Source organism: Sulfitobacter sediminilitoris (assembly GCF_010667575.1).
GTDB classification, from domain to species: domain Bacteria; phylum Pseudomonadota; class Alphaproteobacteria; order Rhodobacterales; family Rhodobacteraceae; genus Sulfitobacter; species Sulfitobacter sediminilitoris.
In genome coordinates, this window is sequence record NZ_JAABNT010000004.1 from 57,021 (window position 1) to 169,416 (window position 112,396).

The window sequence follows — 112,396 nt, forward strand, 5'->3', positions numbered from 1 at the left end:
GTACCGGCTCCACCAGCACGGCGCAGGTCTTGTCATTGATCGCCGCATTCAGCGCGTCATGATCGCCAAAGCCCAGATGCACGAAACCGGGCAGCAACGGGCCAAAGCCCTTTGTCATTTTCTCGGACCCTGCCGCCGCGATACCCGCGGAGGAGCGGCCGTGGAACGACCCGTCGAAAGTGATGATCTCGATCCGCTCAGGCTGACCTTTGTCATAGAAATACTTGCGGGCCATCTTGACGGCCAGTTCACAGCTTTCCGTGCCGGAATTGGTGAAGAACACCGTGTCTGCGAACGTGTTGGCAACCAGCTTGTCCGCCAGCGCCTGCTGTTGCGGGATCTGGTACAGGTTCGAGGTGTGCCACAGCGCATTGGCCTGCGTGGTCAACGCCTCGACAAGCTTGGGATGGGCATGTCCCAGCGCGTTCACAGCGATGCCTGCGCCAAGGTCCAGAAAGCGTCGCCCGTCCGCCTCGGTCAGCCAGGAGCCTGCGCCGGAAACAAAGCTTAACGGTGCACGGTTGTAGGTCGGCAGAACGGAAGAGATCATCTGGATCATCCTTTTGATGGGCCGCTAAAGGCGCAAGAGGCCATGGGCGGCGCGTGTGGTCAAGTATGTTTGGGAAAGGTGCAGCGCACCGGGATCAGACCTGCGGCATGCAGGCCACGCGAAAGGGATCAGCCTTGGCGTCGTCGGGACAGGATATGTGTCGTCGTGATCATGTCGTCCCTCATAAGAGGATTGCGCAGGCTTGCATAGCCCTGAAATCGTCCCTTGTGGGTGGGCCGGCTTTGGACGCATAGGACCGTATGTATCAGGCCAAGCCCCCCAACAATGCCCTGGCCGCGCTGCTGATCGCCGCTGCGACGGCGTTCATTGCGGCGACGACCCTGTTGGCGAAGGCCCTTGGCAGTGACGCGCTTGGTCCTGCCCTTCACCCGCTGCAGATCAGTCATGGCAGGTTTCTTTTCGCGTTCATTGGCATAGCCACTGCCGCATCCATCCTGCGGCCCAAGCTGACCCGGCCCAATTGGCGATTGCATATCGCACGCACCAGTTTCGGCTGGGCTGGCGTGACGCTGATGTTTGCCTCCGTCGCCTATATCCCACTGGCCGACGCAACGGCGATTTCGTTCCTGAACCCGGTCTTTGCGATGATCCTTGCCATCCCGCTTCTGGGGGAAAGCGTGGGCCGCATTCGGTGGTTCGCCGCCGCACTCGCCTTTGCCGGCGCTCTGATCCTGCTGCGGCCGACGCCCGAAAGCTTCCAGCCTGCCGCGCTTCTTGCGCTGGGGGCGGCAATGATCATGGGAATGGAGCTGATTTTCATCAAAAAGCTCAGTCAGCGCGAGAACCCGTTTCAAATCCTGCTTTTTAACAATGCGATGGGCGTGATCATCGCCAGCGTGGCCGTGATTGCCTTCTGGCAGCCGCCAACCGCCGCGCAATGGGGCCTTCTGATCGCGGTGGGGCTTTGCATGAGCGTCGCGCAGGCGTTCTTTGTCAACGGCATGGCGCGCGCAGAGGCCAGCTTTGTCGCGCCTTTCAGCTATGGTACACTCATTTTTGCAACGCTATACGACAATCTCTTCTATCGCGTGGTGCCCGATGCTGTTACCCTGATCGGTGCAGGCATCATCATTGCAGGCGCCCTACTGCTTGCCTTCCGAGAGGCGCGCTTGCGCAAACCGATGCCGCCGCGTCCAACCACCTCGGTTTGACGCTTCCTCCCTTGCACGCAGGCCCGGAACGCTTAGTATAGGGGACTGAACAGAACAAGGCGGTCCAAGGGGGCCGCTTTTTGACCAAAGAGAGACCTGCGATGTCCTGGACCGATGACCGCGTTGAGACGCTGAAGAAAATGTGGGGCGAAGGCCAGTCGGCAAGCCAGATTGCCAAAGAGCTGGGCGGCGTGACCCGCAACGCCGTAATCGGCAAGGTGCACCGTCTGGGGCTGAGCAACCGTGCCACCAGCGGCGGTGCGGCAAAGGCGGATACCAAGCCCAAGGCCAAGGCGGCGCCCAAGGCCGAAGCCAAGCCAAAGTCAGAACCAAAAACAGAAAAGCCGGTGATGAAGACCGAAGCGGCCGCTCCGCCCAAGTCCACCCTGCCCGCGCGCAAGCAGATTATTCCGGCAGGCCAGCCCCTGCCACCGCAGCCTTCCGCGAACGAGATTTCGCCTGAAGCGCTGGCGAAAGTGAACGAAGTTGAAAAGAAGGCCAAGAAGATCGGCCTGATGGAATTGACAGAACGCACCTGCAAATGGCCCGTGGGTGACCCCGCGACCGAGGATTTCTGGTTCTGCGGCCTGCCAGTCAAGCAGGGCAAGCCCTATTGCGAAGCGCATGTTGGCGTGGCCTTCCAACCGATGTCATCCCGTCGCGACCGTCGGCGGTGACGCGTTCCTGAATAAGAGTTCTTGAAAGGCGATCCGGGTGGGTCGCCTTTTTCTTTGGTATAGTTTTTTGCCCCACGCAGCTAAATTCCTTGAGAGACATTTGCGCAATGTTTTGCAGAACACTGTCACCCTTTGCAACATTCCCAACAGAACAGTGAGTTGCACAAGACCGCCCCGCATGCTTCACCCTTGGGCAACATTTCCCGAAAGGCCCGCCCATGACCCAGACCATTCGCGCCGCAGATGCATTAGCCCGCCGCCTCTATGCTGTCGGATGCCGTACCGCCTTTGGCATGCCCGGCGGCGAGGTACTGACCTTGATCGATGCACTGGAAGCAGCAGGCATCCGGTTTATTCTTGCCAAGCACGAAAATGCCGCTGGGTTCATGGCCGAGGGCGTCCATCATCGTGACCACGCCCCTGCGATCCTCGTTGGGACCATTGGCCCCGGCACCCTGAACGGCGTGAACACGGTAGCCAACGCGCTGCAGGATCAGGTGCCACTGATCGTGTTGTCGGGCTGTATGGATCCGGCCGAGGTGCAGACCTACACCCATCAGGTCATTGATCAGCAGGCTGTCTTCCGACCGATTACCAAGGCAACATTTGCGCTTACCGCTGATGCCGCCCACGTGATTGCAGACAAGGCGGTGACCATCGCCACCGAGGGCCGCATGGGCCCTGTCCACATCGATGTGCCGATCACGGTCGCAGACGCGCAGATTTCAGCAGACGCCCCTCCACCGCGCAAACCAGCCAGTCCGACCGTACCCAGCGGCACTGATCTGGCCATCGCACGCGGCTGGCTCAAGACCACCACCCGCCCTGTCATGATTGTTGGTGTCGATGCATTGAACCAACATGCCGAAACCGCGATCATGGAATTTGTCGAGGATCACAACGTTCCCGTCATCACCACGTACAAGGCCAAGGGCATTTTGCCCGAAGATCATGCGCTGTCGCTGGGGGGCGCTGGCCTTTCACCATTGGCGGACAAGACATTGGTGCCTTTCGTACAATCGGCAGATCTGATCATCTGTGTGGGCTACGATCCGGTTGAAATGCGCCCCGGCTGGCGCGACGTCTGGCACCCCGACACCCAAAACGTCATCGACATCACAGCCGCGCCCAATCACCACTATATGCACCAGTCCACGTTGAATTTCATCACAGACTGCGCGGCAACACTGGGCGCGCTCAGCGATGGGTTGGACGGCAACGCCACATGGACCGACGGCGAAATCGACACAGCCAAGACTGCCCTCACCAAAGCCTTCCCTTCTGAAGAAGTTTGGGGCCCTGCCGCGATAATCGATACCTGCCGCAAGGTACTGCCCCGAAACACGCTTGCTTCTGCCGACAGCGGGGCACATCGCATCCTGCTCAGCCAGATGTGGGAATGTTACGCACCCCGTGACCTGATGCAGTCATCGGCTCTTTGTACGATGGGCTGCGCCGTGCCCATGGCGATTGGCGCGAAACTGGCCGCGCCGGATCGTCCTGTGATCTCGTTCTCCGGTGATGCAGGCTTCCTGATGGTGGCGGGCGAACTCGCGACGGCAGCGGAGCTGGACCTTGCCCCGATCTTTGTGGTGTTTGTGGATGCCTCGCTTGCGCTGATCGAAAAGAAACAACGCGAACGACAACTTTCCAACCATGGCGTTGATTTCGCCCAGCACAATTTTGCCGCCATGGGGGTGGCTTTCGGCGGTGCCGGCACAACCGTCCGCAACCGCGACGAACTGGAGAAAGCGCTTAACAAAGCGATGTCGGCCAACACGTTCACGGTCATCGCCGCGATCATCGAACGAGGGGCGTATGATGGACGCATCTAAAGGCGCATTGGACGGCCTCTTTGTCCTCGATCTCAGCCGTATCCTTGCCGGTCCGACCTGTACGCAACTTCTGGGCGACATGGGTGCCACTGTCATCAAAGTTGAAAACCCCAAGAGCGGCGGTGATGATACACGCGGCTGGGGGCCAAACTATGCGCGGGACAAGGAGGGCAACCCGACCGACCTGTCGGCTTATTTCATGGCCGCCAACCGCAACAAACGCTCCATCGCGGTTGATATCGCCACCGAAGAGGGCCAGCGTATCGTCCGCCACCTTGCCGCCCGCGCTGACATTGTGATCGAAAACTTCAAACCTGACGGGCTTAAGAAATATGGCCTTGACCACGCAACCATACTCAACGCTCATCCGTCACTGATCTATTGCTCTATCTCGGGCTACGGACAGACCGGCCCGAACCGCGACAAACCCGGATACGACCTGATGGCTCAGGGGTTCAGCGGGATCATGTCGATCACCGGAGATCCGGACGGTTCTCCGATGAAAGTCGGCGTCGGCATTGCTGACGTGATGTGCGGGATGTACGCGACCATCGGCATCCTTGCCGCGCTGCGCCATCGCGACCAAACCGGCGAAGGCCAACACATCGACCTTGCCCTTGTAGATGCCTCCATGGCCTGGCTGATTAACGAGGGCACCAACTTCCTCACCTCCGGCCAGTTGCCCGAACGACGCGGCAATGCGCACCCCAATATCGTGCCTTACGACGCCTTCGCATGCGCCGACGGTCATTTCCTTCTGGCAGTGGGAAACGATGCGCAGTTTGCGCGGTATGCGGATGTGATCGGCCTGCCGGAACTGGCCAACGATCCGCGTTTTGTCACAAATCTTAGCCGGATCGAAAACCGCGCGGCATTGATGGACCATATTCTGCCGGCCATGAAAGCCATGACAAAAGCCAATCTGTTGACAGCCCTTCAAGCCGCCAAGATCCCTTGCGGCCCGATTAACAACATTGAAGAGGCGCTGACCTCGGAACAGGCCCGCGCCCGCAATGCCGTTGTGGACGTACCCCGCGCCAACATTGACAAGGGACTGGTCCAACTGCTGGCCAACCCGCTGAACTTCTCTGCGACCCCCGTTCGGTATGACCGTGCACCGCCACACTTTGGGCAGGATACGAGCGAAGTGCTTGAAACATGGGGGCCAGACGCGAGAGATTTCGACGAGTAAGTCCGCCTGAGTTCAGCCCGTTGTGCGGATTTTAGCCTGCATTTCGGAATTTTCACGCGGTATTTGTCACAAATCCTCACGAAAGCTGCGCGCCGCTTCACGTTGGCGTGTGACGGGCGCCAAAGTCGTTCTTTGAAATGTCCAAACCGCGTACCCCTTATGTCAGGACGACTGACCTCGAAAGGGCCGCTCAATGAAAACAGACATATGCCATGCCCCTGTGACACTGGAATATGACGCGTCAATTGACAGCTGGAACGCCATGATACGGGCTTTCCTTGCCCACAAGCCCGCGACACCTGTGCATCTGGGCGAAGTGCTTGAGGCTGAGCCGGGTTTTGCCATGGGTCACGCCGCGCGTGGATTGTTTTCGCTGATGATGGGCAGGGCAGAGATGTGGCAGGTCGCTGAAGATGCCCGTGCCGCCGCCCATGCTGCCCGTGCGCAAAATGCGATGACCAGGCGTGAAGAGGGATGGCTCGACGCGCTTGACGCGTGGCTGGCCGATAGCCCGACAGGGGCGATCAGCGCGCTTGAAAGCATTCTGGATCACCTTCCATCCGACACGCTCACCGCCAAGGCCAGCCACGCCATCCGCTTTATCCTTGGCGATGCCGCTGGCATGCGCGCGTCGGTCGAACGTGTCCTGCCGGCCCATACCTGTGATCACCCTCTGCGGGGCTACCTCATGGGATGCCACGCTTTCACGCTTGAGGAAACCGGGGATTATGCGGCGGCTGAACTGGCCGGTCGCGCCGGGCTGACCTATGCGCCTGACGACGCATGGGGCCTGCACGCGGTGGCCCATGTCCATGACATGCGCGCAGAACCAAGCGCAGGCATCGCGTTGATTGAAGATCACAAGAGCGCGTGGGACGGTGCCAACAACTTTCGCTACCACGTCTGGTGGCACAAGGCCCTGCTGCATCTGGACCGGGGCGAAATGGACATTGCCCTTGACCTCTATGACAGCCAGATCCGTGCCGACAAGACCGACGACTACCGCGATATCGCCAATGCAACATCGCTGCTGATGCGACTGGAGCTTGAAGGCCGCGATGTAGGCAACCGGTGGGACGAACTGGGCCAATTGGCAGAAGCGCGGATCGACGATGGCTGTCTCGTCTTCGCCGACCTGCACTACCAACTGGCGCTGGCGGGCGCAGGCAAGGGAGAGCCAGCACAGGCAATGGCCACCAGATTTGCCCGCGATGCCAAGCAAACCGGCGATATGGCCGAACGTGTCGCAGACCCCGGCATCACCGCGCTTGCCGGCCTAAATGCTTTTGCCGAAGGGCGATACGGCGACGCCTTTATCCAACTGGCGGATGCCCGCCCAAAGATGCAGACCATCGGCGGCAGCCACGCCCAGCGGGATGTATTTGAACGCATGACCATTGACGCAGGCCTGCGTGCGGGCCATTTCGACGCAGCAGAACAGGTCTTGCTGGAAAGACTGGCACTGCGGGCAGGAAAAGAAGATCGCTTTGCCGCCACCCGGTTCGACCAGTTGTCGCGTGCGCGGCGCATCCCCGCGCAATAAGTCATAGGCCACTGCCAAATGAGCCTCGCTGATACCGCCTCCACGATGAAATCCCGCCCCGTTACAGCATTGGGCGAACAGTCTGGCACGCGCATCCGTGATCTGCGACTGGATTTCTTCCGTGGCCTCGCAATGTTCATTATCCTTTTTGCGCATACACCCGGCAACAAGTTCACGCTTTGGATCCCCGCACGCTGGGGCTTTTCCGACGCCACAGAGATCTTCGTTTTCTGCTCCGGCATGGCCTCTGCCATCGCCTTTGGCGGTGCCTTTGCCCGTTCAGGCTGGCTGCTAGGCACGGCACGCGTGCTGTTCCGCGTCTGGCAGGTCTATTGGGCGCATGTGGGGCTTTTCTTTGCCACGCTGGCACTGTGCGTCTTTCTGACCGATCTCGATATCATCGGACGAAATTACTGGGGGCAGCTCAATCTCTGGATGATTTTCGTCGAAAGCGACAAGTGGGATAATCCGGGTATGCTGCTCAGTTTCATGACGCTGCGCTGGGTCCCCAACTATTTCGACATCCTGCCGATGTACATGATTGTACTGCTGATGATGCCAATCGTTATGGCCTTGGCCCGGATTGACCTGCGCCTTGTGGCGGCGTTTGTGATCGGTGTTTGGCTGATGGGGCAGACGGCGCTATTGGCTGGGTTTGGTCTAGGACATCTGCACCTTGAATTCCCGGCCGAGCCGTGGACAGACCGCACGTGGTTTTTCAATCCTTTCGGCTGGCAGCTGATCTTTTTCACCGGTTTCGCCTTTATGCGTGGCTGGTTGCCCAAGCCGCCGGTGACGCCCACGCTGATGGTGTTTGCGGTGCTGTTGGTGGTGGCAAACATTCCGCTGTCCAGCATCGGCGTACGTGAATTTGGGTTCGAATGGGCCCGGGACTGGCGCGCGGCCTATCAGCCGCTGATCGACAAGTCAGATTTCGGAATTTTGCGCTACGTTCATTTTCTGAGCCTTGCCTACGTCGTCTGGGTTTTGGCGGGCGACAAGGGAAAAAACCTGCTGGCGTCCGGTGACGGCACGCTGGCACGCGGCTGGTCGCGGTTGTTGGCGGTGATCCTGAAAGTCGGTCAGCAAAGCCTCGCCGTATTCGTCGTCTCTATGTTTACGGCCCGTTTTCTGGGCTTCCTGATGGATATCTACGGGCGCGACTGGCCGACAACCATCTTGGTCAACCTATTCGGTGTCTGCGTGCTCATCAGCGTGGCTTACGCAGCAGGCTGGTTCAAGTCACAGCCCTGGCGGGCAAAGGTCGCATCATGATCCGCCGTGATGTCCTCAAATCCCTCGCCTCACTGGCCTTGGTCCCTGCCGCCGCATGGGCCAAGGAGTCGGGCTTGCAGCTTGGCGACGAGACCGGCGGCTTCAACTCGGATACAGTGATCCGGCGTGCGAAAGAGATGGCAACGCAGCCCTTCGCGCCGCGCCCGCTCATTCCGCAGAGTTGGCGCGATCTGACATATGACCAGTATCGCAAGATCTGGTTCGACAGCCGCAACGCGCTTTGGGAGGGCAGCGATGTGCCCCAGCGCGTAGATGTTTTCCCTCCGGGCCTCTACTTTCCGCAACCCGTTGCCCTGTACGTGGTGGATAACGGGGCGGCGCGTCCTATTGCCTTTGACATGGCCGTGTTCGACACAACGGACAAATTTCCAGACGTTAAAATTGACGGTACGCTGGGCTATTCCGGGCTGCGCCTGCGCGCTGAGCTAGAGAAAAAGGGCATCTTTCAGGAATATGCCGTGTTTCAGGGGGCCAGCTACTTCCGTGGCATCGGCACCGGGGAAATCTATGGGCTTTCCGCGCGTGGTCTCGCACTGAAAACCGGCGATCCAATGGGAGAGGAATTTCCTGACTTTACCGCCTTCTGGCTTGAAACGCCCCAGCCCGGCAGTGACACCATCATACTGCACGCGCTTCTTGATAGCCCGTCCTGCAGCGGCGCATATCGTTTTGAGATCACCCACGGCAGCGTGCTGGAGATGAAGGTCGCAGCAACACTTTTTGCGCGCGTGGACATCAGCCACGTCGGCATCGCGCCACTGACATCAATGTTCCTTTTTGACGACACCATGCGTGACAGGTTCTCGGACTTTCGACCGGCGGTCCATGACAGTGACGGCTTGCTGATGCACAACGGTGCAGGCGAGGTCATCTGGCGACCACTGGCAAACCCGAAAACCCTGCAGATCAGCGCCTTTTCCGACATGGGCCCGCGTGGCTTCGGACTTTGCCAGCGCAAGCGCCGCTTCTCCGATTTCAACGATCTTGAGGCGCTGTATCATGACCGCCCCGCCGTGTGGATAACTCCGGGAGAAGACTGGGGCCGGGGCGCTGTCACCCTTGTAGAAATCCCCACAGACTTAGAGATCTACGACAACATCGTAAGCTACTGGCGGCCATCGGACCTGATCCTTGCCGGTTCCGAACATAGCATGACTTACACACTGCACTGGGGCGCAGATCCCGTGGCTGCAACGGCAGATGTACCGGTGAAGGTCCTGAACACCGCTATGGGCGGACGTCCCGAAGGCGGGCAGATCATCGCCATTGACTTCGCAGCCTCGGACCGCGTTCCGCAGGACCTGAGCACGATTGAAACCCTCGTCCGTTCTTCCACTGGCACCGTTACGCCTGGAATCGTTCAGCGTAACCCGGAAACAGGCGGTCCGCGCCTTGCCTTCACCTTTATGCCCGAAGACGCCACCTTGGCCGAATTCCGCGCCCAGCTTCGTCTGGGGGGTGAGCCATTGAGTGAAGTCTGGCTATACCGGTGGACCGCGTGATGCTGGACACAAGCCCACTGCTCAATTCCATGCCGCCCCGCGAACCGCTGCAGATGCAGGTACAGGATCTGGGGGCTGCTCCGGCCAAACGGGCAAGCGCACGCACACCCGCAAGGCCGACAATCTGGCGCATCGCTACCTTTGCCCCTGCCCTGATTGGCACCGCGCTCTTGATGTACGGCATTTATGGTTGGCTCGCAGCGGCGGGGATGACAGGTCTGGAATGGGCGCTGCTGATGATGATCGGCGCAACCTTTGTTTGGGTCACGTTATCTGTCAGCACTGTCGGTGTCGCAATCGCAGGCTTGTTGGCACGGGAACAAGCAGACAGCCGTTCACCGCAAAGCATTATCCCCCTCGATGTTGCCCTCCTTGTGCCCATCTACAACGAAGTGCCTTGGGACGTTTTTGGCAATGCTTCAGCGATGCTGGATGATCTGGCCGCACACAAGGTGCCGCATCGCTACACGCTCTTTGTCCTGTCAGACACGCGTGATGAAACAATCGCGACGCAGGAATGGCAGGCTTATCAGCGCCTTGCGGCTACCGCCCCGTTCCCTGTTTACTATCGCCGCCGCAAGGCAAATACCGACAAAAAGGTTGGCAATATCCTTGACTGGATCACTGGCTGGGGGGCGGCCCACGAGGCGATGGTGATCCTTGATGCCGACAGCCTGATGTCAGGCCGCGCTATTGAGCGGCTGGCTTCGGAACTCTCCTCTGACCCTGACGCCGGTCTGATCCAAACGTTCCCGATGCTGATCGGTGCCGAAACCCTTTTCGCCCGGATTCAGCAATTCTCCAATATCGCCTACGGTTGGCTGCTGGCCGAGGGGCTCGCGCTCTGGTCGCGCTCCGAAGGAAACTATTGGGGGCATAACGCGATCATCCGCACCCGTGCCTTCGCGCAATGCGCGGGGCTGCCGCACCTGACCACCCGCGGCCGCGCCGACCTGATCCTCAGCCACGACTTTGTAGAGGCGGGCCTGCTGCGCCGCGCAGGCTGGGGCGTGCGATTTCTGCCGCGTGTAACAGGCAGCTTTGAAGAAACCCCCGGGACCCTGATTGACTACACATTGCGTGATCGGCGCTGGTGCCGGGGCAACCTGCAACACCTGCGACTCTTGCGCACCAAGGGGCTTCACCCTGTCTCGCGCTTTCACCTCTTCCACGGTGCGGTCAGCTATCTGCTGTCGCCTGCATGGTTCTTGCTACTGGTGATCTGGGCGCTGCTGGGCAAGGACGCAGATACCAACGTGATCCGCTATTTCAACGAGGCAAACCCTTTTTTCCCCGATTGGCCCCCGGCAATGAGCCATATCGACAGCGCCGTTTTCCTGATCATCATGTACGCCATGCTGCTAACCCCCAAGATTGCCGGAGCGGCCATCATCTCGGCCACGCCTGCCGCCTCCCGGATCTTTGGCGGCCATCGCGCCTTTCTGACGGCCTTCGGTACTGAGGTTTTGTTGTCCATCGCCTATGCGCCCATCATGATGATCCAGCAAACCAAGGCGGTGATACACGCGGCTTTCACCCGTTCCGAACCGTGGTCGCCGCAACGCCGTGATGCGCAGCACTACCCACTGATCACGCTGATCAAGTTTCACTGGCTTGAGACAGTGCTGGGGCTGATGCTCACGGTCGGTCTGGTGGGCGGCCTCATCTCTCTCTGGCTGCTGCCAATCGCGGCAGGTTTGCTGTTGGCGGTGCCGCTTTCTGCCCTGTCCGCACTTAACATCGCCGAATGCGCACCACGCAGCCTTGCCATGAACAGCCCCTATACCTTGCGTGAGCCGAAAATCGTAATGCGCGCCCGTCTGGCGCGGGCTCAAATCAAGGCGCAGCTAACCGTGAACGTACCAGCCGAATAGAAAACGCACGCCAGACCGACTGAAAGGTCTCGCCGGGGTACAGCGGTCTATTCGACCATTGCCACAGGCAAACCGCGATCAAGCCACCCCGGCCCGGCACCGGATCCCATCATCCCTTCGGGCACATCAAGAATGCTGGTAAAACCAGCATCAGACAACCGGCGGGCAAGCCGCGCAGACCGGACGCCACGCGCGCAGATCAAGGCGACAGGCACATCCCTGCGCCCATTCGTGACAGCCAGAAGACTATCGATGAAAGTCGGCGCGCGCATGTCAATCGGCAGCGCGTTCTGCCCCACACCGGTGCGCGCCCATTCATCAGGCCTGCGGATATCGATCAAAATGATCTCACCCGATGCAGCCGCCTCATAAGCTTCGGGTGCTGTCAGATCGCTGTCTGAGACCTCCGCGCCGATGTTGTACCATTGCGCCGCGGTCAGCGCTGCCAGCCCTGCCACCGCAAGGCCCGATAACAAAAACCCCCGCCGCGCGGCGCGCGGCGGGGAGAACGGTTTCTCCGACGGGGGAATGTCGGAGGGACCGGTCATTTGACAGGTGCAGCGGAGGTGAATTTCGGGATCGCCCGGTCAGAGCTGGGGGCAGGATCCAGCGAGGCCCAGTTGTTCTCTGCCTTGTTGATGTTGCCGGGAATATCCTCTTCCCAGAAACCCACGACGTTCTTGGTAATGTTCAGATACAGCTTGCCGTCCACGATCCGCCACAGGTTCGGATTGCCCGGGACCTTCCCGCCTTTGGACACACCGTAAGCGCAGTGTCCGTCGTATTGCGGCGCGTATTGCGCAGGGTTCGCAAGAAATGTGTCACGGTTTGCTTCCGACGAGAACGCGAACCTGGCCCCGTTGTACTCAGCCACAATATCCGCCTTGCCAGGTACAGCTGCAGGCTGGGCCGTGCCCAGCGGCGTCTGTGGCAAATCAAAATAGGCGACCACGTCATAGCCGGAGGCAGCGAACCCCGTGCCATCAACGTACTGCTCCCCGGCAAAGGTTTGACCGGCGAGGGTAAGGGCCGTTGCGGCGGCGGCAAGGGTGAGGGTAAAGCGGTTCATGGGGGTCTCTCCTTGGGGTGAGTATGCGTTCCAGGGAAAGCTAGGCAAAGCCCCGGTGACATACACGCCACGAAACCGTGACCTCCCGCCATCGTGAGCGGGTGGTGAGAAAAGTGCCCCCCATTCCACCGATTATTTCAAGATCGGCGGTTTTGACGGGTCGGAAGCGGGTGGCATTCGCGGCGTATGTTGCAGCCCCTCCCCCTGCGGCAGATCAAATCGCAGGCCCACCTTGGCCAGTTTCTCTACCGTCGGATCAGCCGGACCAAAGAATCCGACATCCATCGCCCCTGCCTCGATACCTGAAAACGTCAGCGCTTCGGATGCGGCGCGGACCAGCGCGTCTTGTGCACGCGGGATGGCCCCGATGAACGCCAACAGATGACCGCGGCCACCGCCATGGTATTCCACCGCTACCAGATAGGCGCCCGCCGCCATCGCTGTGGCGGTCGCCAGCTTGGCGTCAATCGCGGCGATCAGGGTTTCGGGCAACCCCTTTGGCGGCAACACCCGTTCAATCCGCGCCTCAACCTCCCCGGCCTCGTTCGCCAGCGTATCGCGGAGCCATGCGACCGCTCCCGCAGGCAAAAGTATCTCGGACGGCGCGACGCCAATGTTGACGGCCATTCCCAAGTCCTGCCCTTCGAGCATTCCTGCAACCGCCCTGCCGGACAAAGCGACGTAGGGCGCAGGCTCCCCGACATAGGTAGCCAGCCGCTCGGACCGGTCAAAAACAAGCACGTAACCTGCATCCAGCAAAACCGGTGACACCTGATCGTCGTCCGGCTCTGCCTCCAGCAGCAGGAACAGCTCTACATCCGCGATCCGCTCGTAAAATCGCAGGCGCGCGGCATCGTCGTCTTCTGCCGCCATCATCGCGGCGTGTGCTTCGTCCAATGGGGTCAGTTCAGTCATTCAGCACCTCACTTACCGCTGCGCGTAGCCGGGGCAGCACCTCGGCCTCGAACCACGGGTTCTTCTTCAGCCACCCGGTATTGCGCCACGACGGATGAGGCAAGGCAAAGACGCCGGGCGGATGGTCGCGCCAGCCTGCCACCGCCTCCGTGACCTTGGTGAAATCGGGCAAATGATACTTCATCGCGTAGCCACCGATCAGGATGGTCAGGCGCACATCCGGCACCATGTCCAGCGCCGCCTGTCGCCAAGTCTTCCAGCAGACGGGCGGCGGCGGAAGGTCACCGCCCTTTGCGTCATACCCCGGAAAGCAGAAGCCCATCGGTATGATCGCCACCTTCGATCTGTCATAGAAGGTAACTTCATCCACCCCCAACCAGTCACGCAACCGCTTGCCAGAGGCATCCCAGAACGGCGTATTCGCCTCATGCACCCGCAGTCCCGGGGCCTGAGACGCAATCAATATCCGTGCACCGGGGGCAAACCACACCACCGGGTTGGGCCGGTGCGCCGTTGCCGTCGCCGCAAATTTCTCGGCACAGATTGTACAGGCGCGCAGATCGTCTCGGATGTCTTTCATGGGCCAAGACCTACTGCAAGAAGCCAGAACGCCAACCCCCTGCGCCAGTCTTTTTCGCATTATCAGCACAGCTTTCCTGACTTAGCACCGTTCATTTCGACATTTATCGAAATAATACTTGCAAAGCTCAATCATTTCGATATTTCTAGAAATATGAAAAACAGACCACAAAACATCCCGCCCCTCACCCTTGCGGCAGCAAGTTTCGCAGCTCTCGGCTCAGAACAACGCCTGTCCGTGTTGCGAACGCTTGTGCGTGCTGGACCAGACGGCCTGACCATCGGGGCGCTTGGCGAACGGACTGGCGTGACAGGATCAACGCTGACCCATCACCTCAAGCTGCTGACCGCTACGGGCCTAGTGAAGCAGGAACGCCAAGGGCGCAGCACGATCTGCGCTGCTGTCGCCTACGAAGAGATCGAGGCGCTTTCGAACTTTCTTCTTACCGAATGCTGCGCCGATGCGCCCGCACCCTGCAAGGAACACGACCATGGCTGATACAACCCAAACCCTCGCGCGTTTTCAACAGCGCTGGAACCCCGGTGCATGGGGGATCATCCTTGGCATACTGGCCATTGTGGCTCTGCTGGCCCCCGACACACTTTGGGAAACCATCGCCTTTACCGCCACAGCGCTTGGTCACACCGCGCCCTTCATCGCCTTCGCGGTGCTCGCCGTTGCCTACCTCAAGGCCAGCGGGGCCGAGAGCCTTCTTGCCAAGGCATTTGAGGGTAATCCTGCGCGCATGATCGTCATGGCAGCCCTGCTGGGTGGACTGTCGCCGTTCTGCTCTTGCGAGGTCATCCCTTTCATCGCTGCCCTTCTGGCCGTCGGTGCGCCCTTGGGGGCTGTGATGGCCTTCTGGCTGGCCTCTCCATTGATGGATCCCGCGATGTTTGCAATCACTTCGGGTACGCTGGGCTATGACTTTGCGATTGCCAAAACCCTTGCAGCAGTCAGCATTGGCATGATGGGAGGTTTCGCCGTCATGCTTACGGCAAACACGCCCGTCTTTGTGAATCCATTGCGTGAGGCTCCTGCCGTAGGCAGTTGTTGTTCCGCGAAAAAACCCTTCTCTGGCGCACCGGTCTGGAAGTTCTGGCAGGTTGCCGAGCGGCGCCAGACATTTGGCAAGACAGCTTTTGACAATGCGCTTTTTCTCACCAAATGGCTGACCCTTGCCTACCTGATCGAAGCGCTGATGCTGCGTTATATCCCTGCCGAGATGATTGCCGGTGTGCTTGGCGGCGATGGCATTGTGCCGATCCTGCTGGGCGCGATCGTGGGCGCACCTGCCTACCTCAACGGCTACGCCGCCGTGCCGCTGGTTGATGCGCTGTTGCAGCAAGGCATGAGCCAGGGGGCTGCGATGTCCTTTGTCATCGCAGGCGGCGTCAGCTGTATCCCGGCGGCCATTGCGGTCTGGGCATTGGTCAAACCACGCGTCTTTGCCGCCTACCTTGGCTTTGCCCTGGCAGGGGCGATTGCGGCCGGGCTGATCTGGCAAACCGTCGCCTAAACGGTCACACCACTGCCAACGCGGCGTACAACGGGCAAACGCCCGTTGTACTTATGCAAAGAAATAAGCCATAATATCGTCAAAGTCGCGGTGTAGACCGCCCCCGAACCTCTGGCACAAGAGGATGAGGCAGACGACACCATAACAGCAACCGGAGCAGGCATGCTGGAATTCGAAAATGTATCCAAGTCCTTCTGGACGGGGACACAGCATAAGGTGATCCTTGACAAGGCATCGTTTCGCGTGCCTTTGGGTCGCTCTCTTGGCATTCTCGCTCCCAATGGCACTGGCAAGACAACGCTGATCAACATGATGGCAGGGCTGGAAAAACCCGACGAGGGCGAGATCCGGCGCAGCTGCAACATCTCTTTTCCGCTGGGCTTTATGGGCGGCGTGGTTGGCAAGGTCTCGGCCATGGAAAACGCCCGGTACATCGCGCGACTTTATGGCCTTGACCCTGATTATGTCGAAAGCTTCTGCCGCTGGCTGTGCAATTTGGGTGAATATTTCGATCAACCGCTTGGCACTTATTCCGCAGGAATGCGCGCGCGGTTTTCCTTTGCACTGATGCTGGCGCTTGATTTCGACATGTACCTGATTGACGAGGGCATGCCATCGACTACGGATGTGGAATTCAACCGCAAGGCGGGCGAAATCCTGCAGGAACGCCTGCGTACGACCACGATCATCATCGTCTCCCACCAACCTGAAGTGCTTGAGAAATTTGCCCGCTCTGCGGCCGTTCTTGTGAACGGCCAGTTCATCATGTTCGACACCTTGGAAGAAGCGAAACAGCTCTATGACTACGAAACCCAAGGCTAGAAAATTCCGCATCAAGCGGAGCACGCCGACATCCGCCAGCCCAAACGCTGCCGCGGCTGAGAGTTCAGAGGCGCGCGCGCCGGCTGCGAAAGAAACGCCCAAGCCGCAAGCGCCGCGTCCTGTACCGTCTGAGTCTACCAAGCCCGCCGCTGCGAAGCCGAAAGACCCAAAGCCTGAAGCTGCACCAGAACAGACGGTCCGGGCTGGCGAAGTGTCTTCGGCCAAGGAAGTGGTTGGCGAAACCGACATGGACGCCATCCGCCACGAGGGTCTTACCGGACGACAGCTGCGCATGGCGCGTCGGGTGGCACAAAAGCACAACCTTGCACCAACGTCCGACTTCGACGCGGTACGCTTGCTGCGTGATAAGGGGATCGACCCGTTCCAGCGCTCCAACATGCTTGAACTGGTTGTTCCACAGAACGAGGGTGATCAACAGATCGCGCCGCCGGCCAACCAGCCCCAGATCGGCCGTGTGCAATTGCCACAGACCGTGCCTGCGGGCAGCATGAACCTGCCCTCGACAGAGCTGAACCCGGCAGAACGACGCCAGCGCGAAATCTCGGAAATCCAGCGCGACATCACAAGCCGCCGCCGCCGCAAGCTTGGCTTGCTCATGGTGCGGCTTGCGTTCTTTGTCATGCTGCCCACTTTCGCGGCTGCGTATTATTTCTACAACCTAGCCACCCCCATGTACGCCACCAACAGCCAGTTCCTGATCATTCAGAGCGAGGGCGGCGGCGGCACCAGCCCCTTTGGCAACATCCTGCCAACACAGTTCGCCAACTCTGCGGATAGCATCGCAACACAAGCCTATCTGCAATCCAAGGACGCAATGTTGCGCCTTGATCAGGACGTCGGATTCAAGAGCCACTTTGCAACGGCCGACATCGACCCGATTCAACGTCTGGCGGAAGATGCGACAAACGAAGAAGCCTATAAAATCTACAAGAAGAATGTGAAAATTGGCTACGATCCTACCGAAGGTGTGATCCGCCTTGAGGTGATTGCCTCCGATCCGAATATCTCGGCTTCCTTCTCAGAAAGCCTCATTGATTACGCCGAACAGCGCGTGAATGACCTGAGCAAGCAAAAGCGTGAAGACGGAATGAGGGACGCGCTTGAAGGATTTGAAAAAGCACAACAAAAAAGGCGCGACGCACAAGAGGCCCTGATCCGCCTTCAGGTTGAGAACGGCGTCGACCCAGAGGCCGAGATCGCTGCCATCCGGGGTCAGATCAGCAACTACGAAACGCTGCTGATCGAAAAGGAACTGGAACTGGCAGCACTGCTCGACAACGCACGCCCCAACCGCGCCAAGGTGGACGGGGCACGCGGTGATGTGCGCCGCCTGAACGACCAGCTTGCAAAGCTCAAGGAGCGGATGAACACCGCGACGGAGGGCGAAAATTCGCTGGCGAAGAAGGCTGTAACGATGCAGCTGGCCCAAGCCGATCTGGCCGCCGCCGATATGGTCCTGCAATCAGCACAAACCGCGATGGAACAGGCCCGTACAGAGGCGAACCGTCAGGTTCGCTACCTGACGGTTGCCGTACAGCCCGTGGCCCCCGAAGAGGCCACATATCCACGCAAGTTTGAAAACACGATCTTGGCATTCCTTATCTTTGCAGGCATCTACCTTATGTTGTCCCTGACAGCATCGATCCTCAGAGAACAGGTAACTTCATGACCCAAGTCACAGTCGGTGACGTGATCATCGGAAACGACCGCCCGCTGACAGTGATTGCGGGGCCGTGCCAGCTGGAAAGCGAAGACCACGCCCAGATGATCGCAGGCCGCATGAAAGAGGCCTGCAAGGCAGTTGGGGCGCAATACGTCTTCAAGGCCAGCTACGACAAAGCCAACCGCACATCGCTTGCAGGCACGCGCGGTTTGGGGATCGACGAAGGATTGAAAGTGCTGCAATCGGTAGCCAGGGCCAATGATCTGCCTGTCCTGACCGACGTCCACACCGAAGCCCAATGCGCCATCGCAGCCGAGGCCGTCGACATCCTGCAAATCCCTGCGTTCTTGTGCCGCCAGACTGACATCCTGCTGGCCGCAGGCGAAACCGGCAAGGTCGTGAACGTCAAGAAAGGCCAGTGGCTCGCCCCTTGGGAAATGGGCAATATCGTCGACAAGATCGAAAGCACCGGCAACAAACGCATTCTGCTGACCGAACGCGGCACCGCCTTCGGCTACAATACCCTCGTGGCCGACATGCGCGCCCTGCCCCAGATGGCACAGACGGGCTATCCGGTGGTGATGGACGCCACCCATTCCGTCGCCCAGCCCGGCGGGCAAGGCACGTCTTCCGGCGGACAGCGTGAATTCGCCCCCGTGATGGCACGCGCGGCGGTCGCCATCGGCGTGGCGGCGGTCTTTATCGAGACCCATGAGGATCCGGACAACGCCCCCAGCGATGGCCCCAATATGATCTACCTCGATCAGATGCCCGATCTCATCGCAACGCTGATGAAGTTCGACGCGCTGGCCAAGGAACACCCCCTCACCTTCTAAAGACCAAAGGCGATACCTGTGACCAAACCCGTTTCTTCCGTTTCCCAGAACACCTGGGAATTCCTGCGCGACGCGATGATCACGCCTACCGGTTTCCGCGAATATGATGCACGCTGGAAATACCCCGATGACATCAACCTGCCCGGCATCACCGCGCTTGGCCTCGGCCTTGGCACACAGATGCAGCAGCGCGGGATCGAACCCGTCATTGCCGTCGGCAACGACTACCGCGACTATTCGCTTTCGATCAAGAATGCCTTGATCATCGGCCTGATGCAGGCTGGCATTCATGTAAAGGACATAGGCCCGGCCCTGAGCCCCATGGCCTATTTCGCGCAATTTCACCTTGGTGCCCCGGCGGTTGCCATGGTCACCGCCAGCCACAATCCGAACGGCTGGACCGGCGTGAAGATGGGCTTCGAACGCCCCCTTACCCACGGCCCCGATGAGATGGCGGAGCTGCGCGATATCGTACTGAACGGCTTGGGCAAGCCGCTGTCTGGCGGCGGCTACGAGTTCATCGATGGCGTGCGCGAGGCTTACCTCGATGACCTCGTGGGGGACTTCAAGATGACCCGCAAGCTCAAGGTGGTCTGCGCCACCGGCAACGGCACCGCGTCAGCTTTTGCGCCGGAACTTTTCAAACGCATTGGGGTGGAGGTTGTCGAAAGCCACAACCGCCTCGACTACACGTTCCCGCATTACAATCCCAATCCCGAAGCCATGGAGATGCTCCATGACATGAGCGCGAGCGTCAAAGCCTCCGGCGCGGATTTCGCACTGGGGTTTGATGGCGATGGCGACCGCTGCGGCGTGGTGGACGATGAGGGCGAAGAGATATTTGCCGACAAGGTGGGCGTGATCATGGCCCGCGATCTGGCCAAACTCTACCCCGGCGCCACCTTTGTGGCCGACGTCAAATCCACCGGCCTTTTCGCCTCCGATCCCGAGCTTCTGAAACATGGCGTCAAAGCAGACTACTGGAAGACCGGCCATTCGCACATGAAACGCCGCGTCAAGGAAATTGGCGCGCTGGCTGGGTTCGAAAAATCAGGCCACTACTTCCTCGCTGAACCCATCGGACGGGGCTATGACTGCGGCATGCGGGTCGCCGTGGAAATCTGCAAACTGATGGACCGCAACCCGGATAAATCCATGTCAGACCTGCGCAAGGCGTTGCCCCGGACATGGTCCACACCCACCATGTCCCCCTATGCCTCTGACGAGGAAAAGTACGACATCCTCGCCCGGCTTGTGGACAAGCTGGTGGCCAAGCACGAAGCCGGTGAAAAGATCGCCGGCCGCGCTATCAAAGAGGTTGTCACCGTAAACGGGGCGCGCGTGATCCTCGACAATGGCGGCTGGGGTCTGGTTCGGGCGTCATCCAACACGCCCAACCTTGTTGTGGTCTGCGAAAGCCCAACGTCAGAGGATGAATTGCGCGCGATCTTCAAAGACATTGATGCTGTCATTCGCACCGAACCCGGCGTTGGCGACTACGATCAGACCATCTGAGCTTCATCTTTCTACTACAATTCTGCCGGGGAGTTTGAGGGGGTGCAAAACCCCCCCATCCGATTTGGCGGAACCAAATCAATAAAATCGAATGCGCGCCCCGCGCGCTCAATCGGGCAGTGCTGCCCGGCAAAAACCCTGGATCAAGGCCGCATCCTTCACACCAGGCGCAGACTCGACAGCAGATGACACGTCCACCTGCCGCGCCCCCGTCACGCGAATGGCCTCTGCCACCGTCTCGGAAGTAAGACCGCCCGCGAGCATCCAGGGCACCGGCCAACGTCTCCCGGCAATGAGTGTCCAGTCAAAGGCCAGCCCATTGCCGCCGGGCAGGTCCGCGCCCTTTGGCGGCTTCGTGTCCACCAACAACTGATCCGCCACGCGACCGTAGGCATCCAATGCGGCCAGATCCTCTGGTCCGCCCACCCCCACAGCCTTCATCACAGGAAGGCCATAGCGCGCCTTGATCTCGGCCACGCGCTCTGGCGTCTCACTGCCGTGAAGCTGGAGCATGTCGATCGGCACCACGGCGGTCAGCGCGTCCAATTCAGCGTCGGTAGGATTGACGACAAGCGCAACCTTGCAGATCCCCTCAGGTGTCAGCGCAGCCAGTTCAGCGGCCTTCTCAGGCGTCACATAGCGCGGAGATTTCGGAAAAAAGTTCAATCCGATATACCGCGCACCAGCATCCACCACAGCAGTGATGTCCTGAGGGCGTGTGACCCCGCAAATCTTTACATTAACGTCAGAGGGCATGCGCGTGGCTTAGCTGGCCTCGTCAAGCAGCGCAAGGACCTCGTCTTTGCCCTTGTGCTTCTCGCCCTTCAGGCGCGCCACTTCGCGTTCCAGACGCCGTGTCTCGCGGGCCAGACGTGCTTTCTCGGCCCGCTCACCGTATTCGCGGATCCATTCCCAGATGAAACCGACCAGCAAACCCGCGACGATGCTGCCCAAGATCACCAGAAACAGCGGCAGTTGCACCGAAGGGTTCACTGCGAACCAGCCCGCTACCTCCTGCGGCAGCACCTGCAGGGTCACCATCGCACGGTTCGCCAAAGCGACCGAAATCAGCGCCACCGCAAAAATGGCGATACAAAGGTAACGAACATAGCGCATCAGCTTTTCCCGTTCAGCCTGTCCCGAAGCAATTTGCCGGTCTTAAAGAACGGCACGTGCTTCTCTTCCACATGAACGGTTTCACCCGTCCGTGGGTTCCGGCCTACCCTTGCATCCCGCTTCTTGACGGAAAAGGCGCCAAATCCGCGCAGCTCCACCCGGTTGCCCTTGGCCATAGCGCCGGTAATCTCGTCAAAGATGGTGTTCACAATCCGCTCGACATCCCGCTGGTAGAGGTGTGGGTTGTCATCCGCAATTTTCTGGATGAGTTCTGACCGGATCATCTTGGTATCCCCCCCGCGAGACATTTTTTTCTGTAGAGCACACCCAACTATAGCAAAATCCTCGCATTCGGGAAGTCAGTGGTTTCACCCCGCTTCCGATTTTTATGCGAGAAGTGGCTGTTTTTCTGTGTTTTTTTGGAGGTTTGTTCGCCGGCCCTCGGGGCTGATGCAGATTCCTCCGCCAAGCCAGCAAAAGCGGGTAACCCGATTCGCAACGAAAAGGGCCCCACGCTTGATGCGCGGGGCCCTCCAAATTTCAAACCAATCAAGGCTTACTTCTCGTCGTCGCCCTTCAGCGCCGCACCAAGGATATCGCCCAGAGACGCACCGGAGTCAGAAGAGCCATACTGCTGAACCGCTTCCTTCTCTTCGGCGATTTCGCGCGCCTTGATGGAAACGCCCAGACGGTGCGCTTTCGCGTCCACGTTCGTGATGCGCACGTCGACCTTGTCACCGATAGAGAAACGCTCTGGGCGCTGCTCGGCACGGTCACGGGAAAGGTCGGAGCGGCGGATGAAGGATTTCATGCCTTCGTATTCCACCTCGATGCCGCCTTCCTCGATGGAGGTCACGGTCACGGTCACGATGGAGCCACGCTTCACGCCGCCAACGGCTTCGGCGAACTTGTCACCGCCAACGCCCTTGATGGAGAGCGAGATACGCTCTTTCTCGACGTCAACCTCGGAGACAACTGCCTGAACGACGTCGCCTTTGCGGTAGTCCTGAATGGCTTCTTCGCCACGCTGGTCCCAGCTGAGGTCGGAAAGGTGCACCATACCGTCGATGTCGCCGGGCAGGCCCACGAACAGACCGAATTCGGTGATGTTCTTGACTTCGCCTTCGACTTCCGTGCCCTCGGGGTGTGTTTCTGCGAACACTTCCCATGGGTTGCGCATGGTCTGCTTAAGGCCAAGGGAAACGCGGCGCTTGGCACCGTCGATCTCCAGAACCATGACTTCCACTTCCTGAGAGGTGGAGACGATCTTGCCGGGGTGCACGTTCTTCTTGGTCCAGGACATCTCGGAGACGTGGACCAGACCTTCGACACCGGGCTCCAGCTCAACAAAGGCACCGTAGTCGGTGATGTTGGTCACGCGGCCTGTGTGTACTGATTCCAGCGGATACTTCGCGGCCACCAGATCCCATGGATCTTCCTGCAGCTGCTTCATGCCAAGGCTGATGCGGTGTGTCTCTTTGTTGATCTTGATGACCTGCACCTTGATCGTCTCACCGATAGAGAGGATCTCGGATGGGTGGTTCACGCGGCGCCATGCCATGTCTGTGACGTGCAGCAGGCCGTCGACACCGCCCAGATCAACGAACGCACCGTATTCGGTGATGTTCTTGACCACACCGTCAACGGTCTGTCCTTCGGTAAGGTTACCGATGACTTCAGCACGCTGTTCGGCACGGCTCTCTTCAAGGATCGCACGACGGGACACAACGATGTTGCCACGGCGGCGGTCCATCTTGAGGATTTGGAACGGCTGCTTGAGACCCATCAGCGGGCCAGCGTCGCGCACGGGGCGTACATCGACCTGAGAGCCGGGCAGGAACGCGACAGCGCCGCCAAGGTCCACGGTGAAACCACCTTTGACACGGCCAAAGATCGCACCTTCGACGCGCTCTTCTGCGGCGTATGCTTTTTCCAGACGGTCCCATGCTTCTTCGCGACGGGCCATCTCGCGAGAGATAACAGCTTCACCGCGGGAGTTTTCAACCTGACGCAGGAAAACTTCGACTTCGTCGCCGACTTCGATCTTGGGTGCTTCACCCGGATCGGCAAATTCTTTCAACTCGACGCGGCCTTCCATCTTGTAGCCTACGTCGATGATGGCCTGGCCCGCTTCGATCGCGATAACCTTGCCTTTGACAACAGACCCTTCTTCGGGTGTGTCCATTTCGAAGCTTTCTTCAAGGAGTGCTTCAAACTCGTCCATCATGTTCGCCATGTAGCGTATCGTATCCTTATCAATGTGTTTCTGGCCGTGCGGTTGTCTCCGCCGGTCTGGGGTGTGCATTGGTCCGCTAGTTGGCCCTTGATCCGCAAAAGAAAGAGGGCCGGAAGACTCCGACCCTGCTCAGGATTGCGTCTCAAGGCTTGTATCCGCCCTTTAGACAGGGGGCGTATAGGACACTTTGGTCAACGCTGCAAGGGCTTCGCGCTGCGATGCCCCTAAATGGCGGCACTCCGCCTTTGCGCGGCCTCTTGGCTTCGCATTGCCAGCCAGTCAAAGCAGCAACACGCTTGCTCTCATTGTCATTTGCATCACGTTTGCAGCGTCTGCGGCCAGCGCAATTTCGGGGCTTTGCGGCGACCGTGGGTGTCGCGCTTGCCTTGGACAGACATCAACTGGGCTGACCGGCATGCGCGACACTGTCGCTTCAGATTTCCTCAGTCGGTCCGCCCGCTTCTTTCCAGCCGGGGAAGCCGCCGATGTTTGTCACATTGGTATAGCCCATATCCTTGAGCGTCTTACCCGACAAAGCAGCCTGCCCGCCCGCACCGCAGATCAGGTAGAGCGGCGCGTCTTTCTGAAAGATTGGATTATAGAAACCTTCCATGTTCGGATCGGCATGAAATTCGATCATGCCACGTGGCACATGATGCGCGCCCTTGATTGTACCGCTTTCCTTGATCGACGCGATGTCGCGCACGTCGATAAATGTGCCTTCGCCCTCTGCATGTTTGGCAATGGCATCCTTTGCATCCATCTTGGGGACAACGGCGTGGGCCTCTTCGAGGAAATCTTTTGCTGTCTTCATGGTGATCGTCCTTTCTAAATGGTCAGGCCCCGTGAAACGGGACCGCTGGTTCAGACATAGAACGCGCCAGCAAGAGCACCAGTTCCGGCACGGCGCAAAAGATCAAAGAGGTTCGCCCTTCTTGCGGAGCTTTTCCAACAGCTCACGGTAAATCTTGTTGCTGTCTCCACCGCCAAAGACTGCACCTCCTCCGGTGTAGCCCGTCCCGTAGGTTCGTGCGACAGTGATGGTCTGCACCAGCCCGGAAAGGAATTCATCCTTCTCCAGCGGTGACAACGGATGAATAAACACCCCCCAAAGCTTGCCATGCGCCACAGCATACCGCGCATCAAGGGCAGCATCGAAATTGGCTTGCATCAAGCGCATCAGGTCCGCTTCTTTCAATCCGTCAGCACTGGCGATCGGGACCATGGCACGCATGCGGTCTGCGCGGGGGTCCGCGATGACGATGACCGGTATGTCCTCAAGCGTGAATTCAAGCGCGGGGCCACGCGCTATTACATCAGGGTCCAACGCCTGCACTATACTGCCCAGACGCGCCATCGTCATCGGCGGCTCTGCTGCGGGGGGGACCTCGGATTGAGGCCTGTCTGCCTCCTGCGATAAGGCAGCAACAGGCAAAAGGAACAACAAGGCGAAGAGGATACGGATCATGGCAGCACTCCTTTGCCCTCAGACTAACTCTGAAACCTTTTGAAACGCGACACACCTTTGGGTGAGCAGCGGACGCGCCTCTCACGCTCCCTTAATGAATGAAGTCTACATCTCTGCCCCGGTTAACCAATCCCGCGATGTGACGGTCGCGGCATATCAGTGGTCCAATGTCCGATCCCGGACACCTGAACCGCGCGCATCACCGGGGACACCCGGACAGGAACAGGACCCACCCATCGGGGCGGCGCCGCTTCTTTCAGATGTTTACCAAGGTTGGCTTTCTTGCCATCCGACAATCAGGTACCGGTATCCCGCTTGGCCTCGATCAGGGCCACAGCGGCCGCAACCGCGTCCGCGATCTTCATCTCAGTTGTGTCAATCTCCACAGCATCGTCGGCAGCGCGCAATGGGGCGTCAACGCGGCCCATGTCCCGCTCATCCCGCGCATGCACGTCGGCCAGCACATCCTCAAAAGTTGTCTGGATCCCCTTTTCCGTCAATTCGGCAAAGCGCCGGCGCGCACGTACCACCGCATCCGCAATCACGAAAAGCTTCACCTGCGCCGCAGGACAAATGACCGTGCCGATGTCGCGCCCGTCCAACACAGCCCCCCCTGCACGCGCGGCAAAGCTGCGCTGAAAATCCACCAGCGCCGCGCGTACCTCCGGCAATGCCGCAACCTTGCTTGCCTCCTGTGCGATTTCGGGCGTGCGCAGGGCATCGCTGTCCAGATCTTCGGGGACCAGCGCCCGTGCTGCCGCCACCGGTTCAATCCCAAGCAAGACCTTGGCCCCGACCGCACGATAAAGCAGCCCGGTATCCAGATGCGCAAAGCCAAAATGTTCTGCAACTGCTTTGGAAATCGTGCCCTTGCCAGACGCCGCTGGCCCATCGATGGCTACGGTGAATCCCCGCGTCGTACTCATGTGGTTACCTCATTCTTCGGGACCATGCGCCATGCCCAAATACATACCAGCGCGGCAAGGCCCAGCGAAATCCACTTGCCCATGGTATAGGTGCTGGCCTGCTTGATCGCAGCCTCTGCCACCTCAGGCCCGGACCACAACAGATAAGCGACCGCAGCGTTCTCCGACAGATCAAAAACCAGATACACACCGGGCGAGACCGCAGCCAGAACTCGCAATGGCTTGGCGGCCCCACTTGCCTGCGTCCAGATGAACCCGCCCAAGGTCAGCGCCAGGATGATCGGAAACACCGTGTCGAGCCAGCGAAACAGCCCCAGATAAAGCGCTGTCTGCTCAGACGTCAAAGCCGTCAGATAGGCGCGGGCGGTTTCGGCCGAATAGCCAGTGAGATAGCTATCGAAAACAGAATGCCCCGATGGCTCAAGCCATCCCTTCGTCAACAGCCCAAGGGCGACAAACAGACCAACCGACAGGGCTGTCAGTATGGGCAGAAGGCGGCTCACCCTGCTTCGCGGCTGACATCTGCGCCCAGATCGCGCATCAGAGGTTCGAAAATCGGGAAGGACGTCGCGATCGGTCCGCCATCATCCACATGCACCGGATTTTGCGCAGCCATGCCCAGGATCAGGAATGACATTGCGATGCGGTGATCAAGGTGGCTGGCGCAGGTTGCCCCACCGGGCACATTGCCGTGGCCCTTGCCTGTGACGATCCACCAGTCGGGCCCGTCTTCGACCTCGATCCCGTTCGCACGCAAGCCCGTCGCCATGGCATCGATGCGGTCGCTTTCCTTGACACGCAGTTCCTTGACGCCGCGCATCACGGTCTGGCCGCTCGCGTAAGACGCGACAACCGATAGCACGGGATATTCGTCGATCATCGATGCGGCCCGTTCTGGCGGCACCTCAATACCTTTCAGATCGGGAGAGAACCGTGCGCGCAAGTCAGCCACCGGCTCGCCCCCCTCCTCGCGCTCGTTCTCGTACACAAGGTCCGCGCCCATTTCGCGGAGCATGGTGAACAGGCCCGCACGCGTCGGGTTCAGACCGATGCCCGGCACCAGCACGTCGGAGCCCGGCACGATCAGTGCCGCACAGACCGGGAACGCCGCCGAAGACGGGTCGCGCGGCACTTCGATGTGCTGTGCCGTCAGCTCCGGTTGCCCGGTAAGCGTGATCACCCGACCTTCTTCAGTCTCTTCCACCGATATCTCTGCGCCAAAACCGGCCAACATGCGTTCGGTATGATCGCGTGTCGCCTCTGCCTCGATCACGACAGTCTGGCCCGGCGCGTTCAAGCCCGCCAGCAGCACCGCCGATTTCACCTGCGCCGAAGGCACCGGCACGGTATAGCGCACCGGCACCGGTTCGCGCGCACCGACCAGCGTCATCGGCAGCCGCCCGCCGCTGCGCCCCACCGCCTGACAGCCAAACAGCGCCAGGGGGTCGGTGACCCGCGCCATGGGGCGGCCGTTCAGGCTGGCATCACCCGTGAAGGTCGCCGTGATTGGTGAGGTCGCCATTGACCCCATGATCAGCCGCACACCAGTGCCTGAATTGCCGCAATCGATCACCTGATCGGGTTCGGCAAATCCGCCGACACCGACACCCTGCACGGACCAGCGCCCGCCACCATGATTAGTCACCTCGGCACCAAAGGCCCGCATCGCCTTGGCCGTGTCCAATACGTCCTGCCCTTCCAGCAACCCCTCGATGGTGGTCTCGCCCACGCACATCGCACCAAGGATCAACGACCGATGCGAGATCGACTTGTCGCCCGGTACTTCTGCAGTCCCGGTAAGCGGCCCACAGGCCACAGATTTCATTGGAATTGGATCACCGTGGCCCGACATGTTAGCGCCCTCACTTCGTTCACCAGCCTTCTAGACCAGCCGAAAGGCACCGTCCATGCCAAGGCGCACAGGCACGGCGCTCTTTTTGGCCGAACTGCTGCGTGGTGTTGCCAGACACTCACATTCCGATCTCTCAGAAAAGATCGGTAATATCGCGCTCGCAACGGCCCGCTTAATCGGGTTCCACGCGCCTAAAGGTCAGGTAGTGCGGCACCCGCCCTTCGCGCAGCGCCTTTTGTTCGTACCGCGTGGACAGCCAGTCATCCCATGGTTCGCGCCAGTCTCCGGGCCGTTCGGCCAACCACTCAAAACCAAAGCGCGGCACCTCTTCCAGCGTCTGCCGCACGTAGTCCTCGATATCCGTGGCGACCCTGAAAATCGCACCGGGTTTCAGCACGCGCGCCAGCGGCACCAGATGTTCTTCGGTCACAAAGCGGCGTCGGTGATGCCGCGCCTTGGGCCACGGATCGGGGTAAAGCAGGAAGGCGCGGTCAATCGATGCTTCCGGCAGCACGTCCATCAGATCACGGGCATCGCCGGGATGCACCGCCACGTTCTCAACACCCGCACGGCGCAGCTTGCCCAGCAGCATCGCCACACCGTTGATATAGGGCTCACAGCCGATGATCCCGACATCCGGGTTCTGTGCGGCCTGGTGCACCATGTGCTCCCCTCCGCCAAAGCCGACCTCAAGCCAGACCGGCTTACCCCCAAAGAGCTGGTCCAGATCCAGCGGTGTGCGTTCGGGGTTCTCTTCCCAACTCACAGGGCCGGGCGACAGGCCTGCCAGGTCCTCCTCAAGATAGCCCCTTTGGGATTGCTTGAGGGTCTTGCCTTTGAGGCGTCCATAGAAATTGCGGCGGGGGCGGTTCGGTGTGTTCATGGCCGGGGCTTTACCCCGCTGGCACAGGCGCTGCAATGGCACGGAATTAAGTTGCGATTAAGAAGCTGGCGCTAAGCTGTGCCAGACCCCAAGAACAGGATGCCTTAATGCCCGCTGCCCTCTCCAAACCGCTTCTTTTGTCGGGAAAGTCCGGCAAGGGGCAGCCGGTCCCCGTGCTGATCCTCGATGATGAACGATTTGACCGGCATCGGCTGGCACGGCTTTGTTCCGGGCTCGAATTTCCCTGCGCCGTCAGCAACGCCAAAACGCTGGACGAATTCGCACTGCATCTGGAACAGGTCAGCTTCCACCTTATCCTTGTGGATTACATGTTGCCCGATGGCACCGGTCTTGATGCGCTACACATGGTCAGGCTGAACTCTCGCAATCTCAATGCCGCGACACTGATGATATCCGGTCAAGCCAAAGCAGGTGTCACACAAGAGGCTGAGGCCCTCGGTTGCGCGGGCTATCTGACCAAGGATGATCTTTCACCAAGCAGATTTGCCGCAGCTGTGAAAAAAGCACTGGCCTCTGTTGCCACGCCGATCCCCACGTCCAAGCAGAACTATCCGGTTGATGAGGTGGAGCAGCTGATGTCGATCTGTGCGGCCCATTGCGCACGGGACGTCAAACCGATGATCAGCCGAATGATGCGCCAGATTCGCGACATGCGCAGCAGCCGCGACAATGCGGATGCACCAGACCTCCAGGCGCTGGAACAGAACTGCCTGACCCTTTGGGCCTACCTGATCAAGATGGAACGGGAAGACGGGGCCGAACTGATGTCAGAACTCGTCCACAACCTGCTTGTTACTGAGGCACCCGCACCCTCGGGCAAACCTTCCAAGCCTCCCTCGCCCTTTGGCCGTCGGCCGCATTAGCGTGAGATGACTTTGCCTCACTCTGTCAGCACCCCTGCGGCCATCAACACCGCGCGGTACGGGAACCAGAGCGTCGTGTCCGGTTTGCGGATTGTCCGTATGGCAAATTCGGCATCGACCCCGCGAGATACCATATAGGCAAGCCTGTTATAGGTCTCGGTCTGCGTGTCCTGATACATCCATTCGGCAAACTCGAACGGGGTCTCCCATTCGTAGCGTTCGCGGTTGTCGTCATAGTATTGCTGAACCGCCTCTGCATCCCACGACAACTGGTGAAAGCCGATCCGCGCGCCACGCGCCATCGTGCGTTTGGCACCACCCAGAAAAACCGGCACACAAGAGCTTTCGCAGGTCTCTGCGATATGCGTGTCCAGTTCGAAGTCTATGACCAGCGCGGCCAATTCCATCGACGCATAATGCCCGCCACCGGTTGAGTGTATCACCAGCTCAGACACCTCCGGATGGTCGCGCAGCAAGCTGCGCATCTCATCCACATCATCGCCACGGATGTCCTGCTGTTCTCCGTCAACCGGGGTCACAGTGTCATAGACCAACTGCTGACCCGCGACTGTGAAACGGTCTGCCCGGGCATCAGCAGGGAAGAATAGACACATCAACAGCGCGAGGGAGACACTCCATTGCGCTGCCGATCTGCCATAGACCATGTGTCAGACCGCTGACCTGAGCGCGTCGGCCAGATCTGTCTTCTCCCAAGAGAAACCACCGTCCTCGTCCGGTTCCCGGCCAAAGTGACCGTAGGCTGCCGTGCGTTGATAAATTGGCTTGTTCAACTGAAGGTGCTCGCGGATGCCCCTTGGTGTCAGGCTCATCACCTTGCGGATCGCCAGTTCGACCTCTGCATCATCAACCTCGCCGGTGCCGAAGGTATCGCAGTAGATCGACAGCGGCTCGCTCACCCCGATCGCATAGCTCAGCTGGATGGTGCACTTTTTAGCCATGCCAGCCGCGACCACGTTCTTGGCCAGATAGCGCGCCGCATAGGCGGCGGAGCGGTCCACCTTGGTCGGGTCTTTGCCCGAAAAGGCGCCCCCGCCGTGCGGCGCGGCACCACCATAGGTATCAACGATAATCTTGCGCCCGGTCAGGCCCGCATCGCCGTCAGGTCCGCCAATCACGAAAACGCCTGTCGGGTTCACATGCCATTTGGTGTCGCTGTCGATCCAGCCATCGGGCAGTACGTCGCGGATGTAAGGTTCCACGATGGCGCGGATGTCATCACTGGTCTGATCTTCGCTTTCGTGCTGAGTGGACAGGACGATTGAGGATACACCAACGGGTTTGCCCCCCTCGTAACGCACCGAAAGCTGGCTTTTGGCATCGGGCCGAAGCGTGGGTTCGGTGCCATCCTTGCGGACCTCTGCAAGACGGCGCAGGATGGCATGGGCATAGTGGATAGGCGCTGGCATCAATTGCTCGGTTTCATCCGTCGCATAGCCAAACATGATGCCCTGATCGCCTGCGCCCTCATCCTTGTTCTCGGCCGCGTTTACGCCTTGAGCAATATGCGCAGACTGCTCGTGCAGCAGGTTCGTGATCTCGCAGGTCGCGTGGTGAAACTTGTCCTGCTCGTACCCGATATCCTTGATACAGGCGCGCGCAATGTCCTCGATCTTGTCCATGTATTCGGCAAGCTTGGCCTGATCGCTTAGGCCCACCTCACCACCGATGACCACGCGGTCAGTGGTGGCAAATGTCTCTGCCGCGACACGCGCCTCCGGTTCTTCGCTCAGGAAGGTGTCGAGGATCGCGTCCGAGATGCGATCACATACCTTGTCAGGGTGTCCTTCCGAGACGGACTCGGAGGTGAAAACGTAGTTCTGTCGGGACATATCTGCTCCAATAAAAATGACGTGCCACGTCAGGAAGCCGTTGTGGCACCGATGCGCTCTGGCTTACCCAGAGCATTTAAGGGGGTCAATCGTTAAACCCCGCTGAATGACGGCGAATCCTGATAACGGCAAAGCCGAATCCCAAAAGCAACAGGACAGCAAAGGCCATATCGCCCGTCCGGCTGTAGACCGTGGGTGGCAATGGCCTTGGCAGGGCCGCATCGACAAAGCCCGCGGTGTTCAGCGGAAGCGATGCCAATATACGACCATATGGGTCTATCATCGCCGAAATTCCAGTGTTGGCCGACCGCGCAAGCGGCAGACCCTTTTCAATTGCACGCATCCGGGCCTGTGCCAGATGCTGGCGGGGACCCGCGCCTTTGCCAAACCACGCGTCATTGGTGATCTGGATCAGGAAATCAGGACGTTTCGGCGCGGCGTTCACATCATGTGGAAAGACCGCTTCGTAGCAAATCAGCGGCAACGCCCGGCCCAATGGGCCAAAGTTCAGCAATTTTGCGCCGACGCCCGAAGAATAGCCTGCCGGGATACGTTGTGCCAATCCGAAGATCCCAAGCTTGTTCAGAGTATCCGCAAAAGGGACGTATTCGCCGAAGGGAACAAGGTGATGCTTGTCATAGACCTGCGCCACCGTGCCATCCTGATCTAGAACGACCATGGAATTGTAGAAACGCTCTGCCGCGCTCCGCTGCAAGCCCAAGGCCACCGTGGCATTTGCACCCGCCTTCGCGATCTCAACAAGGGCAGTCCCCGCATAGTCAAGCTGCCATGGAATTGCGGTTTCGGACCACAACACCAGATCAGGGACTTTGCTGCCGTCCTCTGGCGGGGCCGTCGTGAACTGAAGCTGTCTGTCAAAAAAGACCGGAATTTTATCTGGATCCCACTTATCCCGCTGCGCCGCGTTCGGCTGGACCAGCCGCACCGTATGATCCGTCATTGCGGCCTCTGGCACCATCGGCGGCAGAACAAATGCACCAAGGCCGAACAGGATCACGCCGTATTGCATCACCCGCTGCGGCCCCGTACGGGCGGCGAAACCCAAGGCAACAGCGATGGCGATCATAACGGCGTTCAGCGCATAGGGACCAGTCCACGCAAGCGCCTGACCACCCAGCTTATCCACCAACGCCTGCGATGGCATGGCCCAGGGAAAGCCGGTAAAGACATAGGCCCGAACCAGTTCCGCTGAAGAGAGGCAAAGGATGAGCGGCCACGCGCGATGCGCGTCCAACCGGCGCGCAGCCCAGAAAGCAGCCCCCCAGAACAGCGCCAGACCTGCGGACAGAAATGCGACTGCAAATGGTGCCATCCAGCCGTGCCGCGCCACATCGACCAGAAAGGGCGAGACGATCCACTGCAGGGCGTGGGCAAAATACCCGGTCCCCAACGCCCAGCCAAAAAGCGCAGCCTGTCTGCCCGTCTCTGCCCCGCGATATACATAGACCGCCCCGACAAGGGCGGCCATCAGGATCAGCGGCTGGTCATAAGGTGCCTGCCCAAAGCCGGCCAGCACGCCCAGCGCACCCCCCAGCCCCGCCAGGCGCCAGCCCGCCAAGCGTGGTGTCATCCACTGGCCCCGGTCGTCCGCACGCGCAGACGCTTGATGCGTCTGGGATCGGCATCGATCACCTCGAATTCCGGCCCGTCAGGGTGCAACACCACCTCGCCCCGCGTCGGCACGCGGCCCGACAGCATGAAGACCAGACCGCCCAACGTGTCGATTTCTTCTTCGTCCACATCGTCGTGATCGGTCAGAGAATGACCGATCTCGGCCTCGAAATCTTCGAGCGGGGTTTTGGCAAGAGCAAGATAGGTGCCGGGTTTTTCCACGGACCAGAAGGTGTCTTCGTCCTGATCGTGTTCATCCTCGATCTCACCGATGACCTGTTCGATGAGGTCTTCGATGGTCACAAGCCCATCAACACCGCCATATTCGTCGATCACCAGCGCCATGTGCCGCCGTTCGGCCTGCATCTTGGTCAGCAGCACTCCGATGCTCATCGATGGCGGGACGAACAAGAGCGGGCGCAACAACGCCTTGAGATCGAATTCTTTCGGTTTGCCGTTAAACCCGTATTGCAGGGCAAAGTCTTTGAGGTGTGCCATACCAACGGGCGTATCAAGCGTGCCGTCATAGACTGGCAGGCGGGTCAGACCGCTGTCCTTGAAGACGGCGACCAGTTCCTCCATGTCGGCAGTCACCGGCACGGCCACGATATCTGCCTTGGGAATCGCCACGTCATCGACCCGCATGCGGCGCAGGTTCATCATGCCGCGCGCGCTAAGTCGATCCTCCGACGGTGGAGTGAAATCCGTGTCCTGATCTGTGTCCGAGGGGCTGAGCGCCCCGATCACGCGAGAGAAAAATCCGCCGGTTTTGGATGCGGCGTCCTCTTGCTGTTCTATGTCCTCATCCGGATGCGCGCGTTGCGCCGCGTCAGATGATCCTTCTTTGTCGCCCATTTGGTCCTGTGTACGTGAAGCGGCGATAATCTCGCCCGATCTCACCTATATGGGTCATCAAGACCCAAATTGCCAAGTATTTTGCGCTCAAGCCCCTCCATCAAGGCGGCATCCGGCTCAGTCTCGTGATCGTAGCCCAACAGATGCAGGGTGCCGTGCACGATCAGATGCGTCACATGATCAGCGATGGGCTTGCCAGCGGCCGCTGCTTCGGCCGCGCAGGTATCATAGGCGATGGCGATATCGCCAAGTACCGTCAGACCGTCGGGGCCGGGCTCAGGCGGGAGAGGTTTGCTGCCGGGGCTCATCGCCGCACGCTCTTCGCTGGGCCAGCTCAAGATGTTGGTCGGTGTCGGCTTGCCCCGGAAATCAGCGTTAAGACCGGCAATGCGGGCATCGTCGCACCCAAGCAGACTGACCTCCGCAGTGTCGGGATCAAGGGCAAGATAATTGAGCGTTGCAGTGACCGCACGTGTCACCAGCGCAGACAAATCCAGTATTTCCCAGCGCGGGTCTTCAATTGAGATGTCGAGCGTGTCCATCAACCAGTACATTTCGGAGGCTCTGCCTCCGGACCTCCGCGAGATATCGGGCCAAAAAGGGAAAGCGGCTAGGCTTGGCCGCTGTCTGCCTCATAAGCCTCAATGATCGCGGCAACCAGAGGGTGGCGCACGACGTCCTTCGAGGTGAAGTAATTAAAGCTGATCTTGGGGATCGTTTTCAACAAGCGCTCGGCGTCTGCCAGACCCGATTGCGTACCGCGCGGCAGGTCAATCTGGGTGCGGTCGCCGGTGATCACCATCCGAGAGCCTTCGCCCAGACGCGTCAAAAACATCTTCATCTGCATCGACGTAGCGTTCTGCGCCTCGTCCAGCACGACAAACGCGTTCGACAGCGTGCGGCCGCGCATAAAGGCCAGAGGCGCGATTTCGATGCGCTTTTCCTCGATCAGTTTGGCCAGTTGCTTGCCCGGCAAGAAGTCGTTCAGCGCATCATAAAGCGGCTGCATGTAGGGATCGACCTTGTCCTTCATATCACCGGGCAGGTAGCCCAGCTTTTCGCCCGCCTCGACGGCAGGGCGGGAAAGGATGATCCGGTCTACATGGCCGCCGATGAACATGCTGACGCCGACAGCCACGGCGAGGTAGGTTTTGCCGGTACCTGCCGGGCCGATACCGAAGGCCAATTCGTTGTCAAAAAGCGATTTGACGTAGGCCTTTTGCGCTTCGGTCCGTGGCTCTACCCGTTTCTTGCGGGTGTGAATTTCCACCGTCTCGCCGATATTCATCTCAATCTGGTCACCGGCGCGGGTGCCTGTGTCCACGTCCGAGCCGCCCATGCGCAGCAGGCTGTCGACTTCTGCCTGTTCAACCGTGCGGCCCCCTTCAAGGCGGGCGTAAAGCGTGTTCAGGACCGATGCTGCCTGCGTGCTTGCGTCAGGATCACCCATGATGCTGACCTGATTTCCGCGCCGCACGATCTGAACTTCCAGCGCCTTTTCGATCGCGGCAAGATGCGCGTCATAAGCGCCGCAGAGATCAATCAGCAGGCGGTTGTCTGGGAATTCAAGCACAACGGGGTCAGCCACGGGGGCGGCTGTCATCAGATCGCTTGGGGGCAAGGGAGGCTCCTTGTGTTACGGGCTATGAGATTGAGATAGGGTGCTGTGCGGCGAAATGCACCCATGCGACGCAAAAAGGGCCGGAGCGTGAAACACTCCGGCCCGCATATGCTGAGATGCTCAGACAAGATCAGTTAGGGTCCGAAATGTTGGAGCCACCTTTGAAGTCGCCCACGGTATGTTTTGGCGGTCCCACGCCCGAACAGACGGGCTTGCCATATTTGTCCAGCCTTGCTGAGAGATAGCCCTCGACACCGTCGTCGATGATCCAGTGATCACAGCCGTTCGGATCGACCCAGATGCCCGCCTGCAACGTGCTCAGGTGATGGCTGTTGATGCCACGGTCGACAGATTTATCCGACGGGAACCCCCCACCCAGTGTTTCGAAATCGCCACATGCGGTCAGGCCAAAGGCGCAGGCCGTGACAAGAAGAATTTTTGCTTTGATCACGTGACGTCCCCTTAGCGAATGCAGATGATTTCGACGCGGCGGTTCTTGGCCATGCCGGCGGCAGTATTGTTGGCAGCAGCCGGCATGCGCTCTCCGTAGCCGCGGATATCCGCGACACGCGCACCATTGGCGGCAGCGATAGCGGCAACCGCATTTGCACGGTTGTAGCTCAGGCGCATGTTGTAGGCGTCAGAGGCGCGGCTGTCGGTGTGACCTGTAATGATGTAGCTGACAGCGCCAGTGGTCTGAAAGAAGTCCGCCAGACGCGCCTTGCCCGCCTTGTGGATACGGTAGCTGTCGGTTGCAAAGAACTGATCGGTGTTCATCACGCCGCAAACGTTGCCCCGGCGGCAGACCGGGATGCCCTGACGGGTGGTGTGCGGTGTCATGTAACCTTCGGAACCGTCATCCATCACCCAGTGCTCACAGCCATCGGGGTCCACCCAGATGGTTGGCGTGTAAATACCCTTGTCCCGTCCCTGCTGAGAGCGCGTTTGCGCGTCCGACGGTGTTGGCGCGATCATCGTCGTCAGCGCGATCACCGCAGCAAGCGCCAAGCGCGCCACCGCGTGGATCGCTTTGGAGATTGTGTTCACCACAGCATTTTCCTTTTGTCTGCCCCCACGAAAGGCATGCCCCAGTCCCGAAGACAGCTGCCTTTGATATATCGCCACGTTAGGTAAAATTTAGCAGCCTGTGAAGCACAGAAATCTACATTTAGTGTTTAATTTCGCGGCAGACACATGGAAATGCGGCAGAATTGTGGCAAAGCGGCATCATTCAACGACTCGCCTTTTGGTTGTTTCGAGGCTTAACAATGCCGCGCGCCAAGGGAATTGGTTTTGGAATCCACGATTCTCACTTTGGCTATCTCACCGACCTGCGCGTCTGATGCCTCAATATGCACCGCGTGCAGGTATTCCGACTTGCCAAGCATTTGCCCGGCCTCGCGGCCTGCGCGCTCCACCAGCACCGAAACTTCACGTCCAATCATGCTCTGCTGCACCTCTTGCTGGTGCTGCGTGATCAGGGCCTGAAGGCGCTGCAAACGGTCGTCGGCCACCTGCGGGTCAACCAAGGGACGCTCGGCTGCGGGAGTACCGGGGCGCGTGGAATACTTGAAGGAATAGGCGTAGCCGTATTTCACCTCGCGCACCAATTCCATTGTGGCCTCGAAATCGGCGTCCGTTTCTTCGGGGAAACCCACGATGAAATCACCGGACATCACAATGTCCGGCCGTGCGGCACGGATCCGTTCGATCAAGCGTAGATAGCTTTCAGCCGTGTGGCTGCGGTTCATCCGTTTTAGGATGTGGTCCGAGCCGGACTGGACAGGCAAATGCAGATACGGCATCAGTTCAGGCACCTCGCCATGAGCGGCGATCAGATCGTCGTCCATGTCGTTCGGGTGGCTTGTGGTATAGCGAATGCGTTCCAGACCATCCACTTTTGCAAGCTCACGGATAAGGCCGGCGAGGGTCACATCCCCTTTATCTCCTTGCCCGTGGTAGGCATTGACGTTCTGCCCCAACAGGGTGATCTCGCGCACACCGCGCTCGACCAGATCGCGCGCTTCGTCCAGCACGCGGGTTGCCGGGCGGCTGACCTCGGCCCCGCGGGTGTAGGGCACCACGCAGAAGGCACAGAATTTGTCGCAGCCTTCCTGAACCGTCAGAAACGCGGCCGGCGCGCGTTTTGCTTTGGGACGGGCCTTGAGGTGCTCGAACTTGTCCTCTTCAGGGAAATCCGTGTCGAGCGCGGTTTTCCCTTCGCGCAGACGCTCCTCCATCGCCGGCAGGCGGTGATAGCTTTGCGGGCCGACAACAAGATCGACAGCAGGCTGGCGGCGCATGATCTCTTCGCCTTCGGCTTGCGCAACACATCCCGCAACGCCGATCTTCAGGTCAGGTTTGTCTGCCTTCAGCTTTTTCAGCCGCCCCAATTCGGAATAGACCTTTTCGGCAGCCTTCTCGCGAATATGGCAGGTGTTGAGCAGGATCATATCAGCATCTGCAGCATCGGACGTTTCAACATAGCCCTGTCCGCCCATGGCCTCGGCCATACGTTCACTGTCATAGACGTTCATTTGACAGCCGTAGGTCTTGATAAAGAGCTTCTTGGGCGCGGTCATGGCAGGTTTCCGGGTCTGAAAGGATCACCGGGGCGTCTATCAGGCGGCCCCGAAGCTTGCAATGCACGGCGATTTAACCGATTCTGTGGAAAAACAAAAATCCATGCGAGGGCCCATGCAGTATTCCAGCCTGACCGAGATGATCGCGGCCGAACGGGCGGCATTGGCCAAGGGGCCTATCGCCCTCATTCTGGTCGAGGATGATGTCGAAGTGGCGACGACCCTGCGCCACCATCAGCAGATGGGATTCAAATCGACCATCGTGCTGATGCCTGCCGTCTTTGATCTGCCGCGTGACCTCCAGGAAACGGTGATCCGTGTCGATTACGACATGTATGTGGAACAGGCGCTAGAAACGGCTATCAATGCGCTGATGGAGCCTGCGGCGGGTCAGTGGATCTATTACTGCTACAGTGCGGAGTATTTCTTTTTCCCGTTCAGTGAGACGCGCAATATCATCGAGATGCTTGCCTTCCACACAGAAGAGCGGCGCGATGCAATGCTGGCCTATGTGATCGACCTTTATGCAGACGATTTGCACCAGTTTCCTGATGCAGTGTCTTTGGACAACGCGCATATGGACCGGTCGGGATATTACGCGCTGGCCCGCCCGGATGCCGAAAATCATAGCCACCCCAAGGAACGACAGCTTGATTTCTTTGGTGGGTTGCGCTGGCGATACGAGGAACACGTGCCCATAGTGCGCCGAAAGATCGACCGGATCCCCCTTTTCCGCGCCAAAAAAGGATTGAAAATCCGCTGGGACCACACTTTCAGCGATGAGGAATACAATACCTACGCCTGTCCGTGGCACCACAATATCACCGGCGCCATCTGTTCATTCCGAACCGCCAAGGCGCTGAAGACAAATCCAGGCAGCAAATTCGAGATCGACACCTTCAAGTGGCACAACTCGGCCCCATTCGAATGGCATTCGCGCCAGTTGCTTGATCTTGGATTGATGGAACCTGGGCAATGGTTTTGAAAAGAACCGTCATACCCCGTCAGGCGAGCGGGATAGTGCCCTCTTCATCGGCCTGACCCTGTTGTGATTTCGTCACCGGAAGGACCTCGACCAGTTCGGCCCCAGAACGGGTGATACGCACCACACGGCGCCGACCACTGGGCGACGGGCGGATCATGAAGGCTTCCTTCTCATCCTTGAAAAGTTTCTCCATCGAATCCTCGAAAACCGCTTTGATCATCCCGCCATTCGCAACGACGTTCAGCAACAACAGTTGGTCTCCGCTGCGCCAGGCTTCGATGTTGGGCAAAAGCCCATACTTGAAATAGAACTCTTTGCTTTCATCATTCAAATAAGCCCAGATCAGGCCAGCGGTCTGCTTGCCGTCGGCATCGACGTAGATTCAGTAGGTATTGTTTGTCAAAGCAGCATGAGTCTTTGACAGGCCTACGTCCATTTGCACCCGCGAAAACTGTGGGGTGGTTCCGATCAGCAGCGCCAGTTTACCGAATTGGTTGAAATAGGCTTCTGTGTCGTTGGCAACATCCATTGTCTGATGTTCAAGCTTCATGATCGGCTCCGTTCCTCTTTTGGCCACGTTATTCTGCGCATCCCCGCAGGCCAAGCCAACAGACAAATCGCCGCCAGTACGGAGGATCGGCGCAATGAATAAATGGCGCTTTGATACTAACTATTATACAGCACTACGGAATGACAAAAGGACGCCGCAAGGCGTCCTCTTGGAGCAGTTTGGCATCGCTCATGCCATTGCGCACTCGCAGTTCGGCGTCCTCCTCAGGACAAGAAAACCTCTTCGAACGTATCCTGCAAGGTTGCGATCGCTGCCTTGACCCGCTGGGTCTGAAGCGTATCCGGGTGCACGTGTAGATGCAGAGTGCGCGTCAGCTGAGGCTCGGGCCCGGCAATGGTGCGCAACTGTGGATCGCTTTCGCCCAAGCACATCGGCAACAACCCCTTCCCCGCACCACTTCTTATGGCAGCAAGGATTAATCCCGCATCTGTCACCGTCACACGCAGTCGGTCCGCCGTGCGTCGGTGCCTGTTCCAGTACCGTACCGGTGCCCGGTCCGGCGCGTCCTCATCGAAAAAGGACACCCAGTCGAGGGCGTCAGGGTCAGTATCCTTATGAGCATAAAGAGCGAAAGGCACTTCGCCCAGTCGCATAGAGATATCACCGTGCTTTGGCGGGGCCTCGAACCACAGCGACAGCGTCGCGTCAGAGCGGGCCGGCGATTGCGGCACTTGAGCCAGCAGGCGCACGTCAACCAGAGGATATTGCGCCAGAAACGCCGGGAGCATCCGTTCAGAGAGCCGGTTCAATATCCACGCGTTGCCCAGAATCCGGACCAGACCCGAAGGACCTTTTGCACGCCCTGCGGCCACTCCTTCAACGAACTGCTCAGCCGCATGTTCGACCTCTTCCGCCAACGGCAGTAGACGTTCGCCTGCATCCGTGATCTGCAAACCATTCTTTGATCGCTTGAACAGCACCGTATCCAGTGCCGCCTCAAGGCCCGACAAACGACGGCTGACGGTAGACTGGTCGATCTGGAGCATGACTGCCGCACGTGAGAGCGATCCGCCGCGTGCCGCAGCCAGAAGTATCTTCAGATCGTCCCAAAGCAATGGCATGTTATCGGCCCGTTTGTGGCGGTGTGCGCACAACCCATACCATAAAAATATCCCATCGCGGCCCGCAATGGCAGTGAGGTCTTGTCTTGCCATCCACAAGCCAAACGCACCCTGCACTTTCCCACCTGACCACGCTCACCTTTCTTGCCACATCAGCCTCCGGCCTGCGTGATTTGTCTTTCATCCCGGCCATGCCAGACCTCAAGAAGCTGATCCTTTTGTCAGAAGGCGTTACCGATCTTTCGCCACTGCGCCACGCCTCGAACCTGACATTCCTGAATATGCAAGGCACCGCCGCTATAGATTTCTCAGCCCTCTCCTCTTTGACCCAGATGAAAGAGCTTGGCCTGAACGGGACCCAGGTCACGGATATTTCTCCGTTGGCCGCGATGATGGACCTGTCCTACCTTGCACTGACCGGCACTGCCGTATCGGACACCGACCCGGTCGCGCATATCGAAGGCTTGAACATCCGGTTCTGAAAACCCTGAAGTCAGGGATATCAAGAAATTCACATCGAACGAAAGCATCGGGCCTGGAATTCAAAAAACCTATTGACCCACCGGTTAAAGCTGCGATCAAGCCACCATGACATTGCGGCCGCCAAAAACGTCAGATGCGTCCAGCATCGCTGCGATTTTGATCGAAGTGTGGATCGGCACGTACCTCAAGCGTGGGGTAAATGCATTCTTCGCTGATTACGCTTTGCAAGAGTTCACGCCCGCCAAGATCGAAGCGCTGATGTCTGATCCGGCACATTTCATACTGGTGTCCGAAAACGAGGAAGGCATTGATGGGTTTGTCCGCGTTTCATCAGGGTGCAAAGCGCCGGTAGAGGGCTGGTCAGACATGGAGATCTCGACGCTTTACGTGCAGCCGCGTCATCATGGCAAGGGAATAGGCAAACGTCTGCTGAACGCCGCATTTCAGTATTGTCGGGATAAAGGCATGACGTCCGTCTGGCTTGCGACCAATGCCGAGAACGCTCCGGCGATTGCCTTTTATCTTGCCCAAGGATTTGAGCAAGTTGGCGAAACCCATTTCCGGATCGATGACAAAGGTTACCTCAACAATGTCTATGCATTCAGGTTGAGTGATCGGGACTGATTACTGTCGAAATGGCGACAGGCCGACAGCCGTGCTTAACCTTGCCAGATGACCGGAAACCAGTCTTCGCGCAGTTTCTGGCCCGCAACTATATCATGGCCAGGAAACGGCGGCGATGTCGGTCCCGGCCGCTCAACATAACGCGCATCATCGCCCACCAGCCTGAGCGAGAACGCCCGTCGCCGCGCATTGGCCGTGTTTCCGCGCGCGCCGTGCAGAATGGCATAGTTGAACGCCACCGCATCGCCCGGTGCCATCTCCCATTCGCGGATGTCCATGCCTTCGGCGTCGGGGTCGGGAACGGGCATATAGGGTGCGGGATCAAAAAACGCGTCACCCTTGGCCCAGCGCGTAGGCAATACGGGCTTTTCCCACAGATGAGAGCCCGCCACGCAACGCAAGGTCGCATCAGTTACCGGATCAAGCGGCGACCAGAAGCTGACGGTCTGCTGCCCATCAACAAAGTAATAGGGACCGTCCTGATGCCACGGCGTGGCCATCGAGGTTCCCGGCTCCTTGACCAGCACATGATCATGGAACAACTGGGCTGAGTGACTGCCCATCAGTTCGGCACCGACCTGTGCGGCATCCGATGACATGATCACCTCTTCGAATTCCGGTATGCGCTGCCAATTGCAGTAGTCGTCAAAAAATCGGCCAGTCTCACCCGCTTTATCGTTGTTGGAGGCATACGGACCTGGCTGGTCCATGTTACGCTCAATACCTTCGCGCAGCTTGTCCACGTGATCGGCGAACAGCCCTTTGACCAGCACGACACCGTCGCGCTGGTAAGTGTCGATATCGTCCTTAGAGATCAGCGGATGTGGCATTGACCCGAAACTGGGCTCAGCCCTTGGCGCTTTTGCGGCGCAGGCGGATGACGACGTCTACACTGGCAATTTCCGCACCATCGGGAGCATCGGGCAATTCTGCGATGACCAGCTGTTCCGACGGGGCGTCGGTCAGCCTTCCGTCGTCTTCCCAGAAGAAGTGAGGGTGATCATGCGTGTTCGTATCAAAATAGCTTTTGGAGCCGTCAACTGTCACTTCCTGCAACAGCCCGGCTTCGCAGAACGCGCGCAGGGTGTTGTAGACGGTGGCGAGCGAAACTGCATCGCCTTGCCCCTTGGCCGCTTCGAACAGGCTTTCGGCTGTCACGTGCCGGTGTTGACCATCCCCAACCAGCAAACTGGCCAGCGTCACCCTTTGCCGGGTCGGACGGACACCCGCCTGCTCCAGCCAGCGTGTGCCGTTTTCAACATGGGTATGCGTCATGGATCACTCCGTTACCGTGCTGCCTTTAATATAGGGGCCTTTGCGAACGGTTTTCAATTCCAAAAGGGAAAAGTGGCACTAGAGTGCATGTTTGCCGCAGCCAAAAGCCCCGGTCGAAGCCGATCCGGGGCCGTTGTAAGCGCGCTTTATGCAGAAAGAGGCTATTCTTTCAGTTCTTTCTTCAAATCAACCCGACGGTGCTTGGCTGCCTTGAATTTCGAAGCCGCGTCGCTGGCGGCCTTGGTCGCTTTCTCGTATTTGATCGCCGTGGCATCGACCGTCTTGTCAGAGGTCCGCATGGCTGCCTCAAGCTTCTTGTAGCGCTTTTGCGTATCTGCCAGATTTTTCCTGACCTTTTTCAGTGTCTTCTCGGCTGTGCCGATCTCCTTGCCATCAGCGATAAGCGCGTCAATCGCGCCTGCCGCGGACACCAGCTTGCCGCTGCCCTTGCCCAGCAGATCAAACGCCCCGCCGTATTCACCGGCCGCCGTCTTGGCCGCTGCCCCCGCCGTGGGACCGGTCGGGCCAAGCGCCGCATCGGCAGCCAGACGCGTTGCGGCGGCACCGAGAACCAAAATCGCCAATTGCGCCCCCTTGAGCGCGGGCATCACGGAGGTAACGCCGGTGATCGCCACATTGACGGCGCGCTGAGCCTTGGCCCCGGTCACATCTCGCTTAGCCTTCTTGAGGTCTTTTTCCAACTTCGGGATGTCTGCGAGCAATTTCTTGACCTGCTCCTGCTGGCTTTTGACAATCATCCCGAACAGCAACAAGATGCCTGCCGCCTGCGAGGCTGTCTTGTGCTTGTTATGGGCCGAAAACATTGCGTTGCTTTCTTCCAGCACCATGATCGACGTGTTGAACGCATCCATCGCCGCCTGTGCTTTCTTGACGCGGCTGGTCGTCAGGTCCTTTTTCTCGATTTCTTCGAATGCGGCATCGCATTTGTCATATAGTTTCTCGACCGTGGCATAGTCCTTTTTATAGCCCGAAATCAGATGCTTGGGGTAATGCGCCATCTCGCTGCTTTTGAGGTTGGCGTCCGTGACGTCGGTGACGTCGCTGTAGTATTCCTCGATGCCTTCACGAAAGAAATTGAGGGCTCTTGATTTGAGATCGAAGCTCATTGGATTGGCCTCCAAAAGTGTGGTGTGAACAAAATATATTCTTGGATCAACGCACGTGTGGTGCTGGGTTTGACGTAATCTGCCCGAAGCCAAGCCTTGGGTGTTCAAACCGCGCATCCGTCAGCGCAGGCGCTAATTGCCTGCTGATGATTTAGCCACACACCTCGCCTCAGAGAACCGGCACCGCTGCAAGATATCCATGCAAATCTGCAGGTACCCGGTTTTGCAGCCTCGCTGACGAAATGATTCAGAACCCGGCGCGGGCCTGAGTAGCCGCCTGCCCCGATGCAACCAGTTTGCTCTGCCAAAGCACCAAACCTGATCTGAACGTGATCGCGAAACAGCGATGTGCTACCACAATGCCACTAGACCCGCTGCGGAAGAGGACCAAGGAATGCCTACGCCAGAAGAACGATTGAAAAGTCTTGGACTGACACTGCCCGCTCCGACACAGGTACCGGCAGGCCTGCATCTGCCCTTCACGTTTGTGAATACTCGCGGCGGTCGTGTGATGTTCTCGGGTCATCCCAAGAGCACCATGGACGGCGGGATCGGAGGGCCTTTCGGCGTTGTCGGGTCAGACCTCACGACGGAAGAAGCGTATCAGGAAGCACGCGATGTTGGGCTGTCGGTATTGGCCAACCTCAAATCAGAGATTGGCGACTTGGCCCGCATCACTGGATGGGTTCGCGTATTCGGGATGGTAACTTCGGCCACAGGGTATTCTGAACAGCATCTTGTCGTGAACGGCTTCAGCGACCTGATTCTGGATGTCTTTGGTCAAGACATCGGTCGTCATGCGCGGTCCGCCATCGGGGTGTCGGGGCTGCCCATGGGCTTTGCGATGGAGATTGAAGGCGAGGTGTTGATCCGCACATGACACCGCAGGCAATCATTGGCCGGGTCAGTGACGTCCGCTCCCTCCCCTTGCGATAGAACCTCACCCCATGTAGACCGCTCCGAAAACCAGATACCCCGCAGGAGCGCACCCCGATGGCCGACTATCCCAACAGCTTTGACAAAGACGATCTGCTGAAATGCGCACGGGGCGAACTTTTTGGCCCCGGAAATGCGCAGTTGCCCGCACCGCCGATGCTGATGATGGATCGGATCACGGACGTCTCTGCGGATGGTGGCGCACATGGCAAGGGCCACATCACGGCTGAGTTTGATATCAACCCCGACCTGTGGTTTTTTGAGTGTCATTTTCCCGGCAATCCAATCATGCCCGGCTGCCTTGGTCTTGATGGCCTGTGGCAACTGACCGGCTTCAACCTTGGCTGGCGTGGTTGGCAGGGCCGCGGTTACGCACTGGGCGTGGGAGAGGTAAAGCTGACCGGCATGGTGCGCCCTGATCGCAAGATGCTGACCTACAAGATCGATTTCACCAAGGCGATCCAGACGCGCCGTCTGACCATGGGCGTGGCCGATGGCATCGTCGAAGCGGACGGCGAAGTGATCTATCAGGTCAAGGATATGAAAGTCGCGCTGAGCGAAAGCTGATCTGCTTGGCCGGCTGGCGCGGCGTAACCGGGCATTGCGCCAACCACCCACTGGCCCAAAACGCGACGACCCTTTAACCAACGATCAGCGTACGTAATTACGCGTTTTACCCCGCAATGCTGATCGGCAGGACGGTTGGGTCATGAATATGGGCTGCAACCACCCAAGCTCTGTGGGCCGCAGCATCATGCGCGGCTCAGACAGCTTCAACAGATGATTCTGCTTGACTGTTGCGTCAGCTGCGCACCCGTTAACCAAAAGTTTACTTCGTTTGGCCTACGGTCAGCGGATTGTGAATGAGACAGATTGCCTTGCGGGGGGCACGCACGACGTGGGAACCGAGAATTACCTTCAGCAAGAACTTAACAAACTGATCCAAAACGACGTTTCGACCTGGAAATTCCTACAGGAAGGGTCGCTTGACGGCGTCTGGTACTGGGACCTTGAAAACGTTGACAACGAGTGGATGAGCCCGGAATTCTGGCGCACCTTCGGCGTGGATCCCGATACGATGCGCCACGACCCGGCAGAATGGCAGCACCTGATCTTTCCTGATGATCTGGCTGTTGCGCTCAAGAATTTCGAGGCGCATTGCGCGGACCCTGATCATCCCTACGATCAGGTGGTGCGCTACCTTCACGCCGATGGCTCGACCGTATGGATCCGATGTCGTGGTCTCGCGATCCGGGACAAGACGGGCAAGCCGATCCGTATGTTGGGTGCGCACACCAACATCACCGCCGTCAAAAAGTCCGAAGAGAACGCCAAGGCTGGCTGGCGTGCCGCAGAGGCCGCCAACGCAGAATTGCGGTCCTTTGCCTATTCAGTGTCGCACGACATGAAGGCACCGGCCAACACGCTGAGCCTGCTGCTGAGCGAATTTGAACACCATATAGACGGGCGGATCGATGCCGACGGACAAGAAATGCTCGACATGTGCAGCCAGACTGTCGCACGCATGCAGACACTGATCGAATACGTGCTCGACTATACGCGGATCATTGGAATGGAGCCGAAGTTCGAGACCGTCTCGGTTCGGGACACGGTTCAGAGTGCCGTATGCAGCCTTAAGGCCGACATTGATGCGCGCGGGGCGCAGATAGAAATCGGCCCTATGCCACGGATCAAGGCCGTGCGGGAACAGATGACAATCCTTTTCCAGAACCTGATCAGCAATGCCATCAAATTCTGCCCCGTGGAACGCACTCCGCATATTGAGATCGCCCAGATTGGCAAGGCGCATAGGGATACCATAGAAATTACTGTAAAAGACAATGGGATGGGCATACCCGAGCAGAGCAAAGAGCGTATCTTCAAGCTGTTTCAACGGCTCCATGGCCATGATGAAATCAAAGGCACCGGGATTGGCTTGCCGATGTGCCAGCATATCGCCTTGAACCATCAGGGCGAAATTACGCTGACATCGACCCCCGGTAAAGGATCGGCGTTTTCGCTGCTTTTGCCTAAGAGCATGATCGCATGAAAGACCAGCAAAGCGACAGTCCCATCCAGCTGGCCCTGCTGATCGACGATGAGGCGATTGATCAGAAGATGTACATGAGGATCATGGAACGCTCAGGTGTCGTGGGGCGGATCATGGGGTTTCTGGCTGCCGATCACGCGCTGGACTACCTTAAATCCAACCCTGATCAGGCGGTTGATGCGATTTTTCTGGACATCAACATGCCGCGAATGGACGGGTTTGAATTCCTCGAAGCCGCAACCGCCGCGCTCGGACCAAGCTTTGCCAAGGTTTGTATCGTCATGTTGACCACCTCGCTTGACCCGTATGATCATGAAAGGGCTGCGGCGTTTGAGGTCGTAAAAGACTTCATCAATAAACCTCTGACCATTGATGTAATACACCATGTTGCCGAACTTGTTCGGCAAACCGCGAATGGCAAAGGCTAGACGAAAAAAACTGGCTGCCGAGGTCGCGAACTAAGGAGAAGTATTGGAAAGGGGCGGCAGACCCGCCCCAATCGCCTGAACGCATTGCGCCAGTTAGGGCAGGAAAACCGCCTTGGTGTTGACGAACTCTTTCGTACCGAAGCCGCCGTGTTCGCGCCCGTATCCTGAGTCTTTGACACCACCGAACGGCATATTCGGATCAGCCGCACCAAATGAATTGATCCGCACCATGCCGGTGTCAAAGTGCTCTCTTGCCAGTTTCAGCGCACGTTCCTCATCTTGGCAAAAGATGCCACCGCCCAAACCGTAACGGCTGTCATTGGCGATACGCATCGCGTCCTCATCATCCTTTGCGCGGATGACGGCAGCCACCGGACCAAAGATTTCATCATCATACGCCGGCATACCAGGGGTTACATCGCCCAGCACGGTGGCCGGATAATAGGCCCCGGTACGAACCGGCACTTCGCCCCCGCACAGCACCTTGGCGCCGTTCTTGACGCTTTCATCGACCTGATCGCGCACCGTCTCGAACTGTTCCTGACTGGAAAGCGGTCCCAGCTTGACGCCATCAGCCATTGGATCACCCATTTCGATCTGCTTCATCTGTTCAACGAAAGCGTCCACGAAGGCATCATAGACCTTGTCGGTGACCACGAACCGCTTGGCCGACACGCATGTTTCACCATTATTATAGATCCGGCCCATCACCGAGAATTTCACCGCCGTTTCAATATCGGCGTCCTCCAACACAAGGTAGGCGTCATTCGAGCCAAGCTCCAAAACGGTCTTTTTAAGCGCCTTGGCCGCTGTCGCGCCAATGTGACGGCCCGCACCGTCGGACCCGGTCATGGTCACGCCGCGCACCAGTTTGTGCTCGATCAGTTTGTCGCTGACATCGTGACCGATCAGCACGACCTTGAAGATGTCCTCTGGCAGGCCTGCCTCAACGCAAAGCTCCTGTAGACGCAGGCCGCTGCCGGTACAGATAGATGCATGTTTCAGGACACACCTGTTGCCTGCCATCAGATTTGCAGCAAGCACGCGGACCGGCTGATACAGCGGGAAGTTCCATGGCTGGATCGAATAGATCACGCCGATAGGCTGATAGGTGACAACGCCGCGCTTGTCGCCGCCTGAATGGGTGCGCTCTTCGTCGGCCAGCTTTTCCGGGCCATGTTCGGCGGTGTAATCGAAAATCGCGGCGCAAATGTCGACTTCGCGCTTGCCGTCCTTTAACAGCTTGCCGGTTTCGCGGGTCATCAGTTCGGCCAGTGCGTCGCGGTGCTCGCGCAGCTTTTCAGCAATCGCTGTCAGATGGGTCGCCCGTTCGGCGTGGGATGTCTTGCGCCAGTCCAGGAAAGCCGCATGGCAGGCCTCTACTGCGGCAATCGCCTCGGCTTCTGACATCTTGTCATATGTGGCGATGGTCTCTTCGGTGGCGGGGTTGATCGTTGTGATCTGTGACATGTGAACTCCTCAATCCGTTGGAAGAGTAACCACTGAAGTGCCAACCAGTTCCCCTTGTTGCCATTATGAGAGGAAATTCTGCGCAAACTCCCACCGTCTAACCGCTTGCGCCGCCTTGCTCCGCTGTCCTAGATAGACCCAACAGATCAAAGGGAGTGCTGCGTATGCGCCGCGTCGTCGTCACAGGACTTGGGATTGTCTCGTCCATCGGAAACAACGCCGAAGAAGTCACCGCCGCGCTGAAAGCAGGCAAATCCGGGATCGAAGCCTCATCCGAGATGGCCGAGCACGGGTTTCGCAGCCAGGTGGCCGGAACGCTCAAAATCGATGTGGCTGAACACATCGACAAGCGAACGCTGCGGTTCATGGGACCGGGTGCCGCTTATGCCTATATCGCGATGGAGCAGGCGATTGCAGATGCGGGACTGGGCGAGGATCAGATCAGCAATCCGCGCACCGGCTTGATTGCCGGGTCTGGCGGCCCGTCGACATCTGCCATGAAGACCGCTCACGACATCGTGGACAAGACCGGCGCGACCAAGCGGATCGGACCCTTCGCCGTGCCCAAGTGCATGTCATCGACCGTCAGCGCGAACCTGTCGACCGCCTTCAAGATCAAGGGCATCAACTATTCCATCACCTCGGCCTGTTCGACCTCTCTGCATTGCATCGGATCAGCGGCCGAACAGATCATGCTTGGCAAGCAGGACGTGATGTTCGCAGGCGGCGGCGAAGAGCTGGACTGGACGCTGTCGTGCCTATTCGACGCGATGGGTGCGATGTCATCCAAGTATAACGACACACCAGAGAGGGCGAGCCGCGCCTTTGATGCCAACCGGGACGGATTTGTCATCACCGGCGGCGGCGGCATCGTGGTGCTGGAAGATCTGGAACACGCCAAAGCGCGCGGCGCTAAGATCTACGCCGAAGTGACCGGTTTCGCGGCCACCTCCGACGGACACGATATGGTGGCCCCCTCCGGTGAGGGCGGCACACGCGCGATGCAACTGGCGCTGGAGACACTGCCAGAGGGCCGCAAGGTCAGCTATATCAACGCGCATGGCACATCGACACCTGTGGGCGACGTGGGCGAGATCGAAGCGGTCCGCCGTGTCTTTGGCGAGGGATCGACACCACCCGTCAGCTCGACCAAGAGCATGACAGGCCACGGCCAAGGGGCCGCAGGCGCGATGGAGGCGATCTTCTGCCTTTTGATGCTGGATCAGGATTTCATCACGCCCTCGATCAACGTCGAAACGCTGGACCCGGCCCTCAAACCCGAAGAAATCGCGACCGAACTGGTTGAGAATGCAGGGCTGGATTCAGTGATGACCAATTCTTTCGGATTTGGCGGCACGAACGGATCGATGATCCTGTCGAAGTATCAGGGGTAACGCATCATGTCAGACCTTCTCAAGGGCAAACGCGGCCTGATCATGGGTGTCGCCAACGAACGCTCCATCGCGTGGGGCATTTCCAAGGCCATGGCCGAGGCAGGGGCGGAGCTGGCCTTTACCTATCAGGGTGAGGCATTCGGCTCGCGATTGAAGCCGCTGGCAGAGAGCGTCGGCTCTGACTTCATGGTCGATGTGGATGTAACCGACGATGCGTCACTTGATGCCGCGTTCGAGGCCTTGTCTGCGCGCTGGCCCACGATTGACTTCGTGGTTCACGCAATTGCCTTTTCGGACAAGGCTGAACTGACGGGGCGGTTCCTGAACACCAGTCGTGCGAATTTCAAGCATTCCTTGGACATTTCCGCCTACAGCTTTATCGAGATCGCCCGCCGGGCCCATCCGATGATGGTCGAGAATGGTGGCACGCTGATGACGCTGACCTATCAGGGATCAAACCGTGTGGTGCCGAATTATAACGTAATGGGCGTCGCCAAGGCCGCGCTGGAAAGTGCAACGCGCTATCTGGCCAATGATCTGGGCCCCGAGGGCATCCGCGTGAACGCAATTTCGCCCGGCCCCATGAAAACCCTTGCCGGTGCTGCGATCGGCGGTGCGCGCAAGACCTACAAGCACACCGACATGAACGCCCCTCTGCGCGCGAATGCGACGCTTGAAGCGGTCGGTGGCACGGCGGTCTACCTCGCGTCGGATGCTGGCGCCTGCACAACGGGTGAGATCATCAGAGTGGATGGCGGTTTCCACATTCTGGGGATGCCGCAGCAGGAAAACCTCTGAGAGCCATCTGCTTGCGGCGCTTGGCACACGAGTGCCGCGCAGGAGGGGCTTGATCGTTTCCTGTTGGTCGGACCTGTGAAGACCTATTTCAGCGGCGGCGTTTGCCAAAGCCAGACTTTCATTCCGCCATGGGCGACAGGCGCCCCTTGCGGTTTCCACGGCAGGCCGCTTGCCTTGGCCAAGGCAGGTTCGCTGGTCACCATGCCGACGCGCCATCCCCGAAAATGCTCTTTCATGGTCTGGCCGAAAGATCCGTACAGCGCGTAAAGCAGCTTCTTGTTACCGATCCGCCCGCCATAAGGTGGGTTCACCATGACCAACCCCGGCGGTCCTTCGGGGGGCCTGATTTCTGCCGCCCCGTGACAGGCAAAGGCGCACCACTCCGCGACCCCTGCCCGTTTGGCATTGGCCGTGGCCATCGCCACCGCGCCCTGATCCCGGTCTGATCCATAGAAACGGACCTCAGGCGATACGCCAGACCCGTCCCTGCGCAGCGCTTCAAAGGCGTCACGATCAAAGCTTGCCAAGTTCTCGAACGCAAAACTGCGCGACCGCCCCGGCTGTAGCCCTGCCGCGATTTCCGCTGCTTCGATCACAAACGTGCCTGACCCACACATGGGGTCCACAACTGGCACGCTGCCATCAAATCCCATCTGACGCAGAAACATTGCCGCCATATTCTCGCGCAACGGCGCTTTTCCCACGGCCTCTTTGTGGCCCCGGCGATGCAATGCCTCACCCGTCGTATCGAGGCTGATCGTCACCTGATTATCAAGCAGGCGCACCTTGATCACCATCTCCGCCTCGGCAGAGAGGGTGATACCGTGGCTTTCTGTCAAAGCTGTCTCGATCCGCTGGGTTGCGGCCTTGGCATGATAAATCTTTGAGGCTTTGCAGGTCACCTGCACTTTCACAGGTACATCCTGAAGCAGCACATCACCCCAGGGAAATTTCCGCGCCCGCTTGTCAAGCTGCGCCAGATGAAACGCCATGAATGTCCCGATCCGGGCCAAGACCCGCACAGCGCCCCGCAGCTCCAGATTGGCGCGCCATACTTCTGGCCAGCCCCCCTGAAATGTGACCCCACCGGATACGGCAACCGGGTCGGGAAAACCCTTTTCCTCCGCTTCCGCGCACAGGAATGGCTCCAGCCCCGGAGGACAGACAAGAAAGATTTCAAATGGTTCAGCGCGGGTCATTCCGCCTGCATAAAGCGAAGGGAGCGCACTGGCGAGAGGCGTTTGACCGTGACGGTCGTTAAGGCTGGGGAAATCCAGCAATTCCTCACTCCCGACACGATATTGCCCTCTTCGTTAATTATTTCCGAGTGAATGACGTTTTGTAACACATATACCGAAGAAGTCCTGCAATCGCGCCGGACCCGATCGCAGCGCGCGGGGTTCTGGGCAAAGGTTGTCAGTGTTCTTTTGGCTGTGACATTGATTGCAACGTTTCGAAGCGAATCGGAACTGCGGCAGGAACTGACACTGGCCGCCAGCGACGCGGTCTTGAAACTGACCGGCAGGCAGGCAGCCCTAAGCGCCGCCGCGAACCAACAGCAATCCGGTGCCAGCGTGCCGTCATGGCAGGCGAAGATGCGGGACACGCAGTCGCAAATGATGCAAGAAATGCACGATGGGGGCGCGTCGCCCCAGCCTGACACAGCCCGCGCGAACACCATCAAAGTGAACCGTCAAAGCCTTGATCAAACCCGTGGGCACGGTTTCAAGCGTGTCACACCGCCGGTTTCTGCGCCGCAGGATCTGGAATCTCGCGGCGCACAGGGCACTGATAGCCAGCAGGTGGCCGATCAACCCGGCCGCATGCTGCGCAGTATGCAGCCGGGGCTTTGAGCCCTAGCCGATCTTCATCAGCTCAATGTCGAACTGCAGGTCCTTGCCAGCGAGCGGGTGATTGGCATCAAGCGTGACTGTTGCCTCATCAACTTCCACGACCATGACGGGCAAGGTCTGCCCTTCCGGTGTCTGCATCTGCAACTGAGTGCCGACTTCCAGCGGAATGTCCGCCGGGATACCTTCGCGCGGGACTGCCTGACGCATTTCGGGGTTCAGCGGACCGTAGGCGTCCGCACTGGCGATCTTGACTGTTTTCTTGTCGCCTACTTCCATGCCGGGCATCGCGGCATCCAGTCCGGGAATGATGTGGCCGGACCCAACCTCATACTCCAGCGGCTCGCGGCCTTCGGAACTGTCGAACTGCGTTCCGTCAAGAAGGGTACCTGTGTAATGAATAGCAACTGTGTCGCCTGACTTCACCTGAGTCATGGTCGTCTCCAAATTTTGGGGGGAAAGAGGGGGAGGCCGCGTATCTGCGCGGGTGCTCCGGGTTTGGTTGTACCCTCTCAAAGCTGCGCTAGGATGTAAACCCTCCCTCTTTGGTACAATTTCGGGCCTTTTCCATGGGTCAATGGCGTGACAATCTGCCCCCAACTACGGGAGGATTTTCATGCCTATCACCACCTGCGTCTTTGACGCCTACGGCACGCTTTTCGATGTCGGCGCCGCCGCACGGCAGGCTGCGTCAGAGCCCGACTTTGCCGCCATCAAGGACGACTGGATGGTGCTGGCCGAACATTGGCGGCAAAAGCAGCTGTCCTATTCATGGCTGCGGGCCGTCGCTGGCGCACACACCGACTTCTGGGAAGTCACGCAGAACGGGCTGGACTGGGCGCTGGAAAAGACAGGTCACGGTGGCGATCCGGCGCTGCGCGAAAGGCTGCTGGCGCTTTACTGGGAACTGCAGGCCTACCCGGAAGTGCCCGGAATGCTGGCCGCGCTCAAAGCGGCGGGCATGAACACGGCCATCCTGTCGAACGGATCGCCCGAGATGCTGGAAGGGGCCGTCTCCTCGGCGGGAATCGGGGAGGTGCTGGACGTATCGCTTTCGGTGCAAAGCGTCGGCATCTTCAAACCGGATGCGCGGGTCTATGACCTTGTGGGACAGCATTTCGGCTGTGACAAGGCAGAGGTGCTCTTCGTGTCATCCAATGGCTGGGATGCGGCGGCAGCGACGGGATACGGGTTTACGACAGCCTGGGTGAACAGAAGCGGCGAGCCGATGGACCGGCTGCCCTGGACCCCGGCACATCAATTGCGGGATCTGACCGGGATCCCTGAACTGGCGGGGGTCTGATGCCACATTTCACCACATCCGATGGACTGAACATCTACTATGAAGACGAGGGCGACGGCCTGCCGATCCTGTGTCTGCCGGGGCTGACACGGACCACGGCGGACTTTGAATATGTCACGCCCCATCTGGCGGGCAACCGTGTGATCAAGGTGGATTATCGCGGTCGCGGGCAATCCGATTTCGATCCCAAATGGGAGAATTACTCCCTGCAGGTCGAAGGCCGTGACGTGATGGAATTGCTGGCTCATCTTGGTATCCCCAAGGCCGCGCTGCTGGGGACGTCCCGTGGCGGGATGATCGCTATGGGATTGTCAGCGATGGTCAAGGATCACCTGCTGGGCGTAGCGCTGAATGACATTGGCCCCGCCCTCGACCCTAAGGGGATCGAGTTCATCATGGTCTATCTCGGTCGCAACCCTGCCGCTAAAACCCATGCCGAAGCAGCGGCGGCCTTACAGCATGTGTTCTCTGACTTTGACGGCGTGCCGGCAGAGCGCTGGCTGCGCGAGGCGGAAAAAAACTACACCCAGACAGACGATGGTCTAGAAATCACCTATGATCCCAAGCTGCGGGATGCGGTCGAATTGGGCCGGGGGCAGCCCATGCCAGATCTGTGGCCTTTCTTTGACGCGATGGCCGGTCTGCCGCTGGCCTGTATCCGTGGAGCGAATTCAGTGCTGTTCACCCAAGACACGCTTGACGAGATGCAGCGCCGCCGCCCTGATATGATCACGGCAGTCGTGCCGGACCGGGGCCATGTCCCTTTCCTTGACGAACCCGAAGCCGTGACAGCCTTGCAAACCTGGGTGGAGCAGATGAAGTGAATATTGAAATGATCCGTGCCGCCAACACGCGGCTTGAGGGCCATGTGCGCCGCACGCCGCTGCTAAATTCGTCCTTCATCGACGATATCGCGGGACGGCGCGTTTGGGTCAAACCGGAATGTCTGCAACACACCGGCAGCTTCAAATTTCGCGGTGCGTGGTCGGCATTGTCGGCGCTGGACCCTGAAGTGCGCAAGAGTGGCGTGATCGCCTTTTCCAGCGGGAACCACGCGCAGGGCGTGGCGCTCGCCGCTAAGATGCACGGCGTGCCGTCGGTCATTGTGATGCCCGCAGACAGTCCCGTGCTGAAGATCGAGAACACCCGGGCCTACGGCGCTGAGGTTGTCCTGTACGACCGCGACACGGAAAGCCGCGAAGAGATAGGCGCGCGCCTGAGCGAAGAGCGTGGCCTGACCCTGATCAAACCTTTCGATGAGCCGCAGGTCATCGCCGGGCAAGGCACCTGTGGATTGGAGATTGCCGCTCAGGCAACGGAGCAAGGCATTGAAAAAGCTGACGTCATTGTCTGCTGTGGTGGCGGCGGATTGACCTCTGGCATCGCGCTCGCGCTTGAGGCTGACGCCCCTGGACTGCGGGCGCGCCCGGTTGAGCCGGAGGGTTTCGACGATGTGGCGCGATCCCTTCGCTCTGGTGAGATTGAGCGGAACAAAAAGACTTCTGGCAATATCTGTGACGCAATCATCACGCCGCAATCGGGCGATATCACCTTTCCGATCATGTATCGGTTGTGTGGTCCCGGTCTGGTCATATCCGAACAGGAGGCGCTGCAGGCCATGGGCCACGCGTTCAACCGCCTCAAGGTGGTCGCGGAACCCGGCGGCGCGGCGGCGCTGGCCGCAGCGCTTTATCGCCGGGATCAGATCGAAGGTGATGATGTGATCGTCACCATCTCGGGTGGAAATGTCGATGCGCCGATGTTCATCCGTGCACTAGAAACGTTAACGTAACTTGCGGCGGCCTGACTGGGCCAGCCCTTGATAGGCGGGAAGATACAAGATGAAAATGTTTGATACCGGAGAGGTGCGTCTGCACTACCGCGTGGATGGCCCTGAGGATGGACCGCCCGTGGTCTTCTCAAACTCATTGGGTACGGACATGCGGCTATGGGACCCGATCCTGCCGCTACTGCCCAAGGGGCTGCGGATCATCCGCTATGACAAGCGCGGTCATGGGCTGTCGTCTTGCCCGCCTGCCCCTTATGCGATGGGGTCACTGGTCACGGACGTTGAACGGCTGATGGATCATCTGGGCGTGAAGGACAGCGTTTTCGTGGGCCTGTCCATCGGCGGGATGACGGCGCAGGGGCTGGCGGTCAAACGGCTGGACCTTGTGCGTGCGCTGGTGCTGTCGAACACGGCCGCCAAGATTGGCACGCCAGAAATGTGGGACGAACGTATCGCGGCGGTCGAGAAAGACGGGATTGAGGCGCTTGCGGATGCGGTGATGGAGCGCTGGTTTTCCGCAGGGTTCCGCGCCACGCCAGAGCTTGAGCTGTGGCGCAACATGCTGGTACGGGGCGAGGACGCAGGATATGCCGGATGCTCTGCCGCGATATCCGGCACCGATTTCTACGCCACCACGGCAACGTTGCGCCTGCCAGCGCTTGGCATTGCAGGGTCCGAAGACGGCTCAACCCCGCCCGATCTGGTGCGCGAAATGATGGACCTGATCCCCGGCTCCAAATTCCACCTGATCCGCAAGGCGGGCCATCTGCCCTGCGTTGAACAGCCGGAAGAATACGCACAGGTGCTGACCGATTTCCTTAAAGGGGTTGGCCATGTCTGAACGCTATGACCGGGGCATGCAGGTGCGGCGCGAAGTGCTGGGCAATCAACACGTGGACCGCGCAGAAAAGCTGAAAACCGCAGAAGACCAGCCGTTTCAGGACCTTATCACAGAGGGCGCCTGGGGCACGGTTTGGGCGTCGGACGCGATCACGCGGCGCGAGCGGTCAATGCTGACGCTTGCGTTGTTGGCAGCAACCGGGAATTTCGAAGAGATCGAGATGCACGTACGCGCCGCCCAGCGCACCGGTGCGAGCAAGCGTGACATCATGGAGGCCTTTCAACACGTCGCAATCTACGCTGGCGTGCCAAAGGCAAATCACGCCATCAAGATCGCCAAACGGGTCTGGGAAGCCCAGGAAACATCGGACAGGTAAATGGCCGCAAGCGTATTTGACAGCCCGCTTTTTGCGCATCTTTTCGACACTGGCGAGGCCGGGCGCCTGTTCTCGGACAGCGCAGCGATCCGTGCGATGCTGCTGGTCGAGGGTGCGCTGGCAAAGGTGCAAGGCGGTCTGGGTGTGATCCCTGAAATCTCCGCCGCAGCCATTCACCGGGCCAGTATGGAAATTGCCGTTGATCCCGGTGCCATCGCCAAAGCGACCGGCGAAAATGGGGTAAGCGTACCCGGCTTGGTGGCCGCATTCAGGGCCGAGATAAATGCACCCGAACACGCCCAATACGTGCATTGGGGGGCAACCTCGCAAGACATCATCGACACTGGGTTGATGTTGCGGTTGCGTCAGGCGCTGGCCTTGGCCGAGGCCGACCTGCGCGAAATTGCAAAAGCATTGGGTGAAAAGGCCGAGGAGCACGCGCATTTGCCGATGGCCGCACGCACCTATGGCCAACATGCCACACCCACATCCTGGGGCGCGGTACTCGCTCAATTCGGTGCACCGCTTCTGGATGCACTTGACGCTCTTGAGCCCTTGCGGGCTTCATCGCTCTTTGTCTCACTCTCCGGGGCGGCAGGCACCGGCTCGGCGTTGGGAGCACACGTGGCCGAGACGCGTGCCGGCCTGGCCGGGGCGCTGGGTTTGGGCGATCCGGGCAGAAGCTGGCACACGGATCGTGGGCCAGTTTTGCGGATTGCAGACTGGCAGGGTCAGGTGACAGCGGCGCTTGCGCATATGGGCCAGACGCTCATCGGGCTGGCGACCAGCGAAGTGGCCGAGATTACGCTTGGAGCGGCAGGCGCATCTTCCACGATGCCGCAAAAGCAAAACCCGGTGGGGCCGTCAGCCATGGTGGCGCTGGGCCACCAATTCACCGGGTTGCGCGCAGGCCTGCAGAATGCCGCCGCGCATCAGCACCAGCGTGACGGTGTCGCGTGGTTTGCTGAATGGATGGTGGTGCCGCAATTGGCCCTGTCGCTGGCCGCAGCCCTCCAGCACGCCAAGGTGCTGAGCAAGGGCATCGCACCGCAACCCCTGCAGATGCATGCCACTCTGGAAAGCAATCTGGGCCTGATCCATGCCGAAGCGCTCAGTTTCGCGCTGGCCGAGATGATGCCGCGCCCCGAAGCACAGGCGAAAGCCAAGGCGCTGTGCCTTGAGGCGCGCGACAAGCGGGTACCATTGCAACGGCTGGCGCAGGCCGATTACCCCGACCTGGCCGATGTGGTCTTTGATCCTGCGCAGGGCATGGGACAGGCCGCGCATGATGCGCTGACCTTCGCCACCCGCACCAAGTCGCTCTGACCGGATGCGCCCGGCTGTCATCTTTATCATGATTACCGTGATGATCGATGCCATGGGCATTGGTCTGATGATCCCGGTGATGCCCGACCTCATTCGGGAGGTGAACGGCGGTGACCTCAGCCAGGCTGCAGTCTGGGGCGGCATTCTGGCCACCACCTTTGCCGCGATGCAATTCCTGTTCGGCCCCATTATCGGGGGGCTCTCTGACAGGTACGGACGGCGCAAGATCCTGCTGATCTCGCTTGTGGTGATGGCGGCGGATTACGTCGTGATGGCGCTGGCAGGCAGCATCTGGTTGCTGCTGGCAGGTCGCGTGGTGGGTGGCATCACCGCTGCAACGCAGGCCACGGCCTCGGCCTATATGGCCGACATCTCGACGGCAGAGCAGCGCACAAAGAGCTTTGGGCTGATCGGGGCTGCCTTTGGCATGGGGTTCGTTCTGGGCCCCCTCATCGGCGGAGTGCTTGCGGAATATGGCACGCGCGCACCGTTCTGGGCGGCAGCGTTCCTGGCCACGTCAAACGTGATTTTCGGCTGGTTCGTGCTGAAAGAAACCCTGGCGCCGGAAAAGGCACGCGCGTTCAACTGGCGTCGGGCAAACCCCTTTGGGGCAGTCAAACAACTGGGGAAACTGCCCGGCGTTCACCAGCTGTTGATGGTTTATTTCCTGTATAATGTGGCCTTTGCCGTCTACCCATCTGTCTGGGCCTATTTCGGACAGGAAAGGTTTGACTGGGCGCCGACGACCATAGGTCTGTCTTTGGGGCTGTTCGGCATCACGATGGCCTTTGTGCAAGGTTACTTCATCCGCGTCGCACTGCGCGTGTTTGGCGAGCGCAGGACTGTCGTGGTCGGCTTGCTGTTTGCGTTGGGCACCTACACTGCCATCGGTTCTATCACTGCGGGATGGCTCATCTTGTTGCTGACACCCATCGCAGCGCTTGGTGGTATCACGCCGATTGCCTTGCAGGGGATCATGTCGCAACGGGTTGCGGACAACGCTCAGGGAGAATTGCAGGGTGCGCTGACCTCGGCGGTGTCGCTGGCGATGATCGTGACGCCCTTGGTCATGACCGCAACGTTCTCCTATTTCACGCAGGCTGGCACCCCATTTTACATGCCAGGCGCACCGTTTTTGCTCTCCGCCATGCTGATCCTTTTGGGCTTGCTGATCTTTGCACTGCGCCGCCGTGCGGGCAGCGAGGCGTCAGTAAACGGATAAACCCGCGCTTCCCTACTTGCACAGCCAGCACTTTCGGGGTCAGTTTGCAGCAAATACCAACCGGGAGAAAAGACCGTGCAAAAGATCAAAGCCGCCGTGGCCCATGCCTTCGGAGAGCCGCTTGTCATCGAGGATGTGCAACTGCGGGCGCCGGAAGGCAGCGAGGTTGAGGTAACACTGGACGCCGTGGCGATCTGCCATTCGGACATCTCCTTTGCCGAAGGCGCGTGGGGCGGGTCATTGCCTGCCGTTTATGGCCATGAGGCCGCCGGGCGTGTGTCGGCGGTGGGCTCCAATGTGCGCGGGCTTGAGCCGGGCGACAGTGTGGTTGTGACCCTGATCAGGGCCTGCGGCAGTTGCCCGTCGTGTTCCAGCGGGAAACCGACAGTATGTGAAACGCCTTACGACGGCGACAAGGGGCCGCTGAAGACCGCCGATGGAGGCATGCTGCATCAGGCGATGGCATCGGGCGCTTTTGCCGAAAAGGTTGTGGTGGAACAATCGCAAGTGGTCAAAATCAGCGACGATATCCCCAAAGAGGCCGCCGCTTTGATCGCCTGCGGTGTGATCACGGGCGTGGGCGCAGTTGTGAATGCGGCAGGCCTGCGTGCTGGGCAGGACGTTGTTGTGATCGGTGCAGGTGGCGTTGGCCTGAATGCCATTCAGGGTGCCCGGATCGCGGGCGCACGCCGCATCGTGGCCGTGGACATGAGCGAAGACAAGCTTGCCGTTGCCAAGGAGTTTGGGGCCACCGATGGCGTGCTGGCCAGTGAGGCCAAGCCGTGGCGCGCGGCACAAAAAGCAATGGGACGCGGAGCCGACGCCGTGATCGTGACCGTCGGGGCGATCCCTGCCTATGACGCAGCCCCCCGGTATCTTGCAGGTGCAGGCAAGGTGATCATGGTCGGCATGCCGCATTCGGGTGCCATGTCATCCTATGAGCCTGTCACGATGGCTTTTATGGGTCAGGGCATGGTCGGCTCCAAGATGGGCGATGTGGTCATTCAACGCGACATTCCGTGGATGGTGGACCTGTATCTGCAAGGCCGATTGAAGCTGGATGAACTGATTTCGGGCCGGTGGACCTTGGACCAGATCAACGAGGCGATCGCCGATACCAAGACCGGCGCAGCGCGGCGCAACGTCATCCTGTTTGATCACTAAAAGGGGTCTGCCCTGCGCGGCCGGGGTCTTTTGACATTTTGGTTGCACGTCTTTGCAGGCGATCCGATGAAAACACAAATGGGGCAATCCCTGATCCGGGTGGCCCGCGCGTTGCAAGAGGCATCTTATGAAACTGCAAGATCTTGACGTGATCATCACGGCCCCCCCGGCCCCCGGCTGGGGCGGCCGGTATTGGATATTGGTCAAAGTCACGACCGACACCGGCATTGAGGGTTGGGGCGAGTGTTATGCCTCTTCCGTTGGGCCGGAGGCGATGCGGCATGTGATTGAGGATGTGTTTTCACGCCACATGTTGGGCGAGTCCCCCGAGAATATCGAACGGATGTTCCGGCGCGCCTATTCCTCCGGTTTCACCCAGCGGCCTGACCTTACAGTCATGGGGGCGTTTTCAGGTTTGGAGATTGCCTGTTGGGATATTCTGGGCAAAGACCGGGATCGCCCCGTGTATGCGTTGCTGGGCGGGGTGATGAACGAAAGGGTGCGTGCCTACACGTACCTTTACCCCCTGCCCCAGCATGATCTGACTGCCTTTTGGACATCGCCGGAAATGGCAGCGGAGGCTGCTGCCGATTGTGTGGCCCGTGGATTTACGGCTGTTAAATTTGACCCCGCTGGCCCCTACACCATGCGCGGAGGACATATGCCCGCGATGTCGGACATCTCGCAATCGGTAGCTTTTTGCAGGGCTATCCGCGAGGCCGTAGGCGACAAGGCCGATCTGCTGTTCGGCACTCATGGGCAATTCACGACCGCAGGTGCCATCCGTTTGGGACAGGCTTTGGAGCCTTATTCCCCATTGTGGTTTGAAGAACCTGTTCCACCGGACAATCTGGCGGAAATGGCCAAGGTGGCAGGCGCAGTACGCATCCCCGTGGCCACCGGAGAGCGGCTGACCACCAAGGCAGAATTCGCGCCCGTCCTGCGCTCAGGCGCCGCCACGATCCTGCAGCCTGCCTTGGGACGTGCGGGCGGCATTTGGGAGATGAAGAAGGTCGCCGCCATGGCCGAGGTTTATAACGCGCAGATGGCACCGCATCTTTACGCGGGCCCCGTTGAATGGGCCGCGAACATTCATCTTGCTGTCAGCATCCCCAATCTGCTGATGGCAGAGACGATCGAGACGCCGTTCCATGATCAGCTGATCAAGGGCAGCATCCGGGTAGAGGACGGGTTCATCCCCGCGCCAACGGCACCCGGCCTGGGTATCGAGGTCGATGAGGATCTGGCCCGCGCGCATCCCTACACGGGCGACGGGTTGCATTTGCAGATGCAGGATGCGCCCTGCGACTATGTCAACGGAAACGCCTTTGAAGGTGGGGCACCTGCGCCAAAGGATTAAGACACCACCGCGCTGGAACTGATCTGGGGCGACCCTTAGAGACGGAAATGGCATGATCCTCGACCCAACGCTGACTGCTGCCTACGTTCTGCTTGCAATCGCTCTTGCCGTCGCACCCGGTCCGGATGTGCTTTTCGTGGTGGCCAACGGCATGCGTCACCGGGTCAAAGGCGCCATCGCGTCGGCGCTTGGGATCGGATGCGGTTCGATCCTTCATGCCACCGCGGCCGCATTGGGCATCTCGGCCCTGATCGCCGCGTCCACCGCCGCCTTCGAAGTCCTTCGGTATGCGGGGGCGGTTTATTTGGCCTATCTTGGATTACAGGCCCTCAGATCATGGTGGCGCTATTCTAATACGCTTGATCCGCACCACGCCCTGGCAGAGATTTCCGGCTGGAACATCTTCAGGCGCGGCGTCCTCACCAATATCCTGAACCCAAAGATGATCGTATTCTACATCGCATTGCTCCCGCAATTTGTCAGTCTGGATTTGGGCCACGTGGGCGTGCAGATTTTTTTGCTCGGTTGCATCCATAACCTGATTGGAACGGCTTTCCTGATCTGCATCGGTCTTGCTGCGGGCAAAACTTCCGGCTGGCTGTCGAAAACCCATATCGGTAAATGGCTTGATGGCATCGCGGGCCTGTTCTTTCTGGGTCTTGCCCTGCGTCTTTTCCTGTCAGGCAAGCCCGATCACTAGGGAAGGCCCTTTTTTCTGTGTCGCTCAGACTCAACATGCATGAAGCGCCGCCACTGCCATCTTGAATACCCTGCAACCAATACACATGGCTTTGACCGAACCCAGAAATCACTCTCAAAGACTTAAGACCCGAATACGCCGCTTCCAGACCTCGCTGCACTAGGTCATCAATAACGGCCACGACGGGGTGGAAGTGTTTGGACATCTAGCATGTCCTGCCATGCCCAGAGCGTGGATGATCCTTGGCGATTTCTTTTTCCCATTGTCGCCGCTAACGGGCAAACTCCGTCCCGTTCCACAGCATCACCGCAAAGCAATCGATCTGCGCACAAACACTGGCCGTCCCACCGATTTCCAGTCCAAGAAGACCCGACGGATGGGGCCTAGTCCGCACGCCAACGCCCAGAACACTATAGCTGTTCGCGTACCCCCGAGAGGACAGGAACACATTTATCGAACAATTGGCCGCACCACAAAAGCCGCTGCGCGTTTCGCCGGGGCACAGTACATCACTCCAGTCCATCACAACATCCGGCTGGCCATCGCGGTCAAGGTCTCCTGCCTGCAAAGCTGACGCGCCAATACGTGCCGGTCCGTTGCACTGGCGGTTTGCAAAAGACTGAACCTGCGTGGGTATTTCGAAGGCTCCTGACGGTGGTGCGGTTTCCGGGACCGGGGCGAAACCTGCCGGTGCAGGGTACCCACGTTGCGCCCAGATCGGCGCGCAGTATTGTCGCACGGCTTGCAAGGCCGCCCCCATATCTTGCGTTGGAAACTCCCATGCTTTTTCGGAACCAATTTGCAGCACCAGCCGGGAGGCAGACTGCATCGCCGTGAACATGGCGTCGGTCACCGGCAGGATCAGATCCCATTCGCCCACCAGTTCACTCCATTGTATCGTTGGCAGGCGATAGCCTGTCTGATCAACGAACAGCGTGATGTCATTGCGCCGATACGGATCAGGACGGATCAGCGCCTGAGAAAAACCGATGTGAAAATGATAAGGGGGCGCGATCGTGCTTTCATGCCAGCCGGTCTGGACTAAAGGCAGGTTTTGAAGCGACCGGGCGTGGCAAGTGATGCCCATCCCAGTGCCAAAGACGGCGGCGGTCGCAGTTGCATACCCGCCATTGTCGGAGGTTCTGACCTCCCAGCTTTGGGGGGATGCTGCACTGGCCCAAATTAGCAGTGTCAGAAAAATCAGCGCCCGCATCATTTCCCCTTAGCCAAGCTGGCGGTCCAGAAAATCAAGCCAGTTCTCATGGGTCAGTTTGGCGATCAGCGCGTCGCCATAGCCGTGCTGGCGCATCCCCTCGATAAGATGCGGCAGCTCGCCCGCATGGGCAATTCCATCAGGCAGGGGGGCGCCGTCGAAATCCGACCCAAGGCCGACATGATCCTCGCCCGCGACCAAAATCATATGGTCAAGCTGACGCAGGCAGTCTTCGATCCCGGCTTTGCCTGTGCGCCATCCAGTATCGCTGAGGAACACCGTGGCAAAATTCAGCCCCACCATACCATTGGTATCACGGATGGCGGCCAGTTGCGCGTCGGTCAGATTGCGGGCGTTATTCGCCACGGCGCAGGCGTTGGAATGGGTGGCGACCATGGCCGCACCAGCTTCTGCAACATCCCAGAACCCTTTGAGGGTCAGGTGACTGGTGTCGATTATCAGGCCCAATTCGAGGCACCGCGCCACCAGTCGCCTCCCATCTTCGGTCAGTCCAGGCCCGGTATCACCGTCGCTCTCGTGCCGGAACGGGACGCCGTGACCGAATATTGTCGGACGCGACCAAACCAGCCCAAGTGAACGCATGCCAAGGGCGTAAAGTGTCTCCAGTGCAAGCAGGTCAGGCCCGATGCAGTCCGCCCCTTCAAGATGAAGAACACAAGCCAGCCGATCAGAGACAAAGCTGCGCGCCAGCGTCTCGGCGTCTGTGCAAATGTCGATGTGCCCCGCTTGTTCAAGCTGATGCGCAATTCCGGCCTGCCCCATGGCCGCAATCAACGCCTTTCCTTCATCCAGCATGGGCGGCAGCGGAATGTCGAGATCGCCGACCGAGAACGCGCTAAAGTCAAATGGGGCGCGTTTCTGAGGGGAGTACATGGCAAAAAAGCCACCCCCAAGTCCGCCAGCCTGCGCGTGGGGCGTATTGATATGGCCGATAGGCTTGGCAAAATCGGCAATGGGATCTTTGCTGGCGCACCAAAGCCGACCCAGCGCGTCATTATGGCCGTCAAAAACGAGTGTCATCGGGTCATCTCTCTCATGATACAAGCGGCAGCATTCGTAGCGACCCTCAGGCGATGCGGGGTCCTTTGCCTGAACGACCGCGTTGCGCTGTGTTTTTGTTTCGCTGACATAGCTTTTCGTCTTTTGAGCGCGGCGGTTTCATTCGGGACAGCGTGTGCCATCAGCGGTTGGATCACCGTGGGCCGCGATATCCGTCCGTGACTTGGCTCTTCCATCGCTGCGCTCCTTGCCGACCTTCCCGCGTTTTGAATAGGTAAGTGTCACACCACTCCGTGTGCCAATCTGGGCGCAACTGTCCTTGCCAACAGAAACAGGTGCCACCCCAGTCTTGCCCATAAGATGCACTTACGCCACGTTGAACGAGGGCGTCGCAAAAGTCGACCACCACCTGAAGCACCCCGACCTTGTCATTGAGTGTTGAAGATCTATCAACCCGACGACGTCCGTATACCGGTGGAACTTCCACATCAAATTTTCTGACAGAGCCGCCTTTTGCCTATCTGAGAAAGATGCGCATTTTCTCATGGACGCTATCGCCCATTCAGGCGGTATCGTCCTGAGGTCTGCAAAGAAAAAGTTGGTACAGCCCTGATTTTCCTCGACCACAATCAGCGTGACAGCAACGCCTTTGCCACCTTGACGATGCTATCGCGAGATGGCAACGTAGCCCCATAGGCAGGACCGGTTGCGATGAAGCTGTCTTCGGCGGTCAGGCGCGCGAATTTGGCTAAACCATGCTCTGCCATCACGGCCATCAGCGCCTCTGCCTGCCCACCTGTGCGGCGACATTCATCTACGATCAATACAGGGCGTTTTCCGATGGCCTGCAGCAACGCTTCTGTCGGGAGGGGTGCAAGCCAGCGCAAATCGATCACGCGGGCATTGATGCCGCTTTGTGACAGATCGTGCTGCGCCTGTCGGCTGAGGTAGTGACCGTTGCCGTAGGTCACGATGGCCATATCTGTCCCGTCCCCGTGTACACCGACCGTGTCCAGTTGAATACGCTGGTCCGGAGCCGGATAGTGGCGCATCCAGCCGCCGTCACCTGGTTCAAGCAGATCACGCATCGGGTAAATGGCGATGGGTTCAAGGAAAATCACGACGCGCTGTTCTTCGCGGGCCAGCCGGTGGCATTCACGCAGCATTGCAGCCGCTTCGTCGCCAGAGGAGGGACAAGCGATGATCAGGCCGGGGATATCGCGCAAAACAGCCAGTGAATTGTCATTGTGGAAATGGCCGCCAAATCCCTTCTGGTAGCCTAGCGCAGAGATGCGCACGACCATCGGGTTTGTCCACTGGCCGCGGCTGAAGAACGGCAGCGTTGCCGCCTCGCCGCGCAACTGGTCTTCGGCGTTATGGAGATAGGCGAGGAATTGAATTTCCGGCATCGGAACAAAGCCATTGTGCGCAAGGCCAATGGCAAGGCCAAGAATGCTCTGCTCATCCAGCAGAGTGTCGATAACGCGCGCCGGACCAAACCGCGCATGCAATTTCTGCGTGACACCATAGTTGCCGCCCTTCCGTCCAACGTCCTCGCCCATCAACAGTGTTTCCGGGTGCTCGAGCATCAGATCGTGCAGCGCCCAGTTGATCAGGCGGGACATGGGTTGTGGCTGGTCGATCTGGGCATAGTCCGAGCCAAAGACCTTGGCGCGCTGTTCCGGGCTGGGGCCGTTGCTGGACGCAACCGCGCGTTTGGGGGGAATGAGGCTCGACATGACTTCGGCAGCGTTTTTCAGGCGCGGCGTATCGGCAATCTGGTCTGCGGCCTGCGCCACGTGTTCAAGTGTATCGGTATAAATTGACACGATGGCGTCCGGGTCCATCCCCTGCGCGGCAAGGCCACGGGCCGTGTAAAGCAGCGGATCATGCGCTTCATCGGCCTCCACTTCGGCCTTTGGCAGATAGGACGTCACGACATCCGGCCCCGCGTGCCCATACAGACGCACGGTCCGCAGATGCACAAACGCAGGCTTGCGATGTGTGCGGACCCAGTCTGCCGCCTGTTTCGCAGCTGCGACGGCAGAAAAGATATCAAGGCCATCCGCCTCGAAATACTTCAGGCCGGGGCGCGCAGACATGCTTGCCTTGACCCAGCCGGTGGGCGTCTTGGTGGAAATACCAATGCCGTTGTCTTCACACACGAAAAGCAGTGGCAGCGGCACGCCTTGAACGGCGGTCCAGCAGGCCGCGTTGATCGCCCCCTGCGCGGTAGAATGATTGAGAGACGCATCCCCAAAAGAGCACATCACGATGCCGTCACGCGGCAGGATCGCATGTTCGGGCCGGTTGCGGCGGGCCAGCGTGATGGAATGGGCCGCACCGACCGCCTTTGGCAGATGGCTGGCGATGGTCGATGTTTGCGGCGGGATCATCAACGGGCGCGAGCCAAGCACCTTGTGGCGGCCACCACTGGTGGGATCCTCAGATGAGCAGGCAAAGCTCAGCAGCATGTCGCGCATGATACCGTCATGGCCTGCCTTGGATGCGCGGGCGATCTGGAACGCGGCATCACGGTAGTGGAGGAACGCGATATCGTCTGTGCGCAACGCATGGCCCAAGGCGGCCATGCCTTCATGGCCGGAAGAGCCGATCGTGTAGAACCCCTGCCCCTGCTTCTGCATAATGCGGCTTTGCAGGTCGAGCGCGCGCGACAGCACCTGCGCACGATACAGGCTCAGCGCGTCATCGCGCCCCAGTTCTTTGCCCGTGCTTTGGGCCTGAGGGAAATCCTGCGCAGCGACACGGCGCAGGAAATTTTCGTGAACGATACTGACGCGGTCCAAATCCAGCAGTGCTCCAAGTATGATACGTGCCTGTTGCGGCAGGAATCAAAACCAAAAAGAGGGGGCCGTGTAGCCCCCTGTTTCATCTTACTGACTGGCCTGCGCTTTAAAAGAACGCCTGCAGACCTGTCTGCGCACGCCCCAGGATCAGGGCGTGGACGTCGTGTGTACCTTCGTAGGTATTCACCGTCTCAAGATTCATCATGTGGCGGATGACCTGGAATTCACCTGAAATGCCGTTGCCGCCATGCATGTCGCGGGCGTTGCGGGCGACGTCCAGCGCCTTTCCACAGTTGTTGCGCTTGACGATGGAAATCATTTCAGGCGCGGCGTTGGCCTGATCCATCAGGCGGCCCACCTGCAAGGAACCTTGGAGACCGAGCGAAATTTCGGTCATCATATCCGCGAGTTTCTTTTGAAAGAGCTGAGTCTGCGCCAGTGGCTTGTTGAACTGCTTACGGTCCAGACCGTACTGACGCGCGGCGTGCCAGCAGAACTCCGCCGCACCCATCGCACCCCAAGAGATGCCATAGCGGGCACGGTTCAAACAGCCAAACGGACCTTTCAGGCCGGAGACATGCGGCAGCAGGGCGTCTTCACCAACTTCAACACCGTCCATGACGATCTCACCGGTAATGGAGGCGCGCAGGGACAGCTTGTTACCAACCTTGGGGGCTGAAAGACCCTTCATGCCTTTCTCAAGCACAAAGCCCTTGATCTTGCCGCCATGCTCTTCGGATTTCGCCCATACGACGAACACATCAGCGATGGGCGCGTTAGAAATCCACATCTTGGAGCCGGTGAGCTTGTAGCCATTTGCGGTCTTTTCGGCCCGTGTCTTCATGCCCGCAGGGTCAGAACCCGCGTCAGGCTCTGTCAGCCCGAAACAGCCAATCCATTCGCCAGAGGCAAGTTTCGGCAGGTACTTTTTGCGCTGTGCCTCGGACCCGTAGGCGTAGATCGGGTACATCACGAGGCTGGATTGAACGGACATCATGGAGCGGTAGCCGCTGTCCACCCGCTCGACCTCGCGCGCGACAAGACCGTAGGAGACATAATTGCCGCCCAGCCCGCCATATTCTTCCGGCGTAGTCACACCAAGAAGACCCATTTCGCCCATTTCGCGAAAAATCTCAGGGTCGGTCTTTTCTTCGGCGAAGGCTTCGATCACGCGAGGCTGCAGCTTTTCCTGCGCATAGGCCTTGGCGCTATCGCGGATCATGCGTTCGTCTTCTGTCAGCTGGCTGTCCAGACGGAACGGGTCTGACCATTCAAATGTACCCAGATCGGGTGCGTCTTTGGCTTTGAGGATGGGTGCTTCGGCATTCATGGCAGTTCCTTTCGGTTGAAGGCGTGCATTTGACGCGCTTATTGCAAATTTCGGGGCAAAAGACTATCGCTGCTTTGTTCTAGATATATGAGAAAAAGTCATATGATCGCCCCGCGCCGATTTCTGCCGTCAATCTCTGCCCTGCTGGCCTTCGAGGCGGTTGCCCGGTTGGGCAGCGCCACTGCAGCCGCGCAAGAACTATCGCTGACCCAGAGCGCCATCAGTCGACAACTAAAAACGCTGGAAGAACAGTTGGGTGTGGCCCTGATCGCGCGGCAAGGGCGACAATTGACCCTGACGGACGCGGGACAGTCCTACGTGGGGCAAGTGCGCGAGATACTCAACCGGTTGGCTCAGGCTTCGGTCAATGTGCGGACAAATCCCACTGGTGGGTCGCTGAACCTTGCTATCTTGCCCGCCTTCGGGATGCACTGGCTGGCACCACGCCTGCGTGATTTTGCGCGTGCGCATCCTGAGGTCACGGTGAACCTGAGCACCCGCCTGAAACCCTTTGCGATTCAGGACAGCGCTTTTGATGCTGCTATACATTTCGGTCACGAGGACTGGCCGGGCGTACAATATCTGCCCTTGATGCCGGAAACAGTGGTGCCGGTCTGTGCGCCCGACCTGCTGGAAGCACCGTTGGCCGATTCGCGCGAGATGTTATCGCATCCGCTTTTGCATCTAGAGACCCGCCCAAAAGGCTGGCAGCGCTGGCTGGCAACCCTTGGCGTAGAGACCGAACCACCGGCAGGTATGGTGTTCGACCAATTCTCAACAATGGCACAGGCCGCCATTCATGGCTTGGGCGTCGCACTTTTGCCAACTTTCTTTGCTGAACCTTACCTTCGCGGCGGACAGCTTAGTTTGGCGTCAGCCCAAACGACGGAAAGTATCGGCAGCTACTATCTGGTCTGGCCAGAAGGCCCTGACGAAAGCGCTGCGATGTCGTCGTTTCGCAAATGGCTGGCGGGCCAAGCCGAGACGGTTGAGGGGTAAGATCGCTATCCCGCAGTAATTGAATCATGGCAGATGTCAAATTTCTGCCGCATTTACCATCTATTCCCTTGGAGCGTGACCGGGTGGGGCCGTTACAAGGAGCATTTCCATGCTTGTTAAATACTGTAAAGGCGCTTGCGCTATTACTGCTGCACTAACACTGATGGCCGGTGTTGCGCAGGCCGACAATCAACTGGTGATGATTGTGGATGGCGGATACTTTCCAGCCGTGACCTATGCCCAACCTGGCGACAACATCGTGTTCGAGAACAAGAGCGCCGGTGATCACGTCATGCGTGGGCCAAACGATAGCTGGGTCTCTGATCCGATTGCCGTTGACGGGAGATATGTCCTGAACCTCACCCACAGCACGCCACTGACGTTTACCGGGACCGGAACCGACGGCATCGAAGTGGCAGGCGAGATCAGCTACGACGAGCCACCGCTTACCGAATAAGCGCCTGATTTCAGACCGATGCTGACATGCCTTTGGTGGAAGATGCCAATGGCTGTATAAGCTGTGCCCCGCTTGCGCGGTTTGAATTCACAGCGCGATCCACACGGTACCACTCCAGCAGGTCGTCTGCTGCGGGTTGCATCAGTGCGGCCGCTCCCTTGCCCTCTTCGCCCAGCCACAAGGGCCAATCGGGGACCTCCAGAATAACAGGCATCCTGTGATGGATGGCCTGCATGTTTTTGTTTGCGCCGATGGTCACTACGGCGCAGGTTGAAATCACATCGCCATCCGGGTCATTCCAATCCTGCCAGACCGCAGCAAAAGCAATGGGGGCGCTGTCTTTTCGAAAGATGTACCATGGGTCGCGCCCGCCTTCAGCATCCTTGGTCCATTCATAAAATCCATTCGCAATGACCAGCCCACGACGTGTGCGCGCCGCGTCGCGAAAGGCCGGCTTTTCCGCGATTGTCTCTGCACGTGCGTTGATCAGCAATGGACCGCCAGAGGCTTTCTTGTACCAACGCGGAATGAAACCCCAGCGCATTGCCTGCAATCGACGTCCCGCATCCGGGTCACTGGTCACGATATGCACGTTGTTCGTTGGGCAAACGTTGTAGTTTGGTACGGGCGGCAGGTCATTCGCCGGGGCCGCCGCAAACAGCTGCGCCATGGCATCAGGGGGCAAGGTCACGGCCATACGTCCGCACATTGAAGGTCTTCCTTTGATCAACCAGCCCGGCAAACCTATCGATCTACCGGACGTATGGCAAAAGCCTTTGCCAAAAAGACCTGCGCAGATCTGTTTCAACATCTCGTCTGATCTGGCAGACTGACCCAAAGGATCGTTCAGAGGACTGCCCCATCCGACAATTATTACCTATCTCGGCCCTTTTGCTTGGCTCAGCGTTTCTGCTTTTCGCTGGGGGCATCAACAGTCTAATTCTGCCAGTCCGTGGCAATCTGGAAGGGTTTTCCAGTATGTCGCTCGGGCTTTTGGGCACAGGCTGGGCTTTGGGATACGTCGCGGGCTGTATTCTGAGCGCGACAGTGGTGGCCCGCGTCGGCCATATTCGGGCTTTCGGTGTGCTGTGTTCAATAGCAGCAGTATCGATGCTGGGCAGTGCGATCCTGATCACGCCCTGGACATGGATCATATTGCGCGGACTTTGCGGATTTTGTTTCGCGGGGACGGCCATGATTGTCGAAAGCTGGCTCAGCGAACGGACCGAGCCGGGCGCACGCGGACGGGTTTTTGGCGTCTACACAATGGTCAACCTGGGGGCCAGCACAGCAGGCTACATGATGCTTACGCTGGGCGATCCGTCCGGGTTTTTCTTTTTCGCGCTGGCCGCGATTTTCTACTGTCTTGCCTTGGTGCCCACAGCGCTCAGCAATACGTCAACACCAACGCCCATGGTCAGTGTGAAGCTGAATATGCATGCGCTTTGGCATAATTCACCTGTCGCGGTTTTCGCTGTTTTCTGGGTCGGCGTGTCAAACGCCGCGTTTGGCACCTTGGCGGCGGTCTATGCACAGAATGTCGGACTTACCCTTACCGCTGTGGCCTTCTTTACCTCGATCCCCATTCTGGCAGGTGCCGTGATCCAGATGCCCGTGGGCCTTTTGTCGGACAAGATGGACAGGCGCAAAGTGTTGCTGGGGATCGCAGCATTGGCGTTGTTGGCTGATCTGGCGTTCATCCTGCTCGCCCCTGAAGGCCGCACGCTCAACCTTGCGCTTGCTGCGCTGCTTGGTGGATCAATCTATGCGATGTATCCGGTGATCGTAGCCCATGCCAATGACCACGCAGAGCCGGGCACAGCAATCCAGATATCGGGCGGTCTTTTGCTCACGTTCGGTGTAGGGTCCATAATTGGGCCGACGGTCGCGGGCTGGGCGATGTCCGAGGTAGGCATTCGCGCCCTGTTTTACGTCACATCCGCCGCCCATGGCTTCGTCATTTTGTACACGCTCTGGCGGATCAGCCGCCGCGAGGCGGTGGCTGATGACGACAAGTCCACATTCCAACCAATCAACGCCGGTCGGACATCAAACCTACAAACAGCGAAACTGTCTCAGAATGAGCAGCCCGAAACACCGCAGGACGGCGACAAGGTTGTTCCCCCTGACGCCGCCCATTGAGCCCCCTACCGAAAGCTGGCCGCCACGATAGCTGCGATCATCGCATGCTCTGCTGCACGCTCTGCCTGTCCATGCTGGCAAACGAAAACATCGTCTGGCTCTTCTTCGGCAAGAAGGGCCTCTGCTTTGTCAGTACACACGCCAAGGAAATCGAAGTGCGACAGCGTGGCGGGCTCAAGGTAGGTGACCTGGTCCATCGGCAAGGCCGCGACCAACGCCCGGGATTCAATATCCAGATCAAGCCCCTGAATGTCACGCGGCGCGCCAAAGATCAGCATCGGCTCATCGATGCCCGCCAGACTTTCCCGCGCAAACGTCTGGGTCCCGCCAAGGTCAAAGACTGCAAAGCCTTTTATGCGATCATCTGACAGATCGGCCTGCATTGCGACTTTGTCCTCTGGTGTCCTGGCTACCTGCCAGCGATCGAAGATGCCACACACCAGCTCGGCCGGATGACTGTCACAGAATGCTTCAAATCCATCGGCATCATAGCGACCCCCGGCCTGCGCCACAGCAGTGAAGCCCCCCAGAGAGTGCCCTGCCATGTAGATCTTGTCATCGTCGATCAGGTTCGCATAAGCGGGATCGGTCAGCATATGATCTATCACCCGCGACACATCACGGGGCCGATCCCACATTTGCCGTGCCTGATCGGCGTCACGCATCCAAGTAGAAGTGCCCGGATGGTGAACGGCCGCCACGACAAAGCCCTCTGCTACCAACGCATCGGCCAACCAGCTTTGGTTCATGGCGTTGCCATACATACCATGAGACAGCACAACGAGAGGGTACTTCCCCGGTATCGCATCCGCGTCTTTCGCCGCCTCAATCCCCTGCCAAACTGGGTTGCCATGATATGTTTGCACAGCCTGTGTATCGGCCGTGGGATACCACACAAAACCTTCGAGCGGTCGGTCGATCCGGTCGTCTGTTACCCGCAGATCGGCAAGAGCGGTGACAGGGTTGTCAGCAACAACCGCTGAAGCTGTCATTGCCAAAGCAAGAGCAGTCATATGCAAAATGTGTTTCATCGTTCGCGTTCCTTTTCGGGGTGTTGATGACATCGAGATTGCCTATAGTCCCTGTACAAACAATGGGTTGAGCCCCGCTGAGCTGTCCTGCATCACGTTCGAGGACAGGTTCTGCCGAAAAGAGGACAGGATTTGGGACAGAACATGCTGCACCTCCCGTTGCCGATGCTGTCGGCGCTGCTCTGTCTGGTGATCGCGGCCCTGCTCTGGCGGCTTGATCTGGGGCGTGGTGCGGCGCGGGTGTGTTTTGTAGGGTTATTCCTGACATTCGCCTTGGCGGCCGTACTGGTGGGTCTGCGCTTTGGCTACGGCATTGACAGGTTCACCGTGGTACAGCGGATGCTGCCGCTCTTTACTGGACCACTGATGTATCTGGGTTTTCTGTCCCTTGCGGTTTCGGCGCAAATCCTGCGCCAGCAGGCCGCGGTTCATCTGGGCGTGGCGATTATCGCGAATATCGTCTTTCTGCTGTTGCCGTCCGATATGCCCGGTTTCGACTGGGCGATTACGACCAGCTACCTTTTTTACCTTGCTGCGCTTATCCGACTGTGGCGCAAAGGACCGGACCACCTGATCCACGCCCGTCTCGACATTGCCCCGCATATCACACGCTGGATGCTGTCAGCCGCGGGGTTGCTGGCAGTGATCTTGCTGATGGACACCGCGATTGCGCTCAGCTTTGCGATGGATGCAGAACTCCGCGCTTCGGCATTGATCACCTTTGGCAGCGTTCTTTTGATCGGTTTTTTATTGGTGATGCTGGCAAGTCTGCCGACCCTTCTGGCCGCTACCGGATCCGCAAAACCACAGACAGCACGACCTGCATCAAGCGACGCTGACGCGGTCGACGCGAACGCCCGCGCACTCTTGGAGCGCACCAAGCTTTATCTTGATCCAGACTTGTCCGTGCAGCGTCTTGCCCGTCGACTTCACGTCCCTGAACGTACGCTGTCAGCAGCGATAAATCAGAGCCAGGGCACAAACATCTCGCAGTACGTCAACCGGTTTCGCCTTGAACATGCGGCAGAACTTTTGCGGGAAACGGATGCACCGGTGACCAAGATCATGACGCAATCGGGGTTCCTGACCCGTTCGAATTTCTACCGGGAATTTCAGCGGGTCTATGGGCAGTCACCGGCGAGTTATCGCGACAGGCATTAAGAAAGGGCGCAGCCCTGCGGCAACGCCCTTCCTGAATTCACTCGAACTGGCCTACTTCACCGTTATCCGGCCATCCGTGTAGGGCTTGTAGGGCGCATTCTCGGCCAGGTATTCCGCCGTAACATCCGCCAGATCGGGGCCGAAGTCATATGCATTTTCCGCATCGCGGAACATCTTGTAGCCGTCGCCACCATTGCGGACGTAGTTGTTGGACACAACGCCGTAGGTCTTGTCCATCTCGATGGGCGCGCCACCGACCATCACGTCACTGATGCGGCTGCCCGCGGGTTGGCTTGAGTCAAAGGCATAGGACATGCCCGCCACCTGCGGAAAGCGGCCAGCGCCTTCCTCGATCTGGCTTACCCCGTTTTCAAGCGCCTCGACCAGCGTAGCGCCCGTCACCTGGAAGGTCGAAAGCGTGTTCTGGAACGGCAGCACGGTCAGCACTTCGCCCATTGTCACTTCGCCTGCGTCGATGGAGGCGCGGATACCCCCGCCGTTCTGGATTGCAACCTGAATGCCCTGATCGGCCACACGCGCCAGCATTGCATCGGCAATCAGGTTGCCCATGGTGCATTCTATCGCGCGGCAGACAGCACGGTCTCCGCCGATGGCCTCATTCGTCTGCGCCACGACCCTGTTGCGAATTTCCTCCAGCGGGCCAGCAGCTTCTGAGATACGCGCGACGGTGCCTTCATCCTCGGTCACGGCGGCATCCATCACCAGTGGCTCACCCACGGCTTCGGTGATCTCGCCCGCGTCGTTGAAGGTGACGTTCAGCTCTCCCAGGAACTTGCCATAGGCATATGCCTGTACGATGGCCGTATTGCCGACCATGGTTGGATATGGTCCCTCGGCGCGTTCATTAGTGTTGCTGAGCAGCGTATTGGAGTGCCCACCCACGATCACGTCAACACCTGTCGTCTCGGCAGCGACGCGCTGATCCACCGCGTAGGAAGAGTGGCTGAGAACGATGATCTTGTTCACGCCTTCGGCGGTCAGCTTGTCGACCTCGCCCTGAACGGCCTGAACGGGATCGGTAAAGGTGATGTTGGGACCGGGGGAAGCCAGTTCATCCGTGTCCTGTGGCGTCAGGCCAATCAGACCCAGTTTTTCGCCACCACGCTCGATGATCGTGGATTTCGCGAGCTTTCCGGCCAGCAGCGGCTCGCCAGAGACATCGGCGTTGGACATCAGGACCGGAAAGTTGACCGCATCCATGAATCCCTTCAGCACCTCGGGGCCATCATCGAATTCGTGGTTGCCCACAGTCATCGCATCATAACCCATCTGGTTCATCATCTCGGCCGCCAGTGCGCCCTTGTAATAGGTGTAGAAAAGCGTGCCCTGAAACTGGTCCCCGCCATCGACAAGGATGGAATTGTTTGTCCGGCTGCGCGCCTCTTCGATGGCTGTCATCAGTCGGGCGGAGCCGCCAAAGCACTTGCCCTCGCCATTGTCCTCAGCCGAGCAGGGTCCGTCATATTTGCTGATCGGTTCGAACCGCGCATGGAAGTCGTTGGTGTGCAGAATCGTAAGGGTGTAGTCAGCAGCGGCGGCACCGGCCATCAGGCCTAGGGCGGCAACGCTTGTCAGGAATCGTTTCATTGGTTTTCCCCATCAGGTTGTAATCAAACCATCGTGGCGCGGGGGTTCGGGGCTGTCAAAGAAGTTATGCCCTCCGTGCCGTGGCGTTAGCCGATATTTTGCCCAAGCGGTGCCTGCGTGAGCAGCGCGCGGCACCTCGCGCAAATTGACCTGCGCGAAAAACTGCAAAGGCAGGGTCAGCCATCGAAGGTGGATGATCTTTGACATCTTGACCCCCAACGGGGCGCGGGGCATCACGTCATTATGTTGATCTACAAGATTTTCCGTACCGTGGAATGGCAGGACCTGCGCCGTACCGGCGAAACCGCGGGCGCGCCGATTGACCTCGCGGACGGCTACGTGCACTTTTCGACCGCAGCGCAGGCCGCTGAAACAGCGGCCAAGCACTTCGCCGGAGCCGAGGGCCTCTTCCTCATCGCCGTGGATGCCGAAGCCGCGGGCGATGCGCTGAAATGGGAAAAGTCCCGCAACGATGACCTTTTCCCGCACCTCTACCGGAAATTGTCGATGGAAGATGTCGTCTGGGCCCAGCCCTTGCCCCTGAAAGGCGGCGGGCATCAATTCCCGCCCGGACTGGAGGACGCCAGCCGATGACCCGCTACATTGACCCCGACCGCGCGCAGTTCGAGGCTTTCAAGGCGCTCGACCGCGAGACCGAGCTGAACATGCTCAACCTCGTGCGCTTCAACGATCTGGCGAATTACGACGGCGATCACGAACTTGCCCGTGACGGGCTGACCGGGGCCGAAGCATACGGGCTTTATGGCAAGGAAACTGCGCCTATTCTCAAAAAGGTCGGCGGCGACATCATCTGGCGGGGACAGTTTGAGACGACGCTGATCGGCCCACAGGATGAAACGTGGGACGCCATGTTCATCGCGCGTTATCCCAACGCCCATGCGTTTTTGGCCATGATATCCGACCCCGACTATCGCAAAGCGGTGGTGCATCGTCAGGCGGCTGTTAAAACCTCGCGCCTCATCCGAACGCAGAATGCAGGTGCCGGGGACCGTTTTGCATGAACGCCCTGCTGGAGCGTCTAGGTCTTTCCGCGCTGCGCAGGCTTGATCCCGAAGCAGCGCATGGGCTGGCGATCCGGGCCTTGCAGGCTGGGCTGGCACCCGCACCCGGCCCGGTCACGTCTCCACGCCTCAAGACAACATTGGCAGGGATGGAGCTGTTGAACCCCGTTGGCCTTGCTGCCGGGTTTGACAAGAATGCAACGGCTGTGGCGCCGCTCTCGCGGTCGGGATTTGGATTTATCGAAGTGGGCGCTGCCACGCCCCTGCCCCAACCCGGCAACCCAAAGCCAAGGTTGTTCAGACTGACCGAAGATCAGGCTGCCATCAACCGGTTCGGCTTTAACAACGACGGTGCCGACGCAATTTGCGCGCGGTTGGCCTCTCGCGGGGCGGGGATACCGGTGGGACTGAACCTTGGCGCGAACAAGACCAGCACGGACCGAGCGGCAGATTTCGCAAAGGTGATGGTCGCGGCACGCGATCACGTGGATTTCGCGACGGTCAATGTATCCTCCCCCAACACAGAAAAGCTGCGCGATTTGCAGGGCAAGGCGGCCCTTGGTGCTTTGCTTGAAGGGGTGATGGAGGTCCGGGGCGCGACACCGGTGTTCCTCAAGATCGCCCCCGACCTGACCGAAGCCGAGATTGCTGATGTGGCCGAGGTCGCGGAGGCGGCGGGCGTTGCCGCGATCATCGCCACCAATACGACACTGGATCGCGAAGGGCTGCGCAGCGGGCACCGGAACGAGGCAGGCGGGTTGTCCGGCGCGCCGCTGTTTGAGAAATCAACCCGCGTGCTGGCACGGCTATCCACGCTCACGGAAATCCCGCTGGTCGGTGTGGGCGGCGTTGGGTCGGCTGAACAGGCCTATGCGAAAATCTGTGCGGGGGCGTGTGCGGTGCAGCTTTACACCGCCTTGGTGTACGGGGGCATATCGCTGGTGGCCGACATCGCGCGGGGCCTTGACCGCTTGCTGGCACGCGACGGGTTTGAGACTGTCGCGGAGGCGGTCGGCAGCAAGAAGGAAGACTGGCTATGATCACGCTTTGGCACAACCCGCGCTGTTCGAAATCACGGCAGGCGCTTGCGCTGCTGGAAGAGGCGGGCGCAGAGATTACCGTGCGCCGCTATCTTGAGGACGCGCCCAACCGGACAGAGATCGAAGCAGTTCGCGCAGCGATGGGCACCCCGCCTGTGATTGACATGATGCGTGCCGGCGAAAAAATCATCAAAGAGCTTGGGCTGACCAAAACCTCGGACGAGGATGCATTGATCGCGGCAATGGCGGCCCACCCGATCCTGATCGAACGGCCCGTCGCGATCTGCGGCGATCGTGCGGTCATCGGGCGTCCGCCGGAACGTGTGCGCGACCTGCTCTAGGCGGCGCTCACGGACCGCTCAAGTCCAGGGTATTTCAGCCCAAGGGTCACACCTCGCGCCACGAAGGCGATCAGCATCGCTGCCCACAGGCCATGATTGCCAAAGAGCGGCACCAGCGAGAGCACCGCAATCACGTAAATCACGAACGAGACGGCCATCATATTGCGCATGTCACGCGAGCGGGTGGCCCCGATGAATATCCCATCAAGCATGAATGCCGCACTGCCGGTCAGCGGGACCAGCAGGATATAGGGCAGATAGATGCGTGCCGCTGCCTGCACGTCAGGGGCCTTGGCCATCAGGTCGATGATAAGTGGCCCCGCCAATGCGAATACCGCGACCAGAGCCAGCGACATGACACCAGCCCAGAATGAAGCCAGCAGCGCGCCGCGCCTAAGCACCTGTCGCTGGCGCGCGCCAAAGGCCTTGCCCACCAATGCTTCGGCGGCAAATGCAAAGCCGTCAAGTCCATAGGCGGTGATCATCAGGAATTGCATCAGCACCTGATTGGCAGCCAGCGTCACATCGCCCATGTCCGCGCCGATGAAAAGGAACGACACGAACATCGCCTCCAGCAACAGCGACCGGATCAGGATATCGGTGTTCAGCCGCATCATCCGCACCCAGCGCAACCGGTCAAAGACCTGTGCCCAGGTGCGCCAATAGGCCTCGCGAAATACCGCACGGCAGAACCAAAGGCCCAGCGCCGCGCCGCTCCACTCGGCGATGAAGGTTGCTATGGCCACGCCTTCGACGCCCCAGCCAAGGCCAAGGACAAACCACAGATCAAGCCCGATGTTCAGCCCGTTCATACAAAGCTGGATCACCAGCACGGCGCGCGTGCGTTCCTGCGCGATCAACCAGCCAGTTATTGCGTACATGGCAATCGCAGCGGGTGCAGACCAGATGCGGATAGACATGTAGGTCCGGGCCAATTGCTCGACCTCCGCTGACGCCGGAGAGACCCAGAAAGCCGCCCAAAGCAGCGGGATCTGCAAGGTGATCACGACAAGTCCGGCACCCAGACCAATCATCAAACCACGGGTCAGAAGCGCGGCGACTTCGGCTTTATCCCCTTCGCCTGATGCTTGGGCGGTAAGGCCCACGGTGCCCATGCGCAGGAACCCGAAGAACCAGTAGAACGCAGACAGGATGATGGCACCGATACCGACAGCGCCGATTGGTGCAGCAGCGCCCATCTGACCCACGACACCGGTGTCCACTGCGCCAAGTATCGGAACGGTGGCGTTCGAGATGACGATCGGCAGGGCAATATTCAGCACCCGGCGGTGCGTGACGACATCTTTGGCTTCCAGCGCGCCCGTCTTGATCGCCCGCACTTCCGTGTCGTCGATGGCCTCGGTCACCTCAACTCTTTCGTTGCGGCATTACGAAGTGGCCCGTGGCTTGGGCATAAGGGCGCATCCGGTTGTCCTGCCATGCCTGCACGCGCACACTTGCATAGCGGCGCCCGGCGCGGGTGATCTCTGCCCGTGCATACCCGTCGCGCGGCAGGCCAGAACGCAGGTAGTCGACGGTGAAATCAATCGTCTTGGGCAGGCGCGGCAGATGATCGCGGTCCAGATTCTCGATATCGAGTGCGCCGCTTTCCATGTCTTCCCAAAGAAAGCTCCAACTGAGGCAGATAATGGCTGTAACCTCTAGAAACGCTGCAGTTGCACCTCCGTGCAAGGCGGGCAGCATCGGGTTCCCGATCAGCTCGTCCTTGAAGGGCAGAATACCGGTCAGCTCATCTCCGCGCCGCTCGAACTCTATGCCGAGGAACTGAATATACGGGACTTTTTCGACCAGTGTGCGCAGCACTGCATCACGCCGCTGTTTGACCACCTGTACGTGCTCTGGACGTTTTTTCATGGCTCAGCTCCCCACCGTGAAGGTGCCGGTGGCCATTGCGACCGGGGTCTTGTCGTCTTCGTCGGAGGCTGTCGCGCGGACGAAAGCGACAGACCGGGTCACGTGGTAACACGTTGCCGTTGTCGTGATGCGTTGGCCGGGAGTTGCCGGACGCAGATACTCGATGCGCAGGTCAATTGTCGCAGTATGCGCAAGGTTATTGGGATGGCTCATTACCGCCGCGCCGCAACAGGTATCCATCAGAGCCGAGACAGCACCACCGTGCACCACACCCGTGGCCGGATCACCTATCAGCTTTTCGGAATAGGGCATCGAGATGGTCGCCACCCCACCTTCGAGCTTTTCCAGCTCCATGCCAAGGGCGCGGGCGTGTGGCAGAGCCTGAATGAACTGGCTGGCTATCTTGATCTTGTCAGCCATGTTGCATTGGGTCCTTTGGGCGATTTTTTTCCTTTATCTGCATAAGCCTTGCAAAGGGCAAGGCCACCTGTTGCGCTTGGCTCGGCATCGTCTTAGCTTGCGGGTAAGGGAGTGAATGACCATGGCTGACGACCGCCTCACATTCAAAGAGATGTGTGCCGAATTCGATGTCACACCGCGCACGCTGCGGTACTATGAGTACATCGAACTGCTGCAACCAGATCGCGAAGGCCGTGCACGTTATTACGGCGCGCGGGAACGGGGCCGGATGCAGCTGATCCTGCGGGGCCGAAAGTTTGGGTTTCCGTTGGAGACAATCCGCCAGTGGCTGCTGATCCGCGAAAAAGAAGGAACCGTCAGTCAGATCGAGGCGTGGATGACGCTTTCAGGTGAGCAGTTGGAAGAGCTAGCCGAACAGCGCGCACAGCTTGATGAGGCCATCGACGAGCTACAGGCGCTTCGGGCCGAGTCGGCAAAGTTCCTCGAAAGCCAGAAAAGCAAGACCTGATCCCTACTGAGCGCGGACAAAGTAACGCTCGATTTCGAGGGCCACCTCTTTGATCCCTGCCGCAATATTCACCAGCTGTCCAATCATTTCGCTGGGCAGTTTATCGGCGAGTTCATAAACCGAGACTTCAACCAACTGCTCGGCTTGTGACAAGGCCTTTACGCCCTCAAGGGACGCAGCATCGGCTGTAGGACAAATAGTGTTCGAAACGGGCATCAAGCACCTCGGGCGCATAGAAGTTGAAAAACTGGGGGTCTTTGCCTGCCTTATTGTCACGATTAAAGCGTTTTGCATGTCACGCAGTTGCGTGACGCTTCAACCCGCCTGCTGGTGTCTGTAGTGCAAAAGACCCGATCCAAGCCCCCGGACTGCCGCCGACGTGCGGTCGTGGACCTCAAGCTTTTCGAACATGCGCCGCGTCATCGTATCCACAGTATGGCGCGAGATACCCAGAATGTCGGCAATAACCGAGTTGCTCTTACCTTCCGCGATCCATCGCAAAACTTCCAGCTCTATGGGAGAAAGCTCTGCACGGTGCTGACGGTCTGCGGTGATTTCGCAATAGCGCAGATGCGCCATCTGTGCGGCACATCGCAGTTCTGATATATCCTGCGCGCTCAGCTCAGCCGTATTGGCGCCAAAGCCAAGTTCGATGTAGGCATTCCGCATATTGGGCCCATAAACCTGCATTGCCAGCCCGTCGCCTAGTTTCGCCGCCGCCAAAAGCTGCATGTAGTGTTTCTGATCTTCAGTCAGCGCGGCAAGCTCGCCAGCCTCGGACCAACGGAAAGGGCGGTTCAGCTTGGCCGCAAGTTCAGGAATGGGGTCAATACGGCTCAGATTACCATCAATGTACTTGCTGACCCAGTCGCGGGGAAAACCGTCTTCCACAATAGCCAGAGGCGCCGCGCCGGGCGCCTCTGCGTCATCGCTGTGATAGCTGACCATTGCGATGCCGCGGCTATGAAAGAAATCCAACGCTGCGCACCATAGATCCCGCAGGCGTTCGATATCTTTACAGTGTGCGATGAATTCTTGCAGCGGAATCCCCTGCATCATGCAGCCCTTAGAATTACAGTCGTTCCAACAATAGCAGAACAATTTAACCTCGTCATTTGTTGCCGAAAACACTCCTTTGACCTCATTTCTACCGCTATTTGGCCCATGTCGTCGTGACCGGCCATTTCTTGCTCATTCCATCAAAGTTCAGGAATTCCCGCCTTACCAAGGGTCTAGCTACGTAAACTTTAGAAGTGACGTTACGTATTGGTTACGTCAACCTTATGGGGTGTTGTAAGAATCTCTGAAACGTCACACATGACCGTCAATACGATGTTCCAAGTGACGAAAGTAGATGAGATGACCAGCGATATGATGACAATTCGCGAAATGTGTGACGCCTTTGATGTCACCCCACGAACGCTTCGGTTTTACGAAGCAAAAGAGCTGCTGTTTCCCAAGCGGGAGGGCCAGAAGCGCCTGTTCACCAAGCGTGATCGTGCGCGGCTCAAGCTGATCCTGCGCGGCAAGCGCTTCGGCTTTAGCCTTGAGGAAATTCGCCAGCTTCTGGACCTGTATCACATGGGTGACCAGCAGCAGACTCAGATTGCCCGCGCCTACGATATTGCGCGCGAACGTCTGGCCGATATGGAAACCCAGCGCGCAGAGCTGGATCAGGCCATCGACGACCTGAAGGAACAACTGAAATGGGGGGAAAAGATGATCGCCTCCATGAAGCAAACCCGTAGCGCGGCGGAGTAACCGCCGGCCGCTTTCCTGAAAACATGCGAACAGAACCTTAGGGAGAAACCTATGCCATCTTACACCCCTCCGACCAAAGACATGCAGTTCGTCCTTCACGACGTGCTGAAGGTGAACGAAGCCAAGATCCCCGGCTACGAAGATCTTGAGCCAGATTTCACGTCCGCCATCCTCGAAGAGGCCGGCAAGCTGACCGCCGAGGTCGTCGCGCCCCTGAACATGGTCGGCGACAAGGAAGGCTGCCGTCTCGAAAATGGCGTGGTCTACACGCCCAAAGGTTTCAAGGAAGCCTTTGACCAGGTCCGCGAAGGCGGCTGGACCGGCCTCGACATGCCAGAGCAATACGGCGGTCAGGGCATGCCCTACGTGATGGGCACCGCGGTGGGCGAGTATTTCTCCTCTGCCAATCAGGCGTTCACCATGTATCAGGGGCTTACCCACGGTGCGGCCTCTGCGATCCTCGCCCACGGCACTGACCAGCAGAAAGATACCTACCTGCCCAAGATGGTGTCCTGCGAATGGACCGGCACCATGAATCTGACAGAGCCACATTGCGGCACCGATCTGGGTCTGATGCGCACCAAGGCGGTTCCGCAGGCGGATGGTTCCTACAAGATTACAGGCCAGAAGATCTTCATCTCGTCGGGCGAGCATGACATGGCCGACAACATCATCCATCTGGTGCTGGCCAAGATCGAAGGCGGCCCGGAAGGCATCAAGGGTGTATCGCTGTTCATTGTGCCAAAGTTCGCTGTGAACGAGGATGGCTCTTTGGGCGAGCGTAATGGCGCCACCGTTGGTTCCATCGAGGAAAAGATGGGCATTCACGGCAACTCCACCTGCGTGATGAACTACGACGACGCGACCGGCTACCTTTTGGGCGAAGAGCACAAGGGCATGCGGGCGATGTTCACCATGATGAACGAAGCGCGTCTGGGCGTGGGCATGCAGGGTCTCGCGCAGGCCGAAGTCGCGTATCAGAACGCGCTGGAATATGCCAAGGACCGCCTGCAGGGTCGTGCGGTAACAGGAGCGGAAGCACCTGACAAACCTGCCGATCCGCTGATCGTACATCCCGATATCCGCCGCTCACTCATGGATCAGAAGTCCTTTGCCGAAGGCGCGCGTGCGTTCATCCTGTGGGGTGCTACTATGATCGACGCGGCCCACCGGTCCGAGGACAAGGACGCGGACGGTCTGGTCTCGCTGCTGACGCCTGTGATCAAGGGTTTCCTGACCGACGTCGGCTACGACATGACCGTGAAGGCACAGCAGGTCTACGGCGGACACGGCTACGTGGAAGAATGGGGTATGTCACAGTTCACCCGCGACGCCCGTATTGCAATGATCTACGAAGGGGCGAACGGCGTTCAGGCGCTTGACCTTGTAGGGCGCAAGCTGGCGCAGGACGGCGGCAAGCACGTGATGGCGTTCTTTGATCTGGTCAAATCCTTTATCAAGGACAACTCAGGCAAGGATGCAGAGTTCGACAAGGCATTCATGGAGCCGCTCAAAGCAGCAAGCAAGGATCTGCAGGCCGCTGGTATGTTCTTCATGCAGAACGGCATGAAGAACCCCAACCACGCGCTGGCAGGTTCAAACGACTTCATGCACATGTTCGGTCACGTCTGCCTTGGCCTGATGTGGGCTAAGATGGGCATTGCCGCCAAGGAAGCTTTGGCAAATGGTGCCAGTGACGTCGCGTTCTACGAGACAAAGCTGAACACCGGTCGCTACTACATGGCACGTCAACTGCCTGCGACGGCGCTGCACCTGACCCGTATCCAATCTGGTGCGGACACGGTGATGGCACTGGATGCCGCGAACTTCTAAAATCTGCGGTGGGGAACGTCCCCACCCAACACAAACGCCGGAGGGACAATGCCCAAACGCTTTCGACTGACCCGCCGTTTTCCTGTCGCCATGACAGAAGACGGCTACCGCGCGCTGAAGAAATTCAGCGCCGACGCAGGTCTGGACGAGGGCGAGGCATTGTCCTTTCTTTTTGAGAACTTCAATTCCGTGACCCACGAGGAGAACCTGATTGCGCGTTTGCGCCTGTTCAACTCGGAACTTGAAGACCGCAAGAAATGATCAAACGAGGGAGCACCAGATGAAAGACCTGGCACCGATCGCATCCAGCTGGATGACCGAAGAACACCAGATGATCGCGGACATGGCCGCTAATTTCATCAACACGGAATGGGCCCCCAAGTTCGAGAAGTGGCGCAAGCAGTCCGAGATGGACCGCGACACCTGGAACCAGGCTGGCGAACTGGGTCTGCTTTGCGCGTCGATCCCCGAGGAATACGGCGGCGCGGGCGGCGATTTCGGACATGAGGCCGCCATTTACATCGAAGCCGCGCGGGCCAATCTGGCAAGCTGGGGCAACGGCATCCATTCCGGCATCGTGGCGCATTATGTGCTGGCCTATGGAACGGAAGAGCAGAAAAAACGCTGGCTGCCCAAGATGGTCTCGGGCGAGATGGTCGGCGCGCTGGCCATGACCGAACCTTCCACCGGATCAGATGTGCAGAACATCAAGACCAAGGCGATCAAGGACGGAAACGCCTACCGCCTGTCTGGTCAGAAAACATTCATCACCAATGGCCAACACGCCGATCTGATCATCGTCGCGGCCAAAACAGACCCTAAGGAAGGCTCAAAAGGCGTGAGCCTTGTGGTCGTCGAGACTGAGGGCGCGGAAGGTTTCCAGCGCGGTCGAAACCTTGAGAAAATCGGCAAGCACGCCTCTGACACCTCGGAGCTTTTCTTCGACAACGTCGAAATCCCGCCAGAAAATATCCTTGGCGGTGAAGAAGGCAAAGGCTTTTACCAGATGATGCAGCAGTTGCCGCAGGAACGCCTGATCATTGCCTGCGAAGCCGTGGGCGCGATGGAAGGTGCCGTTGAGCGGACGATCAAATACTGCAAAGAGCGCGAGGCTTTTGGCGGCCCGCTCACGCAATTCCAAAACACCCGGTTCAAACTCGCCGAGTCCAAGACCAAGACGACCGTCGCGCGTGCCTTTCTAGATCAGTGCATTGCCGAGCATCTGCGCGGTGAGCTGACAGTGGACCGCGCGGCGATGGCGAAATACTGGCTGACCGATACGCAGGGCGAGGTGCTGGATGAGTGTCTGCAACTGCACGGCGGCTACGGTTTCATGCAGGAATACGCCATCGGCGAGATGTGGACCGATGCCCGTGTGCAGCGCATCTACGGCGGTACCAACGAGATCATGAAGGAACTGATTGCGCGCAACCTTTGACGGTGCGCGCGGGGAGATGTCGCAATTGAATTGTATTGGCAAGATGAAGCCGGACGGTGGAGTCCACCCCGCCACGCCGCACCAAAAAGAGGTCTGCGGCGCAGCAGGGCTTCACCTTTCACCCGGGTTATCTTTCCAGCATGCCGGGCCCTGTCAGCTTGCGCCATCAAAGTTAATGATATCTGAATCGCGCTTCATCTTTCCAATACAATTCCACGGGGGTCCGGGGGTGTGAAACCCCCGAATAGGACAGTCCAGAAAGGAACCACCCAATGACCATTAAATTGCACTGCTTCGGCGAATCCGGGCATTCATACAAGGCCGCGCTCGCGCTTGAGCTTTCCGGGCTGGATTGGGAGCCGGTCAAGATAGACTTTTTCGGCGGTCAGGGCCGAACGTCTGAATTCCGCAATGAGCTCAATGTTATGGGTGAAGCGCCGGTGATGATCGACGGTGATGTGCGGCTGACGCAGTCGGGTGTCATTCAGGACTATGTTTCGGAAAAATCCGGCAAGTTCGGCGGCAAGGATGCGGCTGAACGGCGCGAGATCCTGCGCTGGATCCTTTGGGACAATCACAAGCTTAGTTCGATGGCCGGAATGACCCGTTTCCTGATGAACTTTCTGCCAGAAGACAAACAGCCCAAGGAAGTCATCGGCTTCAATCTTGGCCGCCTCAAGGCCGCCTACGAAGTGTTGAACAGCCACCTTCAGGGCCGCGACTGGATCGTCGGCGACAGCATCACCAATGCTGACCTGACCTGCTGTGGCTATCTTTTTTATCCCGAACCCTTCGGGTTTAACCGTGCCGAATGGCACAACATCGACGCGTGGCTTTCACGCATCGCAGAACAACCGGGCTGGAAAGCCCCCTATGACCTGATGCCCGGCAGCCCCGCTGACCGCGCCTGATACACAAGAAAAATCGGAGTATCCCAATGACCGACGCCTATATCTACGACGCCCTGCGCACACCGCGCGGCAAGGGCCGCAAGGACGGTTCTTTGCACGAAGTCACTGCCCTGCGCCTGTCGGCCCAGACGCTGAACGCCGTGAAGGAACGCAACAACCTTCAAGGTCACGCCGTTGAGGATGTGATCTGGGGCAACGTCACGCAGGTGATGGAACAGGGCGGCTGTCTCGCGCGCTCCGCCGTGCTGGCTTCCGATCTGGATGAGAGCATTCCGGGCCTTGCCATCAACCGTTTCTGTGCCTCCGGTATGGAAGCTGTGAACCTTGCTGCGAACCAGGTGAAGGGCGGTGCCGGGATGGCCTATATCGCAGGGGGCGTTGAGATGATGGGCCGCGTTGCGATGGGCTCAGACGGGGCGGCCATTGCCGTGGACCCGACGCTGGCGATGGAGCAGTACTTCGTCCCGCAGGGTATCTCCGCTGACATCATCGCGACAGAGTACGGCTATTCCCGCGACGACGCGGATGCGCTGGCCGTCGAAAGCCAGAAGCGCGCCAAGGCCGCTTGGGATGATGGCCGCTTTGCGAAATCCGTCATCCAGATCAAGGACCAGAACGGTCTCACAATCCTTGATCACGACGAATACATGCGCCCGCAGACCGACATGCAATCGCTCGGCTCTCTCAACCCTGCGTTCCAGCAGATGGGCGAGGTCATGCCGGGCTTCGACAAGGTGGCGATGCTGAAGTACCCGCACCTTGAGCGGATCAACCACATCCACCACGCGGGCAATTCCAGCGGCATCGTGGACGGGGCCGCTGCCGTGCTGATCGGCAACAAGGAATTCGGGGAGAAATACGGGCTGAAGCCCCGCGCTCGGATCAAGGCCACCGCCAAGATCGGCACCGACCCTACAATCATGTTGACCGGACCTGTGCCCGTGACAGAAAAGGTGCTGGCCGAGAACGGTATGAACATTAAGGACATCGACCTGTTCGAGGTGAACGAGGCCTTTGCCTCTGTCGTGATGCGCTTCATGGATGCTTTCAACGTTGAGCATGAAAAGGTCAACGTGAACGGCGGCTCGATCGCCATGGGCCACCCGCTGGGCGCGACCGGTGCGATGATCATCGGCACGCTGCTGGACGAGTTGGAGCGTGCGGACAAGGAAGTCGGTCTCGCCACGCTTTGCATCGCCTCCGGTATGGGCGCCGCGACCGTAATCGAGCGGGTATAAGACAGTGACTTCGGACGTTTCATCAAACGCGCAGGCCAAGGATTTCTATCAGGATCTCCTTGACCGACTTTCTAGCGCTTATGAAGCGGACGATTTCGACGCATATGCGCAGATGATCCGGGTGCCACATGAGGCGTCGAGCTATGGACCGAAGGTTCAGGTCAACACCATGGGCGAACTGCGAGTGCTATTTGACAGTATTCGCTGGCATTTCGCCAAAACCGGCGTCACCGATTATGTGCGCACCTGTATTTCGGCAGAATTCCTGTCTGCGACTGAAATCGTAGGAACGCATGAGACGCGGATGCTGGCTGGCACGCAGGTTGTTGAAACACCCTATCCCGTCAAATCCTATTTGCAGCTGATCGACGGCAATTGGTGGGTCTGCAAATCCGACAACGCGGTGCAACCGGATAATGGTTTTGGCCGCGTTCTTTCACAAAACGCACGGGGGACGGACGGTAGATCCGACCCCGATCCAAATTGAAACCGGCGACAGCCGGGCAACTGAGACACAGGAGACCTCTCCAATGACCGATTTCACCATGAAGACCGACGCAGACGGCGTTGCCCTAATCACCTGGGACGTGGCCGACAAGTCAATGAACGTGATGTCCATTGACGGGCTGAGCGAGCTTGACGCCCTGATCGATGAGGCACTGGCAGACGAGGCGATCAAAGGCATCGTCATCACTTCCGGCAAGGAAGGGTCATTTGCCGGTGGCATGGACCTGAACCTGCTTGCCAAGCTCAAGGCGGACGCAGGCGACGATCCTGCCAAGGGTCTTTTCGAAGGCACGATGCGGATGCATCACTTGCTGCGCAAGATCGAGCGGGCGGGTATGGACCCCAAGACAAACAAGGGCGGCAAGCCGATTGCCGCAGCCCTGCCAGGCACCGCTGCGGGTATCGGTCTGGAACTGCCGCTGGCCACGCACCGGATCTTTTGCGCCGACAATGCCAAGGCGCGTATCGGCCTGCCTGAAATTCTTGTTGGCATTTTCCCTGGTGCCGGCGGCACCACGCGCCTGTCGTTCAAACTGGGCGCGATGGCCGCGTCGGGCTTCTTGCTGGAAGGCAAGATGGTCGCCCCGGCCGCTGCCGCCAAAGCCGGTCTCATCGACGAGGTCGTCGCAGACCCGGTCGCCGCCGCCAAGGAATGGGTGCTGAACGCCAAGGACACCGATCTGGTCAAGCCATGGGATGCCAAAGGCTACAAGATGCCCGGCGGTGCGCCGTATCATCCTGCAGGCTTCATGACTTTTGTGGGTGCCAACGCCATGGTGAACGGCAAAACCAAGGGCGCCTTTCCAGCGGCCAAGGCACTGCTGTCGGCGGTCTACGAAGGCGCGCTGGTGCCTTTCGATACCGCGCTCAAGATCGAGGCACGCTGGTTCACGTCAATCCTGATGAACCCAAGCTCTTCTGCGATGATCCGGTCCTTGTTCCTGAACAAGGAAGCACTGGAAAAGGGTGCTGTGCGTCCTGAAGGTATCCCTGATCAACGCGTCAAGAAACTGGGCGTGCTGGGTGCCGGTATGATGGGTGCGGGCATCGCACTGGTCTCTGCTCAGGCTGGCATCGAAGTGGTGCTGGTTGACCGCGATCAGGCCGCCGCTGACAAGGGCAAGGCCTATTCAGAAGCCTACATGGACAAGGGCATCGCACGTAAGAAAGCAACGCCGGAGAAGAAAGAGGCGCTGCTGAACCTGATCACCGCGACACCTGATCTGAATGCGCTGAAAGACTGTGACCTGATCATTGAGGCGGTGTTCGAGGACACAGAAGTCAAAGCTGAAATGACCAAGAAGGTTGAGGCGATCATTTCCGAAGACTGCATCTTTGCCTCAAACACATCTACCCTGCCGATCACAGATCTGGCCAAGGCGTCCTCACGTCAGGACCAATTCATCGGCATCCACTTCTTCTCACCTGTAGAACGGATGCTGCTGGTTGAGATCATCAAGGGCAAGCAAACCGGCGACCGCGCAGTGGCCAAGGCGCTCGACTATGTCCGCCAGATCCGCAAGACACCGATCGTCGTGAACGATGCGCGGTTCTTCTATGCCAACCGTTGCATCATCCCATACGGTGGCGAGGCGACGCGCATGGTGACCGAGGGTGTGGCCCCAGTGTTGATCGACAATGCGGCACAGATGCTGGGCTTCCCCGTGGGGCCAATCCAGTTGGGCGATGAGACCTCGATCGATCTGGCGACCAAGATCATGCGCGCCTCAAAGGCGGCGATGGGCAACGAATATCCTGCCTCTGAAGCTGACGATCTGATCGTCTGGATGGAAGACATCGGGCGTCTGGGCCGCAAGGCCAAGGCTGGCTACTTTGAGTATGACGAAAAGGGCAAGCGCCTGGGGTATTGGAAAGGTATTCACGACAAATATCCGCTGGCCGAAAATCAGCCCGAGCTGCAGGAAGTGCAGGACCGTCTGATGTTCGTGCAAGCGCTTGAGGCCGTACGCGCACTGGAAGAAGGCGTTCTGATGGACATCCGCGAAGGTGACGTTGGCGCGATCCTTGGCTGGGGTTTTGCACCATGGACCGGCGGGCCGCTATCATGGCTCGACATCATCGGCACACCCTACGCGGTGGAGCGCTGCGAAGAGCTGGCCGAGAAATTTGGCCCCCGCTTTGAGCCGCCCGCGCTGCTACGCGAGATGGCTGCCAAGAATCAGACGTTCTACGGGCGTTTCGGCGGCGAGGCACAGGCAGCAGCCTGATAGCAATGAGAATGCACTGATCAGGGGCGCTTCGGCGCCCCTTTTCCTTCTGATCCAGCCTTGAGCACCCTGTGCCGATTCCGCATTTCCATTGACTTGGCCTGTTTCTATTCGCCCCTTGCCCCGCCAACGACCCTGCGGTGCACCCGGTCACGGCGTTATTGGATGATTGTTACCAATTGGGAAACAATCCTACGGCATCTGAAGCGGTTAGACCGGAAACAGAAACAATAGACCATCAAGACGCTAAAACCATTGAAAGAACCGGCTACTCAAACTGATAGCCGAACCGTGCAATATCCGCTGCGCAGCACGCCGCCACGATGTCGCGCAGTTTGGGGGTGTAGTAGGACTGGTAGCTTTCAAAGCGACTGGACTGGTTTTCGTGTGGCAGGGCCAATTCAAACCCCAGATGATCGAACAAGGGCGCGGCGTCGGTCTTGAAGTGTTCAAGTCGAATATAGGCACTGCTTCGCTCCGTCCCGGTGACATCGGTCATATACCGGGCAGCGGGCCAGCTACGTTGCCCCTCTTGACTGGTCGGATCAGACAAAAACCGCTCGAACGGCAGCGACTTGGCCAGTCGCACAGCTGGATGATCGAAAGTCTGCTCTCTGAGCCAATGATAATAGCTGACCATCCGGTCCCACGGATTGCGCACCATGGTAAAGGTGAACATCCCGGCAATTTCATCCGCGCTGACCAGCCCATCAATGTCCGCGAGCGTTGAGTGTTTCCAAAGCCGCCCGGAGGAGGCTTGCACTTTGATCCGTCGCCGCCTGTTGCGTGCCTTGGGTGTATCGCCCAACATGATGTCGTCCTTCATCGCCCGCCCCTCAAGCGCCAGCGCCATCGAGGTGCCCCCGGTCTTGGGAATATGCACAAAGATATACGAACGGCCTCTGCTGATGATCACGGGTTCGGCTCCGGCACGCGCCCTGCGGGCACCGGCGTGCTGCTGCGAAAGGCGATGATGCTACCGGCCACCGCGATCAGCACCATTCCGGCAAGGCCAAGGACAGGCACTGTCTGATCCCACAGCACCCAAGCCCAGAAACTGGCAAAGACCAGAAGGGAGTATTCAAAAACCGCCACGTGGCTGGCTTCGCCGATCAGGTAGCCGCGAAAGATCAGCGCGATTCCGATAAGCGATCCCACCGCTTGCACCGCGAACCAGAACACCATTGCGACATCAAGCGGTCCCCAGTTTCGCAACACAAAGCCTGCATGTCCTTCTGGCGCGTCACCGGTCACGGTGAAGATGCCAATCAGCCCAAATACTCCCAGCATGCCAAAGAACCCGGCGGTAAGGGTCATGGTGGTTTCGCCTTCGCACCACGCGCGCGTCGCGACAGCACCGATCGCATAAAGCAGCCCAGCGCCGATAGGCAGGAATGACACCGGATCAAGAGCGGCGGGATCAGGGCGGATCACCATCAAAGCGCCAACAAAGCCAATCACGACCGCTGTCCAACGGAAGGCTCCGACAGACTTGCCCTGAAACAGGATAGAGATCAGCACGACAAACAAAGGTGCGGTAAACAGGCCTGCGACCACGACACCAATGGGCAACAGAGACAGGCAGCCAAAATAGATCAGCATCGCACCGGCCTGAAAGAAGCTGCGCCCGATCACGGCAAGGGGCCGATTGGCCCGCAGGCTGCCGTAGCCAAGTGCGATGACGATCGCGAGAATACCAAAGGCCATGATCGACCGGACGAAATGAAACTGCCAAAGGGATCCGCGCTCGGAAATGTAGGGGACAAAATTGTCGGTCAGGCCAAGCGTTGCCATACCGCCCAAGATAGAGACCGCGGCCAAGCCCGGTTTGATGCTGTCTGCGCTCACGTGTGCTCCCTTGTTTTCAAAATCACCCTTCCAAAGTCACGCCCATGCCGCAATACTCAACCGCCAGAACGACATCAATTCGGGAAGGATGCGACATGGGATGGATGCCTGACGAGACGGGGCTGGATAAATGCACCGCCAACTACGTACCACTTACACCATTATCGCATTTACGCCGGGCGCGGGACGTTTTCGCCAATCGCACGGCCGTAATCTATGGCGACCACCGCGTCACCTATGCCGAATACTATGATCGTTGCTCGCGGCTGGCCTCCGCCCTGGCCGATATGGGTGTGAAATCAGGCGATGTGGTTGCCACCTTGCTGCCCAACACCCCTGCTCAGGCCGAGGCGCACTTTGGAGTGCCAGCCTGCGGGGCGGTGCTGAACACGATTAACACGCGCCTCGACGTTGGGACCGTCACCTACATCTTTGAGCATGGCGGCGCAAAGGTGGTGCTGGTCGATACAGAATTTATGGATCTGGCCGAAGCTGCCTGTCGGGAAATGGACGGCACCGCCCCGGCGATCATTGAAGTCACCGACCCTGCGTTGCTTAAAACCGGCCGTCATCAGACCTATGATGAATTGCTGGCACGCGGCGATATCGGCTTTGACTGGCAGATGCCGCAGGACGAATGGGAGAGCCTTGCGCTTAACTATACCTCCGGCACAACCGGGCGACCCAAAGGTGTCGTCTATCACCACCGTGGTGCGTATCTGATGACAATGGGTACCGTCATCTCTTGGCGAATGGTGCTGCACCCGGTGTTTATGCAGATTGTGCCGCTGTTTCATTGCAACGGCTGGAACCATACGTGGATGATGCCTCTGATTGGCGGCACGCTTGTCTGCTGCCGCGATATCACCGCAACCAATATTTATAACGCAATTGCGGACGAAGGGGTCACTCATTTTGGCGGCGCACCTATCGTTCTCAACATGCTGGTCAATGCGCCCGATACCGAACGCCGTCCTTTCGATCACACGGTCGAAGTGTTCACGGCGGGGGCACCGCCTGCCCCGGCCACGCTGTCAAAGATTGAAAAGCTGGGTTTCAACGTCACGCAGGTTTATGGGCTGACAGAAACCTACGGCCATGTGACCGAATGCATCTGGCGGGCGGAGGACTGGGACGGGCTTGATCAAGCCGACCGCGCGGCCGTCAAGGCGCGCCAGGGCGTCGCCATGCCAATGATGGAACACATCACTGTGACGGATGCCGACATGCAAGAGACACCGAATGACGGCACGACCCAAGGGGAGATCATGATCCGGGGCAATTCGGTTATGAAAGGCTACCTGAAGAATCCTCAGGCCACACAGGAGGCATTTGCGGGCGGCTACTTTCACTCCGGCGACATCGCCGTGCAGCATCCGGATGGCTACATCCAGATTGCAGATCGTGCCAAAGACATCATCATTTCCGGCGGAGAGAACATCTCATCCGTGGAAGTCGAGGGCGTGTTGATGGGCCATCCGGACGTCAACCTTGCTGCCGTCGTGGCCAAGCCGGATGAAAAGTGGGGCGAAGTGCCTTGCGCGTTTGTGGAGCTGAAGCCCGGATCGCAAACAGAAGAAGCGGACCTTATCGCCTTTGCCCGCGAAACGCTCGCCGGTTTCAAGGCCCCCAAAAAGGTTTTCTTCCAAGAGCTTCCCAAAACCTCAACCGGCAAGATACAGAAGTTCGAGTTGCGCAAATTCGCGGTCGATCTTTGATCAGCGCAGATCTTTCTCAAACCGCCAAATGGTGACGCTTTGCGCACCTTTGGCGGTTTCGACCTGATAGACTTCTTCACCCCGCCGCACCCATCCGGCTTTCTCATAAAATCGGGCCGCCCGATCGTTGCCAACGCTGCACGCCAGCCACGCTGCACGGCCTGCAAGCGTGTTCTCAACCGATGCCATCATCGCAGCTGCAATGCCCTGCCCCTGAAACCCTGCGGCCACATAAAACTGATAGAGCTCATCGCCCTCCAGCACATAGAATCCGGCCACCTGTCCGTCGTTTCGCGCCAGAAACGTGTGATCCAGATGGGCCGCCGTCCGTTCAGTGAATTCCGCCATCACACGGGAAGCAACCAATGTGGGCGATACAATCGCCGCATGCGCCTGATGCCAGCCATCATGCCAAAGCTTCGCAATAGCAGGAACATCAGTGGTGCGGGCCTGAACTATCTCCAACTCACTCATACCGTCCACTTTCGATTGCCCCGACGTCGCTGAATGCTAAACTACGCACAAAACGAGAGGCAGGCCAGCAACCCCAATGACGGCGCTCAAGAAATATGCCCGGCTTGAGGCAACAGGCCTGTGGCGTGCCAGCCCGGATGACCAACGCCGCGAGGTGATTGTGTCGATTGGCGACGCAACGCTGGTGATTAGCGATCTCAAGGATCAGGCGCTTGCCCATTGGTCGCTGGCCGCCGTTGAACGTGCAAACCCGAACGAAACACCAGCGATCTTTCATCCCGATGGTGACCCCTCCGAGACTGTTGAACTGCCTGAGAACGAGACAGAGATGGTCGAGGCCATCGAAACTCTGCGTCGTGTTATCGAAAAGTCGCGACCCAAGCCCGGGCGTCTGCGTTGGCTGGGCGTTGTGACGTCCATTCTTTTGGTCGCATGGCTGGCATTCTTCTGGCTGCCCGGTGCGCTTCAGGATCATACGTTGACCGTGGTACCCAAAGTGAAGCGGGACGCCATTGGCGCAGCCCTACTGAAACGCATAGAACGGGTGTCTGGCCCGGTCTGCGCCGATCCCGGTGGTCTGGCTGCCCTTGCTTTGCTTTCGTCCCGGCTTCAGGCGGGGGCATTGGCCGTCTTGCCCGAAATGACGCAGGAAAGCCTGCATTTGCCGGGCAACCTGATTGTCCTGGATCGAAGTGTTATTGAAGACTTCGAAGAGCCCGACGTCGTGGCGGGGTATGTTCTGACGGAATTGACGCGTCGCGATGCTTCTGACCCGTTGCGCGATCTTTTGCAGGTTGCAGGCCTGCGTGAGAATTTCAGGTTGTTGACCACTGGCGAGATTTCACCCCGGGCCCTTGATGCCTATGCCGAACACTTGATGACCACGCCCGCGACCGCGCCAGACCTTGCCTCCCAGCTTGCACGGTTTGAAAATGCCGCGTTGCGCAGCACACCCTATGCCTATGCCCGCGATATCACAGGCGAGACAACGCTGGCCCTGATCGAAGGTGACCCGATGAACGGCAAGCTAACGGAACCGCTGATCTCGGATGCGAACTGGCTCCGAATGCAAGCGATCTGTGGCGGCTGAGCAATGCTCGACACCGCTGCACGGCTTGCCCTGTCTCCTTTGCTGATTGCCCAAGCATTGCAGATCCGGCGCATCGCTCAACGCCTGCCCGAAGCCGCAGGTCCGCGTGAAGGTGTCATTGGCAGTGGCCCGCCTCTGCGCCTTGGCATTGTCGGGGACAGTTCTGCTGCAGGCGTTGGCGTGTCTCACCAGTCGCAGGCGCTTGCAGGACAGCTGACGGATGCCTTGTCGCGACATTTTGAGGTAAGCTGGTATCTCGACGCTCTCACCGGGGCTACGACAAGCAGCACGCTGGCGCGGCTTGAGAGCGCCAAGCCAAAGCCTTTGGATGTTGTGGTTATCGCGCTGGGTGTAAACGATGTGACCCGATTGGTTCCTGCCCCTGTCTGGCTGCGCCAACAGCAACGCCTGCTGGCCCGGCTGCGTGTTATGTACAGCCCAAAGCAGTTCTATATCTCAGGAATGCCTCCGTTGCAGCATTTTCCCCTGCTCCCCCACCCCCTGCGCTGGACGCTTGGCCGCCACGCAACCAAGCTTGAGACACACCGCATCGCCTATCTGGATACACGCGCCGATTGCACTCATGCCCAGTTTGATCTGGAACTTGACCCAGACCTGATGGCGAGTGACGGTTTTCACCCGTCAGCGAAACTCTATGCGGTCTGAGGAAAAGAAATGGCCAGCCGGATGATCTCCGACTGGCCCAAATTCAAAGATTGAGAATACATTACCGGGCAAAAGCATCCCGGTAGCCCGCACCGCGCAGACGGTTCAGGGCTGATTGCATGGCACCGGACCCATTGAATGGACCGGCCTGCACCGTCATGTAGCTCTGGCCGCCCTTCCGGTGCTTTCCGATCCGGGCGGGCATACCCATCAGGGCGATTGATTGCGCCGCACGCCGCGCATTGGCTTCGTCACGGAAGGTCCCAATCTGAACATACCGCTTGCCAGCATCGGCTTTGCTCGATGCTGCAGCCTTCGAAGCCAGAGGCTTTTCAGGTGTGGAGCGGCTGGAGTAGAACGGCTTGCGCACCACAGGCTTTGCTCCGGCGTGACGCACGATCCGCTTCATCGTCTGTCCATCGCGCTGGACGATCGTCACCTCGCCGAACTCACGACGTTGTTGTTCGATGCTGGTGTAGGGGTAGATCAGGGGGACTGACGCAGTCATGTCACGACCGTTCGTCTGGTTGACCAGACGGCGCGGCACTGTCTGTGTCCAGACCAGCAACATTTGCTCACGACCAGCCAGATTTTGTTCCGCGCGATAGGGGTTCAGACGGTCATCGTCCCATGCCAATCTGTAGCCCTTGGGAGCGGCACCATTACGTGTGTTCAACCGGTTCTGCGCCACGTGCTTGGGCACGATCCGGGTCGTTGATGTCACCTCAGCGGCATAGCCGGTGCCGGAGTGTGGTTGGATCGTCGCCGCGCCACTTGGCACCTGAGCATGGGCTTGTGGCACCACAACACGCGGTGCCGTCGCCATGCGCGGCGCGACAATTGGTTCAGCTTGTGGACCGCAGCGAACGCCTGATCCCCGCAGATACTGTTGGGAAAGTGGTGAAGCACCGGGACAAGCGGTTGCGCCTTCGGACGCGCTGCGCGCCTGAACCACAGGTGCGGCCATCGTTGGCTTTACGATGACCCGTTGTGCCGATGCGCGTTTTGGTGCGGTCTGACGCACCACGGCAGGGGTCGCGCGGCGCGGCTTGGCCGCAACGCGGCGCGGCGCTGGTTTGGCACTTGTGGTCGGCGCAGGAGAAGCCGTGCCGTCAAGCGTGATCTGCACCGGCGCTGGGGCAGGTGCCTCTGCCACCTGTCCTGCCAGTGACGGCCTGAAACCGCAGACGGTCTTGCGGTCACGCGTCACACGCGGCACCCAAGTAACATTCCCATCAATGCCGGCACGTATGAACACGCAGCCATTGCTGTCCACGTATTGCTTGCCTTTGTAGGAGGTGGGCGGAAACTCTGCCGGTTGTTGCTCGCGGATCTGCGCTTGACCCGTGCCGACGTTGAGCGCGACCCCGAGACTGCCTGCGACGGCCACAACGGCTAGTATTCTCGATAGCTTCATTTCATGCCCCCACACAATATGTAGTCAAGATGCCTCAGCCCGCTGAGCAAGTCTAGCACCCGCGTGATGTCCAACCCGAATTTGGGGCGATTATTTGGTCCCGTACATCCGGTCTCCGGCATCACCCAATCCAGGGACGATATAACCAACGTCGTTTAACGCGTGGTCAACGGCCGCCGTGACAATCGGGACATCGGGATGCGCCTCTTTCATCCGAGCGACGCCCTCTGGTGCGGCCAGCAGGCACAGAAACCGAATGTGGTTGGCCCCTGCTTTTTTCAACAGGTCAATCGCCGCTACAGATGAATTGCCCGTCGCCAGCATAGGATCGACGCAGATCACCAGCCGGTCATCCAGCCCTTCGGGCACCTTGAAGTAATACTGGACCGGCTGAAGCGTCTTTTCATCCCGGTAAAGACCGACAAACCCCACCCGTGCCGAAGGGATCAGTTCCAGCACACCATCCAGCAATCCATTGCCTGCGCGCAGGATCGAAATCAGCGCAAGCTTCTTGCCTGCCAGCGTGGGCGCTTCCATTTCTTGCATGGGTGTTTCGATGCCCTTGGTCGTCATTGGCAAGCCGCGGGTCACTTCATACGCTAAAAGCTGTGAAATCTCACGCAGGACCTGTCGGAATACGGCGGTGGGCGTGTTCTTGTCACGCATGATGGTCAGCTTGTGCTGTACCAAGGGGTGGTCCACGACTGTCAGGTGATCATCAGGGTAGGACATGGTGGCGGCTCCTTAATTTCAGCGATGTTGTCGCCCGAAAACGCCCACCTTGCAAGCACCACTGCCTTGCCTTCCTGCCCCTTGCGCCGCTTTAGGGCTACAGCCGTCCGGGCACGTCTGCTTAGGAAGTTAACTTGGACCCACACCCAGATGGCGCGCAACAAGCGTTGCCACATCAATGAACCCGATTTGTCCCAAAGCTCCGGTTTCCGTGCCCGCGACCAAAACGGGCACCCTTTCGCGGGTGTGATCCGTGCCGACCCAAGTGGGGTCATTTCCATGGTCCGCCGTCAATATCATCATGTCACCGGGTCTCAGGTGCCGCAGCACCTTGCCAATCTCAGCATCGAACCATTCCAACGCTCGGGCATAACCCGAGACGTCGCGCCGATGACCGTAGAGGCTGTCAAATTCTACGAAATTGGCAAAGGTCAAAGACCCCTCTGCCGCCTCTTCTACCAGCGTGCCCAAATGCCCCATCAGGGTGGCGTCACCCCCTTTGCGGACCTCATCAATGCCTTGCATCGAAAAGATATCGCCAATTTTCCCAACGGCATAGACGGGGCGGCCTGCATTCTGAACCCAGTTGGTAAGGACCGGCGCAGGCGGGGTAATTGCGTAGTCGCGGCGATTGGAGGTGCGGGTAAACCCCTGCGCGGCATCGCCGACGAAGGGGCGCGCAATGACACGACCAACCTTCATGTCGTGAAGGCGCGGGGCAATGGCCTCACACAGGGCAAGCAATCGTTCGAGCCCAAATTGTTCCTCATGGGCGGCAATCTGGAAAACACTGTCGGCAGAGGTATAGCAGATCGGCCAGCCGCTTTGCATGTGTTGCTGCCCCAATTCCGCGATGATCGCAGTACCGGATGCGTGGCAATCACCAAGGATACCATCAGTGCCAGCAGCCTGTGCAACATAACGGCTTAATTCGGTCGGAAAGGCAGGCTTGGTATCTGGAAAATAATGCCAATCCCATGGCACTGGCAGGCCCGCCAGTTCCCAATGCCCTGACGGCGTGTCCTTGCCTTTTGATACCTCTGTCGCAGCCCCGAAACAGGCACCTGGATCGGCGTGCAGCCCCGGCACGTCCATCCCGCTAGCCAGCTCTAGCGCCGCACCAAGTCCAAGCTTTGCCAAATGAGGCACTTTCAATGGGCCAGTTCGTCCCTCTTCGGCCTGACCAGCCGCACAGGCTTGCGCGATGTGGCCAAAGGTATTCGCGCCTGTATCGGGGGTGTCGCCGTTAAAAAACTGATCCGCATCCGGTGCGCCACCAATGCCAACCGAATCCATCACCACCAGAAAGGCCCTTGGCATCAGCCGACCCTTTCGATGATCAGGTCGGGCACCTTGGGGCGCGACCCGCTCAGCTTGATGGCCTGTAAAACCGCTTGCGCGGCGGCATCGCCCTGATCGGAACGCACAGCATGTACAACAGCAAGCGTTTGGCCGCGTGTGACCTTTGTCCCCAATCGCACAACATCAGACAGGCCGACGGCCGGATTGATACGATCGTTTTCCACAACTCTGCCACCACCCAAGCCAACGACAGCCAGGCCCAACGCCTCTCCGTCGATTTTGGCGACATAGCCGTCATGGGGGGCGGAGACCTGTCTGATTACCGTCGCCTCTGGCAAGAAACGCCGCCAATTCTCATTAAAGTTCACGGGGCCGCCAAGCGCCGACAACATCCGCGCAAAACGTTCTGCCGCAAAACCCTTGCGGATCGCATGGGCAATCGCATCAGCGCCTTCCTGTACATCCTGCGCCAGACCTGCGTTGGCCAGCAGCACCCCGCCAAGTGCGGCCGCAACATCCACGATCGGCCCCCTGCCCGACCCGGTCAAAACCTGCATGACTTCGGCGACTTCCAGCGTGTTACCAAGGCTGGGAACCAAGGGCTGGCTCATGTCACTGATCACTGCTGTTGTCCGGCACTTGGCGGCATTTGCTGTCTTGGTAAGCGCCTCCGCCAGCGCCTGTGCTTCGGGCAGGGATTTCATGAAAGCACCGCTGCCGACCTTCACGTCAAGCACCAGACCATCAAGCCCGGCTGCCAGTTTCTTGGACAGGATAGACGCCGTGATCAGATCCAGCGAGTCCACGGTCGAGGACACATCGCGTATCGCGTAGAGCCGCCGGTCAGCCGGGGCGATGTCGGCAGTGGCGCCAACAATGGCACAGCCGACCTGCCCGACGATTTGTTTGAAATGGCCTTCAGACAGCTGCGTTGTAACGCCGGGAATGGCCTCAAGCTTGTCCAGTGTCCCGCCCGTATGGCCCAGACCGCGGCCAGATATCATCGGCACGAAAGCTCCGCAGGCAGCCAGCGCCGGGGCCAGAACAAGACTTACGCAGTCACCAACCCCACCCGTTGAATGTTTATCAAGCACGGGTCCATCAAGGTTCCATGACAGCACACGCCCTGAATCGCGCATCGCAAGGGTCAGGGCCACGCGACCGACGTCCGACAATCCATTCAGGCAAACCCCCATGGCAAAGGCCCCGGCCTGCGCATCGCTCACTTCGCCATCGGCCAACGCATGCGCCATCCAAGCCAGTTCTTCGCGGGTCGGCGTTTGACGGTGGCGCAGCTTTGCAAGGATCGACCGTGCGTTCATCTGGTGCTGTTCTTCATTGCATGGCTGGCAAACGCACCGGGTAGCAACTCAGCCAGCGTGGCGCGCTGTTCCGCCCCTTGGACCGTTGCCATGGTCACCAGGATATCGCCAGCACCGAATTCTGCCAATTTCTGGCGGCATCCACCGCAAGGTGTCACTGGCTCGGAACTTTCGGCGACGACATAGACTTCGCTCAGCGTTGTCTCACCCGCTGCGACCATGGCCGCGATGGCGCCTGCTTCGGCACAAGTACCTTCGGGATATGCTGCATTTTCGACGTTACACCCAACATAGACCGCGCCGGATGCCCCCCGTACGGCGGCCCCTACCTTGAAATTGGAATAGGGAGCGTAGGCGCGCGCGCGCACATCTATTGCCTTGTCTCTCAACTCTTTGCCCATAAGCCCCCCTTAGACAATCAACTATAGAAAGTGGAATCGGAAGTTTCGAGTGGCAAAAGACACGGCTTCTTCCCCTTCAATCGTTTTCCCAATACCCTGCCCTGACAACAAAACGCCATTGCGACCGCTGGACATCAGCGCGGCAAAGACCTTGGCGACAAATAAAAAGTAGTTTAACGCTAAACTATATTTCTCTGGGAGGTTCTTTCACCATGTCCGATACGCCCAATCTGCGTCAGGCGGCACTTGATTATCACGCGTTTCCAAAGCCCGGAAAACTTGAGATTCGCGCGACCAAGCCACTGGCCAACGGACGCGACCTTGCCCGCGCCTATTCGCCCGGCGTGGCCGAAGCCTGTCTTGAAATCAAGGCCGATCCCGGCACAGCGGCCACCTACACCGCACGCGGAAATCTAGTGGCCGTAGTCACGAATGGCACTGCAGTACTGGGCCTTGGCAACATCGGCGCGCTCGCTTCCAAGCCGGTGATGGAGGGCAAAGCGGTCCTGTTCAAGAAGTTCGCGAACATTGATTGTTTTGATATAGAATTGGATGAACCCGATCCTGAAAAGCTGGCTGATATCGTCTGCGCACTTGGCCCAACCTTTGGCGCGATCAATCTCGAAGACATCAAGGCGCCGGATTGTTTTACCGTTGAACGACTTTGTCGCGAACGGATGAACATCCCCGTTTTTCACGATGATCAGCACGGCACCGCGATCGTCGTTGGTGCGGCGGTTACAAATGCGCTGCATGTCACGGGGAAAAAGTTCGAAGACATCAAAATTGTCTCAACGGGGGGCGGCGCAGCGGGGATTGCCTGCCTCAACATGTTGCTGAAGCTTGGCGTAAAGCGCGAGAACGTCTGGCTGTGCGATATCAACGGTCTTGTCTATGAGGGCCGTGAGGTCGATATGAACCCGATCAAATCAGAGTACGCCCAGAAAACGGATCTGCGCACGCTTGATGATGTGATTTCCGGTGCCGACCTTTTCCTTGGCCTGTCAGGCCCCGGGGTACTGACGCCCGAGATGGTTGGGAAAATGGCAGATAGACCGATCATTTTTGCATTGGCAAACCCGACGCCAGAGATCCTGCCCGACCTCGCGCGTGCGGTTGCTCCCGACGCGATCATCGCGACCGGGCGATCTGATTTTCCCAATCAGGTCAACAACGTGCTCTGCTTTCCGTTCATCTTCCGCGGCGCGCTAGATGTGGGGGCGACCACCATCAACGATGAAATGCAGTTGGCGTGCATCGAAGGGATCGCTGCACTTGCGCGCGCAACCACATCCGCCGAAGCTGCCGCCGCCTATCAAGGGGAACAGCTGACCTTTGGGGCTGACTACCTGATCCCCAAACCCTTTGATCCACGTCTGATTGGTGTGGTGTCGTCTGCCGTCGCGAAGGCTGCAATGGAAACCGGTGTTGCGACACGCCCGCTTGACGATCTGGATGCCTACAAGCACAAGCTTGATGGGTCAGTGTTCAAATCCGCGTTGTTGATGCGGCCTGTGTTCGAGGCCGCACGCGCATCTCCCCGACGTCTGGTCTTTGCCGAAGGTGAAGATGAACGCGTGTTGCGGGCTGCCCAGGCGATCATTGAGGAAACTGTCGAAACTCCGATCCTCATTGGCCGCCCGGAGGTCATCCAAAGGCGCATTGAACAGGCAGGCCTGAACCTGCGCCTGGGTGACAATGTCGATCTGGTGAACCCCGAAAACGACCCACGTTACCGTGATTACTGGGAGACTTACCATAATCTGATGTGTCGACGCGGGGTGTCGCCTGATATCGCAAAGGCGATCATGCGCACCAACACCACTGCCATCGGTGCGGTCATGGTGCACCGCGAGGAAGCCGATAGCATGATCTGCGGCACCTTCGGGGAATTCGGCTGGCATCTGAACTACGTCAATCAGGTACTGGGCCGTGGCGATCTGCGCCCCCACGGTGCGCTAAGTATGATGATCCTTGAAGATGGGCCGCTCTTTATTGCGGACACGCAAGTGCATCTGCATCCCAACCCGGAACAGATCGCCGAAATCGCACGCGGTGCCGCGCGCCACGTACGCCGCTTCGGGATCGAGCCCAAGATTGCGTTCTGTTCGCAATCGCAATTCGGCAATCAGGGCGAAGGTACAGGTGGCCGCCTCCGCGCGGCCATTCGCATGCTAGACGCCGAAGGTGCGGACTTTTGTTACGAGGGCGAAATGAATATCGACACCGCGCTGGACCCGGAACTGCGCGAACGGCTGTTGCCCGGCAACCGGATGCCGGGTGCCGCGAATGTGCTGATCTTTGCTCATGCGGATGCGGCCTCTGGCGTGCGCAACATCTTGAAAATGAAGGGGGACGGCCTTGAGGTTGGCCCGATCCTGATGGGCATGGGCAACAAGGCCCATATCGTATCACCCTCGATCACCGCACGTGGATTGCTCAATATGGGCGCCATCGCCGGCACTCCAGTGGCGCACTACGGGTAACGCAAGAATACAATAACGCCGCCCTGAAATGCCTCGGGGCGGCGTTCCTATCTGGTCTGAGCGATCTACTTACGCGGTGTGGCGGTCTTGATCTCCGCGACAGTCATTGGCGCTTTTACAGTCGGTTTGGCAGACCTTTTGGCCTGCTTTTTCTGGTTGGCGATCTTGTCACCCATTATCGTGAACCTTGTCATGTCCCGGCGCGGACAGCATGCCCGGCCATACACTGAGGCTCGCACGAAATGCCTGGCGTTACTGATACGGATTCGACAGCAATGCAGATTTCCCACACCCGCAAAACATCATGAACAGCGCTGCGAATTCAAGACTTTAGAAATTCAGCGTGAACGCTCGGCTAAGCCCGATTGAGATGCGCCACTGATCCTCTGAACCGGCTTGTGTGATTGGGCTGTCGGCAGCAGAATTCTGCAGCCGTTCGTAGCTCAGTGTGCTTTCCACGCCCCAAAGCCTGTTGATCCGGTAGATACCTTCCACCTCGAAACCCGCGCCCAGAACGCCACCGTCAGCATCATACGCGCCAAAGCTCGACGCCGCCGCCTCAGCAGCGCTTACACCGAAATACGTCGAGGCATAGTCGGCGTTGCCAAGGTTCACGCGGGGGCCGGCCGTGATGGTCCAGCGGTCGCTCGGGCGAAAGATCACGTCAGCGCCCAGCGTACCCGTCACACCTTCATGCCCGCCAAACCCCTGACGCACCTCGCCGAAGGCCTGCCAGTTGGTTTCACGGTATATGACGCCAAAGCCAAGTTCGACTGCAGCATCAATATCCTCAAGCCCGGCCAGTTCAGGGTTGTCATCATCATCCCGTTCGCCAACGAACTTGAACGCGCCCCGAAATGCCAAACCGTTGTCGGGCAGATTGCCGGCACCATTCCCAAAGCTCCGCCCGCCCCATTTGAGCGCACCGAAGGTAAAGCCGATATCAGGTGCGGCCTCATATTCATCAGAACCAGGATAGGATGGGACCGCAGCAATGCCGCCGCGCAGGGCGAAATCAAAGGACCGCTCCTGCGCCATTACAGGCAGTGACACGCCGATGGCGGTCGTAAGGGTCAAGGCAAAAGCGGCAGACTGGCGCATGATCAGGAGGCTCCGGGTTCGGATTACGTTTGGACTGGCACATAGCACTAACCTTGGCTTTGAAAAGATGAGTCGCGCCTTGGCGCTGTAAATAATTCCACCGCACGGCAGGAATATGTGAAAAGTTCCTATCACGTGATGCCCCCGAGCCCCCATGCGGGCTTGCCCCGGCGCACTGCTCTGCCTAACAAAAGAGCAGGGGTTGAGGAGGAAAACCATGGGATACCGCGAAACATACGAAAGCTGGCAGAACGATCCGGAAGGCTTCTGGATGGAAGAGGCCAAGGCGATCGACTGGGCGGTGCCCCCGACAAAGGCGTTGACCGATCACGGGGACAACCTCTTTGAATGGTTCGCCGATGGCATGGTCAACACCTGTTACAACGCTGTGGACCGGCACGTTGAACAGGGGCGCGGCGATCAGGTTGCCATCATCCACGACAGCCCGATCACCGGCACCAAGGAAAAAATCACCTACGCTGAATTGCAAAGGCGCGTCGCGTTTCTGGCTGGCGCCCTCGCCGAACGCGGCATCCGCAAAGGCGAGACGGTTATCATCTACATGCCGATGGTACCCGAAGCGCTTGAGGCGATGTTGGCCTGCGCGCGCCTAGGCGCGATCCACTCTGTCGTGTTCGGCGGCTTTGCTGCGCACGAACTTGCGGTGCGTATCGACGATTGCAAACCCCGTGCCATCATCGCCGCCTCCTGCGGATTGGAACCGGGCCGTACCGTAGAATACAAACCCCTGCTTGACGGTGCGATTGAGCAATCCGCGCACAAGCCGGAGTTCTGCATGATCCTTCAGCGCGAGCAGCACCGCTGCGACATGATAGAAGGCCGCGACGTGGATTGGCACGAGGCTCAAAAAGAAGCCAAGCCTGCCCCTTACGTACCCGTCGAAGGAAACTGGCCTGCATATATCCTTTATACGTCTGGCACTACGGGCGCACCAAAGGGAGTTGTGCGCCCGACCGGCGGCCATCTGGTGGCACTGAACTGGACGATGAAAAACATCTACAACGTTGATCCCGGTGACGTTTTCTGGGCCGCGTCAGATGTGGGCTGGGTCGTGGGGCACTCCTACATCTGTTATGCGCCGCTGATCCACGGAAACACCACCATCGTCTTTGAAGGCAAACCCATCGGCACCCCGGACGCAGGTACCTTCTGGCGCGTGATCGAAGAACACAATGTGCGCAGTTTCTTTACCGCACCCACCGCGATCCGTGCCGTGAAACGCGAGGACCCCAAGGGCGAATTCGTCAAGAAATATGACCTGTCCGGCCTGCGCGCGCTCTACCTCGCCGGTGAACGCGCTGACCCTGACACCATCGTATGGGCACAGGAAATGCTGGGCAAGCCGGTCTATGATCACTGGTGGCAGACAGAAACCGGATGGACCATTGCGGGCAACCCTGCGGGGCTTGAGGCGCTGCCTGTCAAAATCGGTTCACCGACCGTGCCGATGCCCGGCTACGAGGTACATATTCTTGATGAGGCAGGCCACCCGCAAAAGCCCGGCGAATTGGGTGCCATTGCGGTGAAACTGCCACTGCCTCCCGGCACCTTGCCGACGCTTTGGAATGCAACCGAACGCTTTGTCAAATCCTACCTGACCACCTTCCCCGGCTATTACGAAACCGGCGACGCAGGCATGATGGATGAGGACGGATACCTCTACATCATGGCGCGTACCGATGACGTCATCAACGTCGCGGGCCACCGCCTGTCGACGGGAGCCATGGAAGAAGTTCTGGCCGGACATCCCGACGTTGCCGAATGCGCGGTGATCGGCGTCAGTGATGCGCTCAAGGGTCAATCGCCCATCGGCTTTGTCTGCCTGTCCAAAGGCGTGAACCGCCCGCATGAGGAGATCGAGAAAGAATGCGTCCAGCGCATACGCGATCAAATCGGCCCGGTGGCCGCGTTCAAGAAGGCCCTTGTCGTGGACCGTCTACCCAAGACCCGCTCTGGCAAGATCTTGCGCGCCACCATGGTAAAAATCGCGGACGGGGATCCGTTCAAGATGCCCGCCACCATCGACGATCCGGCAATCCTTGATGAAATCAAGACAGCCCTGCAGAGAATCGGCTATGCTCAGGACTAGAACCCGCTAAGATAAGGAGCCTGACATGGCCGCGCCGACCCTCGACAAGTTTGAGATGACCGCGGCCCTGTCGGACCTCACCGGCTGGCTGATCCAGCAGGGGCTTGAGAACACACCGATCAACGCCTGGCTAGAGACGATGTGCCACCGCATCAACGAGGCGGGCATCCCCATCTCGCGCGTCAATCTCAGCACCCGGGCGCATCACCCCGAGATTGGTGCAGTGGCCTTCCGCTGGCACCGTGACCAGGAAAGCGAGCAGTTCGAATACAGCCGCACCAGTAACACCGACGATGTGGTTGAGGAATACAGGCGCAGCCCGCTCTATCACCTTATGACATCACCGGTCTCGGAGATCCGCCAGCGGCTGGATGTGCCCGATCCCGAGCTGGATTTTCCCATTTTCGAGGAACTACGTGAGCAAGGTGCCACGGACTACTACGCCGCCAAGCGTTTCTTTCTGCACAAGAATCAGAAACGGCCCTCCGACCCTTTCGCGCTCGAGGAAGGCATGACCATCTCCATGACCACGGACGCGCCCGGCGGCTTCACCGAAGCACAGCTCGACGGTCTGCGGGCCCTGCTGGCGCCGATCAGCCTGACACTCAAGAGCGGTGCGAACCGAAAAATGGCCGAGGACATCACTGCGGCCTACCTCGGTGCCGACGCCAGCCGACGTGTGCTTTCGGGTGATATCATGCGTGGCTCTTCCGAGACCATTTCGGCGGTGATCTGGTACTTCGATTTGCGCGGCTTCACCTCGCTCTCCGAGACATTGGGGGCCGAGGCGATCATCGGCCTTCTCAACGATTACTTCGCACTGGCTGTCGAAGTGGTCGAGCGATACGGCGGCAACGTGCTGAAGTTCATGGGCGACGGGATGCTGGCGATCTTTGATCTCACGGACATCCCCGAAGCACGGCTCAAGGCTGTCGAGGCCGCCTGCGCCTTGCGCGAGGCTTTTGCGGAGATCAACGCGGCTCGCGAAAAAGAAGGCCTGCCGACCACCGGTTTCACCCTCGGGCTCCACGCGGGCGATGTGCTTTATGGTAACATCGGCGGAAAGACACGGCTCGATTTTACCGTGATCGGCCCCGCCGTGAACACCACTGCCCGTATTCTCGGAATGTCGGGTCCGGTCGGGCAGGATATTGTCATCTCATCCAAGGTCGCCCTGCCGGTCAAAGATCAGCGACCGGATCTGGTTTCTCTGGGTCAATACCGGCTGCGTGGCGTGACCGAGCGACAGGAACTTTTTACCGTCGATTGAGCGGCCAATGAAATGGAAAAAGGCGATCCATAAGACCGCCTTTTGATTCTCATTAGCCTTGCCGATCAGTGCTTGGCGAGAAACTCGTCTACTTGCTTTTCAGCCTCTTCTTTCGCAATGCCGTAATTTTCCTGGATCTTGCCCACCAGCTGCTCGCGGTCGCCTTCGGCTTGCTGTACTTCATCATCTGTCAACTTGCCCCATTGCTCTTTGATAGAGCCGGTCATCTGTTTCCAGTTGCCTTTTACTTCATCCCAATTCACCGCAATTCTCCTTGTCGTACGCTTGTATGGCGACAAACCTTCGCGCTGCCGCCTTGTTCAAAGTATCAACGCGTCAGCGCGGTTCTGGTTCCCGCAACAAGCAGAATTCCCCGCAGCAGACCGCTCACGGGAAATGTGATTTGCTAAATGGAAAAACGCCCTCCTAGACTGATTGTATTCATAAAAAGGATTTTGGCATGCGCAGATTTTGGCTTGGTTTGATGGGGCTTTTGGCGGCCCCAGCGATTGCGGCAGAAGGCCAACGCATCACCGTCACCGGAGAGATCATCGACACATGGTGCTATTATTCGGGCGTCATGGGTGGCCCCGACAGCGTCGTGGGATCGGCACATCATACCTGCGCGCTCTGGTGCTCTGCCTCTGGCATTCCTATCGGTCTGCTGACCGAGGATGGTACCGTTTACACGGTCCTCAAACTTGGTCCCCAAGACAACGCCACAGGCGGTGATACCGCGCTCACCCTTGCGTCTCATACGGTGACGGCAGACGGGATGTTTTATGAGCGCGACGGTATCAATTACATCATTGTCGAAGAGGTGCTCGAAGATAAGGGCATCGTGAACCTCAGCCACGAGGATTACGACGTTGTCCCCTCATTTGCGATCCCGGAGCCCAAGGAATGAAGCGCCTTGCCGCATCCGCCCTCGCCCTGCTTGCTGCTCCGCTCGCGGCACAGGATTTCTCTGAAGGATCAGAAGCCAGAACATGGAACCTCTACGCCGAAGTCCCCGCGCTCTTTGACGCGAAGGTCGTTGATGTGATGTGTGAACTGACCGGCAATTGTCCCGCCAACTGCGGCGACGGCGAACGCCAGCTTGGCCTTTTGCGCAGCGCCGACAATGTGCTGGTGATGGCAACGAAGAACAACCAGCCTGCCTTTACCGGTGCTGTCGTAGACTTGCTGCCTTATTGCGGACAGCAGGTCACCGTCGACGGCCTGATGATCAATGACGAGGATTTTCCGATCAACAACATCTACCTTGTCCAGCGTGTCAAAGCAGGTGATGCCGACTGGGCCAAGGCCAGCCAGTTTACCAAGGTCTGGGCCGCTGAGAACCCTGACGCCAAGGGCAAAGGCCCGTGGTTCCGCCGTGACCCGCGCATTCTGGCAGAGATCGAAAAGGTTGGCTATCTGGGGCTTGGAAAAGAGACCGACGCAGCCTTTATCGAGTATTACTTCGAATGATCCTGCGCTTCGCGATCCTCTTGATGCTCTTCAATGCGTCGTCGGTTCTCGCACAATCACCGCTTCCATTTGACGTAGGAGGTCCTTTCACCCTGACAAACCAGCACGGTGAACGCCGAACACAATCTGACCCCGATGGCCTGCCACAACTATTGTTCTTTGGTTACGCAAACTGCCCCGGCGTCTGCACTGCGGCGCTGCCGCTGATGGCCGAAGTTACCGACAGCCTCGCCAAGCAGGACATCACTGTCCGCCCGGTGATGATCACCGTCGATCCTGCGCGCGACACGGTTGAAACCATGGCCGAACCGCTTGTCAGACATCACCCCAGCTTCATTGGCCTCACTGGTGATCGTGATGCACTTGGCGCCGCCTACGCCGCTTTCTCGGTTGAACATGCTCTGGCCTATGAAGACCCGACCTATGGTCCGGTCTACAGCCACGGCTCCCTTATCTATCTGATGGATGCCAACGGAAAGG

General features: G+C 58.9%; 119 protein-coding genes and 1 riboswitch (2 of these 120 only partly in view). Of the genes, 61 read left to right on the forward strand and 58 right to left on the reverse strand.

The genetic code is table 11. From position 1 onward, the window contains the following. Nucleotides 1-550 carry the start of an aspartate aminotransferase family protein gene (locus GV827_RS07985; RefSeq protein WP_164353269.1) on the reverse strand. It extends 626 nt beyond the left edge of the window, so the window shows 550 of its 1,176 coding nt (coding positions 1-550); it begins with the start codon at nt 548-550; its stop codon lies beyond the left edge, outside the window. A 260-nt stretch (nt 551-810) separates the two neighbouring features. Here GV827_RS07985 and GV827_RS07990 point away from each other — a divergent pair, with 260 nt between their 5' ends. The 8 genes from GV827_RS07990 (at nt 811) to mdoH (ending at nt 11,641) form a co-directional block, all read left to right on the forward strand. Further along, a complete protein-coding gene (locus tag GV827_RS07990; protein ID WP_164353270.1) occupies nt 811-1,722 on the forward strand; it encodes a DMT family transporter in 912 nt (303 codons plus the stop codon). A 101-nt stretch (nt 1,723-1,823) separates the two neighbouring features. Continuing rightward, a complete protein-coding gene (locus GV827_RS07995) occupies nt 1,824-2,399 on the forward strand; it encodes a GcrA family cell cycle regulator (protein WP_164353271.1) in 576 nt (191 codons plus the stop codon). A gap of 218 nt (nt 2,400-2,617) precedes the next feature. Then, nucleotides 2,618-4,234, forward strand: coding sequence for a thiamine pyrophosphate-binding protein (locus GV827_RS08000; protein WP_164353272.1), 1,617 nt, complete (start codon nt 2,618-2,620; stop codon nt 4,232-4,234). Further along, the gene (locus tag GV827_RS08005; protein ID WP_164353273.1) at nt 4,221-5,426 is read left to right on the forward strand and encodes a CaiB/BaiF CoA transferase family protein; all 1,206 of its coding nucleotides are present in this window, start codon (nt 4,221-4,223) and stop codon (nt 5,424-5,426) included. Before GV827_RS08000 ends, GV827_RS08005 begins: the two co-directional genes overlap by 14 nt. A gap of 193 nt (nt 5,427-5,619) precedes the next feature. After that, a complete protein-coding gene (locus GV827_RS08010) occupies nt 5,620-6,969 on the forward strand; it encodes a tetratricopeptide repeat protein (RefSeq protein ID WP_164353274.1) in 1,350 nt (449 codons plus the stop codon). Nucleotides 6,970-6,987: 18 nt separating this feature from the next. Continuing rightward, nucleotides 6,988-8,244, forward strand: a complete 1,257-nt coding sequence (locus GV827_RS08015) for an OpgC family protein (protein ID WP_164353275.1) — start codon at nt 6,988-6,990, stop codon at nt 8,242-8,244. Next, complete coding sequence (locus GV827_RS08020) at nt 8,241-9,767, forward strand: glucan biosynthesis protein (protein WP_164353276.1); 1,527 nt, start codon at nt 8,241-8,243, stop codon at nt 9,765-9,767. The genes GV827_RS08015 and GV827_RS08020 overlap by 4 nt, the downstream gene beginning before the upstream one ends. Then, the gene (mdoH, locus tag GV827_RS08025) at nt 9,767-11,641 is read left to right on the forward strand and encodes a glucans biosynthesis glucosyltransferase MdoH (RefSeq protein ID WP_164353277.1); all 1,875 of its coding nucleotides are present in this window, start codon (nt 9,767-9,769) and stop codon (nt 11,639-11,641) included. Before GV827_RS08020 ends, mdoH begins: the two co-directional genes overlap by 1 nt. A 47-nt stretch (nt 11,642-11,688) precedes the next feature. On the opposite strand, the gene GV827_RS08030 is transcribed toward mdoH, so the two are convergent. From GV827_RS08030 to GV827_RS08045, 4 genes are all read right to left on the reverse strand, one after another. Further along, nucleotides 11,689-12,189 carry a rhodanese-like domain-containing protein gene (locus tag GV827_RS08030; protein ID WP_164353278.1) on the reverse strand — a complete coding sequence of 167 codons (501 nt, stop codon included), beginning with the start codon at nt 12,187-12,189 and terminating at the stop codon, nt 11,689-11,691. Then, a complete protein-coding gene (locus tag GV827_RS08035) occupies nt 12,186-12,710 on the reverse strand; it encodes a YHS domain-containing (seleno)protein (RefSeq protein ID WP_164353279.1) in 525 nt (174 codons plus the stop codon). Before GV827_RS08035 ends, GV827_RS08030 begins: the two co-directional genes overlap by 4 nt. Before the next feature lie 132 nt (nt 12,711-12,842). Next, a complete protein-coding gene (locus tag GV827_RS08040) occupies nt 12,843-13,625 on the reverse strand; it encodes an SseB family protein (RefSeq protein ID WP_164353280.1) in 783 nt (260 codons plus the stop codon). After that, nucleotides 13,618-14,205, reverse strand: a complete 588-nt coding sequence (locus tag GV827_RS08045; protein WP_204325793.1) for a uracil-DNA glycosylase family protein — start codon at nt 14,203-14,205, stop codon at nt 13,618-13,620. Before GV827_RS08045 ends, GV827_RS08040 begins: the two co-directional genes overlap by 8 nt. Before the next feature lie 153 nt (nt 14,206-14,358). Here GV827_RS08045 and GV827_RS08050 point away from each other — a divergent pair, with 153 nt between their 5' ends. The 6 genes from GV827_RS08050 (at nt 14,359) to GV827_RS08075 (ending at nt 20,581) form a co-directional block, all read left to right on the forward strand. Beyond that, on the forward strand, nt 14,359-14,703 hold the full coding sequence (locus tag GV827_RS08050) for an ArsR/SmtB family transcription factor (RefSeq protein ID WP_164353282.1): 345 nt from the start codon (nt 14,359-14,361) through the stop codon (nt 14,701-14,703). Beyond that, nucleotides 14,696-15,724, forward strand: a complete 1,029-nt coding sequence (locus tag GV827_RS08055) for a permease (RefSeq protein ID WP_164353283.1) — start codon at nt 14,696-14,698, stop codon at nt 15,722-15,724. Before GV827_RS08050 ends, GV827_RS08055 begins: the two co-directional genes overlap by 8 nt. A 162-nt stretch (nt 15,725-15,886) precedes the next feature. Then, nucleotides 15,887-16,546, forward strand: coding sequence for an ABC transporter ATP-binding protein (locus tag GV827_RS08060; RefSeq protein ID WP_164353284.1), 660 nt, complete (start codon nt 15,887-15,889; stop codon nt 16,544-16,546). After that, nucleotides 16,524-18,236, forward strand: coding sequence for a capsule biosynthesis protein (locus GV827_RS08065; RefSeq protein ID WP_164353285.1), 1,713 nt, complete (start codon nt 16,524-16,526; stop codon nt 18,234-18,236). The genes GV827_RS08060 and GV827_RS08065 overlap by 23 nt, the downstream gene beginning before the upstream one ends. Further along, nucleotides 18,233-19,066, forward strand: a complete 834-nt coding sequence (gene kdsA, locus GV827_RS08070; RefSeq protein WP_164353286.1) for a 3-deoxy-8-phosphooctulonate synthase — start codon at nt 18,233-18,235, stop codon at nt 19,064-19,066. Before GV827_RS08065 ends, kdsA begins: the two co-directional genes overlap by 4 nt. A gap of 18 nt (nt 19,067-19,084) precedes the next feature. After that, the gene (locus GV827_RS08075) at nt 19,085-20,581 is read left to right on the forward strand and encodes a phosphomannomutase/phosphoglucomutase (RefSeq protein WP_164353287.1); all 1,497 of its coding nucleotides are present in this window, start codon (nt 19,085-19,087) and stop codon (nt 20,579-20,581) included. Between the two features lie 108 nt (nt 20,582-20,689). Here GV827_RS08075 and GV827_RS08080 read toward each other — a convergent pair whose 3' ends face one another. The 10 genes from GV827_RS08080 to trmB all read right to left on the reverse strand — a co-directional run bounded on the left by GV827_RS08080 (nt 20,690) and on the right by trmB (nt 29,062). Further along, the gene (locus GV827_RS08080; protein WP_164353288.1) at nt 20,690-21,337 is read right to left on the reverse strand and encodes a phosphoribosylanthranilate isomerase; all 648 of its coding nucleotides are present in this window, start codon (nt 21,335-21,337) and stop codon (nt 20,690-20,692) included. A gap of 9 nt (nt 21,338-21,346) precedes the next feature. After that, nucleotides 21,347-21,697: a lipopolysaccharide assembly protein LapA domain-containing protein gene (locus GV827_RS08085; protein WP_164353289.1), complete on the reverse strand. Its 351-nt coding sequence runs from the start codon at nt 21,695-21,697 to the stop codon at nt 21,347-21,349. After that, nucleotides 21,697-21,981, reverse strand: coding sequence for an integration host factor subunit beta (gene ihfB, locus GV827_RS08090; RefSeq protein WP_164353290.1), 285 nt, complete (start codon nt 21,979-21,981; stop codon nt 21,697-21,699). Before ihfB ends, GV827_RS08085 begins: the two co-directional genes overlap by 1 nt. 272 nt (nt 21,982-22,253) lie before the next feature. After that, nucleotides 22,254-23,933, reverse strand: coding sequence for a 30S ribosomal protein S1 (gene rpsA / locus GV827_RS08095; protein WP_164353291.1), 1,680 nt, complete (start codon nt 23,931-23,933; stop codon nt 22,254-22,256). 433 nt (nt 23,934-24,366) lie between these two features. After that, nucleotides 24,367-24,747 carry a rhodanese-like domain-containing protein gene (locus GV827_RS08100; protein ID WP_164353292.1) on the reverse strand — a complete coding sequence of 127 codons (381 nt, stop codon included), beginning with the start codon at nt 24,745-24,747 and terminating at the stop codon, nt 24,367-24,369. Between the two features lie 102 nt (nt 24,748-24,849). Beyond that, nucleotides 24,850-25,401, reverse strand: coding sequence for a polysaccharide deacetylase family protein (locus tag GV827_RS08105; protein ID WP_164353293.1), 552 nt, complete (start codon nt 25,399-25,401; stop codon nt 24,850-24,852). A gap of 296 nt (nt 25,402-25,697) precedes the next feature. Further along, nucleotides 25,698-26,327, reverse strand: a complete 630-nt coding sequence (locus GV827_RS08110) for a (d)CMP kinase (protein ID WP_164353294.1) — start codon at nt 26,325-26,327, stop codon at nt 25,698-25,700. After that, nucleotides 26,324-26,830, reverse strand: coding sequence for a hypothetical protein (locus GV827_RS08115; protein WP_164353295.1), 507 nt, complete (start codon nt 26,828-26,830; stop codon nt 26,324-26,326). Before GV827_RS08115 ends, GV827_RS08110 begins: the two co-directional genes overlap by 4 nt. Next, nucleotides 26,827-28,179: a 3-phosphoshikimate 1-carboxyvinyltransferase gene (gene aroA / locus GV827_RS08120; RefSeq protein ID WP_164353296.1), complete on the reverse strand. Its 1,353-nt coding sequence runs from the start codon at nt 28,177-28,179 to the stop codon at nt 26,827-26,829. The genes GV827_RS08115 and aroA overlap by 4 nt, the downstream gene beginning before the upstream one ends. Nucleotides 28,180-28,351: 172 nt before the next feature. Then, nucleotides 28,352-29,062, reverse strand: a complete 711-nt coding sequence (gene trmB / locus GV827_RS08125) for a tRNA (guanine(46)-N(7))-methyltransferase TrmB (protein WP_164353297.1) — start codon at nt 29,060-29,062, stop codon at nt 28,352-28,354. A 107-nt stretch (nt 29,063-29,169) separates the two neighbouring features. On the opposite strand from trmB, the gene GV827_RS08130 reads away from it, so the two are divergent. Continuing rightward, a complete protein-coding gene (locus GV827_RS08130; RefSeq protein ID WP_164353298.1) occupies nt 29,170-29,946 on the forward strand; it encodes a response regulator in 777 nt (258 codons plus the stop codon). Between the two features lie 17 nt (nt 29,947-29,963). On the opposite strand, the gene GV827_RS08135 is transcribed toward GV827_RS08130, so the two are convergent. From GV827_RS08135 to miaB, 9 genes are all read right to left on the reverse strand, one after another. Then, nucleotides 29,964-30,611, reverse strand: a complete 648-nt coding sequence (locus tag GV827_RS08135; RefSeq protein ID WP_164353299.1) for a COG3904 family protein — start codon at nt 30,609-30,611, stop codon at nt 29,964-29,966. Nucleotides 30,612-30,614: 3 nt separating this feature from the next. Continuing rightward, nucleotides 30,615-31,796 (reverse strand): methionine adenosyltransferase, encoded by a 1,182-nt coding sequence (metK, locus tag GV827_RS08140; protein WP_164353300.1) that lies wholly within the window; start codon nt 31,794-31,796, stop codon nt 30,615-30,617. A 3-nt stretch (nt 31,797-31,799) separates the two neighbouring features. Further along, nucleotides 31,800-31,848, reverse strand: a riboswitch (SAM-SAH riboswitch). Between the two features lie 33 nt (nt 31,849-31,881). Further along, the gene (gene lnt / locus GV827_RS08145; protein ID WP_164353301.1) at nt 31,882-33,387 is read right to left on the reverse strand and encodes an apolipoprotein N-acyltransferase; all 1,506 of its coding nucleotides are present in this window, start codon (nt 33,385-33,387) and stop codon (nt 31,882-31,884) included. Next, on the reverse strand, nt 33,384-34,283 hold the full coding sequence (locus GV827_RS08150) for a hemolysin family protein (protein ID WP_164353302.1): 900 nt from the start codon (nt 34,281-34,283) through the stop codon (nt 33,384-33,386). Before GV827_RS08150 ends, lnt begins: the two co-directional genes overlap by 4 nt. A 41-nt stretch (nt 34,284-34,324) precedes the next feature. After that, nucleotides 34,325-34,825 carry an rRNA maturation RNase YbeY gene (gene ybeY, locus GV827_RS08155; protein WP_164353535.1) on the reverse strand — a complete coding sequence of 167 codons (501 nt, stop codon included), beginning with the start codon at nt 34,823-34,825 and terminating at the stop codon, nt 34,325-34,327. A 68-nt stretch (nt 34,826-34,893) separates the two neighbouring features. Further along, nucleotides 34,894-35,886 carry a PhoH family protein gene (locus GV827_RS08160; RefSeq protein ID WP_164353536.1) on the reverse strand — a complete coding sequence of 331 codons (993 nt, stop codon included), beginning with the start codon at nt 35,884-35,886 and terminating at the stop codon, nt 34,894-34,896. A gap of 148 nt (nt 35,887-36,034) precedes the next feature. Continuing rightward, the gene (locus GV827_RS08165) at nt 36,035-36,355 is read right to left on the reverse strand and encodes a hypothetical protein (protein ID WP_328823125.1); all 321 of its coding nucleotides are present in this window, start codon (nt 36,353-36,355) and stop codon (nt 36,035-36,037) included. 11 nt (nt 36,356-36,366) lie between these two features. Further along, nucleotides 36,367-36,954, reverse strand: coding sequence for an OmpA family protein (locus GV827_RS08170; RefSeq protein WP_328823126.1), 588 nt, complete (start codon nt 36,952-36,954; stop codon nt 36,367-36,369). Between the two features lie 212 nt (nt 36,955-37,166). Then, nucleotides 37,167-38,486 carry a tRNA (N6-isopentenyl adenosine(37)-C2)-methylthiotransferase MiaB gene (miaB, locus tag GV827_RS08175; RefSeq protein ID WP_164353303.1) on the reverse strand — a complete coding sequence of 440 codons (1,320 nt, stop codon included), beginning with the start codon at nt 38,484-38,486 and terminating at the stop codon, nt 37,167-37,169. Nucleotides 38,487-38,601: 115 nt separating this feature from the next. Between miaB and GV827_RS08180 the strand changes: the two genes are divergently transcribed. Continuing rightward, the gene (locus tag GV827_RS08180; RefSeq protein ID WP_164353304.1) at nt 38,602-39,471 is read left to right on the forward strand and encodes a hypothetical protein; all 870 of its coding nucleotides are present in this window, start codon (nt 38,602-38,604) and stop codon (nt 39,469-39,471) included. A gap of 19 nt (nt 39,472-39,490) precedes the next feature. Here GV827_RS08180 and GV827_RS08185 read toward each other — a convergent pair whose 3' ends face one another. The 3 genes from GV827_RS08185 to GV827_RS08195 all read right to left on the reverse strand — a co-directional run bounded on the left by GV827_RS08185 (nt 39,491) and on the right by GV827_RS08195 (nt 41,103). After that, a complete protein-coding gene (locus GV827_RS08185) occupies nt 39,491-39,853 on the reverse strand; it encodes a toxin-activating lysine-acyltransferase (RefSeq protein ID WP_328823136.1) in 363 nt (120 codons plus the stop codon). Beyond that, nucleotides 39,854-40,021: a hypothetical protein gene (locus GV827_RS08190; RefSeq protein WP_164353306.1), complete on the reverse strand. Its 168-nt coding sequence runs from the start codon at nt 40,019-40,021 to the stop codon at nt 39,854-39,856. 224 nt (nt 40,022-40,245) lie between these two features. Next, a complete protein-coding gene (locus GV827_RS08195; protein WP_164353307.1) occupies nt 40,246-41,103 on the reverse strand; it encodes a LysR family transcriptional regulator in 858 nt (285 codons plus the stop codon). 86 nt (nt 41,104-41,189) lie between these two features. On the opposite strand from GV827_RS08195, the gene GV827_RS08200 reads away from it, so the two are divergent. Together GV827_RS08200 and GV827_RS08205 are read left to right on the forward strand one after the other, a co-directional pair. Then, on the forward strand, nt 41,190-41,585 hold the full coding sequence (locus GV827_RS08200; RefSeq protein ID WP_164353308.1) for a leucine-rich repeat domain-containing protein: 396 nt from the start codon (nt 41,190-41,192) through the stop codon (nt 41,583-41,585). Nucleotides 41,586-41,691: 106 nt separating this feature from the next. Then, nucleotides 41,692-42,210 carry a GNAT family N-acetyltransferase gene (locus GV827_RS08205; protein WP_164353309.1) on the forward strand — a complete coding sequence of 173 codons (519 nt, stop codon included), beginning with the start codon at nt 41,692-41,694 and terminating at the stop codon, nt 42,208-42,210. A gap of 35 nt (nt 42,211-42,245) precedes the next feature. On the opposite strand, the gene GV827_RS08210 is transcribed toward GV827_RS08205, so the two are convergent. The 3 genes from GV827_RS08210 to GV827_RS08220 all read right to left on the reverse strand — a co-directional run bounded on the left by GV827_RS08210 (nt 42,246) and on the right by GV827_RS08220 (nt 44,612). After that, nucleotides 42,246-43,040 carry a phytanoyl-CoA dioxygenase family protein gene (locus tag GV827_RS08210; protein ID WP_164353310.1) on the reverse strand — a complete coding sequence of 265 codons (795 nt, stop codon included), beginning with the start codon at nt 43,038-43,040 and terminating at the stop codon, nt 42,246-42,248. Nucleotides 43,041-43,056: 16 nt separating this feature from the next. Then, entirely contained in the window at nt 43,057-43,485 is a 429-nt protein-coding gene (irrA, locus tag GV827_RS08215; protein ID WP_164353311.1) for an iron response transcriptional regulator IrrA, read from the reverse strand. A gap of 161 nt (nt 43,486-43,646) precedes the next feature. Beyond that, nucleotides 43,647-44,612: a hypothetical protein gene (locus tag GV827_RS08220; protein ID WP_164353312.1), complete on the reverse strand. Its 966-nt coding sequence runs from the start codon at nt 44,610-44,612 to the stop codon at nt 43,647-43,649. 394 nt (nt 44,613-45,006) lie between these two features. Here GV827_RS08220 and GV827_RS08225 point away from each other — a divergent pair, with 394 nt between their 5' ends. The 4 genes from GV827_RS08225 to GV827_RS08240 all read left to right on the forward strand — a co-directional run bounded on the left by GV827_RS08225 (nt 45,007) and on the right by GV827_RS08240 (nt 48,026). Beyond that, on the forward strand, nt 45,007-45,492 hold the full coding sequence (locus tag GV827_RS08225) for a RidA family protein (RefSeq protein ID WP_164353313.1): 486 nt from the start codon (nt 45,007-45,009) through the stop codon (nt 45,490-45,492). A gap of 113 nt (nt 45,493-45,605) precedes the next feature. Next, on the forward strand, nt 45,606-46,115 hold the full coding sequence (fabA, locus tag GV827_RS08230) for a bifunctional 3-hydroxydecanoyl-ACP dehydratase/trans-2-decenoyl-ACP isomerase (protein WP_164353314.1): 510 nt from the start codon (nt 45,606-45,608) through the stop codon (nt 46,113-46,115). A 292-nt stretch (nt 46,116-46,407) separates the two neighbouring features. Next, nucleotides 46,408-47,598 carry a sensor histidine kinase gene (locus GV827_RS08235; protein ID WP_204325794.1) on the forward strand — a complete coding sequence of 397 codons (1,191 nt, stop codon included), beginning with the start codon at nt 46,408-46,410 and terminating at the stop codon, nt 47,596-47,598. Continuing rightward, the gene (locus GV827_RS08240) at nt 47,595-48,026 is read left to right on the forward strand and encodes a response regulator (RefSeq protein WP_164353316.1); all 432 of its coding nucleotides are present in this window, start codon (nt 47,595-47,597) and stop codon (nt 48,024-48,026) included. The genes GV827_RS08235 and GV827_RS08240 overlap by 4 nt, the downstream gene beginning before the upstream one ends. A gap of 93 nt (nt 48,027-48,119) precedes the next feature. Here the strand turns inward: GV827_RS08240 and GV827_RS08245 are convergent, their stop codons facing one another. Then, the gene (locus GV827_RS08245; RefSeq protein ID WP_164353317.1) at nt 48,120-49,496 is read right to left on the reverse strand and encodes an NAD-dependent succinate-semialdehyde dehydrogenase; all 1,377 of its coding nucleotides are present in this window, start codon (nt 49,494-49,496) and stop codon (nt 48,120-48,122) included. Between the two features lie 164 nt (nt 49,497-49,660). On the opposite strand from GV827_RS08245, the gene fabB reads away from it, so the two are divergent. Both fabB and GV827_RS08255 read left to right on the forward strand, forming a co-directional pair. Next, nucleotides 49,661-50,890 (forward strand): beta-ketoacyl-ACP synthase I, encoded by a 1,230-nt coding sequence (gene fabB, locus GV827_RS08250; protein WP_164353318.1) that lies wholly within the window; start codon nt 49,661-49,663, stop codon nt 50,888-50,890. Between the two features lie 6 nt (nt 50,891-50,896). Then, on the forward strand, nt 50,897-51,688 hold the full coding sequence (locus tag GV827_RS08255) for an enoyl-ACP reductase FabI (protein ID WP_164353319.1): 792 nt from the start codon (nt 50,897-50,899) through the stop codon (nt 51,686-51,688). A gap of 83 nt (nt 51,689-51,771) precedes the next feature. On the opposite strand, the gene GV827_RS08260 is transcribed toward GV827_RS08255, so the two are convergent. After that, on the reverse strand, nt 51,772-52,887 hold the full coding sequence (locus GV827_RS08260) for a THUMP domain-containing class I SAM-dependent RNA methyltransferase (RefSeq protein WP_164353539.1): 1,116 nt from the start codon (nt 52,885-52,887) through the stop codon (nt 51,772-51,774). A gap of 132 nt (nt 52,888-53,019) precedes the next feature. Between GV827_RS08260 and GV827_RS08265 the strand changes: the two genes are divergently transcribed. Beyond that, complete coding sequence (locus tag GV827_RS08265; protein ID WP_164353320.1) at nt 53,020-53,541, forward strand: hypothetical protein; 522 nt, start codon at nt 53,020-53,022, stop codon at nt 53,539-53,541. Nucleotides 53,542-53,544: 3 nt separating this feature from the next. Here the strand turns inward: GV827_RS08265 and GV827_RS08270 are convergent, their stop codons facing one another. After that, the gene (locus tag GV827_RS08270; RefSeq protein ID WP_164353321.1) at nt 53,545-53,973 is read right to left on the reverse strand and encodes an FKBP-type peptidyl-prolyl cis-trans isomerase; all 429 of its coding nucleotides are present in this window, start codon (nt 53,971-53,973) and stop codon (nt 53,545-53,547) included. Between the two features lie 181 nt (nt 53,974-54,154). Between GV827_RS08270 and GV827_RS08275 the strand changes: the two genes are divergently transcribed. The 10 genes from GV827_RS08275 (at nt 54,155) to GV827_RS08320 (ending at nt 63,619) form a co-directional block, all read left to right on the forward strand. After that, the gene (locus tag GV827_RS08275; protein WP_164353322.1) at nt 54,155-54,841 is read left to right on the forward strand and encodes a haloacid dehalogenase type II; all 687 of its coding nucleotides are present in this window, start codon (nt 54,155-54,157) and stop codon (nt 54,839-54,841) included. Then, the gene (locus tag GV827_RS08280; RefSeq protein ID WP_164353323.1) at nt 54,841-55,665 is read left to right on the forward strand and encodes an alpha/beta fold hydrolase; all 825 of its coding nucleotides are present in this window, start codon (nt 54,841-54,843) and stop codon (nt 55,663-55,665) included. Before GV827_RS08275 ends, GV827_RS08280 begins: the two co-directional genes overlap by 1 nt. An 8-nt stretch (nt 55,666-55,673) precedes the next feature. Then, nucleotides 55,674-56,633, forward strand: coding sequence for a threonine ammonia-lyase (locus tag GV827_RS08285; protein WP_164353540.1), 960 nt, complete (start codon nt 55,674-55,676; stop codon nt 56,631-56,633). 49 nt (nt 56,634-56,682) lie between these two features. Continuing rightward, a complete protein-coding gene (gene pcaD / locus GV827_RS08290; RefSeq protein ID WP_164353324.1) occupies nt 56,683-57,471 on the forward strand; it encodes a 3-oxoadipate enol-lactonase in 789 nt (262 codons plus the stop codon). Further along, nucleotides 57,464-57,847 carry a 4-carboxymuconolactone decarboxylase gene (gene pcaC / locus GV827_RS08295; protein WP_164353325.1) on the forward strand — a complete coding sequence of 128 codons (384 nt, stop codon included), beginning with the start codon at nt 57,464-57,466 and terminating at the stop codon, nt 57,845-57,847. Before pcaD ends, pcaC begins: the two co-directional genes overlap by 8 nt. Continuing rightward, on the forward strand, nt 57,848-59,173 hold the full coding sequence (locus tag GV827_RS08300) for a lyase family protein (protein WP_164353326.1): 1,326 nt from the start codon (nt 57,848-57,850) through the stop codon (nt 59,171-59,173). It begins immediately after the preceding gene. A 4-nt stretch (nt 59,174-59,177) separates the two neighbouring features. After that, nucleotides 59,178-60,395, forward strand: coding sequence for a TCR/Tet family MFS transporter (locus tag GV827_RS08305; RefSeq protein ID WP_164353327.1), 1,218 nt, complete (start codon nt 59,178-59,180; stop codon nt 60,393-60,395). Between the two features lie 75 nt (nt 60,396-60,470). Beyond that, the gene (locus GV827_RS08310) at nt 60,471-61,559 is read left to right on the forward strand and encodes a Zn-dependent alcohol dehydrogenase (RefSeq protein WP_164353328.1); all 1,089 of its coding nucleotides are present in this window, start codon (nt 60,471-60,473) and stop codon (nt 61,557-61,559) included. 127 nt (nt 61,560-61,686) lie between these two features. Then, nucleotides 61,687-62,919 carry a mandelate racemase/muconate lactonizing enzyme family protein gene (locus GV827_RS08315; protein WP_164353329.1) on the forward strand — a complete coding sequence of 411 codons (1,233 nt, stop codon included), beginning with the start codon at nt 61,687-61,689 and terminating at the stop codon, nt 62,917-62,919. Between the two features lie 52 nt (nt 62,920-62,971). After that, a complete protein-coding gene (locus tag GV827_RS08320; protein WP_164353330.1) occupies nt 62,972-63,619 on the forward strand; it encodes a LysE family translocator in 648 nt (215 codons plus the stop codon). Nucleotides 63,620-63,890: 271 nt separating this feature from the next. On the opposite strand, the gene GV827_RS08325 is transcribed toward GV827_RS08320, so the two are convergent. From GV827_RS08325 to GV827_RS08345, 5 genes are all read right to left on the reverse strand, one after another. Continuing rightward, nucleotides 63,891-64,832, reverse strand: coding sequence for a hypothetical protein (locus GV827_RS08325; protein ID WP_164353331.1), 942 nt, complete (start codon nt 64,830-64,832; stop codon nt 63,891-63,893). A gap of 9 nt (nt 64,833-64,841) precedes the next feature. Beyond that, nucleotides 64,842-65,873 carry a dipeptidase gene (locus GV827_RS08330; protein WP_164353332.1) on the reverse strand — a complete coding sequence of 344 codons (1,032 nt, stop codon included), beginning with the start codon at nt 65,871-65,873 and terminating at the stop codon, nt 64,842-64,844. 138 nt (nt 65,874-66,011) lie between these two features. Further along, a complete protein-coding gene (locus GV827_RS08335) occupies nt 66,012-66,209 on the reverse strand; it encodes a hypothetical protein (protein WP_164353333.1) in 198 nt (65 codons plus the stop codon). A gap of 272 nt (nt 66,210-66,481) precedes the next feature. Continuing rightward, the gene (locus GV827_RS08340) at nt 66,482-68,659 is read right to left on the reverse strand and encodes a thiamine pyrophosphate-dependent enzyme (protein ID WP_164353334.1); all 2,178 of its coding nucleotides are present in this window, start codon (nt 68,657-68,659) and stop codon (nt 66,482-66,484) included. 106 nt (nt 68,660-68,765) lie between these two features. Continuing rightward, the gene (locus GV827_RS08345; protein WP_164353335.1) at nt 68,766-69,989 is read right to left on the reverse strand and encodes an acyl-CoA dehydrogenase; all 1,224 of its coding nucleotides are present in this window, start codon (nt 69,987-69,989) and stop codon (nt 68,766-68,768) included. Nucleotides 69,990-70,091: 102 nt separating this feature from the next. On the opposite strand from GV827_RS08345, the gene GV827_RS08350 reads away from it, so the two are divergent. Continuing rightward, a complete protein-coding gene (locus tag GV827_RS08350; protein ID WP_164353336.1) occupies nt 70,092-70,988 on the forward strand; it encodes a LysR substrate-binding domain-containing protein in 897 nt (298 codons plus the stop codon). Between the two features lie 109 nt (nt 70,989-71,097). Further along, the gene (locus GV827_RS08355) at nt 71,098-71,445 is read left to right on the forward strand and encodes a hypothetical protein (protein ID WP_164353337.1); all 348 of its coding nucleotides are present in this window, start codon (nt 71,098-71,100) and stop codon (nt 71,443-71,445) included. Between the two features lie 10 nt (nt 71,446-71,455). Here GV827_RS08355 and GV827_RS08360 read toward each other — a convergent pair whose 3' ends face one another. After that, nucleotides 71,456-72,154 (reverse strand): SOS response-associated peptidase, encoded by a 699-nt coding sequence (locus GV827_RS08360; RefSeq protein ID WP_164353338.1) that lies wholly within the window; start codon nt 72,152-72,154, stop codon nt 71,456-71,458. Between the two features lie 182 nt (nt 72,155-72,336). Here GV827_RS08360 and GV827_RS08365 point away from each other — a divergent pair, with 182 nt between their 5' ends. Next, on the forward strand, nt 72,337-73,587 hold the full coding sequence (locus GV827_RS08365; protein ID WP_328823128.1) for an MFS transporter: 1,251 nt from the start codon (nt 72,337-72,339) through the stop codon (nt 73,585-73,587). 5 nt (nt 73,588-73,592) lie between these two features. Here the strand turns inward: GV827_RS08365 and GV827_RS08370 are convergent, their stop codons facing one another. Then, nucleotides 73,593-74,618, reverse strand: a complete 1,026-nt coding sequence (locus GV827_RS08370) for an alpha/beta hydrolase family protein (RefSeq protein WP_164353339.1) — start codon at nt 74,616-74,618, stop codon at nt 73,593-73,595. A 144-nt stretch (nt 74,619-74,762) separates the two neighbouring features. On the opposite strand from GV827_RS08370, the gene GV827_RS08375 reads away from it, so the two are divergent. After that, nucleotides 74,763-75,779, forward strand: coding sequence for a helix-turn-helix transcriptional regulator (locus GV827_RS08375; RefSeq protein WP_164353340.1), 1,017 nt, complete (start codon nt 74,763-74,765; stop codon nt 75,777-75,779). Nucleotides 75,780-75,830: 51 nt separating this feature from the next. Here the strand turns inward: GV827_RS08375 and GV827_RS08380 are convergent, their stop codons facing one another. Together GV827_RS08380 and GV827_RS08385 are read right to left on the reverse strand one after the other, a co-directional pair. Further along, complete coding sequence (locus GV827_RS08380) at nt 75,831-77,387, reverse strand: bifunctional metallophosphatase/5'-nucleotidase (protein ID WP_164353341.1); 1,557 nt, start codon at nt 77,385-77,387, stop codon at nt 75,831-75,833. 12 nt (nt 77,388-77,399) lie between these two features. Beyond that, nucleotides 77,400-77,621 (reverse strand): hypothetical protein, encoded by a 222-nt coding sequence (locus GV827_RS08385; RefSeq protein ID WP_204325795.1) that lies wholly within the window; start codon nt 77,619-77,621, stop codon nt 77,400-77,402. Nucleotides 77,622-77,630: 9 nt separating this feature from the next. On the opposite strand from GV827_RS08385, the gene GV827_RS08390 reads away from it, so the two are divergent. Genes GV827_RS08390 through arsC form a run of 4 tightly spaced genes read left to right on the forward strand, consistent with a single transcriptional unit; the run spans nt 77,631 to nt 79,790 of the window. Next, on the forward strand, nt 77,631-77,981 hold the full coding sequence (locus GV827_RS08390; RefSeq protein ID WP_164353343.1) for a DUF952 domain-containing protein: 351 nt from the start codon (nt 77,631-77,633) through the stop codon (nt 77,979-77,981). Next, on the forward strand, nt 77,978-78,409 hold the full coding sequence (locus GV827_RS08395) for a DUF1330 domain-containing protein (protein WP_164353344.1): 432 nt from the start codon (nt 77,978-77,980) through the stop codon (nt 78,407-78,409). The genes GV827_RS08390 and GV827_RS08395 overlap by 4 nt, the downstream gene beginning before the upstream one ends. Then, on the forward strand, nt 78,406-79,449 hold the full coding sequence (locus GV827_RS08400) for a quinone-dependent dihydroorotate dehydrogenase (protein WP_164353345.1): 1,044 nt from the start codon (nt 78,406-78,408) through the stop codon (nt 79,447-79,449). Before GV827_RS08395 ends, GV827_RS08400 begins: the two co-directional genes overlap by 4 nt. Continuing rightward, nucleotides 79,446-79,790 (forward strand): arsenate reductase (glutaredoxin), encoded by a 345-nt coding sequence (gene arsC, locus GV827_RS08405; RefSeq protein ID WP_164353346.1) that lies wholly within the window; start codon nt 79,446-79,448, stop codon nt 79,788-79,790. Before GV827_RS08400 ends, arsC begins: the two co-directional genes overlap by 4 nt. Here arsC and GV827_RS08410 read toward each other — a convergent pair. The 3 genes from GV827_RS08410 to GV827_RS08420 are packed head-to-tail and all read right to left on the reverse strand — an operon-like array spanning nt 79,787 to nt 82,085. Next, a complete protein-coding gene (locus GV827_RS08410) occupies nt 79,787-81,157 on the reverse strand; it encodes an MATE family efflux transporter (protein WP_164353347.1) in 1,371 nt (456 codons plus the stop codon). The two genes, arsC and GV827_RS08410, sit on opposite strands and share 4 nt — an antisense overlap. A 1-nt stretch (nt 81,158) precedes the next feature. After that, nucleotides 81,159-81,665 carry a PaaI family thioesterase gene (locus tag GV827_RS08415; protein ID WP_164353348.1) on the reverse strand — a complete coding sequence of 169 codons (507 nt, stop codon included), beginning with the start codon at nt 81,663-81,665 and terminating at the stop codon, nt 81,159-81,161. A 3-nt stretch (nt 81,666-81,668) separates the two neighbouring features. Continuing rightward, nucleotides 81,669-82,085, reverse strand: a complete 417-nt coding sequence (locus GV827_RS08420) for a PaaI family thioesterase (protein WP_164353349.1) — start codon at nt 82,083-82,085, stop codon at nt 81,669-81,671. Nucleotides 82,086-82,206: 121 nt separating this feature from the next. Between GV827_RS08420 and GV827_RS08425 the strand changes: the two genes are divergently transcribed. Next, the gene (locus GV827_RS08425) at nt 82,207-82,593 is read left to right on the forward strand and encodes a MerR family transcriptional regulator (protein WP_164353350.1); all 387 of its coding nucleotides are present in this window, start codon (nt 82,207-82,209) and stop codon (nt 82,591-82,593) included. 3 nt (nt 82,594-82,596) lie between these two features. Here the strand turns inward: GV827_RS08425 and GV827_RS08430 are convergent, their stop codons facing one another. Both GV827_RS08430 and GV827_RS08435 read right to left on the reverse strand, forming a co-directional pair. Next, nucleotides 82,597-82,746 carry a hypothetical protein gene (locus GV827_RS08430; protein ID WP_164353351.1) on the reverse strand — a complete coding sequence of 50 codons (150 nt, stop codon included), beginning with the start codon at nt 82,744-82,746 and terminating at the stop codon, nt 82,597-82,599. Between the two features lie 162 nt (nt 82,747-82,908). Beyond that, complete coding sequence (locus GV827_RS08435) at nt 82,909-83,649, reverse strand: helix-turn-helix transcriptional regulator (RefSeq protein ID WP_235930290.1); 741 nt, start codon at nt 83,647-83,649, stop codon at nt 82,909-82,911. Between the two features lie 303 nt (nt 83,650-83,952). Between GV827_RS08435 and GV827_RS08440 the strand changes: the two genes are divergently transcribed. The 8 genes from GV827_RS08440 to GV827_RS08475 all read left to right on the forward strand — a co-directional run bounded on the left by GV827_RS08440 (nt 83,953) and on the right by GV827_RS08475 (nt 92,509). Then, on the forward strand, nt 83,953-84,354 hold the full coding sequence (locus tag GV827_RS08440) for a MerR family transcriptional regulator (RefSeq protein WP_164353542.1): 402 nt from the start codon (nt 83,953-83,955) through the stop codon (nt 84,352-84,354). A 51-nt stretch (nt 84,355-84,405) separates the two neighbouring features. After that, nucleotides 84,406-86,187, forward strand: a complete 1,782-nt coding sequence (locus tag GV827_RS08445; protein WP_164353353.1) for an acyl-CoA dehydrogenase C-terminal domain-containing protein — start codon at nt 84,406-84,408, stop codon at nt 86,185-86,187. A 48-nt stretch (nt 86,188-86,235) separates the two neighbouring features. Beyond that, nucleotides 86,236-86,448, forward strand: coding sequence for a hypothetical protein (locus tag GV827_RS08450; protein ID WP_164353354.1), 213 nt, complete (start codon nt 86,236-86,238; stop codon nt 86,446-86,448). A 19-nt stretch (nt 86,449-86,467) separates the two neighbouring features. Continuing rightward, nucleotides 86,468-87,625: an acyl-CoA dehydrogenase family protein gene (locus GV827_RS08455; RefSeq protein ID WP_164353355.1), complete on the forward strand. Its 1,158-nt coding sequence runs from the start codon at nt 86,468-86,470 to the stop codon at nt 87,623-87,625. A 272-nt stretch (nt 87,626-87,897) separates the two neighbouring features. Beyond that, complete coding sequence (locus GV827_RS08460) at nt 87,898-88,536, forward strand: glutathione S-transferase family protein (protein WP_164353356.1); 639 nt, start codon at nt 87,898-87,900, stop codon at nt 88,534-88,536. Nucleotides 88,537-88,562: 26 nt separating this feature from the next. Beyond that, the gene (locus GV827_RS08465; RefSeq protein WP_164353357.1) at nt 88,563-89,774 is read left to right on the forward strand and encodes an acetyl-CoA C-acetyltransferase; all 1,212 of its coding nucleotides are present in this window, start codon (nt 88,563-88,565) and stop codon (nt 89,772-89,774) included. A 4-nt stretch (nt 89,775-89,778) separates the two neighbouring features. Continuing rightward, nucleotides 89,779-90,261 carry a hypothetical protein gene (locus tag GV827_RS08470; protein ID WP_164353358.1) on the forward strand — a complete coding sequence of 161 codons (483 nt, stop codon included), beginning with the start codon at nt 89,779-89,781 and terminating at the stop codon, nt 90,259-90,261. Between the two features lie 43 nt (nt 90,262-90,304). Further along, a complete protein-coding gene (locus tag GV827_RS08475) occupies nt 90,305-92,509 on the forward strand; it encodes a 3-hydroxyacyl-CoA dehydrogenase NAD-binding domain-containing protein (protein WP_164353359.1) in 2,205 nt (734 codons plus the stop codon). 268 nt (nt 92,510-92,777) lie between these two features. On the opposite strand, the gene GV827_RS08480 is transcribed toward GV827_RS08475, so the two are convergent. Continuing rightward, entirely contained in the window at nt 92,778-93,425 is a 648-nt protein-coding gene (locus GV827_RS08480; RefSeq protein ID WP_164353360.1) for a sulfotransferase family 2 domain-containing protein, read from the reverse strand. Beyond that, nucleotides 93,422-94,357: a DMT family transporter gene (locus tag GV827_RS08485; protein WP_328823129.1), complete on the reverse strand. Its 936-nt coding sequence runs from the start codon at nt 94,355-94,357 to the stop codon at nt 93,422-93,424. Before GV827_RS08485 ends, GV827_RS08480 begins: the two co-directional genes overlap by 4 nt. Nucleotides 94,358-94,452: 95 nt before the next feature. Here GV827_RS08485 and GV827_RS08490 point away from each other — a divergent pair, with 95 nt between their 5' ends. After that, nucleotides 94,453-96,075 (forward strand): AMP-binding protein, encoded by a 1,623-nt coding sequence (locus tag GV827_RS08490; RefSeq protein WP_164353361.1) that lies wholly within the window; start codon nt 94,453-94,455, stop codon nt 96,073-96,075. On the opposite strand, the gene GV827_RS08495 is transcribed toward GV827_RS08490, so the two are convergent. Beyond that, nucleotides 96,076-96,549, reverse strand: a complete 474-nt coding sequence (locus tag GV827_RS08495; RefSeq protein ID WP_164353362.1) for a GNAT family N-acetyltransferase — start codon at nt 96,547-96,549, stop codon at nt 96,076-96,078. A gap of 76 nt (nt 96,550-96,625) precedes the next feature. Here GV827_RS08495 and GV827_RS08500 point away from each other — a divergent pair, with 76 nt between their 5' ends. Both GV827_RS08500 and GV827_RS08505 read left to right on the forward strand, forming a co-directional pair. Then, nucleotides 96,626-97,639: a hypothetical protein gene (locus GV827_RS08500; RefSeq protein WP_164353363.1), complete on the forward strand. Its 1,014-nt coding sequence runs from the start codon at nt 96,626-96,628 to the stop codon at nt 97,637-97,639. Nucleotides 97,640-97,642: 3 nt separating this feature from the next. Then, nucleotides 97,643-98,305, forward strand: coding sequence for an SGNH/GDSL hydrolase family protein (locus tag GV827_RS08505; protein WP_164353364.1), 663 nt, complete (start codon nt 97,643-97,645; stop codon nt 98,303-98,305). 61 nt (nt 98,306-98,366) lie between these two features. Here the strand turns inward: GV827_RS08505 and GV827_RS08510 are convergent, their stop codons facing one another. The 5 genes from GV827_RS08510 to GV827_RS08530 form a co-directional block, all read right to left on the reverse strand. Beyond that, nucleotides 98,367-99,722, reverse strand: a complete 1,356-nt coding sequence (locus GV827_RS08510) for an SPOR domain-containing protein (protein WP_164353365.1) — start codon at nt 99,720-99,722, stop codon at nt 98,367-98,369. Between the two features lie 90 nt (nt 99,723-99,812). Then, nucleotides 99,813-100,454: a uracil phosphoribosyltransferase gene (gene upp, locus GV827_RS08515; RefSeq protein WP_164353366.1), complete on the reverse strand. Its 642-nt coding sequence runs from the start codon at nt 100,452-100,454 to the stop codon at nt 99,813-99,815. A gap of 129 nt (nt 100,455-100,583) precedes the next feature. Continuing rightward, complete coding sequence (locus GV827_RS08520) at nt 100,584-101,774, reverse strand: phosphopentomutase (protein ID WP_164353367.1); 1,191 nt, start codon at nt 101,772-101,774, stop codon at nt 100,584-100,586. Further along, nucleotides 101,774-103,078, reverse strand: coding sequence for a thymidine phosphorylase (locus GV827_RS08525; protein ID WP_164353368.1), 1,305 nt, complete (start codon nt 103,076-103,078; stop codon nt 101,774-101,776). The genes GV827_RS08520 and GV827_RS08525 overlap by 1 nt, the downstream gene beginning before the upstream one ends. Continuing rightward, a complete protein-coding gene (locus GV827_RS08530; protein WP_164353369.1) occupies nt 103,075-103,479 on the reverse strand; it encodes a cytidine deaminase in 405 nt (134 codons plus the stop codon). The genes GV827_RS08525 and GV827_RS08530 overlap by 4 nt, the downstream gene beginning before the upstream one ends. Before the next feature lie 212 nt (nt 103,480-103,691). Between GV827_RS08530 and GV827_RS08535 the strand changes: the two genes are divergently transcribed. Continuing rightward, nucleotides 103,692-105,965 (forward strand): NADP-dependent malic enzyme, encoded by a 2,274-nt coding sequence (locus GV827_RS08535; protein WP_164353370.1) that lies wholly within the window; start codon nt 103,692-103,694, stop codon nt 105,963-105,965. Between the two features lie 65 nt (nt 105,966-106,030). On the opposite strand, the gene GV827_RS08540 is transcribed toward GV827_RS08535, so the two are convergent. Then, nucleotides 106,031-106,141, reverse strand: a complete 111-nt coding sequence (locus tag GV827_RS08540) for a malic enzyme (protein ID WP_164353371.1) — start codon at nt 106,139-106,141, stop codon at nt 106,031-106,033. Between the two features lie 154 nt (nt 106,142-106,295). Beyond that, nucleotides 106,296-107,066, reverse strand: a complete 771-nt coding sequence (locus tag GV827_RS08545; RefSeq protein ID WP_204325796.1) for a MipA/OmpV family protein — start codon at nt 107,064-107,066, stop codon at nt 106,296-106,298. A 217-nt stretch (nt 107,067-107,283) separates the two neighbouring features. Between GV827_RS08545 and GV827_RS08550 the strand changes: the two genes are divergently transcribed. Next, nucleotides 107,284-109,176, forward strand: a complete 1,893-nt coding sequence (locus GV827_RS08550; protein ID WP_164353373.1) for a propionyl-CoA synthetase — start codon at nt 107,284-107,286, stop codon at nt 109,174-109,176. Nucleotides 109,177-109,201: 25 nt separating this feature from the next. Continuing rightward, complete coding sequence (locus GV827_RS08555; protein ID WP_164353374.1) at nt 109,202-110,446, forward strand: adenylate/guanylate cyclase domain-containing protein; 1,245 nt, start codon at nt 109,202-109,204, stop codon at nt 110,444-110,446. A 65-nt stretch (nt 110,447-110,511) separates the two neighbouring features. Here GV827_RS08555 and GV827_RS08560 read toward each other — a convergent pair whose 3' ends face one another. After that, nucleotides 110,512-110,709, reverse strand: a complete 198-nt coding sequence (locus GV827_RS08560; RefSeq protein ID WP_164353375.1) for a CsbD family protein — start codon at nt 110,707-110,709, stop codon at nt 110,512-110,514. 197 nt (nt 110,710-110,906) lie between these two features. Here GV827_RS08560 and GV827_RS08565 point away from each other — a divergent pair, with 197 nt between their 5' ends. The 3 genes in view from GV827_RS08565 to GV827_RS08575 are tightly spaced (each overlapping or abutting the next) and all read left to right on the forward strand, a layout consistent with a single transcriptional unit that may run on beyond the window. Next, a complete protein-coding gene (locus GV827_RS08565; protein WP_164353376.1) occupies nt 110,907-111,353 on the forward strand; it encodes a hypothetical protein in 447 nt (148 codons plus the stop codon). After that, nucleotides 111,350-111,916: a hypothetical protein gene (locus GV827_RS08570; protein ID WP_164353377.1), complete on the forward strand. Its 567-nt coding sequence runs from the start codon at nt 111,350-111,352 to the stop codon at nt 111,914-111,916. The genes GV827_RS08565 and GV827_RS08570 overlap by 4 nt, the downstream gene beginning before the upstream one ends. After that, nucleotides 111,913-112,396, forward strand: partial view of an SCO family protein gene (locus tag GV827_RS08575; RefSeq protein ID WP_164353378.1) — the 5' portion only. Its footprint extends 80 nt past the window's final position; only the first 484 of its 564 coding nucleotides appear in the window; it begins with the start codon at nt 111,913-111,915; its stop codon lies beyond the right edge, outside the window. Before GV827_RS08570 ends, GV827_RS08575 begins: the two co-directional genes overlap by 4 nt.

Coding starts and splice junctions, on each gene's coding strand:
- GV827_RS07990 (WP_164353270.1), top strand. CDS start 811: ATGTATCAGGCCAAGCCCCCCAACAATGCCCTGGCCGCGCTGCTGATC.
- GV827_RS07995 (WP_164353271.1), top strand. CDS start 1,824: ATGTCCTGGACCGATGACCGCGTTGAGACGCTGAAGAAAATGTGGGGC.
- GV827_RS08000 (WP_164353272.1), top strand. CDS start 2,618: ATGACCCAGACCATTCGCGCCGCAGATGCATTAGCCCGCCGCCTCTAT.
- GV827_RS08005 (WP_164353273.1), top strand. CDS start 4,221: ATGGACGCATCTAAAGGCGCATTGGACGGCCTCTTTGTCCTCGATCTC.
- GV827_RS08010 (WP_164353274.1), top strand. CDS start 5,620: ATGAAAACAGACATATGCCATGCCCCTGTGACACTGGAATATGACGCG.
- GV827_RS08015 (WP_164353275.1), top strand. CDS start 6,988: ATGAGCCTCGCTGATACCGCCTCCACGATGAAATCCCGCCCCGTTACA.
- GV827_RS08020 (WP_164353276.1), top strand. CDS start 8,241: ATGATCCGCCGTGATGTCCTCAAATCCCTCGCCTCACTGGCCTTGGTC.
- mdoH (WP_164353277.1), top strand. CDS start 9,767: ATGCTGGACACAAGCCCACTGCTCAATTCCATGCCGCCCCGCGAACCG.
- GV827_RS08030 (WP_164353278.1), bottom strand. CDS start 12,189: ATGACCGGTCCCTCCGACATTCCCCCGTCGGAGAAACCGTTCTCCCCG.
- GV827_RS08035 (WP_164353279.1), bottom strand. CDS start 12,710: ATGAACCGCTTTACCCTCACCCTTGCCGCCGCCGCAACGGCCCTTACC.
- GV827_RS08040 (WP_164353280.1), bottom strand. CDS start 13,625: ATGACTGAACTGACCCCATTGGACGAAGCACACGCCGCGATGATGGCG.
- GV827_RS08045 (WP_204325793.1), bottom strand. CDS start 14,205: ATGAAAGACATCCGAGACGATCTGCGCGCCTGTACAATCTGTGCCGAG.
- GV827_RS08050 (WP_164353282.1), top strand. CDS start 14,359: ATGAAAAACAGACCACAAAACATCCCGCCCCTCACCCTTGCGGCAGCA.
- GV827_RS08055 (WP_164353283.1), top strand. CDS start 14,696: ATGGCTGATACAACCCAAACCCTCGCGCGTTTTCAACAGCGCTGGAAC.
- GV827_RS08060 (WP_164353284.1), top strand. CDS start 15,887: ATGCTGGAATTCGAAAATGTATCCAAGTCCTTCTGGACGGGGACACAG.
- GV827_RS08065 (WP_164353285.1), top strand. CDS start 16,524: ATGACTACGAAACCCAAGGCTAGAAAATTCCGCATCAAGCGGAGCACG.
- kdsA (WP_164353286.1), top strand. CDS start 18,233: ATGACCCAAGTCACAGTCGGTGACGTGATCATCGGAAACGACCGCCCG.
- GV827_RS08080 (WP_164353288.1), bottom strand. CDS start 21,337: ATGCCCTCTGACGTTAATGTAAAGATTTGCGGGGTCACACGCCCTCAG.
- GV827_RS08085 (WP_164353289.1), bottom strand. CDS start 21,697: ATGCGCTATGTTCGTTACCTTTGTATCGCCATTTTTGCGGTGGCGCTG.
- ihfB (WP_164353290.1), bottom strand. CDS start 21,981: ATGATCCGGTCAGAACTCATCCAGAAAATTGCGGATGACAACCCACAC.
- rpsA (WP_164353291.1), bottom strand. CDS start 23,933: ATGGCGAACATGATGGACGAGTTTGAAGCACTCCTTGAAGAAAGCTTC.
- GV827_RS08100 (WP_164353292.1), bottom strand. CDS start 24,747: ATGAAGACAGCAAAAGATTTCCTCGAAGAGGCCCACGCCGTTGTCCCC.
- GV827_RS08105 (WP_164353293.1), bottom strand. CDS start 25,401: ATGATCCGTATCCTCTTCGCCTTGTTGTTCCTTTTGCCTGTTGCTGCC.
- GV827_RS08110 (WP_164353294.1), bottom strand. CDS start 26,327: ATGAGTACGACGCGGGGATTCACCGTAGCCATCGATGGGCCAGCGGCG.
- aroA (WP_164353296.1), bottom strand. CDS start 28,179: ATGTCGGGCCACGGTGATCCAATTCCAATGAAATCTGTGGCCTGTGGG.
- trmB (WP_164353297.1), bottom strand. CDS start 29,062: ATGAACACACCGAACCGCCCCCGCCGCAATTTCTATGGACGCCTCAAA.
- GV827_RS08130 (WP_164353298.1), top strand. CDS start 29,170: ATGCCCGCTGCCCTCTCCAAACCGCTTCTTTTGTCGGGAAAGTCCGGC.
- GV827_RS08135 (WP_164353299.1), bottom strand. CDS start 30,611: ATGGTCTATGGCAGATCGGCAGCGCAATGGAGTGTCTCCCTCGCGCTG.
- metK (WP_164353300.1), bottom strand. CDS start 31,796: ATGTCCCGACAGAACTACGTTTTCACCTCCGAGTCCGTCTCGGAAGGA.
- lnt (WP_164353301.1), bottom strand. CDS start 33,387: ATGACACCACGCTTGGCGGGCTGGCGCCTGGCGGGGCTGGGGGGTGCG.
- GV827_RS08150 (WP_164353302.1), bottom strand. CDS start 34,283: ATGGGCGACAAAGAAGGATCATCTGACGCGGCGCAACGCGCGCATCCG.
- ybeY (WP_164353535.1), bottom strand. CDS start 34,825: ATGGACACGCTCGACATCTCAATTGAAGACCCGCGCTGGGAAATACTG.
- GV827_RS08160 (WP_164353536.1), bottom strand. CDS start 35,886: ATGACAGCCGCCCCCGTGGCTGACCCCGTTGTGCTTGAATTCCCAGAC.
- miaB (WP_164353303.1), bottom strand. CDS start 38,486: ATGACCGCGCCCAAGAAGCTCTTTATCAAGACCTACGGCTGTCAAATG.
- GV827_RS08180 (WP_164353304.1), top strand. CDS start 38,602: ATGCAGTATTCCAGCCTGACCGAGATGATCGCGGCCGAACGGGCGGCA.
- GV827_RS08190 (WP_164353306.1), bottom strand. CDS start 40,021: ATGAAGCTTGAACATCAGACAATGGATGTTGCCAACGACACAGAAGCC.
- GV827_RS08195 (WP_164353307.1), bottom strand. CDS start 41,103: ATGCCATTGCTTTGGGACGATCTGAAGATACTTCTGGCTGCGGCACGC.
- GV827_RS08205 (WP_164353309.1), top strand. CDS start 41,692: ATGACATTGCGGCCGCCAAAAACGTCAGATGCGTCCAGCATCGCTGCG.
- GV827_RS08210 (WP_164353310.1), bottom strand. CDS start 43,040: ATGCCACATCCGCTGATCTCTAAGGACGATATCGACACTTACCAGCGC.
- irrA (WP_164353311.1), bottom strand. CDS start 43,485: ATGACGCATACCCATGTTGAAAACGGCACACGCTGGCTGGAGCAGGCG.
- GV827_RS08220 (WP_164353312.1), bottom strand. CDS start 44,612: ATGAGCTTCGATCTCAAATCAAGAGCCCTCAATTTCTTTCGTGAAGGC.
- GV827_RS08225 (WP_164353313.1), top strand. CDS start 45,007: ATGCCTACGCCAGAAGAACGATTGAAAAGTCTTGGACTGACACTGCCC.
- fabA (WP_164353314.1), top strand. CDS start 45,606: ATGGCCGACTATCCCAACAGCTTTGACAAAGACGATCTGCTGAAATGC.
- GV827_RS08240 (WP_164353316.1), top strand. CDS start 47,595: ATGAAAGACCAGCAAAGCGACAGTCCCATCCAGCTGGCCCTGCTGATC.
- GV827_RS08245 (WP_164353317.1), bottom strand. CDS start 49,496: ATGTCACAGATCACAACGATCAACCCCGCCACCGAAGAGACCATCGCC.
- fabB (WP_164353318.1), top strand. CDS start 49,661: ATGCGCCGCGTCGTCGTCACAGGACTTGGGATTGTCTCGTCCATCGGA.
- GV827_RS08255 (WP_164353319.1), top strand. CDS start 50,897: ATGTCAGACCTTCTCAAGGGCAAACGCGGCCTGATCATGGGTGTCGCC.
- GV827_RS08260 (WP_164353539.1), bottom strand. CDS start 52,887: ATGACCCGCGCTGAACCATTTGAAATCTTTCTTGTCTGTCCTCCGGGG.
- GV827_RS08265 (WP_164353320.1), top strand. CDS start 53,020: ATGACGTTTTGTAACACATATACCGAAGAAGTCCTGCAATCGCGCCGG.
- GV827_RS08270 (WP_164353321.1), bottom strand. CDS start 53,973: ATGACTCAGGTGAAGTCAGGCGACACAGTTGCTATTCATTACACAGGT.
- GV827_RS08275 (WP_164353322.1), top strand. CDS start 54,155: ATGCCTATCACCACCTGCGTCTTTGACGCCTACGGCACGCTTTTCGAT.
- GV827_RS08280 (WP_164353323.1), top strand. CDS start 54,841: ATGCCACATTTCACCACATCCGATGGACTGAACATCTACTATGAAGAC.
- GV827_RS08285 (WP_164353540.1), top strand. CDS start 55,674: ATGATCCGTGCCGCCAACACGCGGCTTGAGGGCCATGTGCGCCGCACG.
- pcaD (WP_164353324.1), top strand. CDS start 56,683: ATGAAAATGTTTGATACCGGAGAGGTGCGTCTGCACTACCGCGTGGAT.
- pcaC (WP_164353325.1), top strand. CDS start 57,464: ATGTCTGAACGCTATGACCGGGGCATGCAGGTGCGGCGCGAAGTGCTG.
- GV827_RS08300 (WP_164353326.1), top strand. CDS start 57,848: ATGGCCGCAAGCGTATTTGACAGCCCGCTTTTTGCGCATCTTTTCGAC.
- GV827_RS08305 (WP_164353327.1), top strand. CDS start 59,178: ATGCGCCCGGCTGTCATCTTTATCATGATTACCGTGATGATCGATGCC.
- GV827_RS08315 (WP_164353329.1), top strand. CDS start 61,687: ATGAAACTGCAAGATCTTGACGTGATCATCACGGCCCCCCCGGCCCCC.
- GV827_RS08320 (WP_164353330.1), top strand. CDS start 62,972: ATGATCCTCGACCCAACGCTGACTGCTGCCTACGTTCTGCTTGCAATC.
- GV827_RS08325 (WP_164353331.1), bottom strand. CDS start 64,832: ATGCGGGCGCTGATTTTTCTGACACTGCTAATTTGGGCCAGTGCAGCA.
- GV827_RS08330 (WP_164353332.1), bottom strand. CDS start 65,873: ATGACACTCGTTTTTGACGGCCATAATGACGCGCTGGGTCGGCTTTGG.
- GV827_RS08335 (WP_164353333.1), bottom strand. CDS start 66,209: ATGGGCAAGACTGGGGTGGCACCTGTTTCTGTTGGCAAGGACAGTTGC.
- GV827_RS08345 (WP_164353335.1), bottom strand. CDS start 69,989: ATGAATGCCGAAGCACCCATCCTCAAAGCCAAAGACGCACCCGATCTG.
- GV827_RS08350 (WP_164353336.1), top strand. CDS start 70,092: ATGATCGCCCCGCGCCGATTTCTGCCGTCAATCTCTGCCCTGCTGGCC.
- GV827_RS08355 (WP_164353337.1), top strand. CDS start 71,098: ATGCTTGTTAAATACTGTAAAGGCGCTTGCGCTATTACTGCTGCACTA.
- GV827_RS08360 (WP_164353338.1), bottom strand. CDS start 72,154: ATGTGCGGACGTATGGCCGTGACCTTGCCCCCTGATGCCATGGCGCAG.
- GV827_RS08370 (WP_164353339.1), bottom strand. CDS start 74,618: ATGAAACACATTTTGCATATGACTGCTCTTGCTTTGGCAATGACAGCT.
- GV827_RS08375 (WP_164353340.1), top strand. CDS start 74,763: ATGCTGCACCTCCCGTTGCCGATGCTGTCGGCGCTGCTCTGTCTGGTG.
- GV827_RS08380 (WP_164353341.1), bottom strand. CDS start 77,387: ATGAAACGATTCCTGACAAGCGTTGCCGCCCTAGGCCTGATGGCCGGT.
- GV827_RS08385 (WP_204325795.1), bottom strand. CDS start 77,621: ATGCCCCGCGCCCCGTTGGGGGTCAAGATGTCAAAGATCATCCACCTT.
- GV827_RS08390 (WP_164353343.1), top strand. CDS start 77,631: ATGTTGATCTACAAGATTTTCCGTACCGTGGAATGGCAGGACCTGCGC.
- GV827_RS08395 (WP_164353344.1), top strand. CDS start 77,978: ATGACCCGCTACATTGACCCCGACCGCGCGCAGTTCGAGGCTTTCAAG.
- GV827_RS08400 (WP_164353345.1), top strand. CDS start 78,406: ATGAACGCCCTGCTGGAGCGTCTAGGTCTTTCCGCGCTGCGCAGGCTT.
- arsC (WP_164353346.1), top strand. CDS start 79,446: ATGATCACGCTTTGGCACAACCCGCGCTGTTCGAAATCACGGCAGGCG.
- GV827_RS08415 (WP_164353348.1), bottom strand. CDS start 81,665: ATGAAAAAACGTCCAGAGCACGTACAGGTGGTCAAACAGCGGCGTGAT.
- GV827_RS08420 (WP_164353349.1), bottom strand. CDS start 82,085: ATGGCTGACAAGATCAAGATAGCCAGCCAGTTCATTCAGGCTCTGCCA.
- GV827_RS08425 (WP_164353350.1), top strand. CDS start 82,207: ATGGCTGACGACCGCCTCACATTCAAAGAGATGTGTGCCGAATTCGAT.
- GV827_RS08435 (WP_235930290.1), bottom strand. CDS start 83,649: ATGCAGGGGATTCCGCTGCAAGAATTCATCGCACACTGTAAAGATATC.
- GV827_RS08440 (WP_164353542.1), top strand. CDS start 83,953: ATGACCAGCGATATGATGACAATTCGCGAAATGTGTGACGCCTTTGAT.
- GV827_RS08445 (WP_164353353.1), top strand. CDS start 84,406: ATGCCATCTTACACCCCTCCGACCAAAGACATGCAGTTCGTCCTTCAC.
- GV827_RS08450 (WP_164353354.1), top strand. CDS start 86,236: ATGCCCAAACGCTTTCGACTGACCCGCCGTTTTCCTGTCGCCATGACA.
- GV827_RS08455 (WP_164353355.1), top strand. CDS start 86,468: ATGAAAGACCTGGCACCGATCGCATCCAGCTGGATGACCGAAGAACAC.
- GV827_RS08460 (WP_164353356.1), top strand. CDS start 87,898: ATGACCATTAAATTGCACTGCTTCGGCGAATCCGGGCATTCATACAAG.
- GV827_RS08465 (WP_164353357.1), top strand. CDS start 88,563: ATGACCGACGCCTATATCTACGACGCCCTGCGCACACCGCGCGGCAAG.
- GV827_RS08475 (WP_164353359.1), top strand. CDS start 90,305: ATGACCGATTTCACCATGAAGACCGACGCAGACGGCGTTGCCCTAATC.
- GV827_RS08490 (WP_164353361.1), top strand. CDS start 94,453: ATGGGATGGATGCCTGACGAGACGGGGCTGGATAAATGCACCGCCAAC.
- GV827_RS08495 (WP_164353362.1), bottom strand. CDS start 96,549: ATGAGTGAGTTGGAGATAGTTCAGGCCCGCACCACTGATGTTCCTGCT.
- GV827_RS08500 (WP_164353363.1), top strand. CDS start 96,626: ATGACGGCGCTCAAGAAATATGCCCGGCTTGAGGCAACAGGCCTGTGG.
- GV827_RS08505 (WP_164353364.1), top strand. CDS start 97,643: ATGCTCGACACCGCTGCACGGCTTGCCCTGTCTCCTTTGCTGATTGCC.
- GV827_RS08510 (WP_164353365.1), bottom strand. CDS start 99,722: ATGAAGCTATCGAGAATACTAGCCGTTGTGGCCGTCGCAGGCAGTCTC.
- upp (WP_164353366.1), bottom strand. CDS start 100,454: ATGTCCTACCCTGATGATCACCTGACAGTCGTGGACCACCCCTTGGTA.
- GV827_RS08520 (WP_164353367.1), bottom strand. CDS start 101,774: ATGCCAAGGGCCTTTCTGGTGGTGATGGATTCGGTTGGCATTGGTGGC.
- GV827_RS08525 (WP_164353368.1), bottom strand. CDS start 103,078: ATGAACGCACGGTCGATCCTTGCAAAGCTGCGCCACCGTCAAACGCCG.
- GV827_RS08530 (WP_164353369.1), bottom strand. CDS start 103,479: ATGGGCAAAGAGTTGAGAGACAAGGCAATAGATGTGCGCGCGCGCGCC.
- GV827_RS08535 (WP_164353370.1), top strand. CDS start 103,692: ATGTCCGATACGCCCAATCTGCGTCAGGCGGCACTTGATTATCACGCG.
- GV827_RS08540 (WP_164353371.1), bottom strand. CDS start 106,141: ATGGGTGACAAGATCGCCAACCAGAAAAAGCAGGCCAAAAGGTCTGCC.
- GV827_RS08545 (WP_204325796.1), bottom strand. CDS start 107,066: ATGCGCCAGTCTGCCGCTTTTGCCTTGACCCTTACGACCGCCATCGGC.
- GV827_RS08550 (WP_164353373.1), top strand. CDS start 107,284: ATGGGATACCGCGAAACATACGAAAGCTGGCAGAACGATCCGGAAGGC.
- GV827_RS08555 (WP_164353374.1), top strand. CDS start 109,202: ATGGCCGCGCCGACCCTCGACAAGTTTGAGATGACCGCGGCCCTGTCG.
- GV827_RS08565 (WP_164353376.1), top strand. CDS start 110,907: ATGCGCAGATTTTGGCTTGGTTTGATGGGGCTTTTGGCGGCCCCAGCG.
- GV827_RS08570 (WP_164353377.1), top strand. CDS start 111,350: ATGAAGCGCCTTGCCGCATCCGCCCTCGCCCTGCTTGCTGCTCCGCTC.